Source organism: Gemmatimonadales bacterium, assembly GCA_019637315.1.
Classification (GTDB): Bacteria; Gemmatimonadota; Gemmatimonadetes; order Gemmatimonadales; family GWC2-71-9; genus SHZU01.
In genome coordinates this window covers 1-115343 of the sequence record JAHBVU010000004.1, presented here as the reverse complement: position 1 = coordinate 115343, position 115343 = coordinate 1, and the positions used below count along the sequence as shown (strand labels likewise).

The 115343-nt window shown below is 65.6% G+C and carries 95 protein-coding genes (1 of these 95 running past the window's edge); 52 read left to right on the top strand and 43 right to left on the bottom strand.

The annotated features are described in order from the left end of the window. The 4 genes from KF785_05425 to KF785_05410 all read right to left on the bottom strand — a co-directional run. Positions 1-892 carry the 5' portion of a serine hydrolase gene (locus tag KF785_05425; GenBank protein ID MBX3146190.1) on the bottom strand. The gene continues 500 nt to the left of window position 1, outside the view, so 892 of the gene's 1392 nt are visible here — the first part of the coding sequence; it begins with the start codon at positions 890-892; the stop codon falls past the left edge of the window. A gap of 153 nt (positions 893-1045) precedes the next feature. After that, complete coding sequence (locus tag KF785_05420; protein MBX3146189.1) at positions 1046-2164, bottom strand: beta-lactamase family protein; 1119 nt, start codon at positions 2162-2164, stop codon at positions 1046-1048. A gap of 98 nt (positions 2165-2262) precedes the next feature. Then, a complete protein-coding gene (locus tag KF785_05415) occupies positions 2263-3369 on the bottom strand; it encodes a beta-lactamase family protein (protein ID MBX3146188.1) in 1107 nt (368 codons plus the stop codon). 108 nt (positions 3370-3477) lie between these two features. Next, positions 3478-6915, bottom strand: coding sequence for a PD40 domain-containing protein (locus KF785_05410; GenBank protein MBX3146187.1), 3438 nt, complete (start codon positions 6913-6915; stop codon positions 3478-3480). Between the two features lie 203 nt (positions 6916-7118). On the opposite strand from KF785_05410, the gene KF785_05405 reads away from it, so the two are divergent. From KF785_05405 to KF785_05385, 5 genes are all read left to right on the top strand, one after another. Further along, positions 7119-7565, top strand: coding sequence for a hypothetical protein (locus tag KF785_05405; GenBank protein MBX3146186.1), 447 nt, complete (start codon positions 7119-7121; stop codon positions 7563-7565). A gap of 123 nt (positions 7566-7688) precedes the next feature. Then, complete coding sequence (locus KF785_05400) at positions 7689-10238, top strand: serine/threonine protein kinase (GenBank protein MBX3146185.1); 2550 nt, start codon at positions 7689-7691, stop codon at positions 10236-10238. 28 nt (positions 10239-10266) lie between these two features. After that, positions 10267-11076 carry a helix-turn-helix transcriptional regulator gene (locus tag KF785_05395; GenBank protein ID MBX3146184.1) on the top strand — a complete coding sequence of 270 codons (810 nt, stop codon included), beginning with the start codon at positions 10267-10269 and terminating at the stop codon, positions 11074-11076. Between the two features lie 81 nt (positions 11077-11157). After that, positions 11158-11700 carry a hypothetical protein gene (locus tag KF785_05390; protein MBX3146183.1) on the top strand — a complete coding sequence of 181 codons (543 nt, stop codon included), beginning with the start codon at positions 11158-11160 and terminating at the stop codon, positions 11698-11700. 31 nt (positions 11701-11731) lie between these two features. Further along, complete coding sequence (locus KF785_05385) at positions 11732-12082, top strand: hypothetical protein (protein MBX3146182.1); 351 nt, start codon at positions 11732-11734, stop codon at positions 12080-12082. 74 nt (positions 12083-12156) lie between these two features. Here KF785_05385 and KF785_05380 read toward each other — a convergent pair whose 3' ends face one another. Together KF785_05380 and KF785_05375 are read right to left on the bottom strand one after the other, a co-directional pair. Beyond that, complete coding sequence (locus KF785_05380) at positions 12157-12981, bottom strand: ABC transporter permease (GenBank protein MBX3146181.1); 825 nt, start codon at positions 12979-12981, stop codon at positions 12157-12159. Next, positions 12978-13940 (bottom strand): ABC transporter permease, encoded by a 963-nt coding sequence (locus KF785_05375; protein ID MBX3146180.1) that lies wholly within the window; start codon positions 13938-13940, stop codon positions 12978-12980. Before KF785_05375 ends, KF785_05380 begins: the two co-directional genes overlap by 4 nt. Positions 13941-13961: 21 nt before the next feature. On the opposite strand from KF785_05375, the gene KF785_05370 reads away from it, so the two are divergent. From KF785_05370 to KF785_05345, 6 genes are read left to right on the top strand one after another with little or no spacing between them, the layout of a single operon-like run. Further along, positions 13962-15389, top strand: coding sequence for a hypothetical protein (locus KF785_05370; protein ID MBX3146179.1), 1428 nt, complete (start codon positions 13962-13964; stop codon positions 15387-15389). Next, complete coding sequence (locus tag KF785_05365; GenBank protein ID MBX3146178.1) at positions 15386-16375, top strand: hypothetical protein; 990 nt, start codon at positions 15386-15388, stop codon at positions 16373-16375. The genes KF785_05370 and KF785_05365 overlap by 4 nt, the downstream gene beginning before the upstream one ends. Further along, positions 16369-19071: a heparinase II/III family protein gene (locus KF785_05360; GenBank protein ID MBX3146177.1), complete on the top strand. Its 2703-nt coding sequence runs from the start codon at positions 16369-16371 to the stop codon at positions 19069-19071. Before KF785_05365 ends, KF785_05360 begins: the two co-directional genes overlap by 7 nt. Then, positions 19068-20228: an aminotransferase class III-fold pyridoxal phosphate-dependent enzyme gene (locus tag KF785_05355; GenBank protein ID MBX3146176.1), complete on the top strand. Its 1161-nt coding sequence runs from the start codon at positions 19068-19070 to the stop codon at positions 20226-20228. Before KF785_05360 ends, KF785_05355 begins: the two co-directional genes overlap by 4 nt. Before the next feature lie 7 nt (positions 20229-20235). Further along, complete coding sequence (locus KF785_05350) at positions 20236-21033, top strand: amidohydrolase (protein ID MBX3146175.1); 798 nt, start codon at positions 20236-20238, stop codon at positions 21031-21033. 2 nt (positions 21034-21035) lie between these two features. Next, positions 21036-21809 (top strand): amidohydrolase family protein, encoded by a 774-nt coding sequence (locus tag KF785_05345; GenBank protein MBX3146174.1) that lies wholly within the window; start codon positions 21036-21038, stop codon positions 21807-21809. On the opposite strand, the gene KF785_05340 is transcribed toward KF785_05345, so the two are convergent. Both KF785_05340 and KF785_05335 read right to left on the bottom strand, forming a co-directional pair. Then, on the bottom strand, positions 21803-22861 hold the full coding sequence (locus tag KF785_05340) for a dihydrodipicolinate synthase family protein (protein ID MBX3146173.1): 1059 nt from the start codon (positions 22859-22861) through the stop codon (positions 21803-21805). The genes KF785_05345 and KF785_05340 overlap by 7 nt on opposite strands. 10 nt (positions 22862-22871) lie before the next feature. Beyond that, a complete protein-coding gene (locus KF785_05335; protein MBX3146172.1) occupies positions 22872-23885 on the bottom strand; it encodes an NAD(P)-dependent oxidoreductase in 1014 nt (337 codons plus the stop codon). A gap of 110 nt (positions 23886-23995) precedes the next feature. On the opposite strand from KF785_05335, the gene ggt reads away from it, so the two are divergent. The 4 genes from ggt to paaF are packed head-to-tail and all read left to right on the top strand — an operon-like array spanning position 23996 to position 31664. After that, a complete protein-coding gene (gene ggt / locus KF785_05330) occupies positions 23996-25630 on the top strand; it encodes a gamma-glutamyltransferase (GenBank protein ID MBX3146171.1) in 1635 nt (544 codons plus the stop codon). 3 nt (positions 25631-25633) lie between these two features. Continuing rightward, positions 25634-28825, top strand: a complete 3192-nt coding sequence (locus KF785_05325) for a PD40 domain-containing protein (GenBank protein ID MBX3146170.1) — start codon at positions 25634-25636, stop codon at positions 28823-28825. 14 nt (positions 28826-28839) lie between these two features. Continuing rightward, positions 28840-30342 carry an amidase gene (locus tag KF785_05320; GenBank protein ID MBX3146169.1) on the top strand — a complete coding sequence of 501 codons (1503 nt, stop codon included), beginning with the start codon at positions 28840-28842 and terminating at the stop codon, positions 30340-30342. Positions 30343-30401: 59 nt separating this feature from the next. Next, on the top strand, positions 30402-31664 hold the full coding sequence (gene paaF, locus KF785_05315; protein MBX3146168.1) for a phenylacetate--CoA ligase: 1263 nt from the start codon (positions 30402-30404) through the stop codon (positions 31662-31664). A gap of 80 nt (positions 31665-31744) precedes the next feature. On the opposite strand, the gene KF785_05310 is transcribed toward paaF, so the two are convergent. After that, positions 31745-32104 carry an SWIB/MDM2 domain-containing protein gene (locus KF785_05310; protein ID MBX3146167.1) on the bottom strand — a complete coding sequence of 120 codons (360 nt, stop codon included), beginning with the start codon at positions 32102-32104 and terminating at the stop codon, positions 31745-31747. A gap of 160 nt (positions 32105-32264) precedes the next feature. On the opposite strand from KF785_05310, the gene KF785_05305 reads away from it, so the two are divergent. The 3 genes from KF785_05305 to KF785_05295 are packed head-to-tail and all read left to right on the top strand — an operon-like array spanning position 32265 to position 37430. Beyond that, positions 32265-33923, top strand: a complete 1659-nt coding sequence (locus tag KF785_05305; protein ID MBX3146166.1) for an AMP-binding protein — start codon at positions 32265-32267, stop codon at positions 33921-33923. A 31-nt stretch (positions 33924-33954) separates the two neighbouring features. Further along, a complete protein-coding gene (locus KF785_05300; GenBank protein ID MBX3146165.1) occupies positions 33955-35370 on the top strand; it encodes an amidohydrolase family protein in 1416 nt (471 codons plus the stop codon). Then, positions 35367-37430, top strand: coding sequence for a peptidylprolyl isomerase (locus KF785_05295; protein MBX3146164.1), 2064 nt, complete (start codon positions 35367-35369; stop codon positions 37428-37430). Before KF785_05300 ends, KF785_05295 begins: the two co-directional genes overlap by 4 nt. A gap of 12 nt (positions 37431-37442) precedes the next feature. On the opposite strand, the gene KF785_05290 is transcribed toward KF785_05295, so the two are convergent. Then, on the bottom strand, positions 37443-37856 hold the full coding sequence (locus KF785_05290) for a hypothetical protein (GenBank protein ID MBX3146163.1): 414 nt from the start codon (positions 37854-37856) through the stop codon (positions 37443-37445). Between the two features lie 79 nt (positions 37857-37935). Further along, on the bottom strand, positions 37936-38871 hold the full coding sequence (gene coaA, locus KF785_05285; protein MBX3146162.1) for a type I pantothenate kinase: 936 nt from the start codon (positions 38869-38871) through the stop codon (positions 37936-37938). A 123-nt stretch (positions 38872-38994) separates the two neighbouring features. On the opposite strand from coaA, the gene KF785_05280 reads away from it, so the two are divergent. The 4 genes from KF785_05280 to KF785_05265 all read left to right on the top strand — a co-directional run bounded on the left by KF785_05280 (position 38995) and on the right by KF785_05265 (position 44588). Further along, positions 38995-39687: an SDR family NAD(P)-dependent oxidoreductase gene (locus tag KF785_05280; protein MBX3146161.1), complete on the top strand. Its 693-nt coding sequence runs from the start codon at positions 38995-38997 to the stop codon at positions 39685-39687. Then, entirely contained in the window at positions 39684-40451 is a 768-nt protein-coding gene (locus tag KF785_05275) for a glucose 1-dehydrogenase (protein ID MBX3146160.1), read from the top strand. The genes KF785_05280 and KF785_05275 overlap by 4 nt, the downstream gene beginning before the upstream one ends. 296 nt (positions 40452-40747) lie before the next feature. Continuing rightward, positions 40748-42175, top strand: a complete 1428-nt coding sequence (locus KF785_05270; GenBank protein ID MBX3146159.1) for an MATE family efflux transporter — start codon at positions 40748-40750, stop codon at positions 42173-42175. 142 nt (positions 42176-42317) lie between these two features. After that, positions 42318-44588 (top strand): S9 family peptidase, encoded by a 2271-nt coding sequence (locus KF785_05265; GenBank protein MBX3146158.1) that lies wholly within the window; start codon positions 42318-42320, stop codon positions 44586-44588. Here the strand turns inward: KF785_05265 and rho are convergent. After that, entirely contained in the window at positions 44566-45678 is a 1113-nt protein-coding gene (gene rho / locus KF785_05260; GenBank protein ID MBX3146157.1) for a transcription termination factor Rho, read from the bottom strand. The two genes, KF785_05265 and rho, sit on opposite strands and share 23 nt — an antisense overlap. 129 nt (positions 45679-45807) lie before the next feature. Between rho and KF785_05255 the strand changes: the two genes are divergently transcribed. Further along, a complete protein-coding gene (locus tag KF785_05255; protein MBX3146156.1) occupies positions 45808-46383 on the top strand; it encodes a hypothetical protein in 576 nt (191 codons plus the stop codon). A gap of 9 nt (positions 46384-46392) precedes the next feature. On the opposite strand, the gene KF785_05250 is transcribed toward KF785_05255, so the two are convergent. Both KF785_05250 and KF785_05245 read right to left on the bottom strand, forming a co-directional pair. Next, positions 46393-46866: a nuclear transport factor 2 family protein gene (locus KF785_05250; protein MBX3146155.1), complete on the bottom strand. Its 474-nt coding sequence runs from the start codon at positions 46864-46866 to the stop codon at positions 46393-46395. Continuing rightward, on the bottom strand, positions 46863-48401 hold the full coding sequence (locus KF785_05245) for a DUF4403 family protein (GenBank protein MBX3146154.1): 1539 nt from the start codon (positions 48399-48401) through the stop codon (positions 46863-46865). The genes KF785_05250 and KF785_05245 overlap by 4 nt, the downstream gene beginning before the upstream one ends. 109 nt (positions 48402-48510) lie before the next feature. Here KF785_05245 and KF785_05240 point away from each other — a divergent pair, with 109 nt between their 5' ends. After that, on the top strand, positions 48511-50184 hold the full coding sequence (locus KF785_05240) for an amidohydrolase (GenBank protein ID MBX3146153.1): 1674 nt from the start codon (positions 48511-48513) through the stop codon (positions 50182-50184). A gap of 88 nt (positions 50185-50272) precedes the next feature. Here the strand turns inward: KF785_05240 and KF785_05235 are convergent, their stop codons facing one another. From KF785_05235 to KF785_05215, 5 genes are all read right to left on the bottom strand, one after another. Next, positions 50273-51013 (bottom strand): serine/threonine-protein phosphatase, encoded by a 741-nt coding sequence (locus KF785_05235; protein ID MBX3146152.1) that lies wholly within the window; start codon positions 51011-51013, stop codon positions 50273-50275. Between the two features lie 280 nt (positions 51014-51293). Further along, on the bottom strand, positions 51294-53771 hold the full coding sequence (locus tag KF785_05230; GenBank protein ID MBX3146151.1) for a serine/threonine protein kinase: 2478 nt from the start codon (positions 53769-53771) through the stop codon (positions 51294-51296). Between the two features lie 59 nt (positions 53772-53830). Next, on the bottom strand, positions 53831-54406 hold the full coding sequence (locus KF785_05225) for a sigma-70 family RNA polymerase sigma factor (GenBank protein MBX3146150.1): 576 nt from the start codon (positions 54404-54406) through the stop codon (positions 53831-53833). A gap of 158 nt (positions 54407-54564) precedes the next feature. Then, entirely contained in the window at positions 54565-55566 is a 1002-nt protein-coding gene (locus KF785_05220; GenBank protein MBX3146149.1) for a deoxyhypusine synthase family protein, read from the bottom strand. 310 nt (positions 55567-55876) lie between these two features. Continuing rightward, positions 55877-56962: an alpha/beta hydrolase gene (locus KF785_05215; protein MBX3146148.1), complete on the bottom strand. Its 1086-nt coding sequence runs from the start codon at positions 56960-56962 to the stop codon at positions 55877-55879. A gap of 208 nt (positions 56963-57170) precedes the next feature. On the opposite strand from KF785_05215, the gene KF785_05210 reads away from it, so the two are divergent. Further along, complete coding sequence (locus KF785_05210; GenBank protein ID MBX3146147.1) at positions 57171-58514, top strand: amino acid permease; 1344 nt, start codon at positions 57171-57173, stop codon at positions 58512-58514. A gap of 16 nt (positions 58515-58530) precedes the next feature. Here KF785_05210 and KF785_05205 read toward each other — a convergent pair whose 3' ends face one another. Together KF785_05205 and KF785_05200 are read right to left on the bottom strand one after the other, a co-directional pair. Further along, positions 58531-58716 carry a hypothetical protein gene (locus KF785_05205; GenBank protein MBX3146146.1) on the bottom strand — a complete coding sequence of 62 codons (186 nt, stop codon included), beginning with the start codon at positions 58714-58716 and terminating at the stop codon, positions 58531-58533. 123 nt (positions 58717-58839) lie between these two features. Then, complete coding sequence (locus KF785_05200) at positions 58840-59526, bottom strand: phytanoyl-CoA dioxygenase family protein (protein ID MBX3146145.1); 687 nt, start codon at positions 59524-59526, stop codon at positions 58840-58842. A gap of 201 nt (positions 59527-59727) precedes the next feature. On the opposite strand from KF785_05200, the gene KF785_05195 reads away from it, so the two are divergent. Genes KF785_05195 through KF785_05185 form a run of 3 tightly spaced genes read left to right on the top strand, consistent with a single transcriptional unit; the run spans position 59728 to position 63861 of the window. Beyond that, a complete protein-coding gene (locus KF785_05195; protein ID MBX3146144.1) occupies positions 59728-60687 on the top strand; it encodes an ATP-binding cassette domain-containing protein in 960 nt (319 codons plus the stop codon). Then, entirely contained in the window at positions 60684-62885 is a 2202-nt protein-coding gene (locus tag KF785_05190) for a Gldg family protein (protein MBX3146143.1), read from the top strand. Before KF785_05195 ends, KF785_05190 begins: the two co-directional genes overlap by 4 nt. A 10-nt stretch (positions 62886-62895) precedes the next feature. Beyond that, positions 62896-63861, top strand: coding sequence for a DUF4340 domain-containing protein (locus tag KF785_05185; protein ID MBX3146142.1), 966 nt, complete (start codon positions 62896-62898; stop codon positions 63859-63861). A 165-nt stretch (positions 63862-64026) separates the two neighbouring features. On the opposite strand, the gene KF785_05180 is transcribed toward KF785_05185, so the two are convergent. Beyond that, entirely contained in the window at positions 64027-64947 is a 921-nt protein-coding gene (locus KF785_05180) for a phytoene/squalene synthase family protein (protein ID MBX3146141.1), read from the bottom strand. A gap of 100 nt (positions 64948-65047) precedes the next feature. Here KF785_05180 and KF785_05175 point away from each other — a divergent pair, with 100 nt between their 5' ends. Beyond that, the gene (locus KF785_05175) at positions 65048-67579 is read left to right on the top strand and encodes a hypothetical protein (GenBank protein ID MBX3146140.1); all 2532 of its coding nucleotides are present in this window, start codon (positions 65048-65050) and stop codon (positions 67577-67579) included. A 75-nt stretch (positions 67580-67654) separates the two neighbouring features. Here the strand turns inward: KF785_05175 and KF785_05170 are convergent, their stop codons facing one another. Next, entirely contained in the window at positions 67655-68599 is a 945-nt protein-coding gene (locus KF785_05170; GenBank protein ID MBX3146139.1) for a D-2-hydroxyacid dehydrogenase, read from the bottom strand. A gap of 105 nt (positions 68600-68704) precedes the next feature. Between KF785_05170 and KF785_05165 the strand changes: the two genes are divergently transcribed. Further along, positions 68705-70060: an MFS transporter gene (locus tag KF785_05165; GenBank protein ID MBX3146138.1), complete on the top strand. Its 1356-nt coding sequence runs from the start codon at positions 68705-68707 to the stop codon at positions 70058-70060. 42 nt (positions 70061-70102) lie between these two features. Here the strand turns inward: KF785_05165 and KF785_05160 are convergent, their stop codons facing one another. Further along, the gene (locus tag KF785_05160) at positions 70103-70381 is read right to left on the bottom strand and encodes a hypothetical protein (GenBank protein MBX3146137.1); all 279 of its coding nucleotides are present in this window, start codon (positions 70379-70381) and stop codon (positions 70103-70105) included. 74 nt (positions 70382-70455) lie between these two features. Here KF785_05160 and KF785_05155 point away from each other — a divergent pair, with 74 nt between their 5' ends. Further along, positions 70456-71190 carry a uracil-DNA glycosylase gene (locus KF785_05155; protein ID MBX3146136.1) on the top strand — a complete coding sequence of 245 codons (735 nt, stop codon included), beginning with the start codon at positions 70456-70458 and terminating at the stop codon, positions 71188-71190. Positions 71191-71196: 6 nt separating this feature from the next. Here KF785_05155 and KF785_05150 read toward each other — a convergent pair whose 3' ends face one another. The 4 genes from KF785_05150 to KF785_05135 form a co-directional block, all read right to left on the bottom strand. Continuing rightward, the gene (locus KF785_05150) at positions 71197-71697 is read right to left on the bottom strand and encodes a DUF411 domain-containing protein (protein MBX3146135.1); all 501 of its coding nucleotides are present in this window, start codon (positions 71695-71697) and stop codon (positions 71197-71199) included. Positions 71698-71847: 150 nt separating this feature from the next. Next, positions 71848-72654, bottom strand: a complete 807-nt coding sequence (locus tag KF785_05145; protein ID MBX3146134.1) for a carboxypeptidase regulatory-like domain-containing protein — start codon at positions 72652-72654, stop codon at positions 71848-71850. 75 nt (positions 72655-72729) lie between these two features. Beyond that, positions 72730-73023: an antibiotic biosynthesis monooxygenase gene (locus KF785_05140; protein MBX3146133.1), complete on the bottom strand. Its 294-nt coding sequence runs from the start codon at positions 73021-73023 to the stop codon at positions 72730-72732. A gap of 130 nt (positions 73024-73153) precedes the next feature. Continuing rightward, complete coding sequence (locus KF785_05135) at positions 73154-74839, bottom strand: amidohydrolase (GenBank protein MBX3146132.1); 1686 nt, start codon at positions 74837-74839, stop codon at positions 73154-73156. A gap of 76 nt (positions 74840-74915) precedes the next feature. Between KF785_05135 and KF785_05130 the strand changes: the two genes are divergently transcribed. Together KF785_05130 and KF785_05125 are read left to right on the top strand one after the other, a co-directional pair. After that, complete coding sequence (locus KF785_05130) at positions 74916-76274, top strand: aspartate aminotransferase family protein (GenBank protein MBX3146131.1); 1359 nt, start codon at positions 74916-74918, stop codon at positions 76272-76274. 34 nt (positions 76275-76308) lie between these two features. Further along, positions 76309-77592 carry an aminotransferase class V-fold PLP-dependent enzyme gene (locus KF785_05125; protein MBX3146130.1) on the top strand — a complete coding sequence of 428 codons (1284 nt, stop codon included), beginning with the start codon at positions 76309-76311 and terminating at the stop codon, positions 77590-77592. A gap of 15 nt (positions 77593-77607) precedes the next feature. On the opposite strand, the gene KF785_05120 is transcribed toward KF785_05125, so the two are convergent. Continuing rightward, positions 77608-78819, bottom strand: a complete 1212-nt coding sequence (locus KF785_05120) for a CoA transferase (GenBank protein ID MBX3146129.1) — start codon at positions 78817-78819, stop codon at positions 77608-77610. A 141-nt stretch (positions 78820-78960) separates the two neighbouring features. Here KF785_05120 and KF785_05115 point away from each other — a divergent pair, with 141 nt between their 5' ends. Together KF785_05115 and KF785_05110 are read left to right on the top strand one after the other, a co-directional pair. After that, positions 78961-79821: a hypothetical protein gene (locus KF785_05115; GenBank protein ID MBX3146128.1), complete on the top strand. Its 861-nt coding sequence runs from the start codon at positions 78961-78963 to the stop codon at positions 79819-79821. 17 nt (positions 79822-79838) lie between these two features. Beyond that, positions 79839-81470 carry a beta-lactamase family protein gene (locus KF785_05110; protein MBX3146127.1) on the top strand — a complete coding sequence of 544 codons (1632 nt, stop codon included), beginning with the start codon at positions 79839-79841 and terminating at the stop codon, positions 81468-81470. 51 nt (positions 81471-81521) lie between these two features. Here KF785_05110 and KF785_05105 read toward each other — a convergent pair whose 3' ends face one another. The 3 genes from KF785_05105 to KF785_05095 all read right to left on the bottom strand — a co-directional run bounded on the left by KF785_05105 (position 81522) and on the right by KF785_05095 (position 84308). Further along, positions 81522-82745, bottom strand: coding sequence for a hypothetical protein (locus KF785_05105; protein MBX3146126.1), 1224 nt, complete (start codon positions 82743-82745; stop codon positions 81522-81524). 151 nt (positions 82746-82896) lie between these two features. Beyond that, positions 82897-83382, bottom strand: a complete 486-nt coding sequence (locus KF785_05100; protein ID MBX3146125.1) for a glutathione peroxidase — start codon at positions 83380-83382, stop codon at positions 82897-82899. A 146-nt stretch (positions 83383-83528) separates the two neighbouring features. After that, positions 83529-84308, bottom strand: a complete 780-nt coding sequence (locus tag KF785_05095) for a creatininase family protein (GenBank protein MBX3146124.1) — start codon at positions 84306-84308, stop codon at positions 83529-83531. A 77-nt stretch (positions 84309-84385) separates the two neighbouring features. Between KF785_05095 and KF785_05090 the strand changes: the two genes are divergently transcribed. Together KF785_05090 and KF785_05085 are read left to right on the top strand one after the other, a co-directional pair. Then, positions 84386-85840: a CoA-acylating methylmalonate-semialdehyde dehydrogenase gene (locus tag KF785_05090; GenBank protein ID MBX3146123.1), complete on the top strand. Its 1455-nt coding sequence runs from the start codon at positions 84386-84388 to the stop codon at positions 85838-85840. Between the two features lie 7 nt (positions 85841-85847). Further along, a complete protein-coding gene (locus KF785_05085; protein MBX3146122.1) occupies positions 85848-87200 on the top strand; it encodes an aspartate aminotransferase family protein in 1353 nt (450 codons plus the stop codon). Between the two features lie 21 nt (positions 87201-87221). Here the strand turns inward: KF785_05085 and KF785_05080 are convergent, their stop codons facing one another. After that, entirely contained in the window at positions 87222-87836 is a 615-nt protein-coding gene (locus KF785_05080) for a methylated-DNA--[protein]-cysteine S-methyltransferase (protein MBX3146121.1), read from the bottom strand. 86 nt (positions 87837-87922) lie between these two features. Here KF785_05080 and KF785_05075 point away from each other — a divergent pair, with 86 nt between their 5' ends. Further along, complete coding sequence (locus KF785_05075) at positions 87923-89695, top strand: Na+:solute symporter (GenBank protein ID MBX3146120.1); 1773 nt, start codon at positions 87923-87925, stop codon at positions 89693-89695. A 5-nt stretch (positions 89696-89700) separates the two neighbouring features. Here KF785_05075 and KF785_05070 read toward each other — a convergent pair whose 3' ends face one another. Further along, positions 89701-91152, bottom strand: coding sequence for a PLDc N-terminal domain-containing protein (locus KF785_05070; GenBank protein ID MBX3146119.1), 1452 nt, complete (start codon positions 91150-91152; stop codon positions 89701-89703). Positions 91153-91244: 92 nt separating this feature from the next. Here KF785_05070 and KF785_05065 point away from each other — a divergent pair, with 92 nt between their 5' ends. The 6 genes from KF785_05065 to KF785_05040 all read left to right on the top strand — a co-directional run bounded on the left by KF785_05065 (position 91245) and on the right by KF785_05040 (position 96588). Then, positions 91245-92375 (top strand): ABC transporter ATP-binding protein, encoded by a 1131-nt coding sequence (locus KF785_05065; GenBank protein MBX3146118.1) that lies wholly within the window; start codon positions 91245-91247, stop codon positions 92373-92375. Continuing rightward, positions 92372-93241 carry an ABC transporter permease gene (locus KF785_05060; protein MBX3146117.1) on the top strand — a complete coding sequence of 290 codons (870 nt, stop codon included), beginning with the start codon at positions 92372-92374 and terminating at the stop codon, positions 93239-93241. The genes KF785_05065 and KF785_05060 overlap by 4 nt, the downstream gene beginning before the upstream one ends. After that, entirely contained in the window at positions 93238-94044 is an 807-nt protein-coding gene (locus tag KF785_05055; GenBank protein MBX3146116.1) for an ABC transporter permease, read from the top strand. The genes KF785_05060 and KF785_05055 overlap by 4 nt, the downstream gene beginning before the upstream one ends. After that, complete coding sequence (locus tag KF785_05050; GenBank protein ID MBX3146115.1) at positions 94041-95279, top strand: aminotransferase class V-fold PLP-dependent enzyme; 1239 nt, start codon at positions 94041-94043, stop codon at positions 95277-95279. Before KF785_05055 ends, KF785_05050 begins: the two co-directional genes overlap by 4 nt. Next, entirely contained in the window at positions 95257-96360 is a 1104-nt protein-coding gene (locus KF785_05045) for a spermidine/putrescine ABC transporter substrate-binding protein (protein MBX3146114.1), read from the top strand. Before KF785_05050 ends, KF785_05045 begins: the two co-directional genes overlap by 23 nt. Positions 96361-96429: 69 nt before the next feature. Next, the gene (locus KF785_05040; protein ID MBX3146113.1) at positions 96430-96588 is read left to right on the top strand and encodes a hypothetical protein; all 159 of its coding nucleotides are present in this window, start codon (positions 96430-96432) and stop codon (positions 96586-96588) included. On the opposite strand, the gene KF785_05035 is transcribed toward KF785_05040, so the two are convergent. After that, positions 96585-96953: a hypothetical protein gene (locus KF785_05035; GenBank protein MBX3146112.1), complete on the bottom strand. Its 369-nt coding sequence runs from the start codon at positions 96951-96953 to the stop codon at positions 96585-96587. The two genes, KF785_05040 and KF785_05035, sit on opposite strands and share 4 nt — an antisense overlap. Positions 96954-97099: 146 nt before the next feature. Between KF785_05035 and KF785_05030 the strand changes: the two genes are divergently transcribed. The 5 genes from KF785_05030 to KF785_05010 all read left to right on the top strand — a co-directional run bounded on the left by KF785_05030 (position 97100) and on the right by KF785_05010 (position 103646). Then, positions 97100-100204, top strand: a complete 3105-nt coding sequence (locus KF785_05030; protein ID MBX3146111.1) for an efflux RND transporter permease subunit — start codon at positions 97100-97102, stop codon at positions 100202-100204. After that, positions 100201-101475 carry a TolC family protein gene (locus KF785_05025; GenBank protein ID MBX3146110.1) on the top strand — a complete coding sequence of 425 codons (1275 nt, stop codon included), beginning with the start codon at positions 100201-100203 and terminating at the stop codon, positions 101473-101475. The genes KF785_05030 and KF785_05025 overlap by 4 nt, the downstream gene beginning before the upstream one ends. A gap of 1 nt (position 101476) precedes the next feature. Beyond that, the gene (locus KF785_05020; GenBank protein ID MBX3146109.1) at positions 101477-102538 is read left to right on the top strand and encodes an efflux RND transporter periplasmic adaptor subunit; all 1062 of its coding nucleotides are present in this window, start codon (positions 101477-101479) and stop codon (positions 102536-102538) included. Then, entirely contained in the window at positions 102535-103101 is a 567-nt protein-coding gene (locus KF785_05015) for an NAD(P)H-dependent oxidoreductase (GenBank protein ID MBX3146108.1), read from the top strand. Before KF785_05020 ends, KF785_05015 begins: the two co-directional genes overlap by 4 nt. Positions 103102-103439: 338 nt before the next feature. Next, positions 103440-103646 carry a cold shock domain-containing protein gene (locus KF785_05010; GenBank protein ID MBX3146107.1) on the top strand — a complete coding sequence of 69 codons (207 nt, stop codon included), beginning with the start codon at positions 103440-103442 and terminating at the stop codon, positions 103644-103646. An 89-nt stretch (positions 103647-103735) separates the two neighbouring features. On the opposite strand, the gene KF785_05005 is transcribed toward KF785_05010, so the two are convergent. From KF785_05005 to leuS, 3 genes are read right to left on the bottom strand one after another with little or no spacing between them, the layout of a single operon-like run. After that, on the bottom strand, positions 103736-104248 hold the full coding sequence (locus tag KF785_05005) for a GNAT family N-acetyltransferase (GenBank protein ID MBX3146106.1): 513 nt from the start codon (positions 104246-104248) through the stop codon (positions 103736-103738). Positions 104249-104258: 10 nt separating this feature from the next. After that, a complete protein-coding gene (locus KF785_05000; protein ID MBX3146105.1) occupies positions 104259-104516 on the bottom strand; it encodes a hypothetical protein in 258 nt (85 codons plus the stop codon). 8 nt (positions 104517-104524) lie between these two features. Then, positions 104525-106954, bottom strand: coding sequence for a leucine--tRNA ligase (gene leuS, locus KF785_04995; GenBank protein MBX3146104.1), 2430 nt, complete (start codon positions 106952-106954; stop codon positions 104525-104527). Positions 106955-107057: 103 nt separating this feature from the next. On the opposite strand from leuS, the gene KF785_04990 reads away from it, so the two are divergent. Together KF785_04990 and KF785_04985 are read left to right on the top strand one after the other, a co-directional pair. Further along, positions 107058-108317 (top strand): methyl-accepting chemotaxis protein, encoded by a 1260-nt coding sequence (locus KF785_04990; GenBank protein MBX3146103.1) that lies wholly within the window; start codon positions 107058-107060, stop codon positions 108315-108317. A 12-nt stretch (positions 108318-108329) separates the two neighbouring features. Next, positions 108330-109187, top strand: coding sequence for a zinc metallopeptidase (locus tag KF785_04985; protein ID MBX3146102.1), 858 nt, complete (start codon positions 108330-108332; stop codon positions 109185-109187). Here KF785_04985 and KF785_04980 read toward each other — a convergent pair. From KF785_04980 to KF785_04960, 5 genes are read right to left on the bottom strand one after another with little or no spacing between them, the layout of a single operon-like run. Continuing rightward, on the bottom strand, positions 109184-110650 hold the full coding sequence (locus KF785_04980; protein ID MBX3146101.1) for a YdiU family protein: 1467 nt from the start codon (positions 110648-110650) through the stop codon (positions 109184-109186). The two genes, KF785_04985 and KF785_04980, sit on opposite strands and share 4 nt — an antisense overlap. A 46-nt stretch (positions 110651-110696) precedes the next feature. Continuing rightward, positions 110697-111485: a hypothetical protein gene (locus tag KF785_04975; protein MBX3146100.1), complete on the bottom strand. Its 789-nt coding sequence runs from the start codon at positions 111483-111485 to the stop codon at positions 110697-110699. Positions 111486-111538: 53 nt separating this feature from the next. Next, the gene (locus KF785_04970) at positions 111539-112114 is read right to left on the bottom strand and encodes a DUF502 domain-containing protein (protein ID MBX3146099.1); all 576 of its coding nucleotides are present in this window, start codon (positions 112112-112114) and stop codon (positions 111539-111541) included. Beyond that, on the bottom strand, positions 112114-112719 hold the full coding sequence (locus KF785_04965) for a hypothetical protein (GenBank protein ID MBX3146098.1): 606 nt from the start codon (positions 112717-112719) through the stop codon (positions 112114-112116). Before KF785_04965 ends, KF785_04970 begins: the two co-directional genes overlap by 1 nt. Positions 112720-112743: 24 nt before the next feature. Next, the gene (locus tag KF785_04960) at positions 112744-113838 is read right to left on the bottom strand and encodes an alanine--glyoxylate aminotransferase family protein (GenBank protein MBX3146097.1); all 1095 of its coding nucleotides are present in this window, start codon (positions 113836-113838) and stop codon (positions 112744-112746) included. A gap of 189 nt (positions 113839-114027) precedes the next feature. Between KF785_04960 and KF785_04955 the strand changes: the two genes are divergently transcribed. Next, positions 114028-115281, top strand: coding sequence for a BamA/TamA family outer membrane protein (locus tag KF785_04955; protein MBX3146096.1), 1254 nt, complete (start codon positions 114028-114030; stop codon positions 115279-115281). The last annotated feature ends 62 nt before the right edge of the window (positions 115282-115343 follow it).

The following is a 115343-nucleotide window of genomic DNA, read 5'->3' as shown; positions in this document are numbered from 1 at the left end:
ATCCGGTCGACGCCCGCGGCGCGTGGGTGCTCTCGAAGATCCTGCCTAACGGTGTCGACGCGGGGTTGGCATTGGCGGCAAGGAACCGGAGCATGTCGTCCACCGTCGATCGCAGGGCGCCCGCGCCCGCGAGTGTCGGAATGTCCCAGTTGGGAACCGCGCTTCCCCCTGCGTTGTGGCCGGGAGCGAGGCGGGCTCGCATCGAGGCAGAGAGATCGATCCGGGTTTCGCGCATGCCCAGCGGCTGCAGAATCCGCTCATCGATGGCGTCGAAATAGCTCTTGCCCAGCCGCAGCGCCAGCACATGGCCGAGCAGTCCCATGCCGAGGTTGGAGTACTCGTACTGCGCGCCAATCTCCCGCGGCAGGGTGTAGCTGCTCAGAAACTCGTACATCTCATTCACAGAATAGTCGGCATACGGATTGGTCATGTCACCCGGCTTGAAGTTGCTCGGCATGCCGGGCAGGCCGGAGTTGACGGTGGCCAGGTCCTGGAGCGTGATCTGCCGCCCGTTCCGTGTCGGCATCGTAACTCCGGCCGGGAGGAATTTCTGGACCGGATCGTTCAGCGCAACCTCGCCCCGGCTCACCATCTCAGCCAGCAGTTCCGTAGTCAGGACTTTGGTAATCGAACCGATCTCGAAGACCGTCTGCCCGTTGAGCGCAACCGAGGGGTTGCCCGATCGTCCGGCCGTGAAGATCCGGTGGCTGCCGTCCGCCTCGAGCAGGCCAAGGACTAGGCCCGTCGTCCGCTTGGCGGTGACCTGCTCGTTCAAGATGGCCTGAATCGCTTCATCCGATGGGAAGTGTCGCTGGGCCTCCAGTGCGCCGGACCCCGCGAGGATGGTGGCCAGTAAGGTCAGCGAGAAGCGAGTGGGAGCAAGGCGTGGCATGGTTCAACCTGTCGAGAGAGGGTCCGGCAACCGCTCCTCGGTGCCGGCCGGGGTGAAGTACCCCGTTGAAAGGTAGGTTGCCGTCCCGCTCTGAATCTTACGCTCGAGAATGGACGGGCGTCGGGCGTTCGGGGTCCCTACCTTCGTGGAGTCTCAGAAGCGCGTCGCTGGCTCGGATAGCGGAAACGTCGGGTCGATCAGGTGAAAACCGACGTCGTCGGCACCGATGGCCGAGTTGCTGAGGATGACGACTCCGACCCTCCGAGCGGGATCGAAGCCCAGGAAGGTCCGGTAGCCGCCAGTGCCGCCATTGTGCCAGACGATGGATCCTGAAGGGCGAGTGAGCAGGTGCCAGCCCAAGCCAACGGACAAGTGCGGGAATCCGGTCGCTGCCTGGGGAGCATGAGTGCTGGCCAAGATCCTGCCTAACGGCGTAGAGGCCGGGTGGGTGCTGGCGGCAAGGAAGAGAAGCATGTCATCCACGGTCGATCGCAGCGCGCCGGCACCCTCCAGCGCCGGCGCATCCCAGGTGGGCACGGGTGTCCCGTCAGCATCGTGACCCTGGGCAAGGCGTGTCTGCATCGACGGCGTCAGGTCGATTCTCGTGTCACGCATGCCAAGCGGCTGGAGGATCCGTTCATAGATCGCCTGGAAATAGCCCATCCCATGCCGCAGCCCCAGTACATGACCAAGCAATCCCATGCCCAGGTCGGAGTACTCGTAGTGCGCACCTATGTCCCGCGGCAGCGTGTAGGCGCTGAGAAACTCGTACATCTCCTTCACGGTGAAACCAGCGTACGGGTTGCTCGAGTCGACCGGCTTGAATGTGCTTGGCATATCGGGCAATCCCGAGTGGACGATGGCGAGATCCCGGAGGGTGATCTGCCGTCCATTCCGCGATGGCATCGTAACGCCGGCGGGAAGGAACTTCTGGACCGGGTCGCTCAGCTCGACTTCGCTGCGGCTCACCATCTCCGCCAGCAGTCCCGTGGTGAACACCTTGGTAATCGAGCCGATCTCGAAGACGGTCTTCCCATTCAAGGGTAGCCCCGGATGGCCGGATTGCCCTGCCGTGAAGATCCGCCGGGTTCCGTCGGTCTCGATTAGACCGATGACCAGGCCAACGGTCCGCTTTGCAGTGACCTGTCCATCCAGGATGGCCTGAATGGCATCATCCGACGGAAAGTGAAGTTGCGCCCGCAATGGTCCAGCGGTAACGAGGACGGCTGCGAGCAGCCCAAACGAGATGGCGGCAGTGGAGTGAGAAGGCATGATAACGACGGAATCTAATGCGCTGCGTTGCGAACGACGGGCTCCAAAACGTCCTGAGCCCGTCGTCGGTGCAACGGAGTCGGCGAGAGCGGTCGCGCCTACCGAGCCGCGGTGAGCGGCAGCTCCGGCTTGATCAGGTGGAAGCCGATGTTATCCGCCGACACGGCCGTATTGGTGAGCAGTACGACACCCACCTTGGTGGCCGGATCGAAACCCATGAAGGCCCGATACCCTCCGGTACCGCCGTTGTGCCAGACGATCGGTCCGCTTGGTGCGTTGCGAATGTGCCAGCCCAGCCCGACCGACATCGCGGGGGAACTCGTCTGCGTCCGGGCAGCATGGGTCGTGGCCAGGATCGCACCAAGGGGCTTTGATGACGGGTCCAGATTGGCGGCCAGGAACTTCAGCATGTCGTTCACCGTCGAGCGGATGGCGCCGGTCCCGGCCAGGGTCGGGATATCCCAGTTGGGCACGATGGCGCCCTCGCGGTTGTGCCCGGGTGCGAGATGCTGCTGCATGGCGGGTGTCAACGTGATGGCTGTGCTGCGCATGCCGAGCGGTGTCAGGATCCGCTCATCGACGGCATCGATGTAGCTCTTGCCAAGCCGCAATCCCAGTGCGTGCCCCAGCAGCCCCATGCCGACATTGGAGTACTCGTACTCGGCGCCGATATCCCGGGGCAGGGTGTAGCCGTTCAGGAACTCGTACAGCTGCGCCACCGTGTAGTCGGCAAAGGGGTTGGACCGGTCCGCGGGGCGGAAGTTGGTCGGGGTCCGCGGCAGTCCCGAGTTGACGGCGGCCAGGTTGGTCAGGGTGATCTGCTTGCCGTTGCGGGTCGGAACGGTGACGCCGTTCGGCAGGTACTTCTGGACCGGATCGTCGAGGGCGACCTCGCCCCGCGAAGCCATGTCTGCCAGCAGGCCGGTAGTGAAGACTTTGGTGATCGAACCGATCTCGAACACGGTGTTGCCATCCAGTGTCGCGGTACTGCCGGACCGCCCTGCCGTAAAGATGCGGGTGCTGCCGTCGGCTTCCATTACGCCAAGGACTAGTCCGACGGTACCCTTGCTGGTCACCTGATCATCGAGAATGGCGCGGATCGCCGCATCGGATGGGAAGTGGCGCTGCGCAGCCAGGGTCGAACCGAAGAGGGGTGCCGCCGCCAAGGCAGCAGTCAGGATAAGAAAGCGGGCGCGGGAAATCATTGTTGTCTCGTTCCAGGTTTGAACCTTCAAGTGCTGTCGCTCCGATGCGCTCACCGATGCGCGATGCCGGCAGATGGTTGCGGACTCTGCCGGCACCGGTTGCGAAAGCTACTGCAGTCCGGGTGTGTTTCGGGGCGACTGTGACCCGTTCATCCACCACTGCGTCGGCAGCGGGCGCTGCCGCGGGTAAATCTCGTTCAGCGTATCTGCCTCGTAGAGACGGCCGTCCTTCATGACGTAGCGGATGCTATTGGTGTTGCGAATGTCATCGAGCGGGTTGCGGTCGAGGACCAGGATATCTGCCATCTTGCCGGCTTCGAGCGTGCCGATGTCCATCTCCATTCCGATCGCCTCGGCGCCGTAGATCGTCGCGACGCGGAGCATGTCGTGGTTGTTGAGGCCGCCCTTCTGCATGGCCCAGATCTCCCAGTGGACGCTGAGTCCCTGGAGCTGACCATGGCTGCCGACACCGGCCCGGCCGCCATTCTCGATCAGGTCCTTGATGAAGGCGCCGTGCCGGTGCATGGCGTACTCCTCCGGCGCAAACCAACCCGCGGCACCCGGTCCGTTACCCGCGCCGCGACGACGGACCTTGTAGTCGAGTTCCGACTGCGGCGTAAAGCGCTGCAGCTTGGGGTCGGCGCCAGGGTTCTCGTTGGTGTAGAAGTACTGCTCGCCCCAGGGGCCGCCGTAGGTCACCACGAGCGTCGGCGTGCTGGTGGTCTGCGAGGTCTTGAAGAGCTCAACCACGTCCTTGAATAAGGGCGCCACCGGCAAGTTGTGCTCGATACCCGGGTAGCCGTCGATTGCGTGGGTCAGATTGAGCCGGATATCGAGCGAGCCCTCGGTCGTCGGCATGATGCCGAGTTCCTTGGCGGCCATGATGATCCACTGGCGCTGCTGGCGGTTGCCGGCGCCGTACATCTTGAGGGTCGTGACCCCGTAGTAGTCTGAGTATCGGCGCAGCACGTTTCGGGCGTGGTCCAGGTCGCGGATCCGTTCACCGCTGAACACGCCAGGGCCTGTGTGGTAGATCCGCGGCCCGATCATCTCGCCGGTCTCGACCCGGTCCTGATAGGTCAGCACGTCGGTGACGGCGGTTTGCGGGTCGCGAGTCGTCGTGGTGCCATAGGCCAGCGTCGCAAGATACTGCCAGACCTGGTTGGTGTGCACGTTCGGCACTAGCCACTGGGGGTGGTAGTGGATGTCGACGAAGCCGGGGATCACGGTCTTGCCTGAGACGTCGATCTCGCGCGCTCCGGCGGGAATGTTGACCTGACCCCGCGGTCCGATGGCGATGATACGGTTGTCGCGCACCACGATATCCGCATTGTCGATGATCTCTCGGCCCTTCATCGTCACGGCGCGGCCGCCACGAAGCACCGCGACGCCGCGCGGCGTATCGCGCGTGATCGCCACCAGGATGCGATGCTCGTCCGGTCGGTACCCCGCCCTGGCCGCCGCCTGACGTCGGGTGGAGTCGGCCCGCGCAGCGGTATCGGCCGCGGTCTGCCGAGCCGCCAGCTTGAGGCTGTCGTCGACGGCGCGCGCCCGGGCCAGGTCGTAGCGCAGGGCGGCGTTGCCAATCGACCAGAAGACCGCGGTGCCGTCGTGGTTCCAGGTCGGGAACTGCCCGCCGATGTCGTTGATCCGCTTGACGGGCACGGCTGCGTTGTCCGGCGAGTTCAGCGACACGGTTGGGGTGGTACCCCCGACCTGTGGCACGGTGACCAGGTAGAGATCCATTCCGACGTAGGCAAGTGCCTGGTCGCCTGAGGGGGCCATGATCACGAGGCCGGCCGGCGGTGCCGGCGCGCCGGTTTCGGTTGGGTCCGGGTGCAAGCCAAGCTGCGGAAGGTCCGATGAGGGGTTCCCTGCCATGCGCAGCATCGTTTCGAAGTCCGGTGCGGCGCCGGCCGGTCCGGTCGGGGCTGTCACCTTGAGGTGCGAGCGCTGATCGGTGCCATCCCAGCGGAACGATACCAGGCCGTCGGTACGGCTGTAGGCGTAGATCCGCTCCGCATCGCCGGCAAAGTGCGGGCGGCTTCGGCCGGCGCTTGGTGCGATCAATGCCACGGCGCCGCCGGTTGCTGGAACCCAGATCAGGTTGGCGGCACCGCTGGCGCCGAGGAAGGACGACGCGCCGAGATCCTGGAGGTCGCGAGTGGCGCGCTGGACTGCCACGATGCGACCGTTCGGGGCCCAAACCAGTTCGTCGTAGCTGCCGGGCACGTCGCTCAGGCGAACGGCCCGGGCCCTGCCGCCGCGCACGACCGGCGCCCGCATCAGATGGCCACCCGCCGCGTCCGACCAGGTCGCGAAGGCAATGGCGCTTCCGTCCGGCGCCCAGACCGGCGAGTGCTCGCCGATGTCCTGATCTGTCAGTCGCTGCGGTGTTCCGGCGGGATAGTCGGCGACATAGACCCGGCCGAGTGCGGTAAAGGCAATGCGCTTGCCGTCGGGTGACGGCGTGATGTCGCGAATTTGACGGGCATGGAATGTCGTTGTCGTGTCGACTCGATTGGTGAACTTCACATGAGGCCCGACGTCGACCGACACGTCGGCGGTAAACGGAATCTTCGTGGCAGGACCGCCGTCGATGCCGACCCGCCAGATTTCGCCGCCGTACGAAACGATCACTGCCCGGCTGTCCGGCGTGAAGGAATAGCCGGGCAGCACGTCGAGCGATGCGCGCGACTCCTGCTCATCCCGCTGTACCGGATAGGCCAGCCAGCGCTCTTCACCGGTGGCCAGGTCGCGAATCCGGAGGCCGGTTTCGGTCTTCTCGCGGGTGCCGTAGACCAGCCACTTGCCGTCGGGCGACAGCGCCGGCCGGAAGGCCGATCCGTATCGCGAGCTCATGCGGGACTGATGGCCCGTTTCCCGGTCGTACACATGCAGTTGGTACGCAGGGAAGATCACGTTGTAGCTGAAGTCGCCGGTACGGGAGGCGTACCAGATGTACCGTCCATCGTTGCCGAAGGCGGCGCCGACGGTCTTGAGCGGTTGCGGCGCGGTGATGAGCGGGAGGCCGGTGCCGCCGTCGACGTGGAACAGCCAGAGCTTGGGCGGGCCGGCCGGGCCGCCACTGGTCCGTGACGCGACGAGATACTTGCCGTCAGGGGTCCACTCGGGCGAGACGTACGTGTTGTTGTTTCCCCGGGTAACCTGGACGGTGTCGCGTCGGTCGAGTGAGATGATCCAGAGGTTGTCGCCTCCGCTCCGATCGGACACAAACGCGATCCGCTTCCCGTCGGGACTGAACCGGGGCTGGGCATCGAAGGGTAAGCCGCTGGTAAGCCGGGTTGCTTTGCCACCACTGATCGGCAGGGTGTACAGGTCACCCAGCAGATCGAAGACGATGGTTTGGCCGTCTGGACTGACGTCCAGAGACATCCAGGAGCCCGTTGTCGTGGTAAAAGCAGCGGTCCGAGCCGGCGTCAGCGGAAGGTCGGGTCTCCGCGCAGCTGGCTGTGCCGCAAGCGACGAGGCGAAGACCGCCGCCGCGACAGCAACGGGCCAGAGGCGGGCTGATGAGTGAGTCATGATGCTCCGGGAGACCGGTTTGCGATGGGGATCGAGCGCCTGGCGAGGCACCCGGGTGGCAATGGTGATAGAATCACTACGGTCGGAGACCTGAAATTGTTGAGCGATCGACGCCGTCGGGGTCCAATTCTCGGCCACGATTCGCACCGCCGCTATGAACGCGGGGCGAGCGACGGGCGGGGCCTGCACACGGATGTGGCGAGATGAGCAAGGCGCCAAACCTGATGGTCCGGTCGCTGATGGCGACCGGAGGCATTCTTCTTCTCAAGGCTGCCCGCCTTGGGTTGACGACGCCTGGGGGGGAACCGATCCGTCCGGCGCTGACGGCGCTGATCCTGACGGCTGTGTTCATCGGGGTGGTCGGGCTGCTTGCCGGGCTCCTGTTGCACTGGGGCTGGCCCCGGACTCGCAGCCGCGCTGCCGGTGCCCTGCTCGGCGCAGCCACGGCCTCCGCCTTTCTCGCTATGGGCGCGCTGGCTCTGGGCATTTGGAGCGCCTGGCCGCTCTTGGTGTCGGTTGCGGTGGTCCTGGGCGGGGGCCTGCTGGTCGGTGGCGCCATCGGGGCCCGGGCTTGGCCGCCTCGGGGTTCGCAGCGGCTGTCCGGTGCCGACTTGATCGTCGGTCGCGAGGACGGGTTCGGCAAACGGTGAGAACCAGTTCGGCTGTTGAGACTCGCTTGACCGCCTCCTGCCCGCGCCCTAAGCTTGGTTTCACCCCAGCTTGAATCCGTCGGCCCGGCGGCGGCCGGTTCCCCTTCCCGAGGTTCCGCCGGGATGTCTTCCGATGGACCACTGACGCCCGCTCGTCTTCAGGTCATCAAAGACCACTTCGACCACGCGGTCGACCTGCCCGCCGATCAGCGCACCGCCCATCTCCAACAGCTCCGGATCCAGGATGCCGAGCTTGCGGAAGAGGTCCAGTCGTTGCTCGATCAGCATGAGGGCACCGGTTTCGATACGGATGCGTCAGGCGAGGCGCTGCGGCGGGCTGCGGCCGCCTTGGCCGACCCGTGGTCCGGTGCGCGTGTTGGGGTCTATCAGGTGGTCCGCCGGATCGGCGTCGGTGGCATGGGCAGCGTCTATGAAGCCGCCCGCGCAGACGAGGAATACCAGAAGCGGGTTGCCATCAAGTTTCTGCATCGCTACAGCGATGATGACGGCCTTCGGCGTCGCTTCCGGGCTGAGCGGCAGATCCTGGCGAACCTGAATCACCCCAACATCGCGAGCCTGCTCGACGGCGGCGTCACGCCAGACGGACAACCCTACATCGTGATGGAGTACGTCGAGGGTGAGCCGATCAGTCGATGGGCCGATCAGCGACGGCTGTCCGTACGGCAACGCCTGCTGCTGTTCCTGCAGGTATGCCGTGCCGTGCAGTACGCTCACCAGGGCCTCGTCGTCCACCGCGACCTCAAGCCGGGCAACATCCTGGTGACGTCAGACGGGCAGGTCAAGCTGCTCGACTTTGGGATTGCAAAGCTGCTGGCAACGGACGAGGGTTTCGAGGCGTCGCCTGCAACGGCGGCCGACACCCGTGCCTTCACTCCCGATTATGCCTCGCCGGAGCAGGTGCTTGGTCACCCGGTGGGTACCCCTTCGGACGTCTATTCGTTAGGCGTTGTGCTGTTCGAACTGCTGACCGGGAGCCGCCCCTTCGATCTGCGCGGTAAGAGCGCCATCGAAGCGGAGCGCCTTCTTTCCGAAGCTACCCCGTCGAAACCGAGCGCTGTGCTGAATGAAGCGCGACTCGACGCACTGGGCGAGCGCTCCACCCGTCGCGGCCGGGCTCGGCTCGAGGGCGATCTGGACGCCATTGTCCTGATGGCGCTCCGGAAGGAGCCGGAACGCCGCTACGGCTCGGTCGAGCATCTGGCACGGGACATTGGGCACTATCTCGACGGCCTGCCGGTCACAGCGCGGCCGGAGAGTTTCGGGTATCGCCTCCGCAAGCTGGTCCGCCGGCATCGAGCCGAGGCCGCCGCACTGGGGCTGGCTGGGCTGTTCCTGATCGGTGGCCTGATTGCCACGACGCTCAAGGCCCGCGAGGCGGAGCGAGAGCGGGCGCTGGCTACGGAAGTAAAAGGATTTCTGACCACGATGCTGGTTGCTGCGAATCCAGCCTCCCTGGGCCGTGATGTCACGATGCGCGCGGTGCTGGACACCGCCGCCGTTCGGGCCGATACCCTGCGCCAGCGGCCCGAGCTGGAAGCCGACATCCGTGGTATCATCGGCGGCACCTACCTCGGTCTCGGCGAATTCGCCGCAGCCGAGGGTCAGTTCCTCGCCGCGCTAGCTGCGCGGCAGCGAATGGTTCCGGATGATCCGCGTGAGACGGCGCTCGCGGTGGTCCAGCTGGCCACTGCGGTCGAGCTTCAGGGTCGTTACGGCGAGGCTGATTCGATGCATCGCGTGGCGCTCGCAATCTATCCGCTCGATCGCGATGAGGGTCTTGCCGCCGCCAATCACGCCGACAGTCGTGGCCGGATCCTGCTTCGGCTGGGGAATCTCGGCGAGGCCGAGCCGCTGCTGGCGCGGGCCCTCGAGCTGTATCAGCGGCACGCGGCGGGCAACGATTCGGTCCTCGCCTATGCGTATGCCAATCTGGGTGTAGCTGCCGGCGAACTGGGGCAGGACGTCCGGGCAGAGAGCCTGCTCGTGTTGGCGGTCGAAACGGCGCGTCGCGCCCACGGCGAGGTGCACCCGCTGGTCGCGGCCGTCCTGTCACCCCTGGCGTCGATCCGAGAGCGCACCGCGACGTTCGAGCTGGCTGATTCGACCTTTCGGGCCACTCTCGATATGCGACGCCAGTTGCTTGGTACCGAGCATCCTGAGTATGCCTGGACGCTGTACAGCTACGCCGACTTCCTGCTGCGCGCGACGCGAGATTCTGAGGCCGCCTTTCACGCTCGAGAGGTGATCGCTTTGCGACACCGGTCGCTCGGCGAAGCGCACCCCCTGGTTGCGGCGTCGATGGGGGTCCTGGGACGAGCACTGGACCGACTCGACTCGCTCGCTGCGGGCGAACGCTGGCTGCGCGAGAGCCTGGCCCTTCGGAGGGCACATCTTCCCGAAGGCCATTGGCTGATTGCATCGAGCGAGAGCATCCTGGGCGAGCACCTGGGCCTTGCGGGCAAGTACGCTGAGGCCGAGCAACTGCTCCTTGCGAGTGAGCGCCGACTGGTCGAACTGCGCGGCGAGACCGCTCCGGTCGTGGCTGATGCCCGAAAGCGGCTCGTTGATCTGTATCGGGCCTGGGGCAAGCCCGCCGAGGTCGCGGAGTGGGAGACCAATTACGCGCGAGCGGCTCGAGGTCCGGGATCGTAATGGCTGGCCTCCTGCTTCGGATTCGCTGATGTACTATACCGAACGCTCCGCCCCTCCGCCGCTCGATAGCGTGATTCGCTGTTTCTGGTTCATGCGGGGGGAGTACACCCACGGGTCGGTGCAGCCGGTCGTTGCGGACGGTCGCTGTGAGGTCGTCCTCCATCTGGCTGACCCCTTTCTGCGGTGCTCGCCTGACGGATCGACCGAACTTCAGCCCCGCACGCTGGTTGCGGGGCAGATGACCGCGCCCCTGCAGCTCCAGCCGACCGGGATCATCGACATCATTGGCATCCGGTTTCGGACGGCCGCCGCACCAGCCCTGCTCGGCGTACCAATCGTCGAGCTGACTGACCGGGTCGTCGCCCTGGCCGACTGTGATCGTTCGCTTGCGGTGTCGTTGACTGCGGCCGCGGAGAGTTCGGCCGACATCGATGCCCGGGTCGCAGCGCTGTCGGCAGTGATCGGCCGCGCCTGGCGTTCACGGCTCGATCCGCTGGCGCTTGCCGCGGTCCGTGCCCTGAACGACCGTGGGGCACCGACGGTTAGTGAGGTGGCGCAGCATCTTGGTGTCACTCTGCGCACGCTGGAACGGCGGGTCGGGCTTGCCACGGGGCTCGCCCCAGCACCTCTGCGCCGGGTGCTTCGGTTTCGGCGCACCTTCGCGATGCTGGATCGAGCCGGAAGTGGCTGGGCTCGGGTGGCGGCGACATGCGGTTACTATGATCAGGCACATCTGATCCGCGAGTTTCGCCGCTTTGCGGGGGTTGCTCCGCAGCAGTTCTTCGGCGGCAGGTCCGAGATGGCCTGCTTCTTCATGGGCTACGATCAGGACGCATGAGCCGCCGTGATGTCGCATTTGTCCAAGACGAGAACTGCCTCGGACCGTACTATGATGCCGACCATTTGATCCGAGGGAAGCATGTCTGACCTGCGCGATGCCCGGTGGGCGGCCGTAGCGGTGATAGTTTTCGGTTGGGCTGGAGCAGACTTGCCGGCGCAGGATGATCCGCTGGCCCGGATCGGCTGGCTGGCGGGGTGCTGGGAGGCTCGGTCGGGTAACCGGGTCACCACGGAAACCTGGATGATGCCATCCGGGGGGCTGATGGTGGGCGGCGCGCGGACGGTGGTCGGTGGTGTAGCCCGATCGTTCGAACACCTTCGGATTCGAGCTGACGGCACACGGCTGGTGTATGTCGCAATACCTTCAGGTCAGCGCGAAACGGCCTTTCCGTCGACGCACCTGTCGGATACGCTGGTCGTCTTCGAGAATCCCGAGCACGATTTTCCGCAGCGAATCGCCTATCGACGCGCGGGTGCCGATTCGGTGGTGGCCCGGGTCGAGGGTCCGGCGCCTGGCGGCGGCACGCGAGGGTTCAACGTGCCGATGGCTCGGACTGGATGCTCCGTTGCAGTGCGGACGGTGGGCCCCTCCTTGCCTTCGCGCGATGGCGGCCTACCCTGACGCCAACCCGGTAGAAAGGAACCAACGCTCGATGCAATGGAGCTGGAGGGCAAGCGCGCTGATCGCGACGGTGCTGATCGCTGCCTGCGGTGCCAGGTCGCCTGCCGCCGAGTGGGTTGTGATCGAGCCACCGCCGGATGGCGCGGGCCAGGCCGTGACGATTGTCGGGACTGTTCGACATCTCGACCTCGAGGGCGGCCTCTATGTGATCACGAACTCGGAGGGAATCAACTACAACCCGACGAACCTTCCAGGAGGCTTCCGCGTCGATGGGAAAGCCGTCGAGGCGGAGGGGCTTCAGCGGGACGACATGGTCTCGATCGGTATGGTGGGGCCGATCGTCGATATCGTCCGGATCCGCGAACGGCCGTCATCGCCCTGATGCTGGTGGCGGACCTCCGGCCTCGGGGGTGACTGGAGCGAGCTGGCCGCGAATGTCCTGATGGGGAACGGGGCTCAGCTGGCGGTGCGGGTCCGATCGAGCTCGAACCAGTTGGCCACCAGCGTCGCTGCCACGACCACCGTTACCAGCGCCACTCCCGGAACCAGTCCAACCCAGGGAGCGTTGACGATGGTGTCGCGCCCCGAGGCAATCAGGGTTCCCCACGAACTGACCGGCGGCTGAACGCCGAGCCCAAGGAACGAGAGTCCGGCCTCGAGGGTGATTGCGTTCCCGATGCCGAGCGTCGCGGCCGCCAGGAGAGGGGAAGCGGCGTTCGGGAGCACGTGCCGGGCAAACACCCGTGCGCGGCTGGCGCCGAGTGCCCGGGCGCTTTCGGTGTAGGGACGCTTGAGCTGCACCAGTGCCTCGCCGTAGGTCAGCCGCGCAATCGGCATCCAGCCGGTCAGGCCGAGGGTCAGGACGACCAGGGTGGCGCTGGGCTGCCAAAGGGCCGCAAGCAAGAGCAGAATGACCACGCGAGGGAGCGCCAGGGCAAAATCCGTGACACCCAGGACCAGCCTGGCTGGCCAGCCACGCAGGATCGCAGCAAGCCCACCCATGATGACCCCAAGGATCAGGGAGACTGCCGTGGCCAGCGCGGCGACCAGCAGCGACATTCGCGCGCCGTGGACGAGGCGGCTCCAGACGTCGCGGCCCAGTCTGTCAGTGCCCAGCAAGTGAAAGACGCCGAACTGATCGACGGTCAGCGGGGCGAGAAACCGGGTGGCGACGACATCGGTCACGTCCGAGGGACCGACCGGCGTGATCCAAGGCGCGAAGAGTGCCCCGGTCACGAAGATGGCGAGGATGGCTGTCCCGACCCGGGCTCCCGTCGTCATGCGCGTGCCCTGGGGTCGACCCGGTGGAGCAGCACCTCGGCGGCGACGCTACCCAGGACCACCATGATGGCGCTGATGGTGGTGGCCGCCATGACGACAGGATAGTCGCGCGCCTGTACCGCCTGGATCAGGACCGATCCGATCCCGGGCCAGGCAAAGACCCCCTCGACGAACACGGCGCCCGAAAACAAGGCTGGAAGCGACAGGCCGAGCAGTGTCACGACCGGAATCAGTCCGTTACGCAGGTGATGACGCAACAGCACCCGCCAGAACCCGGCACCTTTGGCCCGGGCCAGCATCAGGTACGGTTCGGTTGCCACGGCGCGGAGCGTACCGCGGGTATAGCGGGCCGTGGTACCGATTCCGATCAGCGTCAGCGTGGCAAGCGGAAGAATCAGGTGATTGAGCCGATCGGCCAGGCGCGCCCCTGGGGACAGGAAGTCGGCGTCGAGTCCCGCCGCGCCGAACGCGGGCAGCCAGCCCAGCGCATAGGTAAAGACCATGATCAACACGAATGCTAGCCAGTAGCCGGGAAGCGCGGCCAGCACGATCGACACCCAGGACCAGAAGCCGTCGACGGCACGCCGGGTGGTGGTCGCCTGAATCGCTGCGACGGCAATGCCGATCAGGTAGCTGAGCAGAATGGAGAGGCCGACCAGAATGGCCGTTGCCGGCCAGGCGTCCCAGATCATCCGCCCCACCGGTCGGCCGGTGGCCAGGCTGGTGCCGAAGTCGGCGCGGACGGCCCGGCCGACCCATCGGATGTACTGCTCCCCGATCGGGCGGTCGAGCCCCATCGAACTCCGGACGGCTGCGAGTTCTGCCGGCGTTGCATTGGGGCCAAGCAGGTGGGCAACCGGGTCACCCGGCGCCACCCTGAGCAGGACGAATGTCAGCGTGACGACGCCCAGAACGACGAGCGGGGCGCGGATCATGCCGAACTGGAGGCCTCGCGGCATGAAGGAATCTAAATTCAAGGCGTGCCCCCTCGCGCCCTGGTTCCCACCGTCTTCCTGGCCCTGACCCTCGCGGGATGCGGTTCGTCTGAATCGCGTCGTCCGGGGACGGTCATCATGGCGTCCGGGGCCGACCTCCAGAGTATGAATGCGGTGGTGACGAGCCACCCTTTTGCACGGCAGGTGCAACGCTATGTCCTGCTGACGACCCTGGTCCGCTACGACAGCGCCATGGCGGTCGAGCCCTACCTGGCGCGGCGCTGGCAGTGGTCGGCAGGGGGGACGACCCTGACATTCTTCCTCTATCCGCACCTCAAGTGGCACGATGGGCGCCCGACCACGGCCAACGATGCCGCGTTTACGATCATGGTGGCGCAGGACTCGACCACCGGGTACCCTCGACGCAGTGACCTTCGCGAGCTGATCGATGCGGTTGCCCTCGACGACACCACGCTGTCGCTGGAGTTCGACCGGCCGCAGGCTCGGATTCCGGATGTCCTGACCGATTTGGCCATTCTGCCCGAGCACCTGCTGGCCGGGACCCTTCCAGCCGAGATGCGCCGGGCCGACTGGAATCGGCGACCGATCGGGAACGGGCCGTTTCGATTCGTACGCCATGAGCCCAACCGACGCTGGGTTTTCGAGGCCAATCCGGCCTTTCCGCCAGCGCTCGGTGGCCGGCCGGGAATCGATCGGCTGGTGGTGGCCGTGGTCGACGAACCGATGACCAAGCTGGCCGCGCTGGCCTCGACCGAGCTGGACTTTGCCGGGATCCAACCGGCTCATGCTGAGTTCGTGCGGCGGAATCCGGATCTCGAGGTGCTGGACTACCCCTTGCTCTTCAGTCAGGCACTGGTCTTCAATGCGCGCCGAGCGCCATTCGATCGGGTCGAGATTCGGCGCGCAATTGCGATGGCGGTCGACCGAGCCGCGATTGTGGACGGTTACACATTCGGATTCGCAAGCCCGGCCGCCGGTCCGCTTCCGCCGGAGCTCGATCCCGATCAGGTTCCCGCCCTCTATGCGCCGGGTCGTGCCCGCGTCCTGCTCGGCGACACCCTTCGGTTCGAGCTGCTGACCGTGGGCAGCGGCGAGGCGGCGCTGGAGCAGCTGATTCAGCAGCAGCTTGGTCGGATCCAGATCCAGGTGACCATCCGCCAGCTCGAACTCGCAACCTTCCTCGAACGGGTCCAGGGTGCGCGTGACTTCGATGCCGCGGTGATGGGTATTTCGGGCGATCTGCAACTGGGCTACCTTCGATCGCTGCTCGACTTGTCCGGTGTGACTGCCGCGGGAAGCGGCGCCGCCCTGCTGCCGATCTACGCCGATTCGGTGCCGGCAACCTTTCTGTATCATGCGCGCGGAGTCCAGGGCATGAATCGTCGGATCACCGGAGTGCGGATGGACCTGCGAGGCGAGCTCGCCACCCTGATGCAATGGCGGTTGCGATGACGATCCGAAGCTCGGCGCCGGTTCGGCTCGATTTCGCCGGCGGCTGGACCGACGTGGCGCCTTTCACCGATCAGGAGCGCGGCGCCGTCGTTAACGCCGCTATCGAGCTCCGCGCCGAGGTCACGCTGCAACTGGGCGGTGAGGGCTTCCGACTCGAGTCGCTCGAAACGGGACGGTCGGTCGAGATCCCCAACATGGCGACACTGACGCTGAACGGTGATCTCGACCTGCTCAAGGCGGCAGTGCGGATGTACCGGCCGGGTCCCTGCCGATTGCAGACCCGGTCTGACGCCCCCCAGGGCGGTGGCCTTGGTGGATCCGGAGCGCTGGACGTCGCGCTGGTCGCGGCGCTGGAGCGCGGGCTGGGCCGATTTCCATCGCCGGCCGAGCTGGCCCATCGTGCCTGGGACCTCGAGGCCCGACAGCTGGGCATACCGGGAGGCAAACAGGATCAGTTTGCGGCTGCCCTCGGTGGCTTCCATCATCTGACGTTTTCGGGCAACGAGGTGGCTGCCGTTCCGATTGCGCTGCCCGCCGGTTTTGCCGATCACTTGGCGCAGTCGATTCTGCTCTGCTACACGGGTGAATCCCGGTTGTCAGGGCGGACCATCGCGCGCGTGATGTCCCGATACGCAGCAGGCAATGCCGAAGTCGTCGGCGCCCTGCGCGGGATGGTCGAGGTGGCTGACCTCCTCGTGGCAGGGCTGGAGGGAGGCAGCCTGGCCGACGTGGCCCGCCTCGTTCAGCGCAACTGGTCCCTCCAGCAGGACCTGGACGAGGGTATGTGCACGCCGACAATGGCCGCGCTTGAACAGGCGATGCGTGATGCGGGTGCCCTGGGCGGCAAGGCCGCCGGATCGGGTGCGGGAGGAACGATGTTCTTTGTCTTCGATACGCCGGCCCGGGCCGCGGCTGCGCGCACGACGGTTCAGGGCGTAACCTATTTGCCAGTCAGCTGGGCAGTAGAAGGAGTCCGGGTGTGGTAACGATCGAGACCCTCGAGGCGCGCCGCGCCCTTGCTGATGCCGGAGACCTTGCCGCACTCAAGGCTCGGCTGATCGAACGCGCGCAACCGCTGATCGACCGCCTGCCCCCGCTGCCCGAGATCAAGGCGACGATGTCCGCCTCTGGCGGGGTTCACCCCGAGACTGGCGAGCAGCTCGAGTTCGATCCCTATCGCCCGCACGAGCACCGGGCCTTCGGCTCCGGTCGAGTGGCCAGCGGAGAGCGGCATCACGCTCACTGGGCTCGGGCCCAGCACCTGTGGGTCGCGGAACGTGCTGCGCACCTTGCTACTGTCGCCTCCTTCACGGATGACGAGCGTGCGGCCGACCGCGCCCGCGAGTTGCTGGCGCACTACTTCGACCGTTACCACGCTTTTCCCAATCGCGACAACGTGCTCGGCCCGAGCCATCTTTTCTTCTCGACCTACCTCGAGTCGATCTGGGTGCTCAACTACCTCGCTGCAGCCTTCATTCTCAGAGAGAAGGGCTGGCTCAGCGACGAGGAGATCGAAGCGGTCGGCGCGATTGCGGACGAGGCAGCGCAGCTGATCGGCGAGTTCGACGAGGGCGGCAGCAATCGCCAGGTCTGGAACAGCGCCGCCCTCGTCGCGATTGCCGTCTGGTTCGGCGATGAAGAGCTGGCCCAGTCCGCCATTACTGGCCGTACGGGCATTCTCGGCCACCTGACCGACGGTTTCGGTGACGACGGCATGTGGACCGAGGGAGAGAACTATCACCTCTTTGCCGTGCGCGGCCTGCTGACCGGGTTGTTCTGGGCTCAGGTGCTCGGCGCCGATCTCCTCGAGGATCCGAGACTTCGGGCTCAGCTGGGCCGCGCCCTGATGGCGCCGGCAGCAACGGCGTTGCCGGATTTCACGTTTCCCGCGCGCAAGGATTCGCGGTTCGGCGTCTCGCTGGCCCACCCAGCCTATCTCGAATGCTGGGAAATGGGGCTTTCCCTGCTCGGTGAGGATGCGCCCGAGGCGCTGCCTGCGTGGCTGGCGACCCTGTACCGCCTGCCGCACAGCGCAGCCCTGACGTACGATGCGTACCTTCACGATGCCGGCGAGCCAGCGCGGGAGCTGACGGGGCGTGCCGACCTGTCGTGGTGGATGCTGTGGAGTATGACGCCGACGTTGCCGGCGGTGGATCCTTTCGAGTCGACCAGCGGCCTGCTGAGGCAGCAGGGCGTCGCGGTACTCAGGCGGGGCGTCCGCTACCTGGCGCTCGAGTGCGGCCGATTCGCGGGAGGGCATGACCATCCTGACCGGCTGCATCTGACCCTGCACGCCGATGGGATACACTGGCTGGCTGATCCTGGCACCGGGTCCTATGTCACCAGAGACCTGTTCTGGTATCGGTCGACGCTGGCGCACAATGCCCCGCTGCTCGATGGACAGTCGCAGCAGACGGGCGATGCCCGGTGCGCCGCCTTCGAGGACAAGGGCGAGTGGGGTTGGATCGCGGCCGAATACCGGTCGCTTCGTCGCACGGTGGTGTCGGGACCGGATTGGATTCTCGATCTGGTCGACCTCACCGGATCGGACGAGCGTGACCTCTGGTTGCCGTGGCATCTCGGGGGCGACACCCGGGTCGAGACATCCGGTCAGTGGGAGTCCGTCGACTGGCAGCACGAGTTCGTGCGCAATCCGGAGCGATTCGTCGTGGCTCATGGAACCGACACCGTCGTTGCGGCAAGCCAGGGCGGCCGTACGCTTCGGCTCCACCTGATCGGTGGCGAGGTGGTGCGGGCAACGGCGCCGGGCCTCCCGGGCCAGGCGGAACGGGTGTTCTACTTGGTGCGCGGTCGCGGCGCCAGTACGCGGCTTGCCGCCCTGGTGGATCTGAGCGGTGCAGTCCAGGAGGTGCGGGTCGGCCCCGATCGGGCAGTCGTGGTCCAGCCTGCAGGAGCCACGACGATTCGTCTCGCTTCAGGCTCGGTCACGATCGAGTCTCCCGGCGGAGGGATAGCGCTGGCCGGCAGCGTCTCGAATCCGCCTTCGGCAAAGCCTTTGATGGCGCAGCGACCGCTCCGCGCCGATGGCCATGTGATTCACATCGATGCCGCCCCGGCGCTGGACGGCACGCTCGACGGGTTCGAAACCAGTGCTCCGCTCGAGATGGGTGATGAGGGACACTACTTCCGCAGCGAAGAGCCCTATCAGGATCCCGAGCAGTTCAGCGCAACTGCGTATGTCAACTCGGACTTGGAGCGGCTCTACCTCGCGGTCGTAGTGACGAAGCCGGACTTCCTGGTTCGCGGTGCGGATGCGCCGCCGCTCGATCTCGACAACGAGCAGGACGATATCCATTCCGACGGTATCCAGGTGTACTATCGGACCTCGACCGGTACGGCGCATGCGTATCTGATCCGGCCGACCGAGAGTGGGGGCATTCTGGCGCGGCCGATTCCGGGTTCCGCATCGCAGCTGGTGGAGCTGACCGGCGCCTCGGAGCGTACTGAGGATGGCTATGTCGTGACGGTTGCCTTGCCTTGTGAAGGTTTGAGCGCGGCTCCCGAACGTGCAACCATGGACTTCGATATCTGTGTCAACGAGATGCGCGAGGGCCGGATCCGACGCGCGGGCCAGCTGGTGTGGGGTGGTGGCGGCGGCTGGGTCTATCTCCGCGGCGACCGACGCGCCGAAGCCTTCTGGGGCCTGTTGAGTCTGGCGTGACGCGTCTTGCCGGCGGGACTTCGACCGGAAGCAAGCGACCCGAGGCGTTGTACGGGGCGGCTGCTCCGAGCGACCTGCCGATTCGGATGATTCGCAGCTATGATGCGCAGGTCGTTGCGGAGGATGGCCGCACCTATCTCGACTTTATCGCCGCGCTTGGCGCCGTCTCACTCGGCTATGCGCATCCGGCTGTCGTGGCCGCGGCGCAGGACGCCGTGGCGCGGGGCACTGTCGGCTCGCTGGCCCCGCGTGATGAAGAGGCGCTGGCCGCCCGTCTCGTCGAGACCATTCCCTGGCTCGAGCAGGTTCGCTTCCTCAAGACAGGTGCCGAAGCCGTGGCTGCTGCAGTACGACTGGCGCGGGCAGCCACCGGGCGCGACCTTGTGCTGGGGGCAGGCTATCACGGATGGCTCGACCTGACCAGCGATGCCCCGGGGGTTCCGGCAGCTGTGCAACGCGGTTTTCGGCGACTGCCCTTCAACGACTCCGAGGCAGCGCGACACTTGATTCGGAAGAGCGGCAATGCCCTGGCAGCGGTGGTCATCGAGCCGGTCGTGGATGGGGCGCCCTCGGTCGAGTGGCTTCGTGTCCTTCGAGACGAAACGGCTCAGGTCGGAGCTGTCCTCATCTACGACGAGATCAAAACCGGCTTTCGGGTCGCGCTGGGAGGGGCGGCCGAGCGCTGGGGAGTCGTTCCCGACCTGGCAGTCTATGGCAAGGCACTCGGCAATGGGTTCCCCATCGCCGCGGTCGGGGGAGTCGGCAGGGTCATGGATCAGGTCGGCCGCACCTGGATCTCGTCGACCCTGGCCACGGAGTACGTTTCACTCGCAGCCGCTCGCGCGGCCGTCGATGAGTCGGTTCGAGTCGGGCTTCCCGCGATCCTCGGCCGGCTGGGCCAACGTCTCTACGACGGGCTTGCGGCCATCGCGACCCGGCATCCCGGTCTGGTAGCTGGGGTACGCGGCATTCCGGAGATGTGTTATCTCGCCTGGCACGACCCAGCCGTTGGTGCGGAGGTCGCCATCGAGGCGGCACGGCGGGGCCTGCTGTTCAAGCGCACCGCGTACAACTTCGTCACGCTGGCGCACGCCGAGGCTGACATCGATCGGTGCCTGACGGTCGTCGCTGCGATTCTGGACGAACGGGCGAGCTGAGACTGCCATGCTGATCGACGTTCACGCGCACTTCTATCATCGTGAGTCGGGCCGTCTCGACGGCCCGGCGCGTAACGCGAGTCGGCTGGCCGCCGGTGAGCGCATCGGGATCAGCTGGCATGTTGCCTCGGTGCTGGGTAGCTGGGGACACACTTCGCCGACGTACTTTCCGTCGCCTGACGATCTCGACACGGCCAACGAGACCCTGCTCGACCTGACGCGAGCCCATCCGACCCGGATCAAGGGGTACGTCTGCCTCAATCCGAATTATACGGATCACGCCCTGACCTCGATCGATCGTTGCGCGGCCGCCGGTATGATCGGCATCAAGCTCGCGGCCAGTCGCCGTGCGGACGATCCGCTGCTCGATCCGATCGCGCATGAGGCAGCGCGCCGCGGCTTGCCTGTGCTCCACCACATCTGGCAGAATCGCCGGCGAGACTGGCCCGGTCAGGAAGCGTCAGATGCCGCCGAGCTCGCGCGCCTGGCGCGGCGCCATCCCGCCGCGACCTTCATTCTGGCGCACATCGGCGGCGGGGGTGACTGGCTGCACAGCTTACATGCCGTTCGCGCGCTGTCCAACGTCATGGTCGACCTGTCCGGCAGCGGCGTCGACAGCGGGATGCTCGAGGCGTGCGTTCGATCGGTCGGCGCTGACCGGTTGCTCTGGGGTGCGGACCTGACCCTGTGCACCGGCTGGGCCAAGCTGCGGTACCTCCAGCATTGGCTGCTGCCCGATCAGGTCGAGCGGATCACCTGGCGCAATGCCGCGAGCATCTTTCCACCCGGCAGCTTCGGAGTCTGACGATGCGGATCGACGTCAACGCCTTCGTCGGGCACTACCCGTTTCGGCGCGTCGAAGGCGGTGCACCGGAGCAACTGCTCGCTGCCATGGATCGCGTCGAGATCGATCAGGCCTGGGTTGGCAACCTGCCCGCCGTATTCTGGCGTGACCCGACCGAAGGCAACGAAACGCTGTACCGGATCGCCGCTGCACACGACCGCCTGAAGCCGATGCCTGCTGTGCACCCCGGCCTCGACGGCTGGCGGGAGGTGCTGGCGGAGGCTGCCGACCGGGGTGCTCCGGCGGTGCGAGTCGACCCGCTCTTCTACGGTATCGCTCCGCTTGGTCCGGAGATGGCGGCGGTGGCGACCGAGGCCGGTCGGCTCGGCCTGCCCTTGGTCCTGGCTGTCAAGCTGGAGGACGGGCGGCAACGGCATCCCAACGATGGCAGCGCCGACCTGACATCGGCGGTGATCAGGGGACTGGTCCGCTTGGATGAACGCGCTCGGTTCATCGTCACGCACGCCGATCGGGACTGCGTCGAGCAGGTTCACTACGGTTCGACGCCAGACGAGGCGGCACGGGTGCTCTGGGACATCTGCTGGCTCTGGGGGCCACCCCAGGACGACCTCGAGCACCTGGTGCGCACCATCGGGCCGGACCGATTCTGTTTCGGGACCGGGATGCCCCTTCGGATTCCCGAGTCGAGCGTTGCCAAGCTCGAGTTGCTGGACCTTCCGCACGAAACCCGTCAGACAATCGACGGGGGCAACGCACGGCGCTTTCAGCGTCAATGATCGAGCCAGCGATCGAGCCCCTCCGCCACAAACTCGTCGTCATTGAGAAACGGATACGCTGCGAGTACGCGGTCGACTTCGCGACTCTGGCCGGGTGACAGGCGTTCCCGTTCGTCGAGGCATCGGGTGGTGGCGAGGAGGCCCTGGCGGCGCAGGACCTCATGGATGCCGGGAATGCAGCCGCGGTAGCCGTTGGCAGCATCGAAGATGGCCGCATTCACGTCCGTCGTCGCGGCGCTGAGTGCGAGGAGGTCGGCAGGGATCCCGTCGACGGCCGCGCGGCATCGCTCGACGAGCTGGACCGCTCGGCGGGTCCAGTATGCCCAATGACCAAGCAGGCCACCCACCATCCGGACGGTGCGCCACTCGCCCTGGTCATCCCGGAGCCAGAAGGGCGTTGTCAGGTCGGCAACGATATTGTCATCGTTACCCGTGTACAGCGCGATCTCCGCGGCTCGGCCCGACTCGACCACCGCGCGCACCACATCGAGGGTCGCGTACCGATCGAACGGAGCGACCTTGATGGCAACCACGGCCTCGAGCTCGGCGAACCGTCGCCAGAAACGGTAGCCCAGCTGGCGGCCACCTGCCGCCGGTTGCAGATAGAAGCCGACGAGCGGTAGGGCCTCGCCCACAGCGCGCGCATGCCGGATCAGTGCCGAATCGGTCCAATCGTCGAGTCCGCCAAGGCTGAGCAGCCCGGCATCGTAGCCGAGGGTTCGGGCCACGGTCGCCTCGTGGAGGGCCTGGCGGGTATCGCCCACGATACCGGCGATGCCGATGAAGCGGCCCGCCTGCTTCCGGCGTCGGATCACATCCGCGGCAAGAGAAAGGACCGGACCGTAGAGGTCGATTCCACGTCGCCGAATCGCGAACTGTGTCGTGTGTACACCGACCGCCACGCCTGCCGCCCCAGCGTCACGATAGTATCGAGTCAGCGCCAGCTGGCGGCGCTCGTCGAGCTTGCCGGTCCGGGTCAGCGCCAGGGGATGGGCTGGAATCACACCACCTTCGAGCAGCGCAGCGCGAACCTCGGCTATGCGGTTTGACATACCTTGCGCATCAAAATGCGCCCCTCCGTTCTTCAAAACGGGTCGGCTTGCCAAGCGAGCGCCCGCCGCTGTCGACCCACCGGACGATCCGGTCGACCATGGCTTCGACGTCGACCGAGGGCGGTCCGAACACACGTTCCATGAGTGACGCATTCGACAACAGCGCCGAGGGCTCTTCCGCACCCCTGAAGACGGGGTCAACGCCCCACCGGGCGCCGAAGCGCTCCGCCAGCGAGCGAACCGACAGGGCCGGTCGTCCGGTGACGTTGATGACGAACGGCGGTGCCGCCACATACTCGAGCGCCCGAAGCGCGATGGCATTGGCGTCCCGCTGCCAGATCACGTTGACGCGACCCATGGCGAGGCTGATCGGTTCCCGGCGACGGACCCGATCGGCAATGTCCCGGAGCACCCCGTAACGCGGCTCGATCGCGTAGTTGATGCGAAGGATCGCGGACCGGGTGCCGTGCCTCTCGCCAGCATACTCGAAAATCCGCTCTCGCGCGAGCGCGGACTGGGCATACTCGCCGACCGGGCCGACCGGATCGCTCTCGGTCGGCCCCTCACTCTCCAGGGGCCAGAACGGATAGACATTACCCGTCGAGAACACCACCAGGCGCGCTCCCCGGTAGCGGGTGACCACCAGGCCGGGGAGCAGGGCATTGACCGCCCAGGTGCGCGCGGTGTCGCCCGTGGTGCCGAACTTCTGTCCGGCCATGAAGATCACGTTGGGGGCGTCGGGCAGACCGTTCAGATCGGTGTCGAGCAGGTCGGCCCTGATGCATCGGGCTCCCGCGGCCTCGATGGCCAAGCGTGCGCCGGGATCGCTGAAACGCGCGACGGCCACGATCTGTCGCCGATTGCCGGAGGCATCCGAAGCCCGAACCGCCAGCTGCGCTAAGGTCGGCCCCATCTTGCCGCCGGCGCCCAGAATGACGATGTCGCCCTCGATCCGGCGCATCGCCTCGATCAGATCCGGGGTCGGCTCGGACAGCTCACATTCCAGCGCGGTCTCGTCGGCCATCCAGGAACGATAGTCGCTCCTCTCGGCGCGATGTAGATTGGACGGACCTCAAGGAGAAGCCCCCCATGCGTCACGTCCGACATCTCTGCTGCCTCGCGGTAGGAGGTCTTATGCTGCTCGGTGACCCGACTGGCGCCGCGGCTCAAGCGCCGAAGCCGTCGCTCGCCGGCCGATCGACCGTCTATGCTCCCAATGGCGCGGTGGCCACCAGCCAACCGCTGGCGACCGCGGCCGGCCTCGCTGTGCTCGAACGAGGTGGCAACGCCATCGACGCGGCCGTTACGGCCGCCGCCGTCCTGACGGTCGTCGAGCCGATGATGACGGGTGCGGGCGGCGACCTGTTCGCGCTGTTCTGGTCGGCCAAGGAGGGCCGGCTCGTCGGCCTCAACGCCAGCGGGCGTTCGGGGTCACTGGCGTCGCGAAAGACCATGCTGGACCGCGGCCACAAGGCAATGCCGGCTTCCGGTGCCGAGCTCGTGACGGTGCCCGGAGCGCTGGCCGGTTGGCAGGACCTCCTTGCCAAACATGGGACGCTAACCCTCGCCGAGGCGCTCGCGCCCGCGATCAGGATTGCCGAGCAGGGCTTTCCCGTCACCCCGATCATTGCGGAAGACTGGGCCGAGTCGGCCAGTACCCTCGACGAAGCGGGGCGGGCAGCCTACCTGCCTGGCGGGGTTGCCCCAAAAGCCGGCGAGTGGATGACGGTCCCCGACCTGGCGCGCAGCTACCGGTTGATTGCCAAGGAAGGAATCGGTGTCTTCTACGGCGGTTCTCTCGGTGCGCAGATCGCTCGGCGGGTGCAGGATCTGGGCGGGTTCATCACCGTCGACGACCTGAAGCGTCATACCAACGATTGGGTGACCCCGATGTCGGTGCCGTTCAAGGGGCACCGACTCTACGAGCTGCCGCCGAACGGCCAGGGCATCGCGGCGCTGGAGATGCTGCGCATCCTGGAGCCCTATGATCTGGCGGCCATGGGGCACAACTCCGCCGACTATCTCCATCACCTGATCGAAGCCAAGAAACTGGCCTATGCCGACTTGGCCCAGTTCGTCGGCGATCCCAAGACCATGAAGGTACCGGCCGAGTATCTCTTGTCGGACGGGTTCATCGCGCAGCGCAGGTCTCGGCTCGATCCCGCCCGCGCGTCGACGCAAGTCGATCCTGGTCCTGCCCTGACCTCGAGTGAGACGATCTACCTCACCACTGCGGATCGCGACGGCAACATGGTGTCGTTCATCAACAGCATCTACTCCCTGTTCGGTTCCGGCGTCGTCGTTCCGGGTACGGGCATCATCCTGCACAACCGTGGCGGCGGGTTTACGCTCGATGAGGGACTGCCTAACACGTTTGCCCCGAACATCCGCCCGTTTCATACCATCATTCCCGCCTTTGTGACCAAGATCGGCGCGAATGGCGTTGAGACACCGTGGATGAGTTATGGTGTCATGGGTGGCGCGATCCAGGCGCAGGGACATGTCCAGGTCCTGCTCAACCTGCTCACCTTCGGCATGGAACTGCAGGACGCGCTCGACCAGGCAAGGTTCCGGCATTTCACTGGCGTGCGGGTTGGCCTCGAATGGCCCATTCCGGAGTCGGTTCGGGCCGAGCTCAAGCGACGCGGGCATGACGTGATCGACCTGGTCCGGGGCTCGGCCGGAGGGGCGCAGGCAATCATTCGGCTGGATCGAGGCTACGCCGCAGCCTCCGATCCGCGCAAAGACGGCATGGCGGCGGGGCACTGACCAATGACGATTCGCAACCTGGTCGTATCGATCTCGCTGGCCGCAGTCGCACCGCTTGCCGCGCAGGATGGAGGCCCGGCGCCGTTCCACATCGACTCACTCAAGACGCCGACCCGGCTGCTGGAGTTTACGGCCACGGAAGGAACCTGGATCAGTGCCGACGTCTCACCCGACGGGCGCCGAGTCGTGTTCGATCTGCTTGGACATCTCTATGAGATGCCGATCGAGGGCGGCAACGCCGTCGCTCTGACGCAGGGCCGCTCGTTCAATCACCTCCCGCGTTACAGTCCCGACGGACGCCAGATTCTTTTCACCTCCGATCGCGGCGGGAAAGAGGAGCTCTGGTTGCTGGTGCGCGGCACCGACTCGGTGTATCGGTTTGCCTCGTTCGACAGCCGCACGTTTCTGGGAAGCTGGTCTCGTGATGGACGCTATGCCTACGCCGGCACCATGGATCTCGGCGCCAGGTTCGGCGCCACCCGGGTCGATCGCCACGGATCGCGAGTTACCTTGCTCAGCAACGCGATCTTCGGGATTGCCTCTCACTTCTCCGAGCATCCCAACAACGGCAAGGTCTACTTCGCGGAAGCAGCCGGGCCGCTGTACCAGTCGGGCTATCGGATCAGGACTTACGATCTGACCACCGGTGCAGTCAGCACGTACATCGAACGGCCCGGTGGCGCAGCCAGTCCGCTGGTGTCTCCCGATGGCAACTGGCTGGCCTACGTGCATCGCGCTGACCTCGAAACGGTACTGGTGCTCCACGACCTGGCGACGCAGCGGGAGCGGGTCCTCGTGTCGAAGCTCGACCACGATCGGATGGAGTCCGGACCCGGCGGCACCTACGGCGTCTATCCCCTGATGAGCTGGACGCCCGACGGCAAAGCAATCGTCTTCTCCTCAGGCGGCAAGCTCAACTCGGTCGAGCTGGCGACGGGTGCCGTGCGCGCCATTCCCTTCAGCGCCCCGGTCAGGCGGCCGATCGTCGACCGCCTCGCCTTCGAAGTGCCCCTGCCGGTCGATGGGAAGGTGCGCACCCGGGTACACCGCTGGATCCAGCCGACCGATCAGGGGGTTCTATCGGAGGCCCTGGGCGACATCCACCTCGGGAGCGGCGGGCAGGTCACCAACCTGACCCGCTCTCGAGCGTTCGAGTCGAGCCCTGCCTACGATCCCGCAACCAAAACGGTCTACTACGCCAGCTGGTCCGATGACAGCCTGGGCAGCGTCTGGTCACTTCCGCTTGCTGGAACCCGTCGTGTTCCGGCTCGGCTCACTACGGTTGCAGCCTCGTATGGTGGACTCACGCTCTCGGCGGACGGGAAGACGCTCGCCTATCTGCGGGGCGCCGGCGACCTCAATCGCGGCGCTGCGCTGGAGCAACAAAGCGAGTTCACCTTGCTCGTCATGGGGCCCGATCGGACCGAGCGCGAGGTAACGACCCTCGTTTGGCGACCTTCGAACCCGCTGGCGGTACGGGTTGCGCCAGCCATCCGGTTCAATCCTGCCGGCGACCGCCTTCTCGTAAACGAACTCGAGCGGGACACGCTCTTTCTCCGTGAGGTCCGGCTCGATGGCCAGGGTAAACGGACGCTCTTTGCGTTTCCCCACGGCGCACGGGCGGTGGTGTCGCCTGATCTGCGCTGGATAGCGCTGCGAGAGTACTTCCGGACCTATCTCGTACCGATGAACGATGCAGGTAAGATGTTGACCGTGTCTGGCTTCGACCGGCAGGGAACCGCCATCCGAGTCGACCGGGACGACGGTGAGTACGTCGACTGGAGCCCTGACAGCAAGGAGTTGTTCTGGTCTCGCGGCGCCATGCTGCATCAGAAGTCACTGGCCGACATTCTGGCCTCGCGGCCCGGGTCACGGGCCACCGACGTGTCCTTCGAATACCAGGTGGCGGTGCCGTCCGGCGTGGTGGCGTTGACCAACGCCAGGGTCATTACCATGGATGGTACTCGACAGGTGCTCGACAACGCGACGATCGTCGTGCGGAACAACCGGATCGAGCAGGTCGGGGTCGGTGTCGCGGCGCCTGCAGGTGCTCGCGTCTTTGATCTGCGCGGTAAGACCGTCATGCCGGGGATCGTCGACGCGCATGGCCACTATAATCCCGACGCGGCCACCTTGGGCGTGATCGAGCAGGAGCATGTCGGTCTGCTTGCCAACCTGGCGTATGGCACGACCACGGTATACGAGGTGTACGGCAACCATGTGAAAGATTTCCAGGTTGCCGACCTCCAGCGTGCCGGTGCCATTACGGGTTCCCGGCTGCTCTCGACCGGCCCACCGATCTACGGTCTGCGCTACTTCCGGCCCAAATCGTACCGACCGATCCGTTCTCAGGAGGATGCCGACGAGGTCGTTGCGTTCAACAAGGCCTACGGAGCCGCGGCCCTCAAAGACTACGTTCACTTCGACCGCTCATCCCGTGTCTGGCTCTACGAGGCCGCGCGGCGAGCGGGCCTCAACGTGGTCTCCGAGACCGCCGCAGACTTCCAGATGAGTATGACGATGCTGATGGACGGCGTGACCGGACTCGAGCACACCGTCGGCATGACCCCGATGTACGCGGATGTTCATCGCCTGTGGGCAGCGACCGGAGCCGGCAACACTCCCACGCTGATCGTCTCCTACAACGGGCCGCAGGGAGAGACCGCATTTCATCAGCGAGACCGGCTCTGGGAGGATCCGAAGCTGCTCACCTTCTTTCCAAAGAACGATTTGATTCGCTTCCGTCGGCCGACCCGATACTTCGAAGACGACATTTACGCCGAGGAGATGGCTCGCGAGATCCGGCGCCTCCGACAGGCAGGGGTCTCGATTCACGTCAGTGGACACGGCCAGATGCACGGTCTCGACAAGCACTGGGAGATGGAGCTGTTGGCGCGCGGTGGCTTCACACCCCTCGAGATCCTCGAGACCGCGACCATCGCCAGCGCCCGGTATCTCGGGCTCGGCGCGCAGATCGGTTCGATCGAGGTGGGCAAGCTGGCGGACCTCGTCATCCTGAATCAGAACCCGCTCGACGACATCCGGCATGCCAAGACCATCGACATGGTGATGCTCAACGGCGTGTTGTACCGCGGCAGTGATGCCGGCCGGGTCCATCCCGATCCGCAGCCGCCAGGCATCCAGTACCGGATGCGCGGCAGTTCGACGGGCTCGGCGCAGATTGACCGACACTAGGCGGGGCGCTGCGGATGAATCTGGCGGAATATCTGTCCTACGACGGGCTTGGTCTGGCGCAGCTGGTCGAGGCGCGGCAGGTCTCGGCGGAGCAGTTGCTCGAGTTCGCGCTTTCGCGCCTCGATGCGCTCAACCCCGTGGTCAATGCGGTCATCCACCGGATGGAGTCGTCGGCCCGCGCCGAGGCAGCCGCCCCCAACCGCGGTGGCCCCTTTGGCGGGGTACCCTTTCTGGTCAAAGACCTGGGACAAACGGTTCAGGGCGAACGGATGCGCGCCGGAAGTCGGTTCCTGGCCGACTATGTGTCCGACCACGATTCGGAGCTGATGCGGCGGTATCGCCGTGCCGGGTTCGTCACGATGGGCAAGACGAACACACCCGAATTTGGCTTGACGCCCTACACCGAGCCGATGCTGTTCGGTCCGACGCGGAATCCGTGGGACTTGTCGCGGACCAGCGGCGGTTCGAGTGGAGGATCGGCGGCGGCGGTTGCGGCGGGCATCGTGCCGATCGCGAGCGGCGGTGACGGCGGCGGGTCGATTCGGATTCCCGCCTCATGTTGCGGGCTCTTTGGCCTCAAGCCATCGCGGGGCCGGATCCCGACCGGTCCCGATGCCGGTGAGTACTGGCACGGAGCGGTCGTTGAGCACGTGCTGACCCGCTCGGTGCGCGACAGCGCGGCGGTGCTCGACGCGATTCACGGCGCTGATCCGGGGGCGCCCTATCTCATCACCGATCCCGAACGGCCCTATCTCGAAGAAGTCTCGCGGGATCCGGGTCAGCTGCGGATTGCCGTGACAGCGCACCCGTTCCTCGGCGGGTCGGTCCATCCGGACTGCCGGGCCGCGCTCGAGGACGCCGCCCGCCTCCTGGCGGATCTCGGCCATCAGGTGACCGAGGATGCCCCGGACATCGATGGCCGAGCCTTTTCGCTGGCGTTTCTCTCGATGGTGGCAGCCGAGACCGCTGCGGAGCTTCGCGAAGCAGAGGTCGAACTGGGGCGACGCGCCTCCTCCAGTGAACTGGAGCCCGAGACATGGGCCCTGACCCTGCTTGGCGGCGCCATCACGGCTGAGCAGCTGTCGCGAGCCCTGCGGCACCTCGGCACGACGGCACGGACCGTGGGGCGGTTTTTCGAACGGTATGATGTGCTGGTGACTCCAACCCTGGCTGTGCCTCCGTTCCCGATCGGCGCGCTGCAGCCGAAGCCATGGGAGCGCAGCTTGGTGGAGGTGCTGGGTAAGCTGGGCTCCGGTCGACTGATTCGGGCCGCCGGTCTGCTCGAGCAAATGGCAGGGCAGGTGTTCGATGCGATTCCCTACACCCCTTTGTTCAACGCTACGGGCCAGCCTGGGATGAGCGTGCCACTCGCCTGGAACGGTGAGGGCCTCCCGATCGGGATCCAGTGTGTTGCCCGACTCGGCGAGGAGGGCACGCTGTACCGACTGGCAGGCCAGCTGGAACAGGCTCGACCCTGGTTCGATCGCCTGGCGCCGCTGGCCCGGGGGGAAGTGTGACCGTGCCTCGTAGCGGGAAGCCCCGGCGGGGCGCATCACCCCGCAGCAGTCTCGACCCGATCGAAATCGCCAGCCGTGACGAGATTGCAGCGCTGCAACTCGAGCGCCTCCGGTCGACGCTGAAGCAGAGCTACGATCAGGTACCCCACTATCGGGCCAAGTGCGAGGCCGCGGGGGTCCATCCGGACGATTGTCGCACCCTGGACGACCTGGCCCGGTTCCCGTTTACCGCCAAAGCCGATCTCCGCGACACCTTCCCGTACGGGATGTTTGCCGTGCCGAGGGAACAGGTGGCCCGGCTCCATGCCTCGTCGGGAACCACGGGCACGCCCACCGTGGTGGGGTACACCAGGCGGGATCTCGACCATTGGGCCGACTTGGTGGCCCGCTCGATTCGGGCGGCAGGTGGTCGCGCCGGCGATCTGGTCCAGGTGGCCTACGGCTACGGGCTCTTTACCGGTGGCCTCGGTGCGCACTACGGCGCCGAGCGGCTGGGCTGCACCGTGGTGCCGATGTCGGGCGGTCAGACGGAGAAGCAGGTGCAGTTCATCCGGGAACTCCGCCCCGACATCCTGATGTGTACGCCTTCGTATGCGCTGGTGATTGCCGACGAGTTTCGAAGGCTGGGCATCGATCCGTCAGGGTCGTCGCTTGCAATCGGTATCCACGGCGCCGAGCCGTGGACCGAGGCCATGCGCAGCGAGATCGAGACAAGCTTCGCGATGGATGCCTTGGACATCTACGGCCTGTCCGAGGTGATGGGCCCGGGCGTTGCTTCGGAATGCGTCGAGGCCAAGGACGGCCTCGTCGTCTGGGAAGACCATTTCTATCCGGAAATCATCGATCCCGACACCGGAGCGGTGCTTCCCGACGGATCGCCAGGTGAGCTGGTCTTTACCTCGCTCACCAAGGAAGCCATGCCGGTGGTACGCTACCGAACTCGTGATCTCTCGGTCCTGCTGCCCGGTACCGCGCGCAGCATGCGCCGGCTGGGGCGCATCGGCGGACGTTCGGATGACATGCTGATCGTACGTGGAGTCAACCTGTTTCCCTCGCAGCTCGAGGGGCTGATTCTCGAGGCCGAGATCTACGCCCCGCACTATCTGCTGGAGCTCCGTCGGGAGGGTCGCCTCGACACGCTTGCCGTTGTCGTCGAGCCCCGGGATGACGGAGTGTCGACGGAGGTCCTGACGCATGCTGCGCACACCCTGGTGCATCGGATCAAGACGATGGTCGGCGTGTCGGTCACGGTTCGACACGAACCACCAGGCGGGGTTCCGCGCTCGGCGGGCAAAGCAAAACGGGTCGTCGACCTGCGGTAGATTCGGAATGCTCGACCGGGGGGAAAGCAAAGAGGCCGGAGACGTCCGGCCTCTTCTCGTGCAGTACAGGACTGCTGAGCTTACTTCAAGTGCTTGTTGACCAGCTTGGTCATCTCGAACATGTTGACCGTGCTCTTGCCACCGAAGACGGCCTTCAGGTTCGCATCCGCATTGATGTTGCGGCGGTTCTTGGCGTCCTGGAGCTTGTGCTTCTTGATGTAAGCCCAGAGTCGCTTGGTGACTTCGGTGCGCGGAAGCGCCTTGTCGCCCACCACCGCAGCAAGCGCCGGCGTCGGGTTCAACGCCTTCATGAAGGCCGCAGACGGCGTCCGCTTCTTGGTGGCCTTTTTCGCGGCGGGCTTCTTGGCAGCCTTCTTGGCGGCCGGCTTCTTGGCGACCTTCTTGGTCGCCTTCTTTGCAGCCTTTTTCTTTGCGGCCATCGAACTTCTCCTTGGAGAATTGGTGTACTGCAGGTCCAGCGGGACTGACTGTCGAGGGAAAATCTAAGAAATCCCTCTCGGGAGAACAATAGGGAAAGGGGTGATTTTCCCAGGGAAGGACCTAGATTCTCCCCGGGAAACCCTCGACCGCGAGGTTAGGATGTCGCTTCGTTCGTATGTCAGTGGTCCCTCGACCGTCCCCCTGCTGGGCCGTACCATCGGCGAGGAACTCGACCGCGTGGCGACCGGGATGCCCGATGCGCTGGCCGTGGTGAGCCGCCACCAGGGGGTCCGCCTGACCTATGCAGAGCTTCGGGACGTCACCGATCGGGCCGCCCGGGCGCTGATGGCCCTGGGCGTTGCCAAGGGCGACCGAGTCGGCATCTGGTCGGGAAACTGCGTCGAGTGGCTGGTGGTACAGTATGCGGCGGCCAAGGTTGGCGCGATTCTCGTCAATGTGAACCCCGCCTACCGCCGGCACGAACTGCACTATGCGCTCGGCAAATCGGGCGTGTCCGTCCTGGTCGCCGCTCGGGCATTTCGACAAACCGATTACCTGGAGCTGCTGCGCTCCGTGGTGCCCGAACTGCCGGGAATGGATTCGGTCGTTCTGATCGGTGAAGGCGCATCGGGCATGCAGGGGTGGGAGGAGTTTCTTGCTCTCGGCACCGGCCGCTATGCGGACCGGGTGCGTCAGCGGGAGGCGGCGCTCGACTTCGATGATCCGGTCAACATCCAGTACACCTCTGGGACGACCGGGTTCCCCAAAGGGGCCACGCTCTCGCATCACAACATCCTCAACAACGGGTACTTCGTCGGCCAGGGTTGCGGCTACACGGCCGAGGACCGGATCTGCGTGCCGGTGCCGCTCTATCACTGCTTCGGCATGGTCATGGGGAACCTGGCCGCGCTGACCCATGGCGCCTCGGTCGTCTATCCCGCGGCCGCCTTCGATCCGACCGCAACGCTGGAGGCGGTCGAGGGGGAGCGCTGTACCTCGCTCTACGGGGTGCCGACCATGTTCATTGCCGCCCTCGAGCACCCGGAGTTCGCCCGCTACGATCTCGCCAGTCTGCGTACCGGAATCATGGCGGGGTCGCCTTGCCCCGTCGAGGTGATGAAACAGGTCATCGGGCGGATGCACATGCGCGACGTGACGATCTGCTACGGAATGACCGAAACCTCGCCCGTATCCTTTCAGACCCTTGCCAGCGACGATCTCGACCGACGTACCGGCACGGTCGGAGCGGTGCACCCGCACGTGGAATGCAAGGTGGTCGACCCGGAGACCGGGCTCTGCGTGCCGCGCGGACACGCCGGTGAGCTGCTCAGCCGAGGCTACCTCGTCATGCTCGGGTATTGGGACGATGAGAGCGCCACCAGCTCCTCGATCGATGCCGCCGGCTGGATGCACACCGGCGACCTCGCGGTGATGCGAGAGGACGGCTACGTCAACATCATCGGACGCATCAAGGATATGGTGATCCGCGGCGGCGAGAATATCTTCCCGAGGGAGGTCGAAGAGTTTCTCTATCGCCACCCGCGAATACAGGACGTCCAGGTCATCGGTGTGCCAGATGAGAAGTACGGCGAAGAGCTCTGCGCCTGGGTGATTCTCAAGCCCGGAGCAGACGTCACGGCCGAGGAGATCCGCGCCTTCTGCCGAGGACAGATTGCCACCTTCAAGATCCCCAGGTACATCCGATTCTCCGATGGATTTCCCATGACGGTCACCGGGAAGGTCCGCAAAGTTGAGATGCGCGAGGTCTCGATTCGGGAACTCGCGCTTGAAGGAGCCGCCGACGTTCGGACGGCGTAGTCAGCAGCCATTAACGAAAGCCAGGGTTCCGATGTTCGCAGTTCGCCTGATTGCCTGCCTCACGATCTTCGCCAGCGTGGCAAACGCCCAGCCGCGGCCTGTCTTCTCGTCGCTGGTGCGCGAGTTCATCGTCGAAGATGCCCCGGTAATCGCTCTCCGCGGTGTCCGGGTCGTCGACGGTACCGGATCCGCTGCGCGAGAGAATCAGACGATCGTGATTCGGGACGGACAGATCGCCGCGGTGGGTCGTACCGGCGAGGTCGCGATTCCGGCCGGGGCCAAGGTGCACGACCTGGCGGGCACAACGGTCATCCCTGGCCTGGTCGACCTGCACGGTCACCAGTACTTCAATTCGTCTGCCGGCCTCGCCCAGATGCCTGTGACCGCCCCGCGACTGTACCTCGGCCTGGGTGTCACCACCATCCGGACGGCTGGAGGGCAGATGCCGTACGATGAGATCAACACCAAGCGCGACATCGACCGCGGCTTGGCTCCCGGTCCCCGGATGCACATCAGCGGACCCTATCTCGACGGTCCCGGGGCCGGCCCGGCGCGCAGCCGGCGGCTCGAGACCGCCGATGAAGCTCGCCGGGTCATCAGCTACTGGGCGTCCGAAGGCGCCACCTGGCTCAAGTTCTCGGGCAACGTTTCGCGCGAAGTACTGGGCGCCGCGATCGAGGAAGCTCATCGCAACGGCATGGGCGTCACCGGCCATCTCTGCTCGGTCAGCTTCCGGGAAGCGGCGGCGCTCGGCATCAACAATCTGGAGCACGGATTCATTACCAACAGCGACTACGTTCCAAACCGGCAGCCCGATCGATGCTCTCCTGATAACATGAGGCATCAGGTCACCGTCGATGTCGAAAGTGCCGCCGTCGATTCCACCATCCGGGACCTGCTGGCCCACAGCGTGTCGCTGACGTCGACGCTTGCTGTGTATGAGCTGTTCGTTCCCGGGCGTGCCCGGCTGAGCCAGCCGGCTCGGGCTGCACTGTCGCCGCGAGTCCGGGATTCCGTCGAGGCGGCGATCCAGCAGGTCAACTCGGGGCAGGGCTTTGTGCCGCCGCTCCTGTTCCAGAAGATGATGCAGTTCGAGCGTCGCTGGGTCGCGGCAGGTGGACTTCTGGCCGCCGGTGTCGATCCGTGGGGCAACGGTATGCTGCCGGGCTACGGCAGTCACCGCAACTTCGAACTACTGGTCGAAGCGGGGTTCAGCCCCGAAATGGCGATTCGCATCGTCACCGCCAACGGTGCTACGGTGCTGCGAGAAGCCGATCAGTACGGAACGATCGAGGCCGGTAAACGGGCGGATCTGGTGGTGCTGGATCGGAACCCGATGGCCGATCCGACCGCGCTCGGCAGCGTACGCTGGGTCTTCCGCGACGGGGTCGGCTACGACAGCGCCAAGCTGGTTGCCTCGGTTGCAGGACAGGTTGGCGTGCGATGACCGCCGCCCGGGGGGTCCTGCTGCTCGCGGTGCTGGCAGCGCCAGGCGGCCTTGCCGCGCAAGAGCCCTCGCGGCAGGCAATGCTGTCAGCCGAAGACCGGCGCAGCATGGCCGAAGCAGATCTGGCTCCCCTGTTGAACGGGCTTCGAAGCCCGAACGAAGCCGTGGCGGTGGCGGCACTGCGCGGACTCGGACGGTTCGAACGCGGTACCCTGGTGGCGCGGGTGGTTCCGGCGCTCGATGACTCGAGGCCTCTGGTGCGCATCGAGGCAATCTGGGCTCTGGGACAACTGGGCCAGGACAGTGCCGCCGCGCCAACAGTGGCCACCATCCTCCTCGATCGGCTCGCCCTGAATACGGACCTCAGCGTCCAGGCTGCCCTCGCCAGATCGCTGGCACGTTTGCCGCTCCGTGATCCGGTGCTACGCAGCCGGATCTCCGATGCGCTCGACGGGCTGCTGCGTCAGGACGGCCCCGCCGATTACGTGCTCGAGGTGACCCGGGCCGCCGAGTCGTTTGCGCGACTGGCAGGACGCGGCGCCGGGCAACGACCGGCGACGATTGCCAGACTGGAAGCGTTGACCGCATACCACGGACCAACGGCAGCTCCGGCAATCCGTCGAGCCGCTGCGCAAACACTGCTTCATGCCGGCGCCCGAAATCCAACGGTGCTGTCGCTCCTGGCCCTCGACGTCGATCCCGGGGTGCGGCGGCTGGCGACGTTGTGGGCGGCCGACAGCGCGGCCATCGACGATCAGCGCGGCCTGCTGCTGCGCCTGATGGCGGATCCGGCCACGATGGTTCGGATCGAGGCCGTCCGCAGCTGGAGCCGTCAGCGGCGCGCCCTCGATTGCGCCCCGCTGCTGGCCGCGGCGCGCGATCCCGAACTGTCCGTTGCTCTCGAGGCCATCGGGGCCATCGATGCGAGCTGTCCTGATCGCGCCGCTGTGGCACAGCTGCTGGGCACGCTGGTCGACTCACTGGTCGCGGCCGATCGTGCTGCCGGCCCTCTGGCCTGGCACCGCGGCGCGAGGGCCCTGCTTTCGCTCGCTGCGCTCGATCCGGATCGGGCAGGCCAGGCCGTCCCGACGATGGCCCGCTCGAGCCGTTGGCACCTGCGGATGTACGCCGCGCGGGCGGCAACATCACTTAAGGACGAGACGCTGCTGCGGGCGCTCGCCGCCGATGAGCACGATAACGTCCGTGAGGCCGCGATCACCGCGCTCGTCGCTGTTGCCGGGCCTGCGGCTGACTCGATCTATCGCGCCCAGTTGGGCCGTCCCGACTATCAGCTGGTTCAGACCGCCGCGCGGGCACTGGCAGGCAGTCCGGCACCCCGGGCCACGGTCGACGCCGCGCTCGCTGCGCTGCGTCGGATCTCGGCCGAAGGAAAGGACACCTCGAGAGACCCGCGAGTGGCACTGATGGATCGGCTGAATGAACTGGGGCAACCGGCCGATAGCGCAGCGTTGCGGCCGTACCTCACCGACTTCGACCCCGTCATCGCCGAGCGGGCCGCGGCCATTCTGACACGGTGGTCGGGCCGTACCGTTGCGGCCAACCCGGCCCGCGCGGCGCCCGCGCCGGTGTCGGTTGCCGCAGCCGACGCGCTCAGGGGTGCCCGGCTGCGCATCACCATGATGGGAGCTGCCGGCCGCTCTGAGCAGTTCGAGGTCACCCTGTATCCCGAGCTGGCGCCCGCCACCGTACTGCGCATCGTCACACGCGCCCGGGAAGGCTACTACGATGGCCTCACGTTCCACCGAATCGTGCCGAACTTCGTGATTCAGGGTGGCAGCCCGGGCGCCAACGAATATGTTGGCGACGGCCCCTACATGCGGGATGAAGTCAGCGCGACCTCGCACGAACGCGGCACCCTTGGCATCTCGACCCGCGGGCGCGATACCGGCGATGCCCAGATCTTCGTCAATCTGGTCGACAATCTGCGGCTCGATTTCAACTACACGGTCTGGGGACGCGTGACCGACGGAATGGACGTCGTCGACCGGATTGCGGAGGGCGACGTGATGCGGCGGGTCGAGGTGCTCTCGACCCGCTGACCCGCCAATCGGCTAGTTTTTCGTCAGGGCGAAGTTTCCACCAGCTGCGTAACTGCCGCCCTGCTTTGCCTCCAGCGTGCCGGTGAGCCGAGTGCCGTCCTCGCTCATGGTGGCCACAAAGGTGACATCGAACTCGCCGTAGGTCTGCCGCCAGGTCACCTTGTCACCAACGACAGAAACGTCCGTCGGCTCGCCCGGGGTGGGGACGTCGCCGCTCAGTTCGACCTTGACCGCCCATTCGGCTGGCTTGCTGATGACGAGTGACATCGGACCCGATGGTCCATCGGTGGTGTAGTTCCCGGTCCAGGTACCCACCAGCTTCGGATTGCTGGCCGCGACCGCAACCGTGGCCGATTGGGCTACCAGTACAGGAACGACAAGGCCGCTCGTCGCGATGGCGGCGGCGGTAAGTAGAACGACTCGCATGGCACCCCCTCCAAGTTTGGGCTCGAACAGGTCAAGTACGGTACCCCCGCCCTCCCGGTTTCAGCCAGGAACGACCTGTTCACAGTTGACGGAGCTTGACTCCCCGCACCTCGTGTGAAGGCCCCTTCTCCAGGATCAGGTGGGCCCTTTCCTTGGTGGGCTCGATATTGTCCCGGAGGTTCTGGCCGTTGATTTCGTCCCAGACCCGATTGGCGTAGGCAATCGCGTCCGGCTCCGCCATCTCTGCGTACCGCCGAAAGAAGGACTTGGGGTCGCGGAAGGCGGTTTCCCTGAGGCGACGGAACCGGCCGAGAAACCACTGGCGGATCGCCTCCTCGTCGGCATCCACATAGATCGAGAAATCGAAGAAGTCGGAGACGAAGGGCCGGTCCCGATCGGCTCCGCGGCCGTCGCCGCCCTGGAGGACGTTGAGCCCTTCGAGAATCAGGACGTCAGGCTGATCAACGACCTGGACCCCACCTTCCACCACGTCGTACACGAGATGCGAATAGACCGGCGCGGCCACCTCGCGGACCCCGGCTTTGACGTCCGCGACGAACTGAACCAGGCGTCGGACGTCGTAGCTTTCGGGGAATCCCTTGCGATGCATCAGTCCGCGCTCCTCGAGCACCGCATTCGGGTAGAGGAACCCGTCCGTCGTGACGAGGTCGACCGTCGGGTGGTCGGGCCACCGGGCCAGCAGCGCGCGCATGACCCGGGCCGTGGTGCTTTTGCCGACCGCGACACTGCCCGCGATACCGATCACGTACGGTGGCCGGCCTGCCGTGCGTCCCAGGAAAACATCGGTAACGCGCGCCAGGTCTCGAGAGGCTGCAACGTGCAGGTTGAGGAATCGCGAGAGCGGCAGGTAGACCTCTTCGACCTCGACCATCGAGAGAGCCTCGTTGGTGCCTCGCAACTCGGCAAGGTCGGGCTCCGCGAGGGTCATCGGCGTATTGAACCGCAGCGCGGCCCAGTCCTCTCGGGAAAAGCTGGTGTAGGTCGAGAATGCCAAAGATGGCTCACGATGAAGGAGATGGCAGGATCCACGAAACCTGCCTAAACTAACGCCGGCATCGGTAGCGATCGACCCGACCCGTTGCAGCTGCCGTCGGCGCCCCTCCATCCTGAGCATTCTATGGACCTGGCCCATCGAGTCTGCCTGGTAACCGGCGCCTCCTCCCTGGTGGGGCGGGCCATTTGCCGTCGTCTGGCCCGACAGGGAGTTCATCTCGTCGCCACCGACGTTGCCGGCGAGAGCGCCGAGGCGCTGGTCGCGGAGCTGGGCGGGGTGGCCTTCCGGTCCGACCTGCGGGAGCCGCGTGATGCCACCGCCCTGGTCGCCCACGTCGAGCAGCGCGTCGGGCCAATCGACCTGGTCTGCTGGAACGCGCCTGCCATCGAGCCCGGTGGCATCGACCTTCCCGATGCGGCCTGGCGGGACGAGCTGAACGCCAGCTTCCTGGCCTACCTCGGCCTGACCCGCCTGGTGGTACCCGATATGATCCGGCGGGGCCAGGGCTGGCTGGTCAGCGTCGCGGCCTGGGATGCCTGGCGAGCGCCATCCGCCCCGCCCGCGACCCTGGCCGTGATCGGAGACGCGGTAGCCGCGCTGACCCGGTGGCTGGGTGACCACTACGGCGTCCGCGGCCTCCGGACCCTGGCGCTGGCACCCCCGGCTCTCGGGTCGCCTGGCGTACCAACCAAGCAGCATGGCGAGCGGCCAGTCCACCCTGATGGCGTTGCCGCCCTGTTCCTCGCTGAGCTGCAACGGGTCGCGGATGCCACCGACCTCCACCCTCGCACAACCACGGAGCCGGCACCTCTATGAGCGTTTCGATTTCTCTGGCCGGGCGCACGGCGCTGGTCACCGGCGGCGGCCGCGGGATCGGTCGCGGTATCGCCGCGGCGCTGGCCGCTGCGGGCGCGTCTGTCGTGATCGCCTCACGCAAGCGGGATGTGCTCGATGCGACCGCCGCCGCGCTTGCGCACCTGCCGGGACGGGTCGTGCCGATGGTTTGCCACGTCGGGAAGAAGGAGGATCTCGAGCGGGTGGTGGCCAGTACCGAATCGGAGGTGGGTCCGATCGATATCCTGGTCAACAACAGCGCCACCAACATCGGTCAGAACGATGATATTCTCGCGCTGACAGATGAAATGCTCGTCAAGATGGTCGAGGTCAACGTGCTGGCCGCGTTCCGCCTCGTCAACCTGGTCGCGCCGCGGATGATTGCGCGAGGTGCGCCCGGGTCGATCATCAACATCGCGTCCATTTCGGGACTCAAGCCGCAGCCGGGCGGGATGCTTTACAGCTTCACCAAGGCGGGGCTCATCATGATGACCCGCAGCTGGGCGCGCGAACTCGGCCCCAAGGGGATTCGCGTCAACGCGATCTGCCCCGGCTTGATCCAGACCGACTTCAGCGAGTACTACTGGAAGGACCCTGAACGGGCCAAGGAACTGGCTGGCGACCAGCCGCTCCATCACCTTGGTCAACCCGAAGAAGTCGCCTCGGCGGCGCTCTACCTGGCCAGCGATCAGGCCTCGTTCGTAACCGGGCATGTCATGGTGGTCGACGGCGGCGCAACGGCGTAGCCCAGGCCCGTGCTTGAGCCCACGATATTTCAGTGTTACAATAAAAGGCTGTGGCCGGCTCCAGCCGGTCCAATCTTCAGCAAGGACCGATCGATGCGGATGCGAATCGTCTCACACTGAGCGCCTTCCCGTACCGTCCCCGTTTGGTCGGGGTGGTCTCGAGGCGCTCGAATCCCAGACGAGGGACTGATCCGCGCTCGAGACCGCATTCCTTGCGACTCTTCCACTGTCCAAGCCAGCGACTCCTTGCCTGATCAGGCCCTCCGAACGGCAATCAACCGTCGATCGGATCTGCTATGACGTCCACATCAATATCGCCCTCGCCGGAGGAGGGTAAGCCCGGCTGGTGGCACACCGTCCGCGACGCTCTGTCGGGCGCGGAGGGGAAAGACTTTACCTCGGGTCCCATTCGCCCCGCGCTCCTGCTGCTGGCGATTCCGATGGTGCTCGAGGTGGCGCTCGAGTCTGTCTTCGCCGTCGTCAACATGTTCTGGGTCAACCGACTCGGTGCGGAGGCGGTGGCCATCGTCGGGCTGACCGAGGCCATGCTGAGCGTGATCTACGCACTCGGCATGGGTCTTGGCATCGGCGCTACGGCCATGGTGGCGCGGCGGATTGGCGAGAAGGACCCCGAGGCCGCCTCGCGAACGGCGGTGCAGGCCATCGTGATTGGTGTCCTGGTGTCGATCCCAATTGCGGTCGTCGGCGGTCTCTTCGCGACCGATCTACTGCGACTGATGGGGGCCAGTCCCGAGACCGCGGAGCGGGGCACCGGGTTTGCCCGGATCATGTTCATCGGCAACGCCGCGATTCTGCTGCTGTTCCTGATCAATGCGATCTTCCGTGGCGCGGGCGACGCTGCGGTCGCCATGCGCTGCCTCTGGATTGCCAACCTCTGTAATCTGGTTCTCGACCCGCTCCTCATCTTCGGGGTCGGTCCGTTTCCCGAACTCGGCGTCGAGGGTGCCGCAGTGGCCACCACGATCGGGCGCGGCATCGGCGTGCTGTACCAGCTGCATCGTCTGCGGGGCGCCGACCGCCGGTTCACCATCGAGCGCCGCCACCTGCGGATCGATCCGGCCCTGATCGTCAGGCTGTTCCGGTTGTCGAGCACGGGCATCGGTCAGATCCTGATCGGCACGGCGAGCTGGATCGGCCTGGTTCGTATCGTGGCCACCTTTGGAGCCGAGGCCGTCGCCGGATACACGATCGCGATTCGCGTGGTGCTCTTTGCGCTGCTGCCGTCGTGGGGCTTGAGCAACGCCGCCGCCACCATGGTAGGCCAGTCGCTCGGCGCCGGGAAACCGGAGCGCGCGGAGGAGGCTGTCTGGCGGGCGGGCCGTCTCAACCTCTGGTTCCTCGGCTCGCTCGGGCTCCTGTTCGTGATTGCCTCACCGGCAATCGTTGCCATCTTCACGACCGATCCCGAGGTATCACGCTACGCGGTGCTTGGCTTGCGGATCATCAGCGCCGGCTTCCCGTTCTACGCCTACGGCATGGTGATGTCCAATGCCTTCAACGGGGCCGGCGACACCCGGACGCCGACGCTGCTCAACTTCTTCTGCTTCTGGCTTTGGGAAATTCCGCTGGCGTTCATGCTTGCCAAGGTGGCCGGCTACGGCCCGACCGGAGCGTTCATCGCCATTCCGGTGGCCTTCTCGACATTCGCGTTGGTAAGTGCGATGCTCTTCAAGCGCGGCACCTGGAAGCGTCGCGCCGTCTGATTCGGCCGAGGGACCGGCATACGGGGCGGGGGTAACCCTGTCCCGCAGTCCGGCGGCAGTGTACCATGGTGCAGGTCCGGGCCGATCGCCTTCGCCATGTCGGTCGTTTCACCTGTCTCCCTCTCTGTCTGGAGTCCACGCTGTGTTTGAGTCAGGGTTTCGCGCCTCGTTGGCGCTCGGAGTGGTCGGTGCGGTTGCGACAGTCGGCGCCTTGTCGGGACAGGCCAGGCGGCCGATGACGTTCATGGACATGCAGCGAATGAATCAGGTCAACGAGACCGCGCTGTCGCCTGATGGTCGCTGGATGCTGTACACCCTGTCAGCGCCCGATTGGAAAGAGGCGCGCCGGTTCACCGATATCTGGATCGTTTCGACCGCGACCGGGACGTCGTCGGCACGCCAGTTGACCTTTACCCGCGATAAGAACGAGACCGACCCCCAATGGGCGCGGGACGGCTCGTTCTTTGTGTTCAGCTCGAATCGCGACGGTGTGGGTCCTGCTGCCCCTGCGCAGCTCTACGCCATGCGAGCCGACGGTGGCGAGGCGCGCCGGATTACGGACGCCAAAGATGGCGTGAGTCAGTTCACCTTCACCAAGGACGGCAAGCGTCTCGTCTTCGCGGCCGGCAAGGCCGACGAGCGGCAGCTCTGGTCGCTCGACGTGACTGCGCTGGCGGCCGGCCGTGAGGTTGCCCCGGTCCAACTGACGAAGCGCGCCACGCCGATCGGCTGGTGGCAGGTGGCGGATGACAGCCGCCAGATCTTCTTTGTCTCGCCTGACACGGTCGATGCGGACGGCAAGGCACGGATGGAGAAGCGCTTCGATGTCCGGATCCGGAACGAGAATCCGGCCATCCGTCACCTCTGGGTCCTCGACCTCGATGGTCATCGGGAACGCCGGCTCAGCGGCGGCCGCGATTTCAGCGTGGCCAGCGTGTCGATCTCTCCTGACGGCAAGTGGGCCGGCGTGCGCGGCTCGCCGGACGATCGTTACCGTCGGACCGTGACCGAGTCCGGAACCTACGACGATCTTTACCTCATCGAGGTCGCCAGCGGCGGGGTCGAGCGGATTACCAACAACGCCGAAGCGGGCGAGTCGAACATCCTCTTCTCGCCCGACAGTCGGTGGATGGCGTTCTCGGCGCCCAACGACTTCGTGTACGCCCGCGATCCGAAGCTCTACCTCCGCGCCACCACGGACCGTGGCGGGTCGCTGCGCAAGCTCGGCGCGGACTTCGATGGCCCGCTATCGGCGGGGTGGTGGGCTCCGGACGGCCGGTCGATCCTCTTCACGACCGGCGCCAAAGCCACCATGCATACTTTTTCTGTCGACGTTGCCTCGGGTCGGGTGTCCCAGGTCACCACCGGGGCTGCGACCGTGATGGCATCTCGTGACGAGGCCTCGGGGCTGCTTCTCGTCAGCTATACGGACCCCGTCACCGCGCCGTCGATCTACCTGGCCCGATCCGAGGCGGACCTGGCCAACCGGAATACCTGGGTCCGCCTTACCAACGTCAATCCCGAACTCGAAGCGCTCGCCCTCGGCAGCTCCGAAGAGATTACCTGGAAGTCACGCGATGGGCGGCTCATCGGCGGGGTGCTGGTCAAGCCGGTCGGGTATCAGGAAGGTCGGCGGTATCCACTGGTGGTGCAGATCCACGGGGGCCCGGCCGCGGCCGACCTGCTTCGCTTCAACACAGGCTACGGGTCGCAGGTGTATGCCGGGGCCGGCTACGCAGTTCTCCTGCCGAACTACCGAGGCTCCTCGAACTATGGTGAGCGGCACCGGATGGAGACCGCCGGCGTGGGCCGCTACTTCCGCCGCGGTTACGAGGATATCATGACCGGCGTCGATCATCTGATCGCTCAGGGTCTGGTGCACCCGGACAGTCTCGGCGCCATGGGTTGGAGTGCGGGCGGGCACTACTCCAACTGGATCATGACCCAGACCAATCGGTTCAAGGCCATCTCCAGCGGTGCCGGCACCATGAACTGGATTTCGATGTATGCGCAGAGCGATATCCAGCGGAACCGTCAGTGGTACATGGGTGGCGACCTTCCCTACGACAACTTCGAAGCGTACTGGACCGTCTCGCCGCTCCGATACATCAAGAACGCCAGGACGCCGACCCTGATCCATGTCGTCGACGGCGATCCGCGGGTGCCTCGGGCCCAGTCGGACGAGTTGCACATGGCGCTGCGCCAGCTGGGCGTGCCGGTCGAGTACTTCGTCTATCCGGGCGACACCCACGGCATCACCGCGCCGCGCAACCAGCTGGTCAAGGCGGTCTCGGAGTTCCAGTGGTTCGAAAAGTGGATTCGGGGCAAGGACTGGTTTACCTGGCGCCAGCTCCTCGAGACGCTCGAGGAGCCGGCGGCCGGCCCGGCGGTCAGCGCGCCAAACTCGCGATGAGCGAGGCGTTATCGGGGTGACGGCGCATCAGGCCCAAGGTAGTCTCGGCGGCGGCAATCGGACTCATTCCGTCCAGTTGCCGCCGCAGCGCTTTCGAAGCGGCGAGCGCGTCCTCGCCCAGCAGCAGTTCTTCCCGTCGGGTCCCGCTTGCGATCACGTCGATAGCCGGGTAGATCCGCCGGTCCGCCATGTCTCGGTTCAGCACCAGCTCACTGTTGCCGGTGCCCTTGAACTCTTCGAAGATCAACTGATCCATCCGGCTGCCCGTGTCGATCAGGGCGGTGGCAATGATGGTCAGGGATCCGCCGCCGCGCCGCGGGTCGACGTTGCGCGCGCTGCCCAGGAAGCGTTTTGGTCGCTCGAGCGACTCGGCGCCGACGCCGCCCGAGAGTGTCCGACCGCTGCCCTTGGTGACCGAGTTGTAGGCGCGCGCCAACCGGGTCAGCGAATCGACGATCAGGACGACATCCTCGCCGAACTCCACCCGCCGACGGGCCCGCTCGAGAATCAACTCCGCGCAGGCGACGTGCCGCGCGGGCGGATGGTCGAAGGTCGAGGCGATCACCTCGCCATAGCCCGTGCTCTCCATCTCGAACACCTCCTCGGGGCGTTCGTCGACCAGGAGAATGAACAGCGTAGCAGACGGGTGATTGACTGAGACTCCCTGCGCGATAGCCTGAAGTACCATTGTCTTGCCGGCCTTGGCCGGTGCCACGATCAGCGCCCGCTGACCGAGGCCAAGCGGCGACAGCAGGTCGATCACCCTGGTGGTCAGATCCGGCTGGCCTCGTCGCTGGAGCGCGCACTCCAGACGCAACAACCGGTTCGGGTGGGTCGCCGTGAGCCGATCCCATTGCGGGCGCTGCGCCGCCTCTTCCACCGGTCGTCCGTTGACTGTGCTGACTGAGGTCAGCGTGGGGCGTCCCCCACTGCTGGCGGCACCTGTGATCTCGTCGCCTGGCCGCAAGTCGAATCGACGGATGATCTGATGAGAGACGGAAACGTCGCGGTTGGTCGGCTGATAGCCGTCTTCCCTGCGACGGAGGAAGCCGCCATTTCGGCCGGCGAGATCGAGAATGCCGTGGATCACGTGAGACGCATCGGTGTCGGGAGGAAGGAGAGGATGAATCCTAACGACGTCCGGCGATTCCCGCAGCACCGGGCGGCGTCGGCGGCGCGCAGTGTATCTTGGGGATGGTCGCCATTCGGAGCCCGGGATATGAAGCGAATCGTCATCGCAGTCGGTCTGCTGTTTGGGCTGGTCGGATGTGCGGCACTGCAACAGCTGGCAGCCCTTCGCAACGTGGATTTTTCGATTGCGAGCGTGCAGAACGGCCGGCTCGCCGGGGTTGAACTCGGGCGGATCCGGGACTATTCGAGCCTGACTGCGGTCGATGCCGGTCGGATTGCCTTGGCGCTTGGTCGGCGTGAGCTCCCCTTCGAGTTCCTCGTCAACGTGCGCGCCCTGAACCCCGCTGAGAACACGGTCTCCGCACGAATGATCCGATTGGCGTGGTCGCTGCATCTCGATGATCGCGAAACGATTTCGGGCCTGCTCGATACGACCATAGTGCTGGTTCCCGGTGACCCGGGGCTGATTCCCATGCGGATGCGGCTCGACCTGCTCGAGTTCTTCGACGGCTCGGCTCAGTCGCTCGCCAACCTCGCGCTGTCGATTGCCGGGCAACAGGCCGACCCTGCCAAGGTCAGCCTGCGCGCCGTGCCCACGGTCGATACGCCGATTGGACCGATGAGCTACCCCTCGCCGGTCACGATTGTGAGTCGAACGTTCTGAAGAGCCGTGTCAGGGCGTAGGGCAGGGACGCTGCTGGGTATCCACGATGTGGAGCAGCTTCCATTCGGCGCCGACTCGAACCAGCTGATAGCTGTCGACTCCGCAATGCGATTTGGCGCCGTTGACAAAGAAGTCGTAACGTGACCAAACCACGGCAAGATTGTCCTCGACGCGCGACTCCACCTCGAAAATCTTCTCCTCGAGCTTCCGCCCGGCGGCCGAACCGATCGACCGGAGGAAGTCGTCGATACTGTTGACCCGGTAGAACGGCTGTCCTTCACGCGTGCCGGTTTGGACCACGCGCCCTTCAGGAACGAAGGTCGCGCGCATCCCAGCGGTATCCCCGCGGGCCAGGGCGTCGAACATCCGCTCGACCACGACGACCGCGGCACGCGCGTCCTCGGTCTGAGCGGAGAGGGGTGCCGCGAACGCGGCGCAGGTCAGGGCACTTGGCAGCAGGAGACGGCGAAAGATTTCGCTCATGGGGTTCTGGGTGCGACGGTTGAAGGCGCAGGGGCGGAAGCTGTCGGCGATGGCGGTTTGGGGTTCGAGTCCGGGACAGCCGCAGAGTCCTCCGGCTCGTCGAACTTGGCGAAGAACCGGTCAGTGACATGGAGCGCGGCCTGGCCGGTTGCGTGCCCCTGAAGATACAAGGCATCGCGCCGAGGCAGGATTCGGATCACGTCGGTCGAAGCGAGGGAGGCGTTCAGGTGGACGCCCTGTGTCAGCTCGCGGTTCATTCCCTGCTCCGCTAGGTCGGTCAGTCGCTGCATGGCATCGGCCGATGGGAAGGTCGCTTTGCTTCGGAGGTAATCACGGATCTGGTCGGCTTTCAGCCAGGCGAGGCCCTTGACCAGGAGCGGCGTGGTCGAAGCATCGTAGTCGAGGTCAGGTACCGACACCCGCCCGGTGGCAGGATCGTACGTGGGAGTGCCGACGAAGTAGATCAGGCCGGATGTAGTGCCGCCGAACCTGACTCCGAGGGCAAGGCGTCCGCCCCCGATTCCGAATGCGGCCAACTCCTGGATCCGGACCGTCCCGCCCGGGGTGTCGATCCGGGTGCCCGACAACTCTTCGGTCAATGAAGCGCCGATCAGGGAATACTCGAATCGGGCCTGCACCAGCAGATTGAGGCCGGTGCTCGAATCGGCCTCGCCCAGCGCGGGTAGCGGCTTGAGGGCAACGGGCGGCTTGGGGCCCGTTTCGATCTTGGGATAGGCGCTGATGCCGATGGTTCCACCCAGGATTCGGCGAGTGCCGGACAGCTGCCCCAGGCGGACCGCCTCAGGTTGAAGCAGCAGCCAGACGCTGTCGGTGAGACGAATCGGCTCCTGGATTTCGTTCCAGATCTTCTCGATCTCGCTGCGCACATCCAGCGTGGCCAGCCTGGTCGCGACTCGTGGTAGCTGGGCCCGCACGGCGCTCCGAGCGGCATCGATGACGCGCCCGGTCACGTCGAGTTTGAGAAAGGTGACTTCGCACTGATCACGCTCGGTGCGTGTTGCCGGTCCGAGGTAGCTGAGGCGCGGGCGGGCAACCAGCTGCCAGTCGCGATCGATCTGCGGACGGACCGAGATGGCCAGCCGGGCGCGGGGACGCTGCCCATCGATGCCGCAGGACCCGCTGATCTCCGGAGCAATCGGTGGTTTGAACCAGCCTCGTCCCTGGTAGTGGATCGTGGTGGCGATGTTGAAGGTGTCGCCGCTCACGGTCACACGAAACGGATCTCGACGCACCGCAAACGCAAAGCTGGCCCGGCGGTTGCCCGGAATCGGCTGTTTGCGATTGATGTTACCGAACCGGGTGGGCAGCGCCTCTTCGAGCAGTTCGATCGCGGTGTCGAGATCGACCAGCAAGGGTACGTTGACGATCGTGGGCGGCAACGGAGGAGGTGCTTCGGCCGTCGTCTCGCTGAACAGCTCGTCCGGCGGCGGCGCCATGACACGATCGCCGCCACATCCCAACAGGACGATGCCGGCGAAGCACCATGCACGTCGAACGGTCGCAAGCTGCCGCATGCGTCAATCGTATCGCCTCCGCCGCTGTTAGAACAGAGACCTTGCGGTCCTCCCATGTCGGTCAGATTTTCACCTGTCCGCGTCTCATTCCTCTGTCCGGAACTCACCCATGCGTCGCTTGTTGCTCCTTGCCGCTCTCGCCGGCTGTCAGACCGCCGAGTCGGCTGATCTGGTGCTCACCAATGGCGTGATTTACACGCTGGATACCGCGAATCCTCGGGCTGAGGCAATCGCCATCAAAGGCGATCGGATCCTTGCGGTGGGTACGGCCAGCGAAATCCGGGCCCATCGAGGCTCGGCCACGCGGGTGGTTGACCTGGGCGGCGCAGCGGTCTTCCCGGGGTGGGCCGATGCGCACTATCACCTGAGCGGTGTCGGGGAGAGGGAGATGACCCTCAACCTCGAGGGGACCGATACCAAGGAAGCGTTTCTGGCCAGGGTCAAGGAACGGGTCGAACGAACTCCTGCCGGAGAATGGGTAACCGGACGAGGTTGGATCGAGACGTTCTGGACCCCGGCGGCGTTTCCCAGCCGTCAGGATCTCGACGCGATCGCCCCCAATCACCCCGTCATCCTGAGCCGGGCCGATGGGCACGCGGCAGTCGCCAACAGCAAGGCGCTGGAACTGGCGGGTGTAACCCGCAGTACTCCGGCCCCGACCGGCGGCGCCATCAACAAGGACGCTCGCGGCGAGCCGACCGGGATGCTGATCGACGCTGCGCAACGGCTCGTCTATCGCGTGGTTCCTGCCCAGGATCCTTCGGCTCTCGACTCCGCGATCACGATTGGAGCCAGGCGGAGCGTCGAGCTGGGCTGGACCCAGGTGCAGGACGCTGGCGTCTCGTGGGCCGAACTGGGTCGGATGCGGGCCCTCTACGGTGCCGGGAAGGTCAAGCTCCGCAACTACGTGGCGATTCGTGGTCCCGGTCAGGATGCCGATTCGCTGCTCGACCGCGGGCCTAGCATCGACGAGTTCGGCGGCCGCCTGACTGTTCGCACCATCAAGGCGGCGGTCGATGGGGCGCTCGGCTCTCGGGGAGCGCTGCTGCTCGAGCCGTATAGTGACGATCGTGTTACCCGCGGACTGCTGACCACCGATACGGCTGCCTTCCGGACCATGCTGGATCGAGCCCTTCGGGCGGGTATCCAGGTCGAGACCCATGCCATCGGCGACGGTGGCAACCGTCTGGTTCTGAATGCCTACGCCAGCGCATTGGCCGCAGTGCCCGCGTCCGATCGCAAGGTGACGGAACCCCGGTTCCGGATCGAGCACGCCCAGATCGTGGACCCGGCTGACATTCCGCGCTTCAAGGAGCTGCAGGTGATTCCCTCGATGCAGCCCTCGCACGCCATCGGAGATCTGTACTTCGTCCCGGCGCGACTGGGCAGTCGGCGCCTGACCGGCGCCTACGCATGGAGGACCTTCCTGGACCTGGGCCTTCCGGTGGCGGGTGGGTCCGACGCGCCCGTCGAACGGGGCGAGCCCATGATCGAGTTCTATGCAGCGGTCGTTCGCCGCGATGTTCGTGGTAACGCGGGTCCCGATTCAGTCTGGCATCCGGAACAGAAAGTCAGCCGCGAGGAAGCGCTCAAGATGTTCACGACCTATGCGGCCTTCGCCGCGTTCGAAGAGGATAAGCGCGGCTCGATAACGCCGGGGAAGTGGGCCGATCTGACGATCCTCGACCGTGACATCATGGTCATCCCTGATCGGGACCTTCTCGGAACCCGGAACATCATGACCGTCATCGCGGGCGAGATCGTCTACGAGGCCAACAGATAAACAGTCCGCTGTCCGCTTACAAGTCGTTCGATAGCATAGTCTTATATGACAGCCTGACCGGACGGTCAGGCTGTTGTTCGTCGCGGGGTCAGCGACTGACGTGAATCACGCCTGCCGAGATATTGTCAGGTCCACCACGGGACAACGCCGCTTCGATGAGGCGCTGGCAAGCCACTTCGGGCGGGCCAGAGGTGACGATGTCCGTCAGCTCGTCGTCCGAGACCAGGTCGTGCAGGCCATCCGAGGACACGACGAATCGGTCATCGAGCCGGACGAACAGGGGTGCCGGCCAGGCGTCGATTCGGACTTCCGGGCGGGTGCCGAGCGATCTGACGAGCAGGTGGCGGTCAGGGTGATGACGGGCGCTGTCCCGATCGAGGGTTCCGCGTCTGACCCGGTCGAACACCGCGTTGTGGTCGTCGGTCATCTGCATCGCGATGCCATCGCGGATCAGGTAGAGCCGGCTGTCGCCGACGTGGGCACAGTAGGCAAAGCCTTGTCGGAACAGTACGGCCGTACAGGTCGTTCCCATGCCGATGTGGTGGGGGCTGCGGGCGCTTTCGCTGTAGATGGCGGCGTTGGCGGCTCGGACGGCTCGGACCAGTGCCGCTCCCGGGTCCTGATTGTCGGCCGCATAGCTCCCGATCACGGTTTCCACTGCCACCCGACTGGCAATGTCTCCCCCGGCGTGGCCCCCCATGCCGTCCGCCACCACCAGGACCACCCCGTCACGCGCCCGGACGGTCGGATCCGAGGGGTTGAAGAGGGCTATGGCGTCCTGATTGGTTGGTCGAACCCGCCCTCGGTCGGTAGCGACGGCACCCCGCATTGAATCGGGCCTCACGATCGGCACTGCCGAGCTGGCGTCTTGGCTCTGGGCTCCGCGCAAGCGGGCAAACAGATCCGACGGCCATTGCCTGGGCACGCGAGGGGGCGCGTCAGCGGGCGGTGGACGGGACGTGGCCGAGCGCCCGGGTGGGAAGCGCCTCAACTCGTCCGGACCTCGATCGGGTCAGGTGTCGCAGTACGCTCCGCTCCATGGCGCCTCCAGGACGTGACGACGGGGCGACCCGTCACTCCTGCTACGCGCAGAACCGGTCAGAACCGGCTCACTGCGCAGACGCGCGGATGTTCGCGAGAAGCTGCTCGGCGGTGCGGGTGCGGGGGTGGTCCGGGCCGACGGTTGCGCGGAGGCGCGTCAGGGCCGTTCTGAGCAGCGGCTCCGCCCGTCCGGCCCGCCCGTCGGCGAGATACACCTCGGCTAGCGCGACCTGACTCGATGCGATGGTCCAGTGATCGTGGGGCAGGGTGGCGCGTCGCAGCGCGATGCTCTCCTTGACCGCCGCTTCGGCCGGTCCGAACTGACCGACGCCCACCAGGGAGCGTCCCAGGGAGATATACGCACTGGCCAGAACCGGGTGCGTGTCGTCGAGGCCCTTGCCGCGCAGCGCGATGATCTCGCGTGACAACGGCAGCGCGTCGCCGGGTCGGTCGTGATTGAGCAGCCAGGCCGCGTAGTTCGAGAGGGTCCAGGCGTAGTCCGGGTGATTGGTGCCCAGCACCTTCGATCGAATCGCAATGACACGACGGTAAAGCGTCTCGGCTTCGTCCTTGCCCTGGAAGTCGAGAATGGTCGCCAGGGTGTTGAGCACTGTCGCGGCGGACGGATGATACTCGCCGTGGATCCTCACCAGCATCTCGGCCGCTTCACGGTGCAGCGATTCGGCTGGCGCGAACTGCCCTTGCATACCGAGCGCGACTGCCACGTTGTTGATGGTCCGCGCCACCAGGTCGTGATCGCCCGGGAAGAGCCGGCGCCGAATCGACAGAGCCTCGCGATGGTACTGCTCCGAGGAATCGACGTGCCCCGCCTCCTCGGCAACGGCACCGAGGTTGTCGAGGATCGCCGCGCGGGTACTGTCACTGCCGCGGCGATTCCGGTTGTGAATGTTCAGGGCCACCCGAAGCAGCGAGTCGGCCCGATCGAGCCGGGCATTGCGCAGCGCAGCCGAGCCGAGGTTCATCAGGGCAGTCGCAATCTCCTCCGGGGTGCTCCGGGCGCGGTGCCTGGCCTCCAGCGCGGCCTGAAACGCTGTCTCGCTCGCTTCGTACCGGCCGAGGCTGTGATAGGTGTGGCCGAGGGTGGTCTGAACCAGCGCTTCCACTTCAGGCTCTCCGGCGAGATCGCGGCGCGCTTGCGCAGCGGCCGTATCGAGAACTTCGGCGACGGTGATGTCGCGGCCATGAGCGGCGGGGTTGGGAGCCGCGAGCATCGAACCCAGGTAGCCGGACACCAGCTCCGCGCGGCGCCGCTCGCGGTCGGCCCGGCGAGCCTGAGCGGTGCTGATCACGATGCCTCCGATTAGCGAGACGAGCAGCAGCGACGCGATGCCGACCGGGATCCGGTGCCGCGTGACGAACTTACGGGCCCGGTAGCCGACCCAGTCGCGCTCGGCCGTGACCGGGAGCCCGTCGAGGAGGCGCTTGATGTCCTCCGACAAGGCATCGACGGATCGGTAACGGCGCTCCGGCTCTTTGCGGAGCGCTGTCAGTACGATGGCGTCGACTTCGCCGCTCAGGGCCCGGCGGAGCGCGGCAAGGCTTCGCTGGTCCGAGTTCGCGGCGTGAACTTCGGTTGCGGCGGCGCTCGGCGCCGGGGCCGGCGCCTCCAGGATGACGCGCTCGACACTGGCGAGCGTGAGGTCGTCGAACCGGAACGGTCGCTGGCCGGTCAGCAGCTCGAACAGCACGACGCCCAGGGAGTAGATGTCGGTCGCGACAGATAGCGGGCGACCCGCCACCATTTCCGGGCTGGCGTACTCCGGTGTCAGTGCTCGCATGCCACCACGGGTCAGCGGCGCCTGCTCCGGATCATCCTCGTCGCCCAGAATCTTGGCAATACCGAAGTCGAGCAGCTTGACGGTGCCATCGCTGGCCACCAGAATGTTGCCTGGCTTGAGGTCGCGGTGCACCACCAGGTTCCGATGGGCGTGGTCGACGGCCGTGCACACCTGTCGGAACAACGCGAGGCGATCCCGCGGGGCGAGACGCCGCTCGTTGCAGTACCGCGCAATCGGCTGACCCTCGATGTACTCCATTACGAAGTACGGTCGACCGTCGTCGGTCACGCCACCGTCCAGCAGGGCGGCAATGTTGCGATGGTCGAGTGTGGCGAGTATCTGGCGCTCCTGTCGGAACCTGCGCATCGTCAGCTCGGTCTCGAGCCCGCGACGCACCAGCTTGATCGCGACCCGCTTCCGAAACTGGTCGTCGACGCGATGGGCCTCATAGACGGCTCCCATACCGCCGAATCCGATCAGCCGTGTCAGCTGGTAAGGGCCGATCTGGTCGCCGATGAGCGTCCCCGACGAGTCCTCGAACACCCGGGCAATCCGAGCGCTCGTCGGCGGTTCGAGAAACGTATTGTTGGGGTCGGTCGCCTCGGCCAGCAGGGCCTCGACTTCTCGGATCAGGTCGGAGTCCCCACCGGCCGCGGACGCGAGGAAGTCGGCTCGCTCAGCGACCGGTCGCTCGAGCGCCTGTTCGAACAGATCGCGAAGCCGTTGGAACCGATCTCTGCTAGCCATGGAATCACGGATGCCGACGGTTGAGGTCTTGGAGACGCGTCAAACGACGGGGCCCGGGATCAGCGGTTGCGGGTCAGGTCTCGCTTGAGCCAGGCTCGGGCAAACGCCCAGTCGCGTTTGACGGTGGCCGTCGAGATGTCGAGTACCGCGGCCGTATCTTCGACGGAAAGCCCGCCGAAGAAACGAAGCTCGACGACCCTGGCCTGGCGGGGGTCCAGGTCGGCCAGTTGCTTGAGGCTTTGATCGAGCGACTCCAGATCCAGACCGTCGGTGTCGTCGCTGCCGACCCGCAGCGCATCATCGAGTTCGATCTTTTCCTGACGACCGCCGCGCTTCTGGGCGTTTCGACGGCGGGCATGGTCCACCAGGATGCGACGCATGGCCTGAGCGGCAAGGCTCAGGAAGTGCTGCCGGTTCTGCCAGTCGGCGTTGTGGTTGCCGGCCAGCCGAAGAAACGCCTCGTTGACCAGAGCGGTGGGCTGCAGCGTGTGGTCACCGCGCTCGTGCCGCATCTGGCGCTCCGCGATGTCGTGCAGCTCGGCGTAGATGAGCGGAATCAGCGCCTCAGCGGCAAGCTCATCACCGGCCGAGAAGCGGCGAAGCAGGCGGGTGACTTCGTCTGGGGGCGCGGGCACGGTATCGATTGAGTCGGGTGTGAAGGAAATCAGCTCTCAGCGGAAAGCACCCATCTCGGGGCTGGCCTCGTTCGCCAATGCACTCCCCGTGCCGAAACCTCGTGTGACGGGGGCAGCGGCGCGGCGGCCGTTCGGATCAACGGCTGCCGCGCTGGCGACTACTCCCCGAGAATCAGGGCGAACATCAGCGGAGCAACGATCGTCGCATCGCTCTCGACTATGAACTTCGGTGTGTCGACAGCGAGCTTGCCCCAGGTGATCTTCTCGTTGGGCGGAGCGCCCGAATAGCCGCCATAGCTGGTGGTTGCCTCGGAGATCTGACAGAAATAGCCCCAGACCGGCACGTCGTCCCGCTGCAGATCCTGATGGAGCATGGGCACCACACAGATCGGAAAGTCGCCCGCGATGCCGCCACCGATCTGGAAGAAGCCGATGGAAGAATCGGTCGACGTCCTGGTGTACCAGTCGGCCAGCGAGATCATATACTCGATCCCGGTCCGCACGGTGTGAACGTTCTTCACGTCGCCACTGATGCAATGGCCGGCGTACATGTTCCCCAGCGTCGAGTCCTCCCAGCCTGGCACGACCATGGGCAGATTTCGCTCTGCCGCCGCAATCAGCCAGGAATCCTTCGGGTCGATCTGGTGGTACTGCTTCAGCCGACCGCTGCGAATCACCCGGTACATGAACTCATGGGGGAAGAACCGCTCCCCCGCTCGGTCGGCAGCAACCCACTCCTCCAGGACTGCCGTCTCGAGGCGGCGCATTGCCTCCATTTCCGGGATGCAGGTATCAGTGACCCGGTTGAGATGCCGTTCGAGCAGACCCTGCTCGTCGGCCGGGGTCAGGTCCCGCCAATTGGGGAGGCGCTCATAGAAGTCGTGGGCAACCAGGTTGAAGAGATCTTCTTCGAGGTTGGCTCCGGTGCACGAGATCGAATCCACCAGCCCGGCACGGATCAGGACGGCCAGCGACTTACCCAATTCGGCGGTGCTCATTGCACCGGCCAGGGTGATCATCATTTTGCCGCCCGCGTCCATATGCTTGCGGTAGGCGTCGGCTGCATCGACCAGTACGGCCGCGTTGAAGTGCCGGAAGTGTCGCCGGGCAAAGGCCGAAACCGGCCCTTCCGGATTGGCTCGGGGGGTCACTGCAGTCATGGGGAGACACCCGTCGCGTCGAGATTCGCTCGATCGCCGGGGACGCAAACCCGTCGATCAAGAGACGCCCTACGGTACCCGAGGCACCGCCATCGGAACGCCCACGGTGGCAAATGAGGGCAAAAGAATAGTCGATCTGTGGTTCCCTGTCACAGGCGCCCGCGCGGTGATTCTGGTGCGCAACCAGGCCTGCTCCATGGGCAAGGCGCTGTGACCGTCCGGTCGGTTAATAGCGTAATGCTTAGTAAATACTTGTCTTACATCGTGAGTAACAGAATCGTTCTGCCGAGGCCGTCTGGTGGATCTAGGCTCACATCGCGCCCTGGGGGCTGGCATTCCCACTGTCGGCGGCAGCGACAGGTACCAGCGGAGTGCCGGTTCGGATTGCACTGACCACGTCACGCACGGCCCGGATGACCGCGTCGGGTCGATCGATCTGGATGTAATGGCCGGCTTCCGGATACAGCTCGTGCCGACTGACACTGGACCAGTTGGCTTGATCGATGTGGAGCGTTTTCCAGACCTGGCGAAACTGCACTCCTTGCTCCGCGGTCATTTTCATCGCGGAGAGTCCGGCGCTGTCGAGCGGCTGCATTGCGGTGAGGACGACGAGGGGGCGGTTGCCCAGCGTGCGGAACGTTCCCGCCTCGGTGACCGTCGCCTCGAGAGACGCCGCCTCGTCGATCATCGGGCCGAGTGAGGTCGAGAAGTACGCGCCCAGGGTCCGGTTGATGCTGTCGGGGATGGCTGCATTCCGGGTCAGGCCGGACAGGAGCCGTGGCAGCCCGGTCGGAGCCAACGCTCTCAGGACTCTGAGGACACCCAGGGGCGGTTCGGCCACCTCTCCGGTGATCTCGGCAAAGCGGTGAAACTGATCAGGGTGCGACGCATCGACGAAGACGAGGCCTGCCACCTGATCGGGGAAGTACTTGGTGAAGATCATCGAATAGGGCCCACCAAGCGAATGCCCGACCAGGACGAAGGGCCCCGATTCGCCGCTGGCCGCGAGCGCCGCATGGAGATCCTGGGCCACCGCAATCCCGCTGCGGAGGTCTGGCGACGGATCACTCCACATCACGCCGGCACGGTCATAGGCGCAGGCACGGGTGGTTGCGGCGATCGAGTCGTGAACCGGGCTCCAACTCAGCGAGCCATAGGTATCCAGGCCTGCCTCGAACACCACGATCGGAGTGCCTTGACCCCGGCAGTCGAGGTGGATCCGTCGGGTGCCGAGGTCGACGAGCTCCCCCGGAGCCGGGAAGTCGCGGGCCGAACGCCGCCGCGCCAAGGTCTCGTAAATGAGCCCGGCCACCAACGCGAGCACGAGGGCGACGGCAAGCGTTTTGAAGAGCCGCCGCAGCCAGCGGCGCACCGGAGAGCGAGTCGGGACGGCCATATGGAACTCGGTTGTCGCGGGTAGACGATCCGGGAATAAACCGATCTTCCGGCGGACCCGCCAGTCAGGTCGGTCCGGCCGAGCAGCTTCCGCTGCTGCGGAACCGGTCGCATCTTTCGACTGTGGCTTGCTACGCCGCTGTCCCGGCGCCGAGTCCGCAGGCTTCGGTTGCCGGATCGTCCACGCTCCCGATCATTGCAAGGATCCCATGACCGCCGCCCCGCAGTCGGACGACGGGCTCAAGCCCGAGCTTACGCTCTTCGACTCCATCACGATCAACGTCGGCACCATGGTGGCCTCGGCCATCTTCCTGATGCCGGCCGTGGTGGCGCTCAGCTTCCGGTCCGTTGCGCCGAGTCTGATGGTCTGGATCGTCGGCGGGATCGTGTCGGTGTTTGGTGCGCTTTGCCTGGGCGAGCTGGGAGCCGCCATGCCCAAGGCCGGCGGTCAGTTCGTGTACCTCAAAAGGATCTACGGCCCCGTCTGGGGCTATCTGTACGGCTGGGCCTGTGCCATCATCATCAATCCGGGGTCGATCGCAGCCATTGCCGTCGGCTTCGCGACCTATCTGTCCCACCTGATTCCCATGGGGTCGGCCGGCGTCAAGGTCGCGGCCGTCGTATCGATCATGGGCCTGTCGGTGATGAACTGCTTTGGCCTCCGCCTCGGCGTCGTGCTGCAGAACGTGCTCACGGTCCTCAAGATCGTCGCCATCGTCGGGCTGGCGGCTCTCTGCTTTCTGTTGCCTGGTGGCTCCGCAGAGAATCTCCAGCCCTTCTGGCCGACCGAGTCATGGACGAGTCTGATCGGCCCGTTCGGCCTGGCGCTGGTTGCCGCGCTTTTTGCGTACGATGGCTGGATCGAGATCACGTACGTTGGAAGTGAGATGCGGAACCCGGCGCGCGACATGCCGCGCTCGATCATACTCTCGACCGCCCTGGTCGCGCTTCTCTACGTCACCGTTGCGGTGGCGTTCACCTATGTTCTCGGGCATCAGGGCGTTTCGCAGTCACCCCGTGTCGCGGCCGACGCAGCCACCGCGGTTCTCGGAACGGCGGGTGCCGTGGTGGTGACCTTCACCGTGCTGGTGTCGACACTCGGGTCGAACAACGGAATCGTCTTTACCGCCGCGCGGGTCCCCTTCGCCATGGCGCGCGACGGACAGTTCTTCGCCTGGGCCGGTCGAGTGAGCCCGCGGTACGCAGTGCCAACGACCTCGATCCTGGTGCAGGGTGTCTGGGCGTCACTGCTCGCGTTGTCAGGAACCTATGACCAGCTTGCGACCTATGTCGTTTTTGCCTCGTTCCTGTTCTACGGTATGTCGGCTGTCGGTGTCATGGTGCTCCGGCAACGCGAGCCCGAGCTCCACCGGCCCTACCGCAGCTGGGGTTATCCCTTCACGCCGCTGATCTTCTCGGCGTTTGCCGCGTTTCTCATCATCAACACCACACTCGAGCAGCCGGTCGACACGCTGATCGGCATCGGTCTGCTCGCGCTTGGTCTCGTCTTCTACTACGGATTCGGCTGGCACCGGGCGGCAGCCAGGCCCTGAACGGGTCGGGGGCGGCTCAGTCGCAGGCGTTGCCGCGGCGGAACTCCTGGATCGCGGCCAGCGCACCGGATCGGGCACGGTGACTGCCGAACCGTTCGCCATCGGCTCGTTTGGTTCGCGCAAACCCGTTCATTTTCCAGGGCTTGCAGAGCAGGCATCCGGCCCTGCGATTCTTGGGGCGCCGTCGTTTGAAGTTCGCCATGGGGTTCCGACTTCGTTCCAGGTTGGTTTAGGCGGAGATGCTGCAAGATATCATCCGTCCCCCGGCGGTCAGGGCCGAAGAATTTCAGGATGCCTGTGGCGTGAAGAAGGTTGCAACGAGCCGTCAGGCGACGGCTTCAGCCCAGTGAAAGCCGTCCGGCAGCGGGTCGGCAGAGGCGTACTCGATGTGAATGACTCGACGGTGACTCGGCGCCGCCGCAGGTGCTGAGGCATGCAGGATCAGGGGGCGCATCAGGAGGACGCCCCCTTCGGCCACGAGGCAGTCGACCGGGGCTGAGCTCCGCGCCACTCGCTCCAGCTCTGAGTCTGAGAATCGGCCACCTTGGTGTGATCCCGGGATGACGCGGACCGGGCCGTTGTCGGGGCCACACGGGTCGAGATGTAACCGGAGGGTCAGCATCCGGTCCAGGACGGCGGCCGGCGGGCGGACGTGCCAGGCACCGGCCTTACGAGACCAGGGGCCCCAACCGTGGCAATCGGCGTATTCGGTCACCGAGATCGTGACGTCCTGGTGCCAGGTGGCCTTCCAGTTGGTCACCGGCGTCTTGTCGAACAGCAGGGCCCGAACGGCTACCGCGCCCTGGCCGAGCGTTGGGGCGACGAGCTGCTGCAGGGGGCCAACGGCGAGCGGGACCAACGACGGAAGGTGCTGAAACAGATCGCGGACTCCGCCGCGCTCGGCGTGGCGGGTCAGGATGGGGTCGACCTGGGCACGCAACTCTGCTACGACCTCAGCCGTCAACCCACTCGGGACGACCGAATAACCATGGAGCGCCAAATCGCTGGTCACGGGGGCAAGTTAATGGACCCGCTGCGTGGTCGCGACGGGTTCGCAGCTCCCGAACCGTCGCTGATTCGGTCTCGACGGACTAGATTCCCGAACCTGCGATCGCGCCCCGCTGTGTTGGCGTTTGACGACAAACAGACCTCCGTCCCGCGAGAAGACCTTGCCTCGATTTGACCTCGCCGTTTCGGTTCGGCTGCGCACACTATGATTGCCGTCCAGTCGGTCCACAAGTATTTCGGCGCCATTCACGCCGTTGACGACGTCAGCTTCCGGATCGACCCCGGAGAGGTCGTCGGATTTCTGGGCGCCAATGGCGCCGGCAAGACGACCATGATGCGAATGCTGACCGGGATGCTGCAGCCCGACGCCGGTGCCGTCAGCTTCGAGGGGCGTTCGATCGGCGAGGACCTGATTGCGGCCAAGCGGCGGATCGGGTTCCTGCCGGAGTCGAACCCGCTGTACGTCGACATGCTGGTGCACGAGTTCCTGACCTATGCCGCGACCTTGCGCGATCTGCAGGGAACAGCAGCCCGGTCCGCACTGGCCGACGCGGTCGAGCAGACTGCGATTCAGGATGTCTACCACCGCCCTATCAGCGAATTGTCCAAGGGGTACCGACAGCGGGTCGGGCTGGCGGCTGCCGTGCTCCACCGTCCTGATGTCCTGGTCCTGGACGAGCCGACTGAGGGACTCGACCCGAATCAGCGCCTCGAGATTCGCAAGCTGATCGGCGATGTCGGGCGCGACCGCACCGTACTGCTCAGTACCCACGTGCTCCAGGAAGTCGAAGCGACCTGCACTCGGCTGCTGGTGATTCACCGTGGTCGTCTGGTGGCCGATGGTGGCGTGGCAGACCTGCTCGCCGCCGGTCGGGGCCGAGCGAGCTACGTGCTGGAAGCGGAGGGCGTCGACCCTGCCCAGCTGGTGGGCAGCCTTTCGGGCCTGGTCGACCATTCGATCGACACGGTCGAGGGTCGAGTCAGGCTCCGACTGGTAACCGATCAGAGTGACGATCTCCGCCCGATTCTCTCGCGAGCCGTGGTCAGCCAGGGAGGAGTAGTCTGGGAGCTGTACCGCGAACGGGCAACCGTCGAGCAGCTGTTTCAGACCCTCACCTCCGAAGGCGACAGCCTGCTCGGCACGCCGGGGGGTGAGCGCTCATGAAACAGATCTGGCGCGTAGCCCGACGGGAGGTCAAGGGGTACTTCGATCACCCGACTGCCTACATCCTGCTGATTGCGTTCCTGCTGCTGGCGCTCTTCGTTGCGTTCCGGACCCTGTACGGCAGCGGGACGGCCTCGCTTCGGACCGTCTTCCTGCTGCTGCCGTGGCTGTTTGCCGTCTTCATTCCGGCCATGACGATGCGTGCGTTTGCTGAGGAGCGCCGCAGCGGCACGCTCGACTGGCTGAGCTCGCAACCGCTCTCAGAACTCGACCTGCTGCTGGGCAAGCTCCTGGGCAACCTGCTGTTCGTGCTGACCACGCTGATCGGCACCTTGCCCACCGCGATCGGCGTGCTGCTGCTGTCCGATGCCGATCCGGGCATCATGATAGCACAGTATCTCGGTGCCGTCCTACTTGCTGCGCAAATGACGGCCATCGGCGTCTGGGCGTCGAGTGCCACCCGGAACCAGGTCACGGCCTTCATTCTCGGTCTGGCGGTCAGCTGGAGTCTGGTCTTTCTGGGCGAGCCCGTCCTCTTGACCGCCTTGCCGGACCGGGTGGCGGTCTGGGCCAGCAATCTGTCGATCCTGACGCACTTCGAGCCCGTGGCTCGTGGTGCGCTCGACCTTCGCGATCTGCTCTACTTTGCCTCGACCGCGCTCCTGTTCGGCACCTTTGCCTACGGCATCCTGGTGCGCCGCCGTCTGAGCAAGGTGCGCAGCGGGCACCGTCGGTTGCAACTCGGAACCGCCGCGATCGTGGCGGCCGTGATTGCCGTCAATGCCGCGGGCAGCGGACTGCGACAGCGCTTCGATCTGACGTCCCAGGGACTCTACTCGCTCTCGGACGCAACCCGTGACGTGCTCCGTTCGCTCGACGATCAGGTCACCATCAAGCTCTTCGCCTCTCGCGCGCTGCCGCCCGACGTCCAGCGAACCGTTCGCGACATCCGCGACTTGCTGGGCGACTTCCGCGCGGCCAGCGGCGGGCGGATTCGCACCGAAGAGCTCCGACCCGATACCGACCCTGAGGCGGAAAAGGAGGCGGCCTCGTACGGCCTGCGTCCGCTCCAGTTCAGCAGCCTTCGGGGCGATGAGTTCCAGGTGCGGCGCGGCTGGCTGGGCATCGTGATCCAGTACGCCGAGGAGAAGCAGACCTTCCCGGTGCTGCAGCAGACTGATGATCTCGAGTATCGCCTGATTGCGAGCATTGCGTCGCTGACATCCGGCAAACGGCCTTCGATCGCGTTTCTGACCGGTTTCGATGCGCGAACCGCCTACAGTTACAACATCTGGCGGGACATCCTCGAGAATCGTTACCAGGTCGGCGCCGCGTTCAGCGACAGCGTTGCGATGCCGGCCCTCGGACGCGACTCGATCGACGTCTTGATCGTCGCCGGCCCGCGCCAGACTGTGCCGCCACTGGTGGTCGAGCGTGTCCGAGGGTACCTCGATGCTGGCGGACCGGTGCTCTTTCTGCTGGATCGCACCGATGTCGGGATTGCCCAGCTGGCCAATCCGATCACCACGGGTTTCGAAGCGCTGCTTTCGGGGCGAGGTGTCGGACTGGCGCCCGGAATGGTGTTCGACCTCAAGTCCAATGAGGTGGTCTCGCGCGGTGAACGCGATGGCCGACCCTACTCGGCGCCGTTTCCCCCCTGGCCGCGGGTGCTTCGAGCGGCGGCGCACCCAGCCACGGCCGGTCTGTCGGCGCTGACCCTGGGTTGGCCGACGGCGCTCGAGGTGCTCGACACGGTAGCAACACCGGTGCTCTGGACCACGACGGAGTCAGCCGGACGGCACACCCCGAGCGCCTCACCGGTTTCGCCGGACTACCCGTTCTATCCGGACACGTCTTCGCTTGCCAGGCAGAACGTGGCTGTCGCCGTGCCGGAGTCGGGTACCGCCGGTCGGATGGTCGTGGTGGGCGACGCAGACTTTCTGGAGGATCGGTTCGTTCGCGGCAACGTCCAGAATCTGATTTTTGCGACCAACGCGATCGACTGGTTGCTTCAGGACGAGCGCCTGATTCGGATCCGATCCAAGGATCGGACCCCGCCACCACTGGTGTTTGCCACGCCGCTCGAACGGGATCTCTTCAAGTGGGCCAACCTGCTCGGCGTGCCGGTGCTGGTTGGTCTGTTCGGTCTGATCCGCGTGCTGTGGCGTCGACGTTCGGTCGACCGGCCCTGGCAATGAGGCGATCGAGATGAGTGAGCGCGGGTTACGCATCGCCCTGCTCGTGCTGCTGGCTGCCCTTCTCGCGTTCGGGGTGCAGCGGTGGGCCGGTCGCGATTCACAACGGGGCGAGTTCCACCCGTTAGGTCAGTTGCTGGCGCGGCTCGACGGACGCGACGTGACGCGATTCGAGATCGCGGGACCGACCGAAACGTACGAGGTGCAGAAGACGGAGGCTGGCTGGCAGGTCAATGGCCTGCCGGCCGATACGGTGGTCATCGATCGGCTCTGGGTCGATTTGACCGAGGCCGTGCCCCTCGAGATCGCCGCCAGCAACCCGGCCAACCATGGTCGACTCGGCGTGGCGGATGACAGCACCCGCAGTCTCACCGTCGTCCATGCCGACGGCAGCCAGAGTCGTCTCCTGGTTGGGCGTCCCGGACCGCAGCAGCCCGGCGGCTACGTTCGCTTGCCGGGCAGCGATGAGGTGTACCTGGTCAGGGGCGGGTTCTTCGACGCCATGCGGCAGCCGCTGGTGTACTGGCGTGACCTGACGGTGCTGACCATTGACACGTCGGCCGTCGAGACGGTGCTGCTCCGGTGGGGGGCTGACAGGTTCAGTCTGCGTCGCGGTCAGCCCGGTTGGACAGTCGATGGGCTGCCAGCCAGTCCCGATGCCGTCGGGGACCTGCTGATGGCCCTGAATCGTCAGTACGCGGTGGGCTTTTCCCGCGACAGTACCGGCTATGGTGATGATCAGCGGGGACTGATAGCGCTCGACGCACGCGGTGATACGCTCGTCGCGCTGGCAATGCGGCTGGGTCAGCGCGGTGAGCCACTGATCACGATGCGAGGCAGTCCCTTCATCTTCGAGCTGGACCGCCGCAGTCTGGAGCGGTTGATGCCGCCGCGTGACGCCCTGCGGGCCATCACGCCTGCGCCCGGGGGGCGCGTCGAAACGCCGAGGCGCGCCCGACCGTCGATCGCCCTGCGGTAGCAGCGGATCTGAAGTCCTCTCGCCTCGAGTCATTGCAGGGCGGGCGTTGATCGAACGGGCGCCCCCGCCGGGAATCCGGCTCGGGTCGATCTTCCGCCCGTCGACTGGGTTGTTCTGTGAGGAAACCTGCGTGACCGGTTGATCCCGAGGTGTAGCGGAGGCGGTTCAACCCGTCGGCCGGAGCCGTCGGCCAATCGTCCGGATCAGGCAGGTCATCGTCAGGACGCTTCGCCGTAGATTCGGGACGGTCACGCGGCTGTCCCAGGCCCGCGGCCCCCGCCGCCGGATCTCGGTGCCGATTGCTGAGTAGAGCGCTCGCCCCACGGCGACGGCGGCTGCCGACCTGGCTGGAAGCTGCGCAATGACGGGATCGGCCTCGGCATAACGGGAATCGGCCTCGTCGAGCAGGCGCCGCGCCACCCCGGCCAGCGCCGCCCGACGACTCGTCCATCCGAGACCCGTGTCGGGAATGCCGGCGGCCTGCAACCATCCGAGTGGGACATAGATCCGGCCTGCACCCGCATCGTCGACCAGATCGCGGGCAATGTTGGTGAGCTGGACCGCCTGGCCGAGGCGGCCCATCCGATCGAGAAGAACGGTGCGTTCGAGGCCCATGATCCGTCCGGTCATGATCGCCACCACGCCTGCCACGCAATGGCAGTAGTCGGTCAACTCGTCCAGGGTCTGATAGCGCCTGCCGGCGACGTCCATTGCCATGCCGTCCAGCAGGGCACGGGGCAGGTCCGGAGGAATGCGGTGACGGCGGACCAGCAAGGCCAGCGCCTGGAAGGGAAGCTCGGTGGCTTCACCCGTCAGCGCGCGCTCCGTCTCGGCCCGCAATCGAGCCAGCCGCGCAGGCAAGAGCTCGGCGTCGACCCGCTGCTGGCCTTGTCCGAGCGTCTGACCGTCGATCACGTCATCGCAATGACGACCCCAGGCATACAGCAGCACGCAGCCTTCGCGGGTTGTTCGCTCGAGCAACCGGGCGGCCCTCGAGAAGCTCGCCGACCCGTGCGAAAGGATCGCCTGGCATCGTGCAATCAGCCCAGCGGCGTCGTTGCCTGCGCTGACAGCATCGCTTGGCATGGCTGGGAGATGCCTTCCAGGAAAAAGGAACTATTCTTGCTGCAAGGTGCGACTTCGTCACATCAACAAACCATACCAGTATCTATTACGAGGACAACTCATGGGCAGGTGGACACGCTGGCTTGCTGCGACGGCGGTCGCTCTCGGCCTCGGGGCATGCGGTTCTGATCCCGGTGATGGTGGTTCGGGACCGGGTACCCCGGCAATCGCCCTCTCTCTCAGTAAGACGGCGCTTACGGCACCTCAGGGTGGCTCGGACAACCTCACGGCAACGATCACCCGGAGCGGCGGGTTTACCGGGGCCGTCTCGATCGAAACGACTGGTGCACCCGCAGGTGTGACGGCTGCCGCGTCGAACGTAGCTACCAGCGGCGGCACGACCACCGGAACGGTCACGGTCAACGTGGCAAATAATGTTGCCGCAGGTACTTACAACCTGACGGTCACCGCATCGGGAGCTGGAGTTGCAACCGTGAACGTGCCTGTGACCCTGACGGTCACCGCCATTCCGGCGAGCATTGCCATCTCAGCCAACCCGACCGCGTTGAGCATCGCGCAGGGCGCCTCGAACACGGTGGCGATTGCGCTGACGCGGACCAACTACGACCAGGCAGTCACCCTGTCGGTCGAGGGATCGCCGATTGGGCTCACGGCCAACTTCGCGCCAGGATCGCTCACCACGACCTCGACCTCGACGCTGACGATCGGCGCCGGAACCGCAGCAGCGGGTACGTATCCACTGACGATCAGGGCGACCGGCAACGGAGTCTCTGCGGCTACTACTGTGGTACAGCTGACGATCACTGCTGCGCCGCCGCCACCATCCTATACGCTCGGGCTCTCCTCGTCGACTCTCTCGCTTGCCCAGGGTGCCAGCGGAGAGACCACGGTCAACCTGACCCGAACCAACTTCACGGGCAGCGTCAGCTTGTCGCTGCAGGGCGGAACCCCGCCTGGTATCACGGCCTCGTTTACGCCGCCAGCCACAACGGGGACAACATCGACCCTCTCGATCCAGGTCGGCGGCGCTGTCGCTCCCGGTAACTATGACCTGATCGTACGGAGCGAGGCCGAGGGCTTCGATCCAAAGACGGTCACGCTGACGCTGACGGTTACCGGTCCTGCGCCAGACTATTCGCTGTCGCTCGCGCCGGCGGGGACCGTCAATGTTCAGGCGGGCGGGACATCGGTCAACGTCACAGTCAACATCAACCGGGTTGGCAATCTGACCGCTCCGGTTGCCCTGTCGGTCGGCGCGCTGCCGGCCGGAATCACCGCGACGCTCAACCCGACCAGCACCACCGGCAATACCTCGACTCTCACGATCCAGGCCGCGTCCGGCGCAGCGACTGGTGCGCAGCAGGTGACGGTCACAGGCAGCTCGACTGGTCTGGCAAACAAGACGCTCAATGTCGGTCTGCAAGTCGCGCCGGCATCGGGTGGCAGCGGCAACGTCAGTATCGACGTCGCAGCCTGCCCGGTCTCGGAGCGGCCGATCTGGGCTGCGGTGCAGAATGGCAATGGTGCCTGGACCCGGGTGGTTCCGACCGGGACGGTCTACAGCTTCAACATCACCGAATCCCGTGGCGCCTTTGCCTTTGTGACGGGATCTGGCGGGTCGAGCGCCGTGGCGGTCCAGTACTACAGCCAGGCCGAGTGGCTCGGTATCAACACCGTCTTCCTGTGCGACGACATCGAGGCGGGCGGCAAGACGCTCACGGCGCAGACGGCCGGTCTCGCCGGGTTCACGAGCACGGCGAGCGTCTCGATCGGCGGCGGCGTCGGCTCCGCCAGCTTCATCCAGACGTTGGCGTCGATCCAGGGAGTGGCGAACGGTACCTTCGACCTGGTCGCCTATCGAGGCGATCTCGTCGCGGGCCCAGGCTCGAATGACCGGATCATCATCCGACGCGACATCAATACGGCCGCGATCGCCGACGGTGGGTCGGTCGGGCCGACCCTGGATTTCGGAGCCTCCGAGGCGGTGGCACCGGCGTCTGCGACGCTCACCATCAACGGTGGCTTGCTGGGCGGTGAATCCGTCATCCACACCATGGCGTACAACACAGGCGTCGGGTGCAACGTTCATCCGCTGTACGGTCTGGGCCAGGCCTCGACGGCGTCGTTCTCGATCTACGGCGTGCCTGCTGCGCAGCAGCGGCCCACCGACCGGCATTCCCTGTTCGTCACCGCCAACAACTTCTCGGGTGGCGGACAGGCCGGTACGTCACGGGGTGCCTCGATCTTCATGGGCGCGCTGACGGGTACCAGTGTGACCCTGCCGGGAGCGATCGCGGCGCTTACGCCTGGTGCGGAAGGCGGTCCCTACCGGCGCTTCCGGTTCCAGTATACGCTGCCGACGGGAGCCGCGGCCTCGACCACGGCGCTGTATACCACCACCGGCGTCACCAGCCAGGCCGTCTCCCTGATGGCCTCCGCTGCGTACTTGGGTGGCACGGCGGTCGACCTGACCACGCCCGACTTCACGGGCGTGGCCGGGTGGAACAATGCCTGGGCGCCGGCAACCGGGTCCAACGGAACGTGGACGGTGTCGGGCGGTGGCGCGAACGTCACCGGAGCCTGCCCGAGCTCCGGCCAGATCCTCTTCACCTCGCGGGTCGGAACGTTCTAGGCAAGCGCGACCCATACCATCGCGCATCGACGCCGAGCGGAGTTGGTTTCCGCTCGGCGTCGATCGCTTTCAGCGTCAGTAGCCCCGGTTCGGATCGATGGCCAGGCGCGGCGTCGTTCCCGCCTCGACGGCGGCCAGCGCCTCGAGGAAACCCGCGACGGTACCTTCGACGGTGCTTGGTCCGCTGACATGCGGTGAGATCACCACGCGGGGATGATGCCAGAGCGGCGAATCGGCCGGCAGCGGCTCCTGTTCAAAAACATCGAGCGCCGCCCCGCTGAGCCAACCCTGATCGAGTGCCTCAGGCAGTGCCCCTTCGTCGATCAGGGCTCCTCGGCCGACGTTCATCAGGTAGGCGCCGTTGCAGGCGCGCATCCGGCTGCGATCGAGGAACCGCCGGGTCAGCGGGGTGTGTGGCGCCGCGAGGACGAGCCAGTGCGTTCCAGGAATGACCTGCTCGAACGACGCTGCCAGGTGCACCGCGTCGAACCCATCGGCAGGTGATCCGCTGCGAGACAAGCCGGTTACCCTGCAGCCCAGTGCCCGGAAACTCCGGGCAATACCCCGACCAACCTGACCCGTGCCGAGTATAACGACCCGTTGATTGCGCAGCAGGACAGGCGTCCGGTCGTCGTCGTTGCACCATCGGGCTGCCGCCTGGTCCTGGGCCAGAAGGCGGAGGCGCTGATTGACCGAGAGGGCACGCGTCAGGCACCACTCGCCGATGGCAGGACCAAAGTCCTCGCTGCTCTTCGTCAGTAGAACACCGTCGGGAAGGGGCTCGCCGCGCAGCAGGCCGTCGACGCCAGCTCCGATACTGTGGATCCACCGGATCTGCCCCCATCCGGCGGTCGGTTGTCGGAACCCGACGTAGACCTCGGCCTTGGCCAGGTCGTCGGCCGTGATCTCGGCGAGCGGTTTCATGGTAAGGGGCAGGTCGGGACGATGCGTGACGATCGCATCGCGAAGGCCGGAGACGTGGTCTCCAGCGAGCAGAACGCGGAGGGGTTTGGTTGCCATGGTGCTCGAAGCTGACGAGCGGGTCGACGGCGGTCAAGAGCCCGAACCGCATTGCCAGCACGCGCCGCTGCACCGAGATTCCTGCACCCATACCGTGGACCAGCCATGACCGTCCCGCTGCACGAGGCTCCGTCCGACGTGCTTGTCGAGTCTCCGCCGGTTACCCGACGCGAGATCTTCGGCTGGGCGATGTTCGATTTTGCCAACTCGTCGTACACCACCGTCGTCATCACGGCCGTTTACAGTGCCTTCTTCGTCTCGTACATCGTCCCGCCTGATTCCACCGCGCGCGATTCGTACTGGTCGGTTGCCATTCTGCTGTCGATGGTCTCGGCCATTCTGCTGTCGCCGCTGACCGGAGCCATCATCGACAAGAGCGGCCGCAAGAAGGCCTGGCTCGTGGCCAGTTGCCTCATCTGCGCTCTAGGCACGGCGGCCCTGTACCTGGCCCAGCCGGGCAACATCTGGCTGGCCATCGGTCTCATCGTGATCGGGAATACCGGCTTCATGCTGAGCGAGGCGTTCTGCGCGAGTTTTCTGCCGGAGATTGCCACCCGCGACAACATGGGCAAGATCTCCGGCCTCGGTTGGGGTATCGGATACTTCGGCGGCCTCGCCAGCGTGGTGCTGGCATCGCAGGTGATCATCACGGCGGACCCCGTGTCCGACCCTGCCCGGTACGTCAGCCAGAACCAGGTCGCGATGGTAGCGACCGCCATCTTCTTCGTGGTCGCTGCGCTGCCGACCTTTCTCCTGCTGCGCAACCGCTCCAAGCCGGCCCCCGGTTTCGAACATGCCTCTACGATGCAGCTGGTGCGCGCAGGGTTGGCCGAGCTGCGCAGCACCTTTGCCGTCGCCCGACAGTATCAGGTGCTGTTCCGCTTCCTGATTGCCTTCATGGTCTACATGGCAGGCCTCGATGCCATCGTCAAGTTCGTCGGCATCTATGCGCGCGAGGAAATCGGACTGACTGGTGGCGAATTTGTCGTGCTCTTTCTCTTCCTACAGTTGTCGGCGGTGGCCGGCGCCGTCGGCTTCGGCATGCTCGAGGGCGTGCTCGGTCCGAAGCGGACGGTGATGCTGACCCTGTTCTGGTGGATCGTTGGAGTGCTCGGGATCTACTTCCTGGCCACGCTGAGCAGCGTGCTTGGCGTCGAGCCCAAGAAACTGTTTTATGGCCTGGGGCTCTTTGCTGGTGCCGGTATCGGGGCAACGCAGGCCTCGAGCCGCACCGTCGTCGGATTGTTGTCGCCCAAGGAGCGTTCGGCCCAGATGTTTGGCTTCTGGGGCATGTTTGCCCGCTTCGGCAGCATACTCGGCGTGGGATTTGGCTTTGTGGCTGACGGATTCGGGTCGCGCCGGGCCGGGGTGGCGCTGGTTCTCGTCTTTTTCGTGGTCGGTGCGATTCTGCTGTCGCGGATCGACGTCGACCGCGGCATTCGCGAGGCCGCGTCGGTCTAAGGTCCGGTTTGCCTCGGGCCGGGAGCGTCCCGGCCGGGAGACTCAGTTCGAAGGGCGGTTGAGTTGCGCAGCCTCGTCGCTGCGCCGAGCCAGGAGCCGCTCCGTGAAGTCGATTCGCTCCTGCGCTTCCACCAGTTCGCTGCGGAGGTGTGCCACCTCGTCTTCCAGAGCTGCCAGACGATGATCCGCGCCCCCACCCAGACCTTCGCGGGCCGCGTCGGCCTTGAGCTTGAGTCCCTTGAGCCAGGCGTTGGATGCAATGGCGACGATCGGAATGGTCAGCGCAAGTATCGGGATCAGCATTGCGAGAATCTGCTTCACAGTGCCTCCGGAGGTGTCGTGGGCCGTGCCGGGGTTGGTTGACCCGAGGTCCCTGGCCGTTCTAGCATCTTATCATGTCTCGTTCCCGCCTCGACAAGCTCGATCATTCGATCGTGCGATGCAACCGGTGTTCCCGGCTCCGGAAGTACTGCACCCTCGTTGCCGAGACCAAGGTGGCCAGGTTCCGGCACCAGGACTATTGGGGCAGGCCGGTGCCGGGGTTTGGCGATCCCGACGCAAAACTCCTCATCGTCGGCTTGGCTCCGGCCGCGCACGGCGCCAATCGCACTGGCCGAATGTTTACCGGTGATTCGAGCGGCGACTGGCTCTACGAGGCGCTCCATCGATTTGGTTTCGCGAACCAGGCCACCTCGACCGGACGCGACGACGGGCTCGGTCTCTCGGCGTGCTGGATCACAGCGGTGGCCCGGTGTGCACCGCCTGACAATAAACCGACTCCTGAAGAGCTGACGAACTGCCGCGACTACCTGGCGAAAGAGCTGGAGTTGCTCCCGCCGCTCTCACTCGTCCTCACGTTGGGCAGCATGGCCCACGACGGCTATCTCAAAGCATCGGGTTGGTGGGATCGCTTTCGGCCTGCCGATCGACCGCGCTTTGGCCATGCCGTCGAGACGGCGCTTCCCTCGGGTCCGCGGCTGCTGGCGTCCTATCACCCCAGCCGGCAAAACACCAATACGGGTCGCCTGACCCGATCGATGTGGCATGCGATCTTTGAGCGGGCCCGGGTGATTGTGGACGGGGGTGCGGATGTCCTGGCCGCAGCCCGAGGGCGGCGGCCAGGACGGTAGTTGTAACTACAACGCCTTGGTGTGCTTCGAGAAAACCGCAGTCTTGCCATCAGCCGTAAAGCTAAGCACCTCATACGGTTGGAATGGCTGCATGTCCATTCCGGGGGCGCTGGCCGGCATGCCGGGGATGGTCAGGCCGACGATTCCCTGCGGCTTTTCCTTGAGCAGGCGTCGAATATCGGACGCGGGCACATGCCCTTCGACGACATACCCCCCAACCACCGAGGTGTGGCAGCTCGTGAGGTTGCCGGGGATCTTGTATCGCGTCCTGATCGATCGCATATCGGGCACATCGGTAACCGACGCCTCGAATCCGTTGGCCTTGATGTGGTCAACCCAGACACCGCAGCAACCGCAGTTGGCATCCTTGTAGGTCACGAGCGGAGTCTTCGCCTGGGTTTGTGCCTGAGCCAACCGGGTCCACCCGGTCAGCGCGGCAAGGCCCATCGCCAAGTGGGCGACAGCGGAACGGCGATTCAGCGGTGTCGGCAGAGAGTGTGTTTCCATCGGGTCGGACCTCAGTGATGCAGTAGTACACGCCTCAGGAACGAGGGCGAAACCGAGGCCCCGGCTGCATCTGTCTGGGGGCCGTCTCACAAGATACCACGCCCCCGGACCCCACGATACCAGGGGCGGCCGAGGGCGGATTCTTGCACCCTACTTGAGCCAGACGACGATCAGGCCGCAGATCGTCTGGGGATTGCGCATCTGATCGGGAACCCAGCGAGCTCGATAGACCTCGACGGCTTCGACATCGGTCAGGCGAATATGCCGCAGAGGAATGCCGGGCATTGCCGAGTTGCCGTTGATCGACAGCCCTGGCGGGCAGTTCGCGGTTTGGCCGAGGTATCCGGGCGACATCCGCTGGTAGGTGTAGCCCGCCTCCCCAAGACCGGGGAAGCCCATGTACGTGAGTGACGGCTCATGGTTGAGTCCGCCGGCTTGTTCCAGCACGTAGCGCGGGAACATCGGCAGCCCCCGTTGGACCACGTCGACCAGCTCTACCGCGCCTGTTCTGCTGATTTCGTCCGACGTGTAGAACCGCCCCCATCCTGCTCGTTGCCGCCAGTGGAACTCGGCGAAGCGCCGGTCCGTCATTCCACCCGAAACGGAAATCTCCGGCAGCTCATAGGGAACGGCCATCAACTCGATCCGAAGATCTCGTTCGCCGTTGCTCGGCAGGCTGATGCTGAAGGTGAGTGGGGCATGGCCGATACGCCTGACCCGGAACCAATACGGACCGCCCTCGAGTCCCTCAAAGCGGAACTCGCCGGTTGCATTGGTTACCTGGGTACGCCTGACCCCAAAAATTTCGACGTTGGCCTGATCGAGAGGCTGGGAGTCGAAGTTGACTACTACGCCTTTGATAACACCACGTTCTTGGGCCAGTACGGGGCCGGCGAGGACAGTTCCCCCGACGCACAGCGCACTGGCCAGGCCGATCGAACGGAATGGTACTGTCACACCCGCCTCCGGAGTGGGTGCGTCTCCGACCCCCTCACGTTATGGTCTTGGTCCGGCCTGGTCAATAGCAGGGACTCAGCGGAGGCCGTGCCCGCCGAGTGGCGTGGTTTCGACCCGGTTGCTGAACCCGGCAATCATCGGACGTCCCTTGGCGATGGCCTCCTGCACAGCTGGAAGGGTGAGCGAGGCGCGATGACTCTCCTGGCTGTCCCAGACTTCGGTGATCCAAAGGCCATCGGCGTCGGCGGGGTCGCTGGCAACGACGTAGCTCAGACAGCCGGGCATCCGGGCAGTCCCCTCGAGCAGGATGGCGGCCAAGGCGTCACGCTGACCCGGGACAGCGCTCATTTTTCCAATCAGACCGTACATGGTACCTCCCGCAAGGAATGAAACGCTTCGCGTGGTCAGGCCGGTAACGAATACGGCCCCGGCAGCCGCCAGAATGTCGCGTCGCGGCATGGTCATGAATCGCTGGTCTCCATGATTCCTGGGTGTGCGGCTACCGAAGTGCCCGATCGCGGTAGACCGACTGTCCGTCCAGCAAGGTAAGCAGCACGCGCGCGCGGTGGATCTCGGTCGCGGGTATCCGATAGAGGTTTCGGTCGATCACAATCAGATCCGCCGCCTTGCCGACCTCGAGCGATCCGGTGCGCTTGGCTTCTCCAGCGGCGCGGGTGCCGTCGATCGTGTAGGCACGCAGGATCGTGGTGAGGTCGACCCGTTCGGTGGGCAGCCAGGCCGGGCTGGTCTCACCCGCGTCGAGGGGAAGTCGGGTCACGGCGACCTGGATTGCCTCGAGCGGATTGAGTGACGACACGCTCCAGTCGCTTCCGGCCGCGATGACCGCCCCGCTACGAGCCAGCGTCCCGATTGGATACAGCCAGCGGGACCGGTCCGGCCCGAGTACCGGTTCGGTCAGTTCTGTGATGTACTCATCGGCGTAAGCCCAGAGCGGCTGGAAACCGGCCACCACGCCGAGTGAGGCGAATCGGGGAATGTCGGCAGGGTCGATCAGTTGGAGGTGGGCCAGAATTGGCGGGTGTTTCAGCGCTGCGCTGGAACCGCGCGCCCACTCGATGGCGTCGAGACTCTGCCGTACGGCCCGATCGCCGATGGCGTGGATGTGAATCTGAATCCCGGCTCGATCGAGCGCCGCGACCAGCGAGTCGAGCTGCCCCGGTCGGAAGTGTGCGGTGCCCCGGCTGGCGGTTCCGGTGTAGGGCTCGAGCAGCGCCGCGGTGCCTGCTTCGATGACGCCGTCGGCAAAGAGCTTGGCCGCGTCGGGCCGGAAGTAGCGGGTGCCGGCAAACCGCTTACGTCGGGCGGCCAGCGAATCCACCTGGTCGAGACCGCCTTCGTGGTCGACATACTGTGCCGCCACCACCCGGGCCGTCAGCTCGCCGTCACGGTCGAGACCGGCGTATGCAGCTAGGGCGTCCAACCCGACCGAGGCATCGTGGACTGCCGTGATGCCATAGCGATTTGCCAGCGTCAGCGCCTGTCGAATGCCCTCTCGCAACTGGGCCTCCGTGCGCCCGGGCAGATGACGCCTTACCAGGTGCGCAGCCCTTTCACGCAACGTGCCGGACGGCTCACCCGAGGGATCTCGTTCGATCCGCCCTCCCGCCGGATCGGGCGTGGCCCGGTCGATCCCAGCCGCCGCGAGGGCGCGGGAATTGACCCAGGTGGAATGGCCGTCCGCCGCAACCAGGACGACCGGGTGGTCGGGCGCCACCGAATCGAGCAGGCGCTTGTGCGGGTTGGCACCCGGAAACACCGGCAACTGCCAGCCATGGCCGCGCACCCAGTTGCCCGGCGGAGTGGCTGCAACACACCGCCGCACCTCATCGACGATAGCTGCAGGCGTGGTGAGGCTGCCGAGCTGACACTCCCCCAACGCGGCGCCGGCTTGCGGGTGCACGTGGATGTCACGGAAGCTGGGCATGACCATCCTGCCCGCCAGGTCGAGCACCTCGGTCGAATCGCCGATCAGCCGATCCGCCCCGGCATTGTCCCCGACATAGACGATCTTTCCACTGCGGATGGCAACGGCCTCGGCCGTATCCGGCGTCGCCATGGTGTAGACGGCGACGCTCCGGAGGACGAGGTCAGCTGGCCGTGCGGGACGACAGCCGGCGCCGGTCACGACCAGCGCAGCCAACAGTATCGGAGTCGAAGTTTGCATCCGTCAGGGGCCGGTCGAAGCCGTCGTTGCGTCCGCTGTTCGATCAGCGGAACCGGGGTTAAGCTAGAGCAATCCCATGAGCTATCGCTACCCTGAGACGGCGCTGCTGTACCGGCGCTTCGACCGCCCCTTTCCGAAGATCGTCCGGGGCGCCGGGGCACGACTGTACGACGATACCGGGAAAGACTACCTCGACGGTTCCGGAGGGGCCTACGTCGCGAACCTGGGGCATGGTCTGCCCGAAGTCGTCGATGCGGTAGCGAATCAGATCCGCCAGCTGGCGTATGTCAGTGGCATGATGTTCACCAATGACGCCGCAGAGTCGCTTGCTGCGGAACTGGCCGCCCTGCTCCCCGGCGACCTCGACAAGCTCTTCTTTCTGTCGAGCGGGTCGGACGCGGTCGAAGCCGCGCTCAAACTGGCCCGCCAGCATTGGGTAGAGTCCGGGATTCGGACGAAGCACAAGATCATTGCGCTCGCCCCGGCCTATCACGGCAACACGCTGCTGGCCCTGTCTGTGTCGGCGCGGGGCAGCTATCGATCGATCTTCTCGGAATGGCTGGTGCCGACGGTTCAGATGCCGGCGCCCTACGCCTACCGCTGTCTTTGCGGCGGCGGGCCCGATTGTCCCCGATGCACCGGCCGCCTGCTGGAGGAGGTCATCCGGCGTGAGGGGGCGGACACGATCGCCGCCTTTATCGGTGAAACCGTCGGAGGGTCGTCGACCGGCGCGTCGGTGCCGCGCCCCGAGTACTGGGCAACCATTCGGGAGATCTGCAACCAGCACCGGATCCTGTGGGTTGCGGATGAGGTCCTGGTTGGCGCCGGGCGGACCGGAACCTGGTCGGCGGTGGAGCCGTACGGCGTCGTCCCGGACCTGATGGTGATGGGCAAGGGAATCAGCGGTGGCTACGCTCCGCTCGCTGCGGTGGCGGCCCCGGAGCGAGTGCTCGACCCGATTGCACGCCGATCCGGTGCGGTGCTGCACGCGCAGACTTTTACGCATACGCCGATGATGTGCGCCGCCGGTTTAGCCGTCGTCCGGTATATCCGGCAGCACGATCTGCTGGCGCAATGCCGGCAGCGGGGCTCTGAGCTGCATGCCATGCTGGAACGTTTCCGGGGGCATCCTCTGGTCGGTGACGTCCGAGGGCGCGGGATGCTGGCCGGTATCGAGCTGGTGGCAGATCAGCGGACCAAGCGGCCATTGCCGAGAACTGCGCGAGCGGCCGAGCGTCTTGCGGAGCTTGCGCTGGAGGAGGGGCTCGTGATTTGGCCCAGTGGCGGGCAGGCCGACGGCACCAATGGTGACATCGTCTGCCTGGCCCCGCCGTTCGTGACGACGCCCGACGAGATGGGGGAGATGATCGGCCGGCTGGAAGCGGCGTTGCGCCGGCTGGATCTCGTGCTATCAAAGGAAGACAGAGCGGGTTGAGTTCGGAACTGCGGATACGCGAGGAGTGCGGACGATGACGTTGTCGCGGAGAAGCTTTACCCGGCTGGCTGCGGTTGCCGGGGTGCCATGGCTGGGCAGCACGTTTCGCAGCGAGCGCGAGTTCCTTGCGGTGCAGCGCCCCTTGCCGCCGGCTCCATCCGATCCGGACGAGGCTTACTGGGCCGAGGTCCGGCGGCGGATGGTGCTACCCGCCGATCTGGCCTTCATGAACGCGGCCAACTTGTGTCCGGTGTCGGCTGAGGGTGCGCAGGCGTTGATCGCAACCTCGCAGCAGCTCGATGCCGACCCTTCGCCGATCATGCGGGCTAAGCTCGCCGAGCGCCGCGAGGTATCTCGCCAGGCCATCGCCGATTTCCTGTCGGTCGGTGCGGACGAGATCCTGATGACCCGAAACACGAGCGAGAGCAATAACCTCGTCTCGAGCGGTCTCAGCCTGTCACAGGGCGATGAGGTCGTGGTGCTGAGCGACAATCATCCCAGCAACGAGGCAGCCTGGCGAGTCAAGGCGGCTCGTTTCGGGTTTACCGTCGTGACCGTGCCGGTCGTGAGCCCCCACCCGGGAGACGGGTACTATCTCGAAGCCGTCGCGCGGGCGCTGACGCCGCGGACCCGGGTGCTGGCATTCACGCATGTCACCAATACTGTCGGCGACCGCTACCCCGCGGAGGCGCTCTGTCGCCTGGCGCGCGAGCGGAATGTGCTGTCGATGGTCGACGGCGCGCAGACCGTCGGACTCTTCGATTTAGACCTCCGTCGGATCGGCCCTGATTTCTACAGCGCCTCGATTCACAAGTGGCTCTGTGGCCCGAAGGAAACAGGCATCCTGTATCTCAATCGTGCGGTGCATGACCGGATCGCCCCGTCGGTGGTCAGCTTGTACGGCGGCAAAGTCGGCATTTCCCGTACGCTCGAGGCCATGGGCCAGCGTGATGAGGCGGCCCTCGCCGTACTCGACCGTCCAGTCGCTTTTCTCCGCGGCATCGGGATGGCAGCCATCGAGCGTCGCGCCCTGATGCTGGCGGACCGGCTGCGGCAGGGGTTGGCCGAGCTGCCTGGCGTAGAGCTCTGGACCAGTCGCGATCCTGCGAGGAGCGCTGCGGTTGTCGCACTGCGCCCCGGCACGCTCGATCCGACTCGGCTTGCCGCAGCGCTCTACCAGCAGGACCGGATCGTCGTCGCGACCCGGGGCGGCACCGATCGTCCGGGGATCCGCTTCTCGCCGCACTTCTACAACAGCCCAGCCGAGATCGACCGCGCGATCACGGCGCTGCGAAGCTACCTTGCCAAGGGCGTGTAGGGAATCCGCGTACTGTCAGCTGCGCACGCTGTGCTGACGAATCGTTCCCTGCCGGGTCAACCGTTCGAGGTCGTCAGGAGAGAGGCCGAGGAGGTCGCGCAACACTCCCGCGGTGTGCTGGCCGTGAAAGGGGGCGGGGTCGAGCGGGGTGCATTCCGTGTCGCTCAGCTTGAGCGGTGCGCCAGTGACCCGGATTGGCCCGGCGGTCGGGTGATCCACCACGGGAAACATCTCACGCTCTGACGACTGGGGGTCGTTGGCAACGTCGTCGAGCGTGTTCACCAGTGTGGCGGGTACGCCTGTCGTGCGGAAGGTCTCGATCCACTCGCTCGCGGTTCTGGTGGTCAGGACCTCGGCAATCAGGGGCTCCAGCTCGGCCCGGTGCGCAATCCGCAAGGCATTGGTTCGATACCGCTCGTGGTCGATCCACTCGGGTCGATCGAGTGCCTGACAGAACGCGCGCCAGAGTTTCTCGCTCGCCACGGCCAGTGCGATTTCGCGGTCGGCGGTCGGATAGCAGGCATAGGGCACGATGGTGCCGAAGCCGGTGCCCCAGGGCCGGGGCGTCGTGCCCGATCCGAAGAAGTTGGCGTAGTTCGACGCCATGGCCGAGATCATGCCATCGAGCATCGAGACGTCGACGTACTGGCCGGCGCCGGTCGACTCGCGCGCGCGGAGCGCGAACATGGCGCCGATCAGCGCGAACATGCCGGCCGTGATGTCGGCCACCGAGTGTCCGCAGCGGGCGGTCTCGCCGTCGGTCGTTCCCGTCACACTGATCAAACCGCTGGCCGCCTGCAGGATGAGATCCATCGCCGGGTCGTCGCGACGCGGCCCGGTCTGGCCATAGCCCGAGATCGAGCAGTAGATCAGGCGCGGATTGAGCTCGCGGGCAACCGGGTAGCCGAGGCCGAGTCGATCCATGGTGCCAGGACGAAAGTTCTCGATCACGATGTCGGCCCGTTCGATCAACCGCTTGCAGAGCGCTCGGCCCTCCGCGTTCTTGAGGTCGATGGCAATCCCGCGCTTGCCGCCGTTGAGGCCGAGGAAATACGATGCCTCGCCGCCCAGGAACGGCGGGCCCCAAGTGCGTCCCATGTCCCCGGTATTCGTATCCTCGACCTTGATCACCGTGGCTCCGTAGCGGGCCATCAGCATGGTGCAGTACGGACCGGCCAGGGCGTGGCTGAAGTCGAGAACGGTGAGGCCGGCAAGGGGCGACGACATGGTGAAGTCCGGTAACGGGACGACCGCGTAATGGCTCAGCGCATGGGTTGTCTGCGCGAGAGGATTATACCGATGGCCGTGAAGCCGCCCAACCGCCTCGATTAGGTTTGGAGTCTATCCGAAGGATCGGAGCAGCCGCCGATGAAGACGTATGGTGGTCAGACGATGTGGGGGCAGCTCCGGCGTGTGGTGGTGCGCCGGCCCGATGCGGCGTTCGGCGCCGCCGATCCGACCGTCTGGCATTACACGTCGCGGCCCGACCTCAGCGCCGCCCTTCATGAGCACGCCGCCCTGGTGTCGATTCTCTCGGCCCGGGGCGGTGAGGTCATCCTCCATGACGAGCCGCTCCCAGACCATGCCGATGCCATCTTCTGCCACGACCCGGCGCTGATTACCGATGCCGGCGCCATCCTGCTGCGGATGGGCAAGCCCTTGCGTCGTGGCGAAGAGGAGGCGTTAGGCGCCACTCTGACAAAAGCCGGAGTGCCCATCCTGGCCCGCCTCGATGGCAGTGCACTGGCCGAGGGTGGCGACCTGCTGTGGATCGACGAAGGTACCCTGGCGGTCGGGATCGGGTTCCGGACCAATCGTGAGGGCGCCCGTCAGATCAAGGCGGCACTCGGCGCGGCGGTCGACGTCGTGCCGGTCGAGCTGCCCTACTATACTGGACCCGAAGCCTGTCTTCATCTGATGTCGCTGATCAGCATGGTCGATGCTGATCTCGCCGTCGGTTACCCGGCCCTGATGCCGGTGCCGTTCGTGCAGTTGCTCGAAGGTCGAGGCGTTCGCCTCATCGATGTGCCGGAAGGCGAGTTCCACACCATGGCCACCAATGTCCTGGCGCTTGCTCCGCGTGAGTGCCTCATGTTGGAGGGTAACCCGGTCACTCGGACTCGGCTCGAAGCGGCCGGGTGCCGGGTGGCGGTGTACCGTGGCGCCGAGCTTTCACTCAAGGCCGAAGGTGGTCCGACCTGTCTCACTCGTCCTGTGCTTCGAGGGTGATCATGCGAGAGTTTGCTATGCGCGCAATCCTTCTGGGACTGGGCCTGACGGTCGCCGCCGGGCCCTCGGTCGCGGCGCAACCGCTGCCTGCCTATACCGCAGCCGTCGATTCGATCTTCGCTGAGCAGAAGCGGACCGCCGGGCCGGGTTGCGCGGTTGGCGTCTCCCGGGACGGCCAGATCGAACTGGCCCGCGGGTATGGTTTGGCCGATCTCGAGTCCGGCGCCCTGATTGGCCCCGTCACGATCTTCAATATCGGTTCGACCTCGAAGCAGTTCGTCACCTTCGCGATTCAGCTCCTGGCGGACGAAGGCAAGCTCCGGCTGGACGACGACGTGCGCCGCTACCTGCCGGAGCTGCCGGATCTCGGTGGCCCGATCCGGATCAGCCACCTGATGCATCACACCAGCGGCCTCCGAGACTACGCCTCTCTGCTTTCGATGACGGGATGGCGTGGCGGGGACCAGTTCGACGAAGCGCGGGTGCTGGCCCTGATTGCCGGGCAGCGCCGACTCAACTTCGAACCCGGCAGGGCGTACCTCTACAGCAACACCGGCTATGTGCTGCTGGCAACCATCGTGACCCGGGTCAGCGGGGTGCCGTGGGAAATCTTCGCGGCGGAACGGATTTTTGGACCGCTCGGGATGACCCGGAGTTCGGTGCGTGGCAATCCATTCGAGATCGTCAAAGGCCGCGCGCTGGGCTACAGCCCGTCGGGTCGTGGCGCGTGGCGTCTCGATCAACCCAATCACGCCATCGTCGGGTCGACCGCCGTGATGACCACGGTCGAGGATCTGGCGCGCTGGACCGGTAACTACTGGAATCCCGTTGTCGGCAATCGCCGGCTGATCGAGCGGATGCGCGAGCGCGCCGTGCTCGCGTCGGGAGATACGGTCAGCTACGCTTCGGGTATCACGGTCGATCGCTATCGTGGGGTCGACGTCCTGCATCACGGCGGGGCAACCGGCGGTTATCGTGCCCAGCTGCTCCAGTTCCCCGGCGATCGGGTCGGGATCGCCGTGCTGTGCAACGGAGGCAATGCCAACCCCGATCGGCTGGCGCGCCTCGTGGCCGATCGGGTCGTGACCGGTCTCGGCCCGGTTCCCGAGCTGAGGACCGCCGAGCCGGTCGCTGCGGAAGAAGCGGCTGCGCTGATCGGAACCTATCGTGATCCGAGCAACGACGCTCTGATTCGCGTGACTCAGACGACGAACGGTCTGACGATGCAGGGAGGCGCCGGGGGTGCAATCCGTTCCCTGGGAGCCGATCGACTGCTGGTGGGGGACAGTGAGGTGCGGGTCGAACGGGGGTCGCGCGGTGAGCCGGTGGCGCTCGTCGTCGGGGACGGTGGAACCCGCTACCTCAGACAGGCGCCGGCGGCTACGGAGCCCCGTCAGTTGTCGCGATATGTTGGCGCGTATCGCAGCGGAGAGCTCGACCGGACCTGGTGGGTCGAGCTGCGCGGGTCCGAGCTTTGGCTGGTGCAGCGCAGCCTGGCGCCGATCCAGCTCGAACCGGTCTTCGAGCACGGCTACCGCGCAGCCGGGACCACGCTGCGGTTCGTGATGTCCCGCGCCGGTCGCGCAACCGCGGTCCTGGCCTCGAATGGTCGGGCCAACCTGGTCGAGTTTCCGCGCGTGTCCGAGTGAGCTGACTCTGCTGACCGGACGCGGTGCGCAGCACGTGCGGCTGCGCGGTGCCTAGGGGGTCGGTTCGACGAGTCGCAGCCGGGTGACCACGATCTCGCCCTGTTCCCCCTCTCGGGTGGCCCAGAGTCGTCCGCGGGAGAAGGTGTGCAATGTGGTGCCCTGCGGCACGTGGACTTCGCCCAGGTAGGTCCCATCGGGTTCGAACACGTCGAAGACGATTGGCTCGGTCCAGGCAATCTGGGGTGGCGCATCAGGTCCGGTCCCGCCGCCGAGCGGGCGGTCCCGCCGGATCCCCGCTTGATGCAGTCGCACCCAGATGGTACCATCGCTGCCGGCATAGAAGGCCTGGAAGTATGGCTTCATGCCGGGGACAGGCCCCAGGGCAGGGCCGCGACCGCCAGACCGCTTCGTAAGGTACGCAGTGTGGGCTTCGCGCTCCGCTCGCTCCTCCTGATTCACCGGTATCCGTTCCGCCGCCTTCTCGATCCGGATCGTTCCTTCAGGTTTCCGCAACTCGATGGCGTAACGATCGCTGACTCCGACGACGAGATACCCGTCTCGATGCAGCTCCCAGATCTTAGCGGGTGCCAGTATCCCGGCACTACCAGAAGGCTCGCCGGGAAACGGAGGGGCGGGGATCGTGTCCAAAGTCTCGCCTTGGGGTGAGAGGCGCAGCAAGCCAATCGGGGGCATCGGCTCGCCAGGCTGCATCATGCCGGCCACCACCCGGGTGTAGATATGGTCTGCAGTATCGACGTACATCGCCCGGTTGGTGAACAATCCGCTCGGTCGTGGCCAATGCTGCAGTATCGTTCCGTCTGGCGAGTAAACGTTGAATCGTGCGTTGCGGGGGTCGAGGAGCACGATTCGGTCGTCGCTCAGGACGGCGAGCCCCATAGCGGGACTCTGGTACTCACCCGGCCCGCTGCCGGCACGGCCAATGGTCCTGGTGTACGACCCCGTTGAGTCATAGTGCCGAAGTACCGGTACCTGGCCATCGAGTACGTAGGCGCCTCCACGCCCGTCCGGTGCGATGTAACTGATCTGCCCGAACATGTACTCCTGCGCGCCATCCGCCACGCCGAAGGTGAGCTCCTCCACCAGCTGCGGACTGCGCTGCCACGTGCTGCCGCCCAGCGACCGGACGATCTGGACGCCATCCACCGTTGTGCGCTCCACGCGCCACGCATCACCCGCGGCTTGTGTCTGTCCGCAGCCGGCCGCAGCCAGCACCGCCCACGGCAACCATCGGATGGAAGCGGATGCACAGCTCATAGGACCCTCCTGTTTGGCCGGTGCGTGTGAGCTGCTTTATGCTACCGTCTATGGCGGGGGGTGTCCAGTGCGGAGCGGGCGGGGATAGAACCGCCCGTCCGTGGGACCTGCATGGATACTCAGGTAATCAGTCGGTTAGTGCGCTCGATGCTTACGGGTCCGGCAATGCCAGGTACAGGTCAGGTTCGATCGCCTCCGGCGTGTCACTCGATGCGTAGCGCTCGATCACGGTGCCATCCCGGCCCACCAGGAACTTGGTGAAATTCCACTTGATGCGCTCCGACCCCAGCACGCCTTTTCTGGCCGCCTTGAGGTACTTGAACAGCGGGTGTGCGTCCTTTCCGTTGACCTCCACCTTGGCAAACATCGGGAAGGTGACGTCGTAGTTGAGACGGCAGAACTCGGCGATCTCGGCTTCGGTCCCGGGTTCCTGGTGGCCAAACTGATCGCAGGGAAAGCCCAGGATCACGAGGCCATCCTCGGCGTGCTTGCGATAGAGGGCCTCGAGTCCCGCATACTGCTTGGTATAGCCGCACTTGCTCGCCACGTTGACGATCAGCAGCACCTTGCCCGCGTAATCTGCCATCGACTGTTCGCGGCCGTCGATGGTGGTCACCGTGAAGTCGTAGATACTCATGCGTCGCGACAGCTCCGTAGGTACCGATAGTTCATAGGGCGCCCACCGATCCGGGGCGCGCTGGAAGGTAGTCGGGACCGGTGCGGTGCCACATCTGCCCGCGTCGGTCCTGTTCGAGGCATCGTTGTCCGGTCGATACCGGTTGGTCAGGCAGGCACACTCGGCCCATACAGGTGGTCCGAGCTCGAGAGCCGGGTCAGGTCCACAAGGAAATCTGCCAGTCGATCGGTAACCGCTTCCGCGAACCGCCGCCCCTTCTCAGCGGTCGCCGCCTTGGGGTCGCCCACCCCGGTGTCGTCTGTCACCTTGGTCCATTCTCTCGGCGTCCAGGCCCACTTTTCCTGATAGGCCTGAATCCGGAAGGGCCGAGCGGCGCCGGGCCCTGCCGTGTCGAGGGGTCGGACCAGCGCGGGGGCAATCGACAGCATCACACTCGTCTCGAGTTCGCCGGCGTGATCGCCCGGCTCGTCGAAGACGTGCCGCCCATCCGCGACGAGGTACCAGTTGACCTGACTCAGCAGGATCTCGGTCTCGGCCTGCAGTTCCCGAATGATCTGCTTGAAGTCGTTGCCGCCGTGGCCGTTCAGGATGACCAGCTTTCGGATCCCGTGAGGCTCGACGCTCCGGATAATATCCGCCAGGATGATCGCCTGGGTGCTCGGATTCAGGTTGATGCAGAACGGAATATCCAGCTGCCCGGTCTGAACCCCGAACGGGATGGCGGGCAGGACGATGGCGCGCCCGCCCTTGTCCCAGGCCTTCCGTGCCGCCTCGAGCGCAACCGCGTCCGACTGGATCGTGTCGGTCGCGTAGGGAAGGTGATGGTTATGAGCCTCGGTGGCCCCCCATGGCAGCACCGCCACCTCGTAGCGATTCGATCGGACGTCGTCCCAAGTCGACGCGGCCAGGTTCCAGGGTTCGGTCATGGGTGCTCCAGGGCGGTATATCGGTAGCGTTCCAGGCTCAGGGTAGGCACATTACAGGTCTCCTCATTCCCGCGCAAATGAAATACCCAGTCATAACCAACTATATCGGCGGCGCGACAACGGATGCATCCGCCGCACTGCTCGACGTCACCGATCCGAGCGTCGGCTCCGTCATCTCAAAGGTTTCCCTGTCGACGGCCGCTGAGCTCGACCACGCCGTCCAGACCGCCAAGGTGGCCTTCCGGAAATGGTCCGCGACCCCGATCAAGGAGCGGGTCCAGGTCTTCTTCCGCTACAAAGCCCTGCTCGAGCGCGACATCGAGTCGCTCGCCGCACTGATCGTCGAAGAGAACGGCAAGGTCTTCGGCGAGGCCAAGGCCGAGGTGGAGCGGGCGATCGAATGCGTCGAATTCGCCTGCTCGCTGCCGCAACTGGCCTCGGGCGAAATTCTCGAAGTCAGTCGCGGCGTCGACTGCCGAATCGATCGCTGGCCGCTGGGTGTCGTGGCATCGATCACGCCGTTCAACTTCCCGAGCATGGTGCCGCACTGGACGGTGCCTAACGCTCTCGCGCTCGGCAACACCATGATCCTGAAGCCCTCCGAGGTGGTGCCCCTGTCGGCCATTCGGACGGCGGAGCTCCTCGCAGAAGCAGGCCTGCCCGCGGGGGTTCTGAACGTGGTGCAGGGTGGTCGCGAAGCGGTCGAAGCCATCTGCGATCATCCCGACATCGAAGCAATCAGCTTCGTGGGCAGCACGGCCGTGGCCAAGGTCGTCTATCGCCGCGGCTCCGCGAATCTGAAGCGTGTCCTCGCCCTGGGTGGCGCCAAGAATCATCTGATCGTGATGCCGGACGCCGATCGCGAAATGGCGGCGGGCAATATCGTCGCCTCGATGGCGGGCTGCGCCGGGCAGCGCTGCATGGCGGCGTCGGTGATGGTGGCCGTTGCGGACACCGATCCGGTCATTGCGCGCATGGTCGAGGTGGCCAAGACCCTGGTGCCCGGTAAGACACTCGGCCCGGTCATTTCCGCCGAGGCCAAGCGACGGATCGAAGCCTACATCACCGAGGCAGAGGCGGCCGGTGCGCAAGTGCTGCTCGATGGCCGCGGCGTTTCGGTGCCCGGCAAGGAAGGGGGCTTCTACGTCGGGCCCACCGTGCTCGATCGGGTTACACCGGACATGCGGATTGCCCAGGAAGAGGTGTTCGGTCCGGTGCTGGCCATCGTCCGCGCCAAGGATGTCGACGAGGCCCTCGAAGTCGAGAACGCCTCGCCCTACGGCAACGCGGCCTCGATCTACACCGAGAGCGGCGGCGTGGCCAAGTATGTTGCCTCGAAGGCGCACGCCGGGATGATCGGCGTCAACGTCGGTGTGCCGGTGCCGCGTGAGCCATTTTCGTTCGGCGGCTGGAACGAGTCGAAGTTTGGCGTCGGTGACATCACCGGGCACGGTTCGATCGAGTTCTGGACCAAGAGTCGGAAGACGACCATCAAGTGGCATCGTGAAGCCGGCACCAACTGGATGAGCTGAGACCAATATGACCGCCATTGCGCCTTTGACCCTGCCACCCACCTCGCACCGGCCTCGGCCCTATGAGGGCCCGTCCCGCGCCGAGGTGTGGGCGATGCGGCAGCAGTACCTGCACCCGTCGCTGCTCCATCTGTATCGCGAGCCGCTGATGATCGTCGAAGGTCACATGCAGTACGTCTGGGACGAGACGGGCAAGCGCTATCTCGATTTCTTCGCCGGAATCGTGACGGTATCCTGCGGTCATTGCCACCCCAAGATCACCGCGCGCATCAAGGATCAGGTCGATCGGTTGCAGCACACGACGACCATTTACCTGCATCCGAACCTGCCGCAGCTGGCCAAGAAGCTGGCGTCCAAGATGCCACCCGGGCTCGACGTGACGTACTTCGTCAATACGGGCAGCGAGGCCAACGATTTGGCCGTCTCGATGTCGCGCCTGTACACTGGGAACTACGATGTCATCGCGGTGCGCAATGCGTATCACGGCGGTTCACCCTCGAGCGTGGCACTGACCTCACACAACACCTGGAAGCACCCGGTGCCGCAGGCCTTTGGGGTGCACCACACGGTCAACCCCGATCCGTATCGGAGCCTCTTCAGCGGAACGCCGGAGGAAATTGCGAGCTTGTCGGTGCGCGAGCTGCGCGACCTGATTCGGTTCTCCACGCCGGGACAGATTGCCGCGTTTATCTGCGAGCCGATCATGGGTGTCGGTGGCGTCACCTCGGCGGCGTCGAACTACTTCAAAGAGGCGTACGCGGCTGTGCGCGAACATGGCGGCCTTTGCGTGGCCGACGAAGTGCAGACCGGCTTCGGCCGGACGGGTGAGCACTACTGGGGTTTCCAGAACTTTGGCGTTGTACCCGACATCGTGACCATGGCCAAGGGGCTGGGTAATGGACAGACGATCGCGGCGGTGACGACTCGTGCCGAAGTGGCACAGGCGCTGACGAGCCGAACCCACCTCAACACCTTTGCTGGTAATCCGGTCTCGTCGGCTGCGGCACTCGGTGTGCTCGAGGTAATCGACGAAGAAGGGTTGCAGGAGAACGTGCGGGTCCAGGGCGCCCGGCTCAAAGCCGGCCTGGAACGCCTTGCCTCGACGCACTCGCTGGTGGGAGATGTGCGCGGCAAGGGGCTGATGCTGGGTGTGGAGCTGGTCCGCGATCGCGGCACCCGCGAGCCGGCGCCGCAGGAAACGCTCGATGTGATGGAGTCGGCCAAGGAACACGGCCTGCTCGTCGGCAAGGGCGGGATTGCCGGCAACGTGCTCCGGATCAAGCCGCCGATGTGCATCACGTCCGCCGACGTCGACTTTGCGCTCGACGTTTTCGACCGGGCTCTGGGCGCTGCGCGCTAAGCCGGTGCACGCGCGGGCCGTCTAGCCGAGACGGCTCGCTTGCCTCCCGAGCGGCGTGTCGGCCAGCGGATCTGAATGGCGGGCCTCGAGTTGGAGCAGGAACCTCTTGCGCTCGAGGCCCCCGCCGTAGCCACGCAGCCCGCCACCGCGTTCGATGACCCGGTGGCACGGGATAATGATCGCGATTCGATTCTGACCGTTGGCCAGGCCAACAGCGCGCTGACCGTTGCTGATGCCGAGCTGGTCGGCAATATCGGCGTAGGCCACGGTCGTCCCGTAGGGAATCGTCATCAGCGCAGCCCAGACCCGTTGCTGGAACGGGGTACCCCGGGTTTCGAGTGGAATCGTGAACTGCTGCCTGGTCCCGGCGAAGTATTCGCTCAGCTGATGGTCCGTCGCGGCAATGACGGGATGCTGGCCGAGCCGCACCGGTCCGAAGTCTCGGGTGATGAGACTCAGCTGCCGGTCGATCCGCTGTTCGTTGCCGAACTCGAGCAGGACCAAACCGTGGTCGACTGCAGCCGCCACGAGGGGCCCGACCGGCGTATCGAGCACCTGGAGCGACACCGGCGCGGAGGTGGCGCCGGCGAGCTCGAGTTCGAAGCGTCCAGCAAGGTCGCGGGTCGCCTGGTTCATATCGTACAATTTAGCCTGGGACCCTTGCCCGTGGCGCGACAGGCCCGGACAGGTTCGGTGGTTACCTCGGATCGGAGCCGTGGCTCATGCAGCTCGTGACCCTCGATTGGATCATCATTGCGGTCTCGCTCGGCATCGCCTTTCTGCCGGCGCTGTTGCTCGCCAGGCGCGGTGGATCCGACACGGCCCAGTTCTTTGCCTCGGGTCGGGCCGCGCCGTGGTGGTTGATTGGCGTGTCGATGGTCGCGACCACCTTCAGCACCGACACCCCCAATCTCGTAACCAACCTGGTTCGGGAAAACGGCGTCGCCGCAAACTGGGTCTGGTGGGCATTTCTATTGACCGGCATGCTCACCGTGTTCTTCTACGCCAAGCTCTGGCGTCGCTCCGGCATGCTGACCGATCTCGAGTTCTATGAGCTGCGGTACGCCGGAAAGGCCGCCACCGTGGTGCGCGGCTTTCGCGCCGTGTATCTGGGGCTGTTCTTCAACTGCGTCATCATGGCCTCGGTCAACCTCGCCGCGGTCAAGATCGCCAATATTCTGCTTGGCTGGCCGGTCGGTCAGACCCTGCTGGTTCTCGCCGTCATCAACGTTCTCTTCGCCGCGACCGCCGGCCTCTGGGGCGTCATGGTCACGGACATGATCCAGTTCGGGATCGCCCTGATCGGCGCGACGGCGGCGGCGTACTACGCGCTCCAGCAGCCCGAGGTCGGCGGGCTCGCGGGGCTGGTAACCAGGCTTGATCCGAAGACCCTCAACTTTCTGCCCGACTTCGGCGACTGGGGCCTGACCCTGACCGTGCTGGTGATTCCGCTGACGGTGCAGTGGTGGTCGGTCTGGTACCCGGGCTCGGAGCCTGGCGGGGGCAGCTATGTCGCGCAGCGCATTCTGGCGGCGCGCAGCGAGCGTGATGCCCTGGCAGGCACGCTTCTCTTCAACCTGGCGCACTACGCGGTACGGTCCTGGCCGTGGATTCTGGTCGGCCTGGCCTCGATCCTGGTCTATCCGACTCTGGATGATATCGCTCAGGTCTTTCCTCATGTCGATCGCCGCTTGCTGGGCCACGACATGGCCTATCCTGCCATGCTGCGGTTCCTGCCTGCCGGCGTCCTGGGGCTGATGGTTGCGAGCCTGCTCGCCGCGTATGTCTCCACCCTGACGACCCAGCTCAACTGGGGTACTTCATATCTCGTCAACGACTGCTATCGGCGCTTCCTCAAGCCGGGCAGGTCGGAGCGCCACTACGTCGCGGTCAGCCGGCTCACGACGGCACTGCTCATGGTCGTGGCGGCGCTGATCACGCTCGTTCTCGACTCGGCCAAAGGAACCTTCGAGCTATTGATGTCGATCGGCGCCGGGACCGGCCTGCTCTACCTGCTGCGCTGGTTCTGGTGGCGGATCAATGCGTGGAGCGAGATCGCCGCGATGGTCAGCTCGTTCCTGGTGTCGCTGGCGTTCTTTGCGGCTGCCAAGGCGGGGCACGGGGTTGCATCGCACATTGGTCTGATCACGACGGTGCTGGTGACCACGCTCGCCTGGGTGGTGACCACCTATCTGACCAGGCCGGTCGACGACGCGACGCTCGAGCGATTCTACCGCACCACGCGTCCCGGCGGCCCCGGCTGGGCCCGGATCCGGGCGCGGGCAGGGGTGCCCGCCGCGACCGACAGCCTGCCGCAGGCGTTGCTGGGCTGGGTGCTCGGTTGCCTGACGGTGTACGCCGCGCTGTTCGGCACCGGAAGCGCCCTGTACGGCCGGACCGGCCCCGCGCTCTTCTGGGGAGCCGTTCTCCTCGTGAGCGGCGCGCTGCTGATCCGTCTCGTTTCCAGGTTCTGGGCCGGCAGTCCGGCACGTTAGGCGGGCTACAGGTACGGCTGGGCCAGCCAGGCCACGCCATCCCGCAACCGGATCGGCAGCGGACGGCGGCGTATCTCGGCCGTGTCGAGCTGACGAGCCCCGACTCGCTTTCGGGCGATGATTGCCTCGACCTGAGCGGCAAAGTCGTCGCAATAGCACTCGACCACCTGCTCGAAGTTGAGTCGTAATGATCGCGGATCCCAGTTGGCGGATCCGATCAGGGTCCAGCCGCTGTCGACCACCATCAGCTTCGAATGGTCGAATGGCGCGGGGTTGAGCAGGACCCGGCAGCCACCTTCCAGCACCCGAAGGAGCTGAGCGCCCTGAGCCCATTGCACCATGCGCAGATTGCTGCGTTGGGGCAGCAGTATCTCGACGTCGACACCGCGGAGCGCCGCGACCTGCAACGCATCGAGAAGCGCCGTGTCCGGGAGGAAGTAGGGCGTGACGATTCGAATCGAGCGACGGGCGTGTGCCAGCGCACCAAGCAGCGTCAGCAGCAGTACGTCGCCCGACTCGTCGGGGCCGGTGGCCAGGCCGCGCGCCACGATGGTGCCCTGCTCCTGGAGCGAGGGGAACCACGAGGCGCCATCGAGCCGCTCTGCCGTGGCGAAGCGCCAATCGAATGCGAACGTCTCCTGGAGCTGGCGCACGATCGGGCCGTGCAGGCGAAAGTGAAGGTCGCGAGTCGGCAGCTTGGACGGGATGGCCAGCACACACGCATCGCGAATGTTGATGCCGCCGGAAAAGCCGATGCGCCCGTCGATCGTCAGGATCTTGCGATGGCTGCGCAAATTGAAGTATGGGTTTGGCAGCGGCAGCAGCGGCGGTAGAAACTCGGCTACGCGGACACCCTGCCGTCGAAGGTCTCTGACGATCGAGGGTCGACTGTACCGTGCGCCGACCCCGTCGATCAGGACCCGTACTTCGACGCCGCGCTGGTGAGCCCTCGCCAGGGCGTCGACGAACTGGCCTCCAACGTCTCCGCGATCGAAGATGTAGGTGGCGAGGCCGATGCTGCGCTCGGCCTCCTCGATCGCAGCCAGCATCGCTGGGTACGCCTGGTCGCCGTCCTCCAGCGGTGCGATGCTGTTGCCGGCAACCAGTGGCTCCAGCGCGAGATTGCCTGTCAGCGTTGCCAGTGGCTGCCAACTGTCCGGCACCGCCGGGCGTAACGATGCCGGTACTGCCAACCCGCCGGGAGACAGCACCATCGCGCGCCGCTCTGCCGTGTGAAGATCGCGGGCCTCGCGGATTCGACCGGCGGCGCGGCGGATTCGGTTGATGCCAAAGAAGAGGTAAACAATCGGCCCGACGATCGGCGCCAGCCAGGCCAGTCCGGTCCAGCCGATCGCTGCGCGGACCTCTTTCTTGGTGAGCAAGACATGCCCCGTGACCAGCGCCGCGCCGGCAATGTGACCCAGGGTGAGCAGGGCTTCAGGAGACACAAAGGGCATGATGCGGGCGCTTGCGGCTGATGGTCGGGAACGTACACTTCAGGGACTGGAATGGATACCCCGTTGACCCCGCCTCCAAGCAGCGGTTTCCCGTGACCAATGCACCTGACCCCCTCCGCCCACCGGCTGTCGAGCTGATTCGGGTCCGCAAGAGCTACGGCGCCGCCCCGGCGGTCGATGGGATCGACCTGCGAATCGAGGAAGGCGAGTTTTTCTCGTTGCTAGGCCCGTCCGGCTGCGGTAAGACGACGACACTCCGCCTGATTGCCGGGCTCGAAGTGCCGGACGCGGCAGGCGGTGACATCCGAATCTCCGGTCGCTCGGTTGTCGACCTCCGTCCCTATCAGCGTGGCATCGGGATGGTGTTCCAGACCTATGCCCTCTTTCCACACCTCGACGTCGAACGGAATGTCGGCTTCGGATTGACCCAGCAGCGGATCGCCGCACCGGCAATTGCCGAACGGGTGGGGCGGGCGCTCGAGCTGGTCCGACTCGATCCGGCGCGGTACCGCCGCCGCCGGCCCGCCGAGCTGTCAGGTGGGCAGCGGCAGCGGGTGGCGCTGGCCCGGGCCCTGGTGCTCGAGCCCAGGATCCTTCTGCTCGACGAACCCCTTGGCGCGCTCGATCTCAAACTACGCAAGGAAATGCAGCTCGAGCTGAAGGCGCTCAATCGCTCGCTGGGCATCACGTTCATCTATGTGACCCACGACCAGGAAGAGGCGCTCACCATGTCCGATCGGATTGCCGTGATGGACCACGCCCGCGTGGCACAGCTGGGAACGCCGGCCGAGGTCTACGAGAATCCGCGGACCGCGTTCGTGGCATCGTTCATCGGCGAGTCGAACTTCGTTCACGGCACCATCCGTCGGCTGTCCAACGGTGTCGCTGAGGTCGACGGCCCGGATGGCGGATTTGCCGTTCCCGCGCCGGCGGGCGCGCGCACTGGCGATACCGTCGACATTGCTGTTCGGCCGGAGTGGATGGATCTCGTTGCTCCGCATGCCGTCCCACCGGGTGAGAACCACCTGCTCGGCGCCATCGCCGAGGTGATCTATCTCGGCGAGACGATCCACGTGCTGGTTGCGCTCGGTAGCGGGAGGTCGGTCAAGGTCGCGCTTCGCAACGAAGGCCAGCTCGGCAACCCGATACCCTGGCAGCGCGGGCAGCGGGTTGCCGCGGCATGGCGACCCGACGATTGCCAGGTGCTGGAGCTTGCCTCTTGAGTCTCCTCGGACGCCTGTCGCGCCGACCCCAACGGGTCGGACCGATCCTGGCGACACCGGGTCTGCTCTGGCTTGCGCTGTTCTTTGCGGTGCCCCTGCTTCTGATCGTCGGCTTCAGCGTCATGGGGCGGGGCCTCTACGGCGGCGTCGAGCCTGGCTTCACGCTGGAGCACTACCGCCGCTTCGTCGATCCACTCTACCTCGGCATCGTCGGACGCACCGTCTGGTGGGCCCTCCTCTGCACCGTCGTTTCCCTCCTGATCGGGTATCCGATTGCCTTTGTGATTGCGCGAGCATCGCGTTGGCGAGGTTTGCTGCTGTTCCTCGTCATTCTGCCTTTCTGGACCAGTTTTCTGGTTCGGATGTTCGCGATGATCTTCTTGCTGCGTGATACCGGGTTCATCAACGGCGTGCTGCTTTCGCTTGGTGTGATCGAAGCGCCGTTGACGCTGCTGTATACGCCAGGCGCCGTCCTGGCGGGACTGGTGTACGGCTTCCTACCGCTCATGGTGCTGCCGATCTACGCCTCGCTGGAAAAGCTCGACGACACGCTGCTGGAGGCGGCCGAGACGCTGGGGGCCGGTCCGGCGGCGCGGTTCTTTCACGTCGTGTTGCCGCTGTCGATGCCGGGTGTGATTGCGGGCTGTCTGCTGACCTTCATTCCGGCGCTGGGGTCGTTCGTAACATCGGATCTGCTGGGTGGGGCCAAGCACGTCATGATCGGCAACCTGATCCAGAATCAGTTTGCCGCCGCGCGGAACTGGCCCTTCGGTTCTGCTGCGGCGCTGGTCGTGATGCTCGCGGTCCTGCTTGCCGTCGTGCTCTACTTGCGGCGGCGCGATGCGGCTCCGTCGGCGCTGCAATGAGGCGGCGGGTTCCCCGGTGGGTTTCGGCGCTGGCACTGATCGGGTTCATCTTTCTGCATGCGCCGCTTGCCGCGCTAATCGTCTTTTCGTTCAATGATTCCAAGTTCGCCGCCAGTTGGACGGGATTTACCCTGGCCTGGTATCGCGAGCTGTTCGGCCGGGGTGACATCCTGGCGGGACTTGGCCGGAGCGTCTGGATCGCGCTGCTGGCCACGGTCATCGCGACGGTGCTCGGGACCTTGCTGGCCCTGGCGCTGGCCCGCCATCGGTGGCGCGGTCGGCGTGCTGCGGAGAGTCTGCTCTATCTGCCGCTCGTCACGCCCGAAATCATCATGGGTGTCGCGCTGCTGGGTCTCTTTGCCTTCGTGGGCGTGCCGCTCGGCGTCGGCACCATCACCGTGGCGCACGTCACCTTCTGCGTTCCCTTCGTTGCCGTTGTCGTCGGGGCCCGGCTTCGCGGGATGGACCGGCATCTCGAGGAGGCCGCGATGATGCTGGGAGCCGATGAGTGGTCCGCCTTTCGCCGGGTTACCCTCCCGGCGCTGATGCCCGGAATCGTCGCGGGAGCGCTGCTCGCATTTACCTTGTCCTTCGACGACTATATCATCACCTCGTTCGTGTCCGGGGCCGGCTCGTCCACGCTTCCGGTGGTGATCTACGGCATGGCCCGACGTAACATCGAGCCGACCATCAACGCGGTCAGCACCGTCATCGTGGTGGCAACGTCAGGCTTGCTCTATCTTGCCGAGCGCTTCCGAACCCGATCGACAGCCGACCTGGTGGCGTCGGGAGACCGCTCGTGACCATACCCCGTCGGACCTTCGTCGACCGAATGGCCCAGGCCGGCATCGGCTTGGGCGCGTGGAGCACAATGCTGGATCCCAGAATGGTAGACGCACAGGACGGCGGCCTCGCGCCGGCCGAGTTTCCCGGGGTCAGAGGGGCTGCATATCTCAATCATGCGGCGTCCTCACCGCTGCCGCGTCGCTCGGCGGCCGCCGTCTCGACCTACCAGACCAATCGTCAGGAGGTGCATCGGCTCTACCAGGCAGGTGCGCAGGACTACGACGCCAATCCGCTTCGTCAGAAGCTGAGCCGCTTGCTCGGTGCGCCAGTCGATTCGCTGACGTTCGTCCCCACGACCAGCGATGGGATTGTCTCTGCCGTCAATGGGATCGACTGGCGGCCCGGCGACAACGTGGTCTGCCCCTCCAACGATTATCCTGGTGTGATCTACGCAGCTCTCGACCTCGAGCGGCGCGGAGTCCAGGTGCGGCAGTTGCCAGTCGAAATCCATCTGGACTTGGAGCAGCTGCTCGGCCTGATCGACGGCCGGACCCGGGCAGTGCTGGTGAGCCATGTGCACTGGCAGACCGGCCACCGAATCGACCTGGCGCAGCTGGGCAGGGCCTGCCGAGCGGCTGGCGTGCTGTCGGTCGTCGATGCGATCCAGAGCGTCGGAGCCACTCCCGTCGATCTCAGTGCTTCGGGCGTCGACATCCTGGTGGCCGGTGGCTACAAATGGCTGATGGGCATGCCCGGGGCCGCAGTACTTTACGTAGCGCCCGAGCAGCTGCCCACGATCCGACCCGATCGCGCCGGATGGATGAGTATGACGACGTCGGTGTTCGGTCGCCCGACCATTGCGTGGAAGCCGGATGCGTCCCGGTTCCAGGTTGGTGGCCAGGCCGATCCCGCGCTCGTGGCGCTCGATCAGTCGGTCGAACTGCTGCTCGAAGTTGGCGTACCGACGGTCGAACGGCACGTGAAGAACCTCCTCGATCGGCTGCTGGCCGGGCTGCCCGGTACCGGGCTGCGCTGCCTGTCGAGTCTTGCGCCCGAGAGTCGGTCGACCCTGGTCTGCCTCACCACCGGCGACCGGGATCGTGATCTCAGTTTGACTCGCGAGCTCGTGGCCCGCGGCGTGATCGTGGCGCATCGCGGGCCGGGGATTCGGGTTGCCCCGCATCTGCACAATCGCCCTCGAGACATTGATCGGCTGCTGACGGAGTCCCATGCCATTCTTCGCTCGATCTGACCGCAATCCCTCGCGGCGCGACTTTCTCCAGGGCGTCGGCGCCGCGGCGCTAGGGTCCTCGGCCGCCGCCGCGTTGTTGGGCGCTTGCGGCAAGGCGCCGCTTCGCGATTTCTCGGGCGACCTGGGCCCGATGGAGAAGCGGCTCAATCTTTACCTCTGGTCCGACTACCTGGCGCCTGACACCATCTCGGGCTTCGAGGCCGAACACGGCGTGGCGGTCACGCTCGACACCTACGAAAGCAACGAAGAGCTGGCCGCCAAGCTGCTGGCCGGCGCCACCGGGTATGATCTGGCGCTGCCGTCGAGCTACCTCTTCCCCTTGCTGCGGGGCCGGAACCTGATTGCGCCGCTCAATCGGAGCTACCTGAGCAATATCGGCAACCTGGCGCCGCTCTTTGCCGATCCGGTATGGGACCCCGGTACGGAGTACTCGGTTCCCTGGGGTTGGGGGACCACGGGAATTGCCTATCGCAAGGATCGACTGCCCTCCGCACCTGACAGCTGGGGCGTTTTTCTCGATCCGACCTATCGCGGCAAGATGACCATGCTCGACGACGCCCGCGATGTGATCGGTTGCTTTCTCCGCTATCGCGGGCATTCCATCAACTCGGTCGATCCAGCCCAGCTGGCCGAGGCCAAACAGGATGCGCTGGCGGCCAAACCCAACCTCCGGGCCTACGCCTCGGCGCCGGTCAAACCTCAGTTGATCGCGGGCGACATCTGGCTGGCCCAGATGTGGAGCGGAGACGCTGCGCAAGCGATGGCCGAGCAGCCGGAAATCGGATTCGTGGTACCGAAGGAGGGAAGTATGATCTTCGCGGATGCGCTGGTCGTGCTCAGGACCGCGCCCAACCCCCGCGCGGCCCATGCGTTCCTCGACTATGTGCTGCGGCCGGAGGTGGCGGCTGCCATTGCCGATGCTACGGGGTATGGTACGCCGAACCAGGCTGCTCAGAGCCTCACTCGGTATCCCAGGCCCTATCCGTCGCCGGCCGAACTCGAGCGCCTCGAGTACCAGCGGGACTTGGGGGCGGGGGTTGAGCTCTGGGATCGGATCTGGACCGAGATCAAGGCAGCCTGATCCCTAACTGGTTGCCACTGTAGGGCTTACAGATTAAATTGGCAATCTGTCCCGCACTTGGACCTGACTATGCTGGAACCGATCGGACGCGTGTTCGCCTTCTTGGGCGCCGCCGGCATCCTCTTCGCGCTGACTTTTGTCACTCTGCTGATCGGCGTGCTCGTGCATGCCATGGCGGCGCTGATGGCTGGCCCCGTCATCGACAAGCTCGTCAAAGAGAAGTCCTAAGACGGTAGTTCCTCGGCCTCATCGACTGGGGTTTCGGGCGTGCTCGCGGCTTTGAGTGCGCCTTCGAGGTTTGTCTTGAGGGCCATGAATCCCTCGCGCAGGCCCCGAACCCGCATCTGAACCGCCCCTGATCGGCGGGCCAGCGTGGCCATCACGCCGAGGGAGTCTGCCACCCCGGATTCGCCCACGCCCTGAGCGGCCGCTTTCATCTCGTCGAGCATCCGAGCCAGCCGCCTGGTCTGAGATTCATCCATTCGGAGGGACGCCAGTTCCTCGATCAGGCGGTTGATACTGTCGAATTTCGGGGGGAAGGTCTCGAGCACTGCCAGGGTGGCAAGTTGTCGGGAACTGAGTTTGACCGCCATGCGCCGTCCTTGGACAGATTGCGGCCGAAACTTAACGCCTTGCTCAACGTTGGAAGGCAGACGCGCGTAATAGGTAGTCTGGTCTGCAGGGCGATGTCGGGGTCCCGACGTAGCCTATCATCTTTTCGGCCTGCGGGTAACAACTGATGGTCCTCTCTGATATCTCCATCAAGCGCCCGGTCCTAGCGACCATGATGAGCCTGGCGCTGGTCCTGTTCGGCGTCATCAGCTATCAGAAATTGAGTGTTCGGGAGTACCCCGACGTCGACCCGCCCATTGTCTCGGTCAGCGTAACCCTTCGGGGTGCCAACCCCCGGGTCATGGAATCGGCCGTGACCGACGTGCTCGAGGAGCAGCTCTCCTCGGCCGAGGGCCTTCGGACCATGACGAGCGTAAGCTCGGAGCAGCAGAGCACCATCACCCTCGAGTTTCACCTCGGGCGGGACATCGAGCTGGCGGCGCAGGACGTGCGCGATCTGGTGTCCCGGGTCCGGGGCCGCCTGCCCGAAGAGATCCTGGAGCCGGTCGTTGCCAAGCAGGATGCCGACTCTCGGCCCATCATGTTCATCACGATGCAGGGCGAAAATTACAACCTGCTTCAGCTCACCGATATTGCCGATCGATACGTCAAGACACCGCTGCAAACGGTCCCGGGGGTTGGTCGAATCGATATCCGTGGCGAGCGGCGCTATGCGATGCGAATCTGGCTCAACGCCTCGGAGCTGGCGGCTCGCGGTTTGACCACGAGTGACGTCATGACGGCGGTGCAGAGCCGGAACGTCGAGATTCCGGCTGGTCGGATCGAGTCACAGCAGCGCGAGTTCAGCATCAGGTCGATGGGCGAGCTCAAGACTCCGGAGGAGTTTTCCCGCCTCGTCGTAGCCAACCTGAATGGGCAGATCGTCAGACTGGGCGATGTTGCTCGGGTCGAGCTTGGTCCGGAGGAGGACCGGAGTCGTTTCCGGTTCAACGGTCAGCCCGCGGTGGGTGTCGCAATCGTACGGCAATCCAAGTCGAATCTCGTCGAGCTGTCGGACGGGGTGCGCGCCATGGTGCCAGAGATCGAGTCCCAGCTTCCGCCGGGGGTATCACTGACTATCGGGTATGACAACTCGATCTACGTCAAACGCTCGATTCTCGAAGCCGAAGAAACGCTGGTCATTACCGGTGTTCTGGTGATCCTGATCATCTTCGTCTTCCTGCGAAACGTGCGGGCGACGATCATCCCAGGCCTGGCGATTCCGACCTCCATCATCGGCACCTTCGCGGCGATGTACTTCCTGGGCTTCTCGATCAACAACCTCACACTCTTGGCCATGATCCTGGCCATCGGTATCGTGGTCGACGACGCCATCATCGTGTTGGAGAACGCCTACCGGCGCCAGGAGGAACTCAACGAGCCGCCGGACGTAGCGGCAGTCAGGGGTACTCGGGAAATTGCCTTTGCGGTCATTGCCACCACGGTGTCACTGATTGCCGTGTTCACACCGCTGGCCTTCCTCGAAGGGGCGACCGGTCGGCTCTTCAATGAATTCGGCATCACCGTCGCCGTGGCAGTGGCGCTGTCCGGGTTCGTGGCGCTGACGCTGACCCCGATGCTCTGCGCCAAGGTTCTGCGTGTCAAGCACCACCATGGGCCGCTCTTCCGGGCCTTCGAGCGCGGGTTCAACGCTCTGGCGACAGGGTATCAGCGGACCCTGGCGCGCGCGCTCAACCAGCGGGCCTTCGTGTTGGGCGGCGTCGGCGCAGTTCTGGTGGTGGCGTGGTTCGTCTTCGGAACCCTCAAGACCGAGTTCGTGCCGCCGGAGGATCGCGGCATGATGACGGTCAATGTCGTGGCGCCGGAAGGCTCGTCGATCCACTACACCAACGAGTATCAGCGTCAAGTGGAGCAGATCATCAGCCAGGTGCCCGAAATTTCCACCATGAACAGCATGGTGGCTTTCGGCGGCGGTGGCGGGGGCGGTCGGGTCAACGCCGGTATGATCTTCGTCCGCTTTACGGACTGGTCGGAGCGGAAGCGGAGTGTCCAGGAGGTGATTCAGGAACTGCAGCCCAAGCTGGGTGCCGTACCTGGTGTGCTGGCGTTTGCGAGCAATCCGCCGGCGTTTGGCGGGTGGGGGCAGCCGGTGCAGTTCGTGGTTCGCCATCCGAACTTCGACTCGCTGGTCATTGCCATGGATACCCTGATCACACGAGCACGTCAGATCAGCGGACTCCTCAACGTCGACACCGATCTCCGGGTCAACAAGCCGGAGTTGACGGTGTCGTATGAGCGGGACCGGATGGAAGATCTGGGCGTCCCGGTTCGTGACGTGGCCAACACGATGCAAGCGCTGCTTGGCGGGCAGCGAATCAGCACCTTCACGATGAACAACAAGCTGTACGACGTGATGATCCAGCTCGAGCCGGATGCGCGCGCAACGCCGGCGGCAATGACCGAGCTGACGGTGCGCGGTCGGGGTGGTCAGCTGATCAAGCTCGACCAGGTTGCCCGGGTAGCCGAGAACGTGGGTCCCCGCCAGCTCAACCACTTCAACCGGGTTCGGGCGGCGACGATGACCGCGAGTCTCGCGCCGAACTTCACGCTTGGTGAGGCGCTCGATTCGTTGCGTCTGCTGGCGGCAGAGGTCCTGCCGACCGGATCGTCGGTGGCGTTGGCCGGCGAATCGCGGGAACTCGAGGAAAGCGGCAGTGCGCTCTACTTCGTATTCATCCTTTCGCTCATCATCGTCTTCATGGTGCTGGCGTCGCAGTTCGAGTCGCTGGTGCATCCATTTACCGTGCTGTTGGCCGTTCCGCCTGCAGTGACGGGAGCCATCTTTACGCTGTTCCTGGCGGGGTCGACCATCAACCTCTACAGTCAGATCGGCATGATTCTGCTGATCGGTCTGGTGACCAAGAACTCGATTCTGCTGGTGGAGTATGCCAATCAGGCGCGGGCGCGTGGAATGGCCACGGCTGCTGCGCTGCTGGAGTCTGCTCGGATCAGACTCCGTCCCATCCTGATGACCTCGGTTGCTGCGGCGGCTGGCGCGACTCCGATTGCACTCGGCCTGGGTGCCGGTGCGGCGAGTCGCCGGCCGCTGGGGTATGCCATTGTGGGCGGCGTGATGTTCTCGATGGTGCTGACGCTGTACCTGGTTCCGGTTGTGTATTCGTTGCTCGATCAGGCGCTGGCCCGTTCGCGGAAGCCGGCAACCGAGCCCGCGCCTGAGCCGCTCCCGGTCGTGTCTGGGGAGGCTCGATGATCGCAGCAGTACTGCTTGGGATGGCCGCGCTCGGGTCTGATTCGCTGCCCCGCGTGACGTTGTCGGAGGCCATCCACCGCGCGACGCGGTTGAGTCCCAATTATGTCGCGGCTGTTGCTCAGCTCAGCACCGCGGAGTGGGCGCGGAAGGCGGCCTTTACGACCTTCATTTCGCCGTCCTTGTCGGTTGCGACCGACATGACAGCCTTTTCCGTGGAACAGTTCAACATCGGCATCGGTCGGCCGGCGCGGACCACGGTCAATGCGCGGGTGGAGGCGCGGTACGAGCTCTTTACGGGCGGCCGCAAGACGGCTGACTACCGGCGGCTTGGGGCAGAGCTCGAAATGGCGCGTGCCGGTGAGCAGCAGCAGCTGTTTCTCACGGCGCTTGGCACGGAACGGGACTACTACGCGGTTTTGAGCGGACGCGAGTTGCTGGACGTGGCGCGTCAGCGGCTGGCTCGGGCTCAGGAGCAGCTGGTGATCGCTCGGGCGCGGGTGGTCAGCGGTGCGGTGGTGCAGACCGATTCGCTCCAGATCCTGCTCGAGGTCAACCGGGCACAGGTTGCACTGTTGCGGGAAGAAGCGCAGCTGGCGGTTTCCCGCCTGCAGCTCGGTCGCCGGATTGGTCAGCGGGGCGCGGTGGATGCTGCGCCGCTCGACTCGACCTTGCCGTCGGAACTTCCGATTACGGTCCCGGCCGCGCTGGCGCTCGCGCTGGAGCAGGGCCCGGAGTACCGGATGGCGCGCGGCAACGAACGAGCGACCCAGGCACTCGTCAAGGCGCGCAACGCAGCCTATCTGCCGCAGGCCAACCTGGTCGGGTCATACACCAAGTTCGGGGACGCCTTTCCACCGACCGGGATCGACCGCGGGTCGATTTCCCTTCAGATCTCGCTGCCGATCTGGGACAACCTGAATCGCGAAACGGCGGTTCGCCGCGCTCGGGCCGCGAACGATATTGCGCGGGCGGTTCGAGAAGATCTCGAGCGGGCGGCCGAGGCGGATATCACGGAGGCGTATGAGGCGCATCGGACGGCGCGTGCGGCCAGCCGGTTTGCCGAGCAGGGTGTTCGGGTGGCGGAGGAGAACTACCGGGTTCAGCAGGCGCGGTACCGTGCCGGCGCCAGCACGATCCTGGATCTGCTCGATGCGCAAAGTCAGTTGACCGAGGCACAAGCCGAGCTGGTCCAGTCCCGCTATGCGACGCGCCTGGCCCAGGCGGGGCTCGAAGTCTTGATCGGCCGTCGATTTACCGAGATCGGGGATTAGTGTGAGAGCATATTGGTTGTTGCTGCCCGTAGCATTGATTGCTCTGGGTTGTAAGAATGAGGCCCCCGCAGCGACCGGTGGTCGGGCGGGACGCCCGGTTCCGGTCGAAGTCACGGAGGCGCGGTCCGAAACGGTGATCGATGCGATTACCGCGACCGGTCAGATCGAGTCGATGCAGTCGGTGGAGCTTCGTCCCGATGTCGATGGGCGGCTGATCGATATCTTCGTGCACGAGGGTGCCACGGTTGCGGCAGGGGCGCCGCTCTTCAAGGTCGACGACGCCGAGCTCAAGGCCCAGGTGGCCCAGGCCGAGGCTAACCGCGACCTGGCCGAGCAGGCGCTGACGCGCACCAATCAGTTGCTGGCCGAGAAGGCCGCAGCGCCCGCCGACGTCGAGCGTGCGGAGGCGAGTGCACGCAGTGCGCGGGCAGCACTCGAGCTGCTCAAGGTTCGGCTCGATCGCACCGTGGTTCGGGCGCCCTGGGCAGGTGTTGCCGGGGCCCGGTTCGTCAGCGTCGGCGATTACGTGACCCAGAACACCCGACTGATCACCCTGCAGACCATCTCGCCGCAGCGGGCGGCGTTCCAGATTCCCGAGCGGTATTCCGAGCGTCTCAAGGTTGGCCAGACGGTCAGCTTCAACGTCGCCGCGCTGCAGGGCAGGGTCTTTACGGGCCGGGTCGATTTTGTCGACCCGCAGGTGCAGCTGCCGGGCCGCACCATCACGGTCAAGGCGGTCGTGCCGAACCCGCGGCGGGAGCTGGCGGCCGGGATGTTCATCGAGGTCCGTCTCGAAACGATGCGCCGGGACAATGCCGTTGTGGTTCCGGAGGAAGCGATCCTTGCGCTGCCCCGCGGCACCGTCGTTTGGGTCGTCAAGGGTGAGCAGCCCGAGCAGCGAGAAGTAACGCTTGGGGTGCGGACGCCTGGTTTCGTCGAGATCCTGAGCGGGATCGATCCCGGCGATCGAGTCGTGGTTGGTGGCGCCGAGCGGCTGACGCCGCAGTCTGCGCTGATCGTGACCGAGCGCCCGCTGCGGACCGTGGTGCCGCCGCAGCAATGACCCGAACCGTCGGCGTCTTCGTTGGCAGCTTGCGGAGCGGTGCCCATACGCGCAAAGTCGCTCGGGTGCTGGCGGAGCTGGCACCCGGGAACCTGTCACTGGAAGTCGTCGAGATCGGGCAGTTGCCACTCTACAATCCGGATTTCGATGGGGCCGATCCGCCAGCTGCGTGGACGGCTTTTCGCGAGCGGGTCAAGCCCCTCGATGCGCTGCTCTTCGTCACCCCTGAATACAACCGGTCGATTCCCAGCGCGCTCAAGAACGCACTCGATGTGGGATCGCGCCCCGCCAAGCAGGGGGCCTGGGACGGGAAGCCCGGGGCGGTCGTCAGTGTCTCGCCCGGTGCGCTGGGTGCCTTTGGTGCGCATCATCACCTGCGACAGGTTCTTGCCCACCTAAACGTCGCGACCCTGGCCCAGCCCGAGATCTACCTGGGCGGTGTTGCCGACCTGCTCGACGAATCCGGGGCACTGACCAAAGACTCGACCCGCGCCCTGCTGACCCGATTTCTTGCCACCTTCGCAGTCTGGATCGAGCGGAACCCGGCCCCGGGCCGGTCGTGATCGACCCGGTCAATCGGGGACTCGGTTACCCGGGATTTAATTGGGTGTGGTCACACCCAAGCTATTGATTTTTACGCACCTAGGTGTTACTGTGTACCGTTGCGACACGGTACGACCATTTCCGCATGTATGCCACATCCAAGCCGAACATGATGTAGGGGCGCGGCCAACAGGCTGAGCCCCTTGTTTTGCTGGTTGTCCCAGGCAGCTGGAAGGTTCCGTTCGGAACACGTCTCAATCAGGCAGTAAATGCATCGTGAGGCACTGCTCACGAACAACACGTAGTCGGTTCGTACGGCTTGTCCGCATCCGATTACAACAACAAAGAGGGTTAGGAAATGCGTACGACCGGCACCGTGAAGTGGTTCAACGACGCGAAGGGCTTTGGCTTCATCACCCCCGAGAACGGTCAGAAGGATTGCTTCGTGCATCATTCGGCCATCCAGTCTCAGGGCTTCCGTTCGCTTGCCGAAGGCGAGCGGGTGGAGTTCGACATCGTGCAGGGCGCCAAGGGCCCGGCCGCCGAGAACGTCACCAAGATCTGACGATCGGCTTCATGGTGAAAGCGGCCGGCCCGTCATCGACGGGCCGGCCGCTTCACGTTATCCAGCCCACTCTCCGCCCCGACCGGGCCTCAAGGCGACTCGTCGATGCCTTTGCGGTATCGCACCATTTCCTGTTCGTAGCCGAGCCGATCGTACACGGCACGGGCAGCCATGTTGCGGGCAAAGACGTTGAGCGTCATCGATCCGTAGCCACGCCCTCGCGCCCATTCCTCTGCAGCGTTGACCAGCGCCTTGCCAACTCCCTGACCCGCGGCATCCGCCTCGACCGCCAGCACTTCGATGTGGCCGTGCGGGGCTGCCGTGAAGAAATCGACCCGGCTGGTGACGAAGATGTAGCCGCGGCGGGTGCCATTCAGCTCGGCCACGAGCAACAGGGTCGTCGGGTCGGGGTCGCGCAGGGCTGCCAGGAGGGCAGGGTGGTCAGCGACGTCGATCTCCCGAGCCGTTCGCCAGCCGGGCAGCGGGAAGGACGCCAGGCGACCGGTGAGCCCCAGCAGGTACGACTCGTCGTCGGCTCGGGCGGGTCGCAGCGAAATCGTCGGGGGGCCCGCGGACCGCAGCCCCCCGGAATCGATGCTCATGCTCACGACGTCAGTGCTCGAGCGAAACGCCGGACTCGCCGTCCCGGGTCCTGAGCTCGGTGGCGCCGCCACGGATTTGGCCACCACGGAAATCGAAATGATCTTCCGGCAGGAGTCGATCGCCGAGCCGCTTGGGGTGGGCCGCGCGAAGCTGGCTCATCAGAATGGTGGCGCCGACCTGAGAGGCGGGCAGCCAGGCCCCCGCCTCGATTTCGGGATAGAGGTCTGAGTATTCCGGCCGCAGCCGCGCTTCACGGATAATGGTCATGGCGCTGATCATATCACGACGACGTTGATGAGGCGGTCAGGAACGTAGATCACCTTCTTCACCTCTTTGCCCTCCAGGAACTTCCTGAGGGTATCGTCATTTCTGACTCGCTGCAAGACCAGGTCCTGCGAGGCACCCCGGCCGGCCCGAACCGTCGAGCGGGTCTTGCCGTTGATCTGGACCGCAATGGCCACCACCGAATCGATGGTGAGTGCTTCCTCCCAGGTTGGCCAGGCGGCATCGAACACCGAGGTGTCGTAGCCCAGGCGACTCCAGCACTCCTCGGCAAAATGCGGAGCAAACGGAGCCACCATGATGATCATGTCTTTGACGATCTGCCGCTCGGAGCAGTTCGTCTCGCGCAGGGTATTGAGGAGCTCCATCAGCGCGGCAATCGCCGTGTTGTAGCCCAGGGTCTCGAGATCCTGGGTGACCTTCTTTTTGGTCGCATGCCACTTGATCACGACCTCATGGTGCAGTTCGACACCGGACAGGGTCCGGCCCTCGGACTGACCGACGAGATCCCAGAGTCGTTCCAGGAATCGGCGCGGCCCGGCCAGGCCGGCATCCCGGAAGTCGCCGCCCTCTTCGAACGGGCCGATGAACATCAGGAAGAGCCGCAGGGTGTCGACGCCCCACCTGGCGATGTATTCGTCGGGGTTGACCACGTTCCCCTTCGACTTCGACATCTTGGCGCCTTCCTTGATGATGAGCCCATGGGCCCGGAAGCGCCGGAACGGTTCGTCGAAGTGCAGCAATCCCTGGTCGTGGAGCACCATCGCAATGAAGCGCGAATAGAGGAGGTGGAGCAGGGCGTGCTCGTTGCCGCCGATGTAGGTCGCGACCGGTGCCCAGCGCTTGACCCGCTCGGGATGAAACGGCTTGTCGGCGACGTCGGTGGAGAGATAGCGCAGGTAGTACCAGGCCGAGTCGAGGAAGACGTCGGACACATCGGTTTCCCGCCGGCCTTCCTTGCCGCACTCCGGGCAGGGCGCGTGGTACCACTCTTTGTGGCGCGCCAGCGGTGAAATGCCGGAATCGTCCGGCCGGAAATCCTCGAGCTCGGGCAGCAGGACCGGCAGGTCCTTCTCAGGTACCGGCACCGGCCCGCAATCATCGCAGTAGATGATCGGAATCGGCGGGCCCCAGTAGCGCTGCCGCGAGATGCACCAGTCGTGGAGCCGGAAGCGGACGACGCCCTTGCCCACCTGACGCTCTTCGAGCCAGGCGACGATAGCGCTGCCGCCGTCGTCGATGGTTTTGCCATCGAAGCTGCCGGAGTTGACGAGGGTGACGCCTTCCGTGGCCGTCAGCGCCTCTTCGAGCGGGGCGTCGGCGGTCTCGCCGTCGGCCGCGATGACGCGCACGATCGAGAGGCCGAACTTCCGGGCAAACTCGAAGTCGCGCTGGTCGTGCCCAGGCACCGCCATGATGGCACCGGTGCCATACTCCATCAGGACGTAGTCGGCAATCCAGATGGGAATGGCTTGACCGTTGACCGGGTTGGTGGCATACGAGCCCGTGAACGCCCCGGTCTTCTCTTTGTCGCCCACCTTGCGGCTGACCACGTCTTTGGCCGCAGCCGCCTTGCGATACGCGTCGACGGTGGCCCGTTCCGCATCGGTGGTCAGCGCCTCGACCAGCGGATGTTCCGGCGCCAGCACCATGAAGGTGGCGCCGAACAGCGTGTCGGGGCGGGTGGTGAAGACGGCGAGCGGTCCTGCGCCGGTGGCAAAGTTGATCTCCGCGCCGGTGCTCCGCCCGATCCAGTTCCGCTGGGCGGTCGTGGTCGTGGCCGACCAGTCCATCTTGGTCGGATCGTCCAGGTTGTTGAGCAGCCTCTCGGCGTAGTCCGTGATCCGGAAGAACCACTGCTCCAGGAATCGCTGCTCCACGGCCGTGCCGCACCGCTCGCAGAAGCCGCCTTCGACCTGCTCGTTGGCCAGCACCGTCTTGCAGTTCGGGCACCAGTTGACCGCCCCTGCCTTCTTGTAGGCCTTCCCGGCGTGATAGAGCTGCAGGAAAATCCACTGGGTCCAGCGGTAGTAGTCGGGGTCGGTGGTCGAGAGCGAATGCGACCAGTCGAACATCCCGCCCAGCGCGGTCAGCTGCCGGGTGAAGTTCTTGATGTTCTTCGGAATCAGGACACCCGGATGGGTGCCGACCTTGAGGGCGTAATTCTCGCTGTGGATCCCGAAGGCGTCGAACCCGATCGGCTCGAAGACGTCGTGGCCCCGGAGCCGCATGAACCGGCCATAGACGTCACTGCCCGTAAATGCATAGAAATTCCCGACATGGAGCCCCTCGGCGGAGGGGTAGGGGAACATCATCAGGTTGAAGAACGGGCGCTCGGCCCGGTCCAGGTCCGGTTGGTTGGTTCGGCGCTCGGCCCAGAGGCGCTGCCATTTGGGCTCGATCGTTTCGGGTGCGTAGGTCATGGCAGAATAAAAGACGGATGGCCCGGCTGTTGGAAGGACATCCCGCCGGTCGGGTTGGCCGGGCAGGATGGAGCCGGGCGGGAGGCCGGCGTACCTTACACTCATGGCTTCGCTACATCCCTTGGCGCGTCGGATTCGCCTGGCCGGGCTCGGCGTGGTGGCCGTGCTTGCCGCGGTCGTCTGGCTGCTGCTCGAAATCGGCGATGGGTGGCCGACCTGGGCGGCCCTGCTCGTCTTCCTCGGGGCCGCCATCGTGGCGGTCTGGCTGGTTGACCAGTGGTTCCGCCGGGTTCTGATCGATCCGCTCTCCGCAACCGAGAAGGTGGCCCTCCGGGTCTCCAAGGGCGACCTCCGGGTGACCGAAGGCCAGATCCTGGCTGTCGGGGGCGGTCCGCTGACCGACTCGCTCCGGCTGATGGTACACGAACTGAGGCGTCTGGCCGACGCCGTCCGCGGTGCGGCCCGGGAGTCGGCCCAGCTGTCCGATGAGATATCCCAGGCGGTCCATCAGGTCATGGGGACCACGGAAAGCGTCGCGACCACGACCTCCGACCTGACCGACCGGGCCATTACCCAGGCCGGCCTGATCCGCAGCGTGGCGGACGATGCGGGGCGGATCCTGACGATTGCGCAGGAAGTGGCCGGGGCCGCGCATCGGACGGCAGAGCGGAACTCCGAACTGGCCGCCCTGGCCCGGACCCATCAGGAACGGCTGAGCCAGAGCGCTGCCGCGCTGGAGGGTTTTTCTGCCGAAGTCACCAAGGGCGCCGAAGAAGCCGACGCGCTGGCGGAGGCTGCGACGGAGATTCAGCGCCTGCTGGAACAGTCAAGGGCGATTGCGAAGCAGACACGAGTGGTGTCTCTCAACGCCTCGATCGAGGCGGCACGCGCCGGCGAACAGGGCGAAGGATTCTCCGTAGTGGCGGACGAAGTGCGCAAGCTGGCATCACAAGCTGCGCAAACCGCGGGCGCCACCAGCGAGACGGTTCGTCTGATCCTGGCCCGGGTCGATGCCGCCCGCGACCGGATGCATCGGCTCGGTCGAGGAGGGCTCCAAGCTCGTGAAGCTGCGGTCGCGGCCGTGGAAGGTCTCAAGAGCGTGACCCAGGAGGCCGAGGGCATCGACGACTGGACTCGGGGCGTGTCGCGGGCCGCCAATGAGGTCCGGGTTCTGATCGAGGCCATTGCCGGCCGCAGTCGGGAGCTGGCGGTCGGGGTCGAGTCCCACGCGGCGTCGGCACAGGAAATGGCCGCGGCGGCACAGGAACTCAACGCCGCGACCGAGGAGATTACCGCGTCAGCAGCGCACCTTGCGGGCGCCGGCGAGCGCCTGACCGGCGCCGTGAGCGGCTTCAAGACCTGAGAGGCCAAGGCCATGAAATGGAAACCGGGCAGGACCAGTTCCGATATCGAGGATCGCCGAGGGGGTGGGGGTGGGATGCGCCTCGGGGGCGGGCGCGGCCTCGGCGTTGGTGGATTGCTGCTGCTGCTGGTGCTCAGCCTGGTCTTCAAACAGGACTTCTTCAGTCTTGTCGGCGGCGGTCTCGGCAGTGATCCAGTGGCGGGCGTCGAGGCGGGACCGGTTGTGCAGTCGCCGGAGGAGGAACGCCAGGTTCAGTTCGTTTCGTTCGTGCTCGACAGTGCCCAGAACTTCTGGGAGCGGACCTTCACCGAGATGGGCGCGCAGTACAGTCGGGCTCGCCTGGTACTGTTCCGTGACGCGGTGCATTCAGCCTGCGGTGCAGCCCAGTCGGCGGTCGGGCCCTTCTACTGTCCTGGTGACCACCGGGTCTACATCGATCTGGGATTCTTCGAGGACCTCGACCGCCGATTCGGCGCTCCCGGTGATTTTGCGCAGGCCTACGTGCTGGCTCACGAGATCGGTCATCACGTGCAGACGCTGCTTGGTATCGAGGGGCGGGTTCGCCAATCGCAGCGGTCGGATCCGGGGTCGGCCAACGGGGTTCAGGTGCGCATGGAGCTTCAGGCCGACTGCCTGGCCGGTGTCTGGGGCCACGCCACCAACCGCATGGGTCTGCTCGACGAGGGCGACATCGAGGAGGGGCTTAGGGCTGCTGCCGCGGTGGGCGACGACCGGATTCAGAAGGCCGGGCAGGGATACGTCAATCCGGACGCATTCACGCACGGCACCTCCGAGCAGCGGATGCAGTGGTTCACGAGGGGGTTTCGGTCCGGCCGAGTCGATCAGTGTGATAGCTTCGCCGCTCGCTAGGACGAGCAGCTCACCACCAGGTCGCGCGCCCAGGGGGGCGCCGGCTCCGCATACCGTGCCTGCTCCGGGTGCTCGTCGAACGGCGCAGCAAGCACCCATCGCAGGGATTCGATCTCGCTGTAGTCCTTCCCTAGCGCCGCATCGATTGCTCCCTGGGCCAGGTAGTTGCGGAGCACGTATTTCGGGTTGACCCGACCCATCGCAGCCATTCGTTCCGGGTCGGGCCGCTTCTCGGCGCGGAGCCGCGCGGTGTAACGCGAGGTCCAGGCATCGAGCCGTTCGAGGTCGTGCGCCATGCTGCGCAGGAACGCTGGTGCGGCCTCGGCGTCGGACGAGACAGCGCACAGGCTGCGGAACCAGATCGTGTAGTCGACCCGGTTGGCCGCCATCAGCGACAGCAGCTCGCCAACGAGAGACGTGTCATCGGCGTCGGTGGTGGTCAGACCAAGCTTGCTCCGCATCAAGGCGCCGTAGCGCTGGTCGAACGCAGTCGGGTAGCGGTTGAGGGCCGCGTTGGCAGCCTCGAACGACACCAGTTCCAGCAGCGATTCGGCAAACCGTGCCAGGTTCCAGAGACCGATGGCGGGCTGACGATCGAAGGCATAGCGGCCCTCGTGGTCGCTGTGATTGCAGATGAACCCCGGTTCGTAGGCTTCCATGAAGCCATAGGGGCCGTAGTCGAGTGTCAGGCCCAGGACCGACATGTTGTCGGTGTTCATGACGCCATGGGCAAATCCGACAGCCATCCACGAGGCCATCAGCTCCGCAGTCCGGTCGACCACCCGCTCCAGCCAGCGTTCGTGGCGATCCGGGCGCCCGACCAGGTCCGGCTCGTGCCGCTCGATCACATGGTCAGCGAGTTCGCGGCTTCGGTCGGGTTGCCCGCGGGCGGCAAAGATCTGGAAGCTGCCGAAGCGGATATGACTCGGCGCCAGGCGAATCAAGGTCGCGGCGGTTTCCGGGGTTTCGCGGTAGACCGGGTCGTCACTGCCGACGATAGCCAGGGCCCGCGTGGTTGGGATGCCGAGCCCGTGCATCGCCTCGGAGGCCAGGTATTCCCGAATCGTCGATCGCAGCACGGCGCGCCCGTCGCCCATGCGCGAGAAACGAGTCATGCCGGACCCCTTGAGTTGCACGTCCCAGTGCTCGCCGCGACTGTTGGTGACCTGACCGAGCAGAATGGCGCGGCCGTCGCCCAGCTGGGGAACCCAGACTCCGAACTGGTGCCCGGCGTAGATCATCGCCAGCGGCTCGGCGCCCGGCATGCGTTTCCCGCCAGACAGGTACGCTGCCGCATCTGGATGAGCTGCAGCATCCCGGGGGAGATCGAGCAGCGCCGCAGCGTCCGGATTGAAAGCGATCAGGTGTGGCTGACCGAGCGGGGTGGGATCGACCACCTCGTAGAAGGTCGGATGCAACCGGGCAAACCGATTGTCGAACGGCAGGGCAAAGGGGTCAGGCATCCCTGCAAGGTAGTGCCCTGCAGGGATGCGGTCAGGCGGCGTCGGGCTACTCGTCGACGATCCGCCGGGTAGCCAGGTTGAAGGTGTATTCGACTCCATTGACCGTGATCGGCACCAGGTTGGTGCCATTGAAGGTCACCGTGACTTCCCGACTGTAGCGTTCGCCGTCGTGCGGGCCACCAACGATCGTGGCGGTGACCTGAGCCGTAACGGTGCCTGAGGTCGGCCAGTTGGAGTTGCTGCGCACAGCCGGGACGACGACATCGCTGATCGAGAACGAGCTCTCGGTCGAATACTCGCGGGTCGCCTCACCCCGATGTCGTTCACGGGATGACGATGCGGAGCCCGATCCGTTCCAGGTCCAGGACGTTTCGTTGCCGGTCAGCCCGGACACGCGAATCTCCCGTTCCCGCTCCACCGAGGCGCTCCAGTTGTGGCGTTCGATCGAGGCGGAGAAGCTGAACTGGGTTTCGACCGATTCGGTGGTCGCATCGTCATACCGGGTCTGGACGTTGCCGCTGGCGTCCTTGAAGACACAGGACCAGCTCAGGCTGATGTTGCGCAGGTCGATCTCGCCGGTGCTGCAGCGGAACGGGCGGTAGATCGCACCGACGCCTCCGGCGGCAAGGCCAAGGCCGAGCTGACCGCCCGGAGCGCCCATCATCTCGATGTCCTGGGCGGCGGCTTCGCCGGTGTGGGTCGCGACGTGTCGGTTGAGGGCCGCTGCGACTTCAGGGTCGCTCGGTTCGTTGGGGCCGCTGGTGTCCGAATCGCAGCCGATCATCGCGCCAAGCGCGAGGACGGCGCTCAGTCGAAATGCGCTCGTGGTCTTCATGCTTCTGCTCCCCTGGTGTCGGTCCGGCCGCGCCACGGTCGTGGGTGACGCGGCTACTTCGGTTGGGTCGATTGCCGATCTGCCGCGGTTCGCGTCACCCCGCCGGAAACGAGAAACGCCATGGTATCGGCTGCATCGACCGCCAATGGAATGACGCGATCGGCCGGGAGGATCAGCACATGTCCCGCGACACTGTAGGAAAACGGGGCATAGACGGCCACATGGCCGTCGAGACCGAAGTGCGCCAGCGACTCCGAAGTGACGAAGCCGAGGATGTAGACCTCGGCGCTGCCCTCACCGATCCGGGCACGAACCGGCCGATTGAAGCGTCGATGCTCGCCGACGAAGGCGTTGAGGAGGTCCTTGATGCTGGTGTAGAGCAGGCGAACCAGCGGCAGGCGGGCCAGGCTGCGATCGGCGGCGGCCACCAGCGAACGGGTCAGGAAGTTCGATGCCAGCGCACCAATCAGAGTGATCGCGGCCAGTCCCACAATCAACCCTGCGCCGGGAATCGAGACGCCGAGCAGCGAGTCGGCCCAGCTGATCGCTGCCCAGCAAACGTACAGCGTCAGCGCCGCGGGCGCCGTGATCAGGAGCCCGCGGAGGAAGTAATTGGCTATGCGTCGCATCAGAGGCGGATGGCGAGGCCGGCTGAAAGCAGCAGCGTGGTCTGCGAGGCGGAGCTGAACGGTTCCCCTGCGCTCCAACTATAGAAAAAGCCTTCGCCGTCGATGCGACCGGTTACGCCGGGTGTGAGCGGAATCCGGAGACTGCCGCCGAGTACGCCTCCAATGTCGAACTGGTCGCTCAGAGCGTTGAAGATGTCGCCGGCGTGTTTGATTCCGGCAACTCCTCCCGACAGCGCAAATCCGACCGATCCGGTCGCGCGCGGCTGGAAGACGAGCTTGAGGTTGCCGCCCTCGACATGACCGTCGATCGACTGGCTGAGCGGTCCGGTCGACAGCTCGAGCTTACTCGCGGCGTAAAAGTAGGTAGCCTCGACGCCCAGGCCGCTCTGGCCGACGACCGAGAATCGGGCTCCGAAGGCTGGCGCCGTGGTCAGCCCCCCGCGGGCGGCGATCGAACCGCTGATCGGAATGGTGGCGAGATTCGAGGTTGGAACGAAGGCGCCGACCAGGGGCGTGAACTCCATCCGGCTCTGGGCGTGGGCCGAGACGGTCAGCGCGGTTGCGAGCGCCGGTGCGAGCAGCCATCGTGGTGAGAAACCGAGCATATCGCTACTCCGAATGAGTCACCGTCAATGATCGCCGCCCGAGCTCGAGGAGAGCAAGGGCGTCAGCGCAGCCAGGAGGTCGTCGAGATGGTGGAGCTCGATGTCTCCCATGTGGCCGATGCGGAGCAGGGGGCCGTGGGTGTTGTCGATCGATCGGCCCACCAGGAACCCCTGGGCCGCCAGCTGACCCGCGATCAGCTCGGGGTTCTGACCGCCGGTCAGGCGGATTACCGAGACCGCTGGCGATCGCCGACCGGGACGGGCCAGCATCTCGACGCCTGGTTGCTGCGCTGCCCACTCGGCGAAGTGGCCCGACAGGGCCTGGTGTCGGGACCAGCGTGCGGCCCATCCGCCGCTCTCGGCGATGCGCTGGATCTGCCGATGCAAGGCGAAGTGTAGTGACAACGCGGGGGTTTCGAACAGGTCGTATTCCGCGGCCATGCGGACCCAGCGCGTGACGCTGAAGTAGTGTCCCACGTTGGGCAGCGAGCGGGCCCGCGCTTCGAGCCGATCACTGGCGGCGCCGAATGCCAGTCCTGGGGGCAGCGCCATGGCCTTCTGCGAGCCGGCAACGACGAAATCGATGCCCAGTCGGTCCATCTCGATTGGGGTGGCGGCGGCGGAGCTGATCGCGTCGACCAGGAGCATCGTATCGGGGCGGCGTCGGACCACGGGGGCCAGCGTTTCGAGTGGTGCCAAGCTGCCGGCGCTCGATTCGGAGTGGACCAGCGCCACGGCGTCGACCTCGGGCCCGTCGAGCAGGGCCTCCAGCTGTTCTGCTTCGAGAGTCTGGCCGAGCGGGACCTGGATCCGGATGACCTCCTTGCCGCATCGTTCGGCAATGGTCGCGAAGTACGCGCCGAAGAAGCCGCTGTCGACCACCAGTACCCGCTCGCGGACTCCGTTTCGAATCGCCGATTCGAGCAGCCCGGTGCCCGAACAGGTCAGGGAAAACACTGGGCGTTCCGTCCCGAACATCTCCCGGAGCGCGGGCTGAACGTCCTCGAGGTACGGCCGCATCGCCGGGGTGTAGTGGGCGAACATCGGGGCCGTCATCGCGGCGAGCAGGTCGGGGTGGACCCCCGTGGGCCCGGGAAGAAAATTGCGTCCGAAAGTCATTTGGCGCGGTCTGTGTGGGCGAAAGTTGCCCGAAGCTACGTGTTCACGGTGTCGAGCGGAAGGCGGTGGTGGAGAGGATCGTGACGTCGGCGTAAGTTGACAGACGGGGCTCGGCACGTCCTATTCCTTGCCGGCAATCGGCGGCCGCCGGGCCGCCACTCGACGCTAGGGTTGGACAGGGAGTTCTGCGTGACCGATTTACGGGTTCATCATCGCGGGGTCGATCGGGGGCCGGCGCGGTCCGCTTGGTGCGGATTGGCGGTGGCCGGGTTGCTGGGTCTGTTGGCGGCACCCGTGGTGGCCCAGGCTCCCTATCGCAGCAGCTATTTCCCGTACGTAATCGGGAATCCCGCCGATGGCGTCATGCTGGTGGCCCGGTGGCAGCGCACTCAGAACGCGCCGTACTTCATCTCGCAGAGTGACGACCGGGATGTCATCAATCCGGTCACATTCCGGGGCGCGTTTTCGATCGAGGCAGGGATGGGCACCTCCGGGAGCCGCTTCGGTCGGGTGGAGTTTCGCGGCCCGGCCATAGTCGACGGCTGGCGCTTCCGTGGATATCTGGCCGCCGAACGGCATGCCAAGCTGGCGTACTACGGCCTCGGTGGCGACTACGAGCGAACCGGCGTTGTCGCCGATCCGAACAGTGATGAGTTTCGGATTCGCCGGGTCCGTTACGTGGCACAGGGCGAAGTGACCCGCCGAATCGCGGGGCCGCTCCGGTTTGCGGTGGGAGCCTCTTTCGATCACACCGAGCTCATTCCCTTCAGCAGCATGGGGGACCTCCCCATGGAGCCCCGTTCGCGCTTCCGTACCGATGTCGGCGGCGACTTCGAGCGGAGCAATCTGATCGTCCGTCCGGCCCTGGTTCTCGATACCCGCGATCGCGAGTTTACGCCGGGCAACGGCGTGCTGCTGGAGGTCGGCGGTGGGCTCGGAACCGGGGGGTCGCGCGGCACCTTCGGAGTGGCCGGGGAAACTCAATCGTACGGTTTGTTTTACACGCATCTTCGCGGATACGTGTCGCCGCGCGAAGGGACTGTCGTGGCCGGGCGGGTGCTCTTCCGCGCGCTCGACGATGAGGCGCCGCTCAGTGCGCGATTCACGATTCCCGGCTGGGAGCGCGAGCTCGCCACCGCCGGCGCGGAAGGACATCGCAGCTTTCCGCTCGGTGCGCTGGCAGGATCGCGTTTCACGCTCGCGAGCCTCGAGCTCAGACACGATCTCCTCAACGCCGGCGACTTTGGCGCCATCACGGTGCTCGGGTTTGCCGACTGGGCGCAGTCGCGGGACGACAGGGCGCTCACGTTCGACCGAACCAGCCAGTTCGGCGGCGGCGGCGGAGTCGCGGTCCGCGTGCTCCGCTCTGCCATCCTGACCGCGAACTTCGCGGGTGGGGCGAACGGCTTCAACTTCTCGATGGGTACGGGCTGGACCTTCTGAGCGCCGCGGCTTGCTGCGCTCAGAAGGGCCGATCGTTCAGCACTCCCGGATCGTCACGCCGA

What these genes read in the sequence shown, in the direction of transcription:
- KF785_05420 (MBX3146189.1), bottom strand. Translation starts at nt 2,164, where the DNA reads ATGCCTTCTCACTCCACTGCCGCCATCTCGTTTGGGCTGCTCGCAGCC.
- KF785_05415 (MBX3146188.1), bottom strand. Translation starts at nt 3,369, where the DNA reads ATGATTTCCCGCGCCCGCTTTCTTATCCTGACTGCTGCCTTGGCGGCG.
- KF785_05410 (MBX3146187.1), bottom strand. Translation starts at nt 6,915, where the DNA reads ATGACTCACTCATCAGCCCGCCTCTGGCCCGTTGCTGTCGCGGCGGCG.
- KF785_05405 (MBX3146186.1), top strand. Translation starts at nt 7,119, where the DNA reads ATGAGCAAGGCGCCAAACCTGATGGTCCGGTCGCTGATGGCGACCGGA.
- KF785_05400 (MBX3146185.1), top strand. Translation starts at nt 7,689, where the DNA reads ATGTCTTCCGATGGACCACTGACGCCCGCTCGTCTTCAGGTCATCAAA.
- KF785_05395 (MBX3146184.1), top strand. Translation starts at nt 10,267, where the DNA reads ATGTACTATACCGAACGCTCCGCCCCTCCGCCGCTCGATAGCGTGATT.
- KF785_05390 (MBX3146183.1), top strand. Translation starts at nt 11,158, where the DNA reads ATGTCTGACCTGCGCGATGCCCGGTGGGCGGCCGTAGCGGTGATAGTT.
- KF785_05385 (MBX3146182.1), top strand. Translation starts at nt 11,732, where the DNA reads ATGCAATGGAGCTGGAGGGCAAGCGCGCTGATCGCGACGGTGCTGATC.
- KF785_05380 (MBX3146181.1), bottom strand. Translation starts at nt 12,981, where the DNA reads ATGACGACGGGAGCCCGGGTCGGGACAGCCATCCTCGCCATCTTCGTG.
- KF785_05375 (MBX3146180.1), bottom strand. Translation starts at nt 13,940, where the DNA reads ATGCCGCGAGGCCTCCAGTTCGGCATGATCCGCGCCCCGCTCGTCGTT.
- KF785_05365 (MBX3146178.1), top strand. Translation starts at nt 15,386, where the DNA reads ATGACGATCCGAAGCTCGGCGCCGGTTCGGCTCGATTTCGCCGGCGGC.
- KF785_05350 (MBX3146175.1), top strand. Translation starts at nt 20,236, where the DNA reads ATGCTGATCGACGTTCACGCGCACTTCTATCATCGTGAGTCGGGCCGT.
- KF785_05345 (MBX3146174.1), top strand. Translation starts at nt 21,036, where the DNA reads ATGCGGATCGACGTCAACGCCTTCGTCGGGCACTACCCGTTTCGGCGC.
- KF785_05340 (MBX3146173.1), bottom strand. Translation starts at nt 22,861, where the DNA reads ATGTCAAACCGCATAGCCGAGGTTCGCGCTGCGCTGCTCGAAGGTGGT.
- KF785_05335 (MBX3146172.1), bottom strand. Translation starts at nt 23,885, where the DNA reads ATGGCCGACGAGACCGCGCTGGAATGTGAGCTGTCCGAGCCGACCCCG.
- ggt (MBX3146171.1), top strand. Translation starts at nt 23,996, where the DNA reads ATGCTGCTCGGTGACCCGACTGGCGCCGCGGCTCAAGCGCCGAAGCCG.
- KF785_05325 (MBX3146170.1), top strand. Translation starts at nt 25,634, where the DNA reads ATGACGATTCGCAACCTGGTCGTATCGATCTCGCTGGCCGCAGTCGCA.
- KF785_05320 (MBX3146169.1), top strand. Translation starts at nt 28,840, where the DNA reads ATGAATCTGGCGGAATATCTGTCCTACGACGGGCTTGGTCTGGCGCAG.
- KF785_05310 (MBX3146167.1), bottom strand. Translation starts at nt 32,104, where the DNA reads ATGGCCGCAAAGAAAAAGGCTGCAAAGAAGGCGACCAAGAAGGTCGCC.
- KF785_05305 (MBX3146166.1), top strand. Translation starts at nt 32,265, where the DNA reads ATGTCGCTTCGTTCGTATGTCAGTGGTCCCTCGACCGTCCCCCTGCTG.
- KF785_05300 (MBX3146165.1), top strand. Translation starts at nt 33,955, where the DNA reads ATGTTCGCAGTTCGCCTGATTGCCTGCCTCACGATCTTCGCCAGCGTG.
- KF785_05295 (MBX3146164.1), top strand. Translation starts at nt 35,367, where the DNA reads ATGACCGCCGCCCGGGGGGTCCTGCTGCTCGCGGTGCTGGCAGCGCCA.
- KF785_05290 (MBX3146163.1), bottom strand. Translation starts at nt 37,856, where the DNA reads ATGCGAGTCGTTCTACTTACCGCCGCCGCCATCGCGACGAGCGGCCTT.
- KF785_05280 (MBX3146161.1), top strand. Translation starts at nt 38,995, where the DNA reads ATGGACCTGGCCCATCGAGTCTGCCTGGTAACCGGCGCCTCCTCCCTG.
- KF785_05275 (MBX3146160.1), top strand. Translation starts at nt 39,684, where the DNA reads ATGAGCGTTTCGATTTCTCTGGCCGGGCGCACGGCGCTGGTCACCGGC.
- KF785_05270 (MBX3146159.1), top strand. Translation starts at nt 40,748, where the DNA reads ATGACGTCCACATCAATATCGCCCTCGCCGGAGGAGGGTAAGCCCGGC.
- KF785_05255 (MBX3146156.1), top strand. Translation starts at nt 45,808, where the DNA reads ATGAAGCGAATCGTCATCGCAGTCGGTCTGCTGTTTGGGCTGGTCGGA.
- KF785_05250 (MBX3146155.1), bottom strand. Translation starts at nt 46,866, where the DNA reads ATGAGCGAAATCTTTCGCCGTCTCCTGCTGCCAAGTGCCCTGACCTGC.
- KF785_05245 (MBX3146154.1), bottom strand. Translation starts at nt 48,401, where the DNA reads ATGCGGCAGCTTGCGACCGTTCGACGTGCATGGTGCTTCGCCGGCATC.
- KF785_05240 (MBX3146153.1), top strand. Translation starts at nt 48,511, where the DNA reads ATGCGTCGCTTGTTGCTCCTTGCCGCTCTCGCCGGCTGTCAGACCGCC.
- KF785_05235 (MBX3146152.1), bottom strand. Translation starts at nt 51,013, where the DNA reads ATGCGGGGTGCCGTCGCTACCGACCGAGGGCGGGTTCGACCAACCAAT.
- KF785_05230 (MBX3146151.1), bottom strand. Translation starts at nt 53,771, where the DNA reads ATGGCTAGCAGAGATCGGTTCCAACGGCTTCGCGATCTGTTCGAACAG.
- KF785_05220 (MBX3146149.1), bottom strand. Translation starts at nt 55,566, where the DNA reads ATGACTGCAGTGACCCCCCGAGCCAATCCGGAAGGGCCGGTTTCGGCC.
- KF785_05215 (MBX3146148.1), bottom strand. Translation starts at nt 56,962, where the DNA reads ATGGCCGTCCCGACTCGCTCTCCGGTGCGCCGCTGGCTGCGGCGGCTC.
- KF785_05210 (MBX3146147.1), top strand. Translation starts at nt 57,171, where the DNA reads ATGACCGCCGCCCCGCAGTCGGACGACGGGCTCAAGCCCGAGCTTACG.
- KF785_05205 (MBX3146146.1), bottom strand. Translation starts at nt 58,716, where the DNA reads ATGGCGAACTTCAAACGACGGCGCCCCAAGAATCGCAGGGCCGGATGC.
- KF785_05195 (MBX3146144.1), top strand. Translation starts at nt 59,728, where the DNA reads ATGATTGCCGTCCAGTCGGTCCACAAGTATTTCGGCGCCATTCACGCC.
- KF785_05190 (MBX3146143.1), top strand. Translation starts at nt 60,684, where the DNA reads ATGAAACAGATCTGGCGCGTAGCCCGACGGGAGGTCAAGGGGTACTTC.
- KF785_05185 (MBX3146142.1), top strand. Translation starts at nt 62,896, where the DNA reads ATGAGTGAGCGCGGGTTACGCATCGCCCTGCTCGTGCTGCTGGCTGCC.
- KF785_05180 (MBX3146141.1), bottom strand. Translation starts at nt 64,947, where the DNA reads ATGCCAAGCGATGCTGTCAGCGCAGGCAACGACGCCGCTGGGCTGATT.
- KF785_05175 (MBX3146140.1), top strand. Translation starts at nt 65,048, where the DNA reads ATGGGCAGGTGGACACGCTGGCTTGCTGCGACGGCGGTCGCTCTCGGC.
- KF785_05170 (MBX3146139.1), bottom strand. Translation starts at nt 68,599, where the DNA reads ATGGCAACCAAACCCCTCCGCGTTCTGCTCGCTGGAGACCACGTCTCC.
- KF785_05165 (MBX3146138.1), top strand. Translation starts at nt 68,705, where the DNA reads ATGACCGTCCCGCTGCACGAGGCTCCGTCCGACGTGCTTGTCGAGTCT.
- KF785_05155 (MBX3146136.1), top strand. Translation starts at nt 70,456, where the DNA reads ATGTCTCGTTCCCGCCTCGACAAGCTCGATCATTCGATCGTGCGATGC.
- KF785_05150 (MBX3146135.1), bottom strand. Translation starts at nt 71,697, where the DNA reads ATGGAAACACACTCTCTGCCGACACCGCTGAATCGCCGTTCCGCTGTC.
- KF785_05140 (MBX3146133.1), bottom strand. Translation starts at nt 73,023, where the DNA reads ATGTACGGTCTGATTGGAAAAATGAGCGCTGTCCCGGGTCAGCGTGAC.
- KF785_05135 (MBX3146132.1), bottom strand. Translation starts at nt 74,839, where the DNA reads ATGCAAACTTCGACTCCGATACTGTTGGCTGCGCTGGTCGTGACCGGC.
- KF785_05130 (MBX3146131.1), top strand. Translation starts at nt 74,916, where the DNA reads ATGAGCTATCGCTACCCTGAGACGGCGCTGCTGTACCGGCGCTTCGAC.
- KF785_05125 (MBX3146130.1), top strand. Translation starts at nt 76,309, where the DNA reads ATGACGTTGTCGCGGAGAAGCTTTACCCGGCTGGCTGCGGTTGCCGGG.
- KF785_05120 (MBX3146129.1), bottom strand. Translation starts at nt 78,819, where the DNA reads ATGTCGTCGCCCCTTGCCGGCCTCACCGTTCTCGACTTCAGCCACGCC.
- KF785_05115 (MBX3146128.1), top strand. Translation starts at nt 78,961, where the DNA reads ATGAAGACGTATGGTGGTCAGACGATGTGGGGGCAGCTCCGGCGTGTG.
- KF785_05110 (MBX3146127.1), top strand. Translation starts at nt 79,839, where the DNA reads ATGCGCGCAATCCTTCTGGGACTGGGCCTGACGGTCGCCGCCGGGCCC.
- KF785_05105 (MBX3146126.1), bottom strand. Translation starts at nt 82,745, where the DNA reads ATGAGCTGTGCATCCGCTTCCATCCGATGGTTGCCGTGGGCGGTGCTG.
- KF785_05100 (MBX3146125.1), bottom strand. Translation starts at nt 83,382, where the DNA reads ATGAGTATCTACGACTTCACGGTGACCACCATCGACGGCCGCGAACAG.
- KF785_05095 (MBX3146124.1), bottom strand. Translation starts at nt 84,308, where the DNA reads ATGACCGAACCCTGGAACCTGGCCGCGTCGACTTGGGACGACGTCCGA.
- KF785_05090 (MBX3146123.1), top strand. Translation starts at nt 84,386, where the DNA reads ATGAAATACCCAGTCATAACCAACTATATCGGCGGCGCGACAACGGAT.
- KF785_05085 (MBX3146122.1), top strand. Translation starts at nt 85,848, where the DNA reads ATGACCGCCATTGCGCCTTTGACCCTGCCACCCACCTCGCACCGGCCT.
- KF785_05080 (MBX3146121.1), bottom strand. Translation starts at nt 87,836, where the DNA reads ATGAACCAGGCGACCCGCGACCTTGCTGGACGCTTCGAACTCGAGCTC.
- KF785_05075 (MBX3146120.1), top strand. Translation starts at nt 87,923, where the DNA reads ATGCAGCTCGTGACCCTCGATTGGATCATCATTGCGGTCTCGCTCGGC.
- KF785_05070 (MBX3146119.1), bottom strand. Translation starts at nt 91,152, where the DNA reads ATGCCCTTTGTGTCTCCTGAAGCCCTGCTCACCCTGGGTCACATTGCC.
- KF785_05055 (MBX3146116.1), top strand. Translation starts at nt 93,238, where the DNA reads ATGAGGCGGCGGGTTCCCCGGTGGGTTTCGGCGCTGGCACTGATCGGG.
- KF785_05045 (MBX3146114.1), top strand. Translation starts at nt 95,257, where the DNA reads ATGCCATTCTTCGCTCGATCTGACCGCAATCCCTCGCGGCGCGACTTT.
- KF785_05040 (MBX3146113.1), top strand. Translation starts at nt 96,430, where the DNA reads ATGCTGGAACCGATCGGACGCGTGTTCGCCTTCTTGGGCGCCGCCGGC.
- KF785_05035 (MBX3146112.1), bottom strand. Translation starts at nt 96,953, where the DNA reads ATGGCGGTCAAACTCAGTTCCCGACAACTTGCCACCCTGGCAGTGCTC.
- KF785_05030 (MBX3146111.1), top strand. Translation starts at nt 97,100, where the DNA reads ATGGTCCTCTCTGATATCTCCATCAAGCGCCCGGTCCTAGCGACCATG.
- KF785_05025 (MBX3146110.1), top strand. Translation starts at nt 100,201, where the DNA reads ATGATCGCAGCAGTACTGCTTGGGATGGCCGCGCTCGGGTCTGATTCG.
- KF785_05015 (MBX3146108.1), top strand. Translation starts at nt 102,535, where the DNA reads ATGACCCGAACCGTCGGCGTCTTCGTTGGCAGCTTGCGGAGCGGTGCC.
- KF785_05010 (MBX3146107.1), top strand. Translation starts at nt 103,440, where the DNA reads ATGCGTACGACCGGCACCGTGAAGTGGTTCAACGACGCGAAGGGCTTT.
- KF785_05005 (MBX3146106.1), bottom strand. Translation starts at nt 104,248, where the DNA reads ATGAGCATCGATTCCGGGGGGCTGCGGTCCGCGGGCCCCCCGACGATT.
- KF785_05000 (MBX3146105.1), bottom strand. Translation starts at nt 104,516, where the DNA reads ATGACCATTATCCGTGAAGCGCGGCTGCGGCCGGAATACTCAGACCTC.
- leuS (MBX3146104.1), bottom strand. Translation starts at nt 106,954, where the DNA reads ATGACCTACGCACCCGAAACGATCGAGCCCAAATGGCAGCGCCTCTGG.
- KF785_04990 (MBX3146103.1), top strand. Translation starts at nt 107,058, where the DNA reads ATGGCTTCGCTACATCCCTTGGCGCGTCGGATTCGCCTGGCCGGGCTC.
- KF785_04985 (MBX3146102.1), top strand. Translation starts at nt 108,330, where the DNA reads ATGAAATGGAAACCGGGCAGGACCAGTTCCGATATCGAGGATCGCCGA.
- KF785_04980 (MBX3146101.1), bottom strand. Translation starts at nt 110,650, where the DNA reads ATGCCTGACCCCTTTGCCCTGCCGTTCGACAATCGGTTTGCCCGGTTG.
- KF785_04975 (MBX3146100.1), bottom strand. Translation starts at nt 111,485, where the DNA reads ATGAAGACCACGAGCGCATTTCGACTGAGCGCCGTCCTCGCGCTTGGC.
- KF785_04970 (MBX3146099.1), bottom strand. Translation starts at nt 112,114, where the DNA reads ATGCGACGCATAGCCAATTACTTCCTCCGCGGGCTCCTGATCACGGCG.
- KF785_04965 (MBX3146098.1), bottom strand. Translation starts at nt 112,719, where the DNA reads ATGCTCGGTTTCTCACCACGATGGCTGCTCGCACCGGCGCTCGCAACC.
- KF785_04960 (MBX3146097.1), bottom strand. Translation starts at nt 113,838, where the DNA reads ATGACTTTCGGACGCAATTTTCTTCCCGGGCCCACGGGGGTCCACCCC.